The sequence below is a fragment of the Pyrinomonas methylaliphatogenes genome, from assembly GCF_000820845.2.
Classification (GTDB): Bacteria; Acidobacteriota; Blastocatellia; order Pyrinomonadales; family Pyrinomonadaceae; genus Pyrinomonas; species Pyrinomonas methylaliphatogenes.
The window spans coordinates 57,672-173,014 of sequence record NZ_CBXV010000007.1 but is presented as its reverse complement, the minus strand read 5'-3'; the positions used below and the strand labels follow the sequence as shown (position 1 = coordinate 173,014).

The 115,343-nt window shown below is 57.6% G+C and carries 100 protein-coding genes, 1 pseudogene and 3 riboswitches (1 of these 104 only partly in view); of the genes and pseudogenes, 47 read left to right on the top strand and 54 right to left on the bottom strand.

The features are described 5' to 3' along the window. Positions 1-438, top strand: partial view of a transglycosylase domain-containing protein gene (locus PYK22_RS10360; protein WP_060635555.1) — the final stretch only. The gene continues 441 nt to the left of window position 1, outside the view; only the last 438 of its 879 coding nucleotides appear in the window; its start codon lies beyond the left edge, outside the window; the stop codon is at positions 436-438. Here the strand turns inward: PYK22_RS10360 and PYK22_RS10355 are convergent. From PYK22_RS10355 to rfbB, 7 genes are all read right to left on the bottom strand, one after another. Continuing rightward, complete coding sequence (locus tag PYK22_RS10355) at positions 396-1,538, bottom strand: DegT/DnrJ/EryC1/StrS family aminotransferase (protein ID WP_041977301.1); 1,143 nt, start codon at positions 1,536-1,538, stop codon at positions 396-398. The genes PYK22_RS10360 and PYK22_RS10355 overlap by 43 nt on opposite strands. A 12-nt stretch (positions 1,539-1,550) precedes the next feature. After that, on the bottom strand, positions 1,551-2,576 hold the full coding sequence (locus tag PYK22_RS10350) for a Gfo/Idh/MocA family protein (protein WP_041976938.1): 1,026 nt from the start codon (positions 2,574-2,576) through the stop codon (positions 1,551-1,553). Further along, complete coding sequence (locus tag PYK22_RS10345; protein ID WP_041976934.1) at positions 2,573-3,736, bottom strand: DegT/DnrJ/EryC1/StrS family aminotransferase; 1,164 nt, start codon at positions 3,734-3,736, stop codon at positions 2,573-2,575. The genes PYK22_RS10350 and PYK22_RS10345 overlap by 4 nt, the downstream gene beginning before the upstream one ends. Positions 3,737-3,794: 58 nt before the next feature. Beyond that, positions 3,795-4,292: an acyltransferase gene (locus PYK22_RS18235; protein ID WP_041976931.1), complete on the bottom strand. Its 498-nt coding sequence runs from the start codon at positions 4,290-4,292 to the stop codon at positions 3,795-3,797. Beyond that, positions 4,292-6,652: a GumC family protein gene (locus tag PYK22_RS10335; RefSeq protein ID WP_041976930.1), complete on the bottom strand. Its 2,361-nt coding sequence runs from the start codon at positions 6,650-6,652 to the stop codon at positions 4,292-4,294. The genes PYK22_RS18235 and PYK22_RS10335 overlap by 1 nt, the downstream gene beginning before the upstream one ends. A gap of 145 nt (positions 6,653-6,797) precedes the next feature. Further along, on the bottom strand, positions 6,798-7,649 hold the full coding sequence (gene rfbD / locus PYK22_RS10330; RefSeq protein WP_041976927.1) for a dTDP-4-dehydrorhamnose reductase: 852 nt from the start codon (positions 7,647-7,649) through the stop codon (positions 6,798-6,800). Between the two features lie 18 nt (positions 7,650-7,667). Continuing rightward, positions 7,668-8,693: a dTDP-glucose 4,6-dehydratase gene (gene rfbB / locus PYK22_RS10325; protein ID WP_041976925.1), complete on the bottom strand. Its 1,026-nt coding sequence runs from the start codon at positions 8,691-8,693 to the stop codon at positions 7,668-7,670. A gap of 144 nt (positions 8,694-8,837) precedes the next feature. On the opposite strand from rfbB, the gene PYK22_RS10320 reads away from it, so the two are divergent. Next, positions 8,838-10,517 carry an ATP-binding protein gene (locus tag PYK22_RS10320; RefSeq protein WP_041976923.1) on the top strand — a complete coding sequence of 560 codons (1,680 nt, stop codon included), beginning with the start codon at positions 8,838-8,840 and terminating at the stop codon, positions 10,515-10,517. 74 nt (positions 10,518-10,591) lie between these two features. Next, positions 10,592-12,007 carry a UDP-N-acetylmuramate:L-alanyl-gamma-D-glutamyl-meso-diaminopimelate ligase gene (gene mpl, locus PYK22_RS10315; RefSeq protein WP_041976920.1) on the top strand — a complete coding sequence of 472 codons (1,416 nt, stop codon included), beginning with the start codon at positions 10,592-10,594 and terminating at the stop codon, positions 12,005-12,007. A gap of 133 nt (positions 12,008-12,140) precedes the next feature. On the opposite strand, the gene PYK22_RS10310 is transcribed toward mpl, so the two are convergent. The 16 genes from PYK22_RS10310 to PYK22_RS10225 form a co-directional block, all read right to left on the bottom strand. Continuing rightward, the gene (locus tag PYK22_RS10310; RefSeq protein ID WP_041976916.1) at positions 12,141-12,587 is read right to left on the bottom strand and encodes a YkvA family protein; all 447 of its coding nucleotides are present in this window, start codon (positions 12,585-12,587) and stop codon (positions 12,141-12,143) included. 109 nt (positions 12,588-12,696) lie between these two features. After that, the gene (locus PYK22_RS10305) at positions 12,697-14,466 is read right to left on the bottom strand and encodes a DNA polymerase (RefSeq protein ID WP_041976915.1); all 1,770 of its coding nucleotides are present in this window, start codon (positions 14,464-14,466) and stop codon (positions 12,697-12,699) included. Positions 14,467-14,470: 4 nt separating this feature from the next. Further along, a complete protein-coding gene (locus PYK22_RS10300; protein ID WP_157770825.1) occupies positions 14,471-14,710 on the bottom strand; it encodes a cupin domain-containing protein in 240 nt (79 codons plus the stop codon). A gap of 189 nt (positions 14,711-14,899) precedes the next feature. Beyond that, a complete protein-coding gene (locus PYK22_RS10295) occupies positions 14,900-15,343 on the bottom strand; it encodes a tetratricopeptide repeat protein (protein ID WP_041976910.1) in 444 nt (147 codons plus the stop codon). Between the two features lie 2 nt (positions 15,344-15,345). Beyond that, positions 15,346-15,774 carry a hypothetical protein gene (locus PYK22_RS10290; RefSeq protein ID WP_041976907.1) on the bottom strand — a complete coding sequence of 143 codons (429 nt, stop codon included), beginning with the start codon at positions 15,772-15,774 and terminating at the stop codon, positions 15,346-15,348. Positions 15,775-15,803: 29 nt separating this feature from the next. After that, positions 15,804-16,685 carry a hypothetical protein gene (locus tag PYK22_RS10285; RefSeq protein WP_041976904.1) on the bottom strand — a complete coding sequence of 294 codons (882 nt, stop codon included), beginning with the start codon at positions 16,683-16,685 and terminating at the stop codon, positions 15,804-15,806. 52 nt (positions 16,686-16,737) lie between these two features. Beyond that, entirely contained in the window at positions 16,738-19,707 is a 2,970-nt protein-coding gene (locus PYK22_RS16735; RefSeq protein ID WP_157770824.1) for a nitric oxide reductase activation protein NorD, read from the bottom strand. A 101-nt stretch (positions 19,708-19,808) separates the two neighbouring features. Next, positions 19,809-19,874: riboswitch (Fluoride riboswitch) on the bottom strand. A gap of 87 nt (positions 19,875-19,961) precedes the next feature. Continuing rightward, positions 19,962-20,378, bottom strand: a complete 417-nt coding sequence (locus PYK22_RS10275) for a universal stress protein (protein ID WP_041976902.1) — start codon at positions 20,376-20,378, stop codon at positions 19,962-19,964. A gap of 11 nt (positions 20,379-20,389) precedes the next feature. Further along, positions 20,390-21,592: a cation:proton antiporter gene (locus PYK22_RS10270; RefSeq protein ID WP_041976898.1), complete on the bottom strand. Its 1,203-nt coding sequence runs from the start codon at positions 21,590-21,592 to the stop codon at positions 20,390-20,392. Positions 21,593-21,649: 57 nt separating this feature from the next. Then, a riboswitch (Fluoride riboswitch) is annotated at positions 21,650-21,717 on the bottom strand. A 353-nt stretch (positions 21,718-22,070) separates the two neighbouring features. Beyond that, positions 22,071-22,463, bottom strand: a complete 393-nt coding sequence (locus PYK22_RS16730; RefSeq protein WP_157770823.1) for a TlpA family protein disulfide reductase — start codon at positions 22,461-22,463, stop codon at positions 22,071-22,073. A gap of 1,212 nt (positions 22,464-23,675) precedes the next feature. Further along, positions 23,676-23,933: a hypothetical protein gene (locus tag PYK22_RS10255; RefSeq protein WP_041976894.1), complete on the bottom strand. Its 258-nt coding sequence runs from the start codon at positions 23,931-23,933 to the stop codon at positions 23,676-23,678. Between the two features lie 909 nt (positions 23,934-24,842). Beyond that, complete coding sequence (locus PYK22_RS10245) at positions 24,843-25,217, bottom strand: hypothetical protein (protein WP_157770822.1); 375 nt, start codon at positions 25,215-25,217, stop codon at positions 24,843-24,845. A gap of 134 nt (positions 25,218-25,351) precedes the next feature. Then, positions 25,352-25,759, bottom strand: a complete 408-nt coding sequence (locus PYK22_RS10240) for a hypothetical protein (protein WP_041976887.1) — start codon at positions 25,757-25,759, stop codon at positions 25,352-25,354. Between the two features lie 706 nt (positions 25,760-26,465). After that, on the bottom strand, positions 26,466-26,645 hold the full coding sequence (locus tag PYK22_RS10235; protein WP_041976885.1) for a hypothetical protein: 180 nt from the start codon (positions 26,643-26,645) through the stop codon (positions 26,466-26,468). After that, entirely contained in the window at positions 26,638-27,033 is a 396-nt protein-coding gene (locus PYK22_RS10230) for a hypothetical protein (protein ID WP_041976883.1), read from the bottom strand. Before PYK22_RS10230 ends, PYK22_RS10235 begins: the two co-directional genes overlap by 8 nt. 101 nt (positions 27,034-27,134) lie before the next feature. Next, a complete protein-coding gene (locus tag PYK22_RS10225; protein ID WP_041976881.1) occupies positions 27,135-29,456 on the bottom strand; it encodes a DUF6531 domain-containing protein in 2,322 nt (773 codons plus the stop codon). Between the two features lie 1,476 nt (positions 29,457-30,932). Between PYK22_RS10225 and PYK22_RS17610 the strand changes: the two genes are divergently transcribed. From PYK22_RS17610 to PYK22_RS10200, 6 genes are all read left to right on the top strand, one after another. Beyond that, positions 30,933-31,085, top strand: a complete 153-nt coding sequence (locus PYK22_RS17610; RefSeq protein ID WP_157770820.1) for a hypothetical protein — start codon at positions 30,933-30,935, stop codon at positions 31,083-31,085. Positions 31,086-31,253: 168 nt separating this feature from the next. Beyond that, positions 31,254-31,327: riboswitch (Fluoride riboswitch) on the top strand. A 34-nt stretch (positions 31,328-31,361) separates the two neighbouring features. Next, positions 31,362-31,907, top strand: coding sequence for a fluoride efflux transporter CrcB (gene crcB, locus PYK22_RS10220; RefSeq protein WP_162199837.1), 546 nt, complete (start codon positions 31,362-31,364; stop codon positions 31,905-31,907). A 74-nt stretch (positions 31,908-31,981) separates the two neighbouring features. After that, positions 31,982-32,311 (top strand): DUF190 domain-containing protein, encoded by a 330-nt coding sequence (locus PYK22_RS10215; RefSeq protein WP_157770819.1) that lies wholly within the window; start codon positions 31,982-31,984, stop codon positions 32,309-32,311. Beyond that, a complete protein-coding gene (locus tag PYK22_RS17310; RefSeq protein ID WP_083437774.1) occupies positions 32,304-33,023 on the top strand; it encodes a DUF190 domain-containing protein in 720 nt (239 codons plus the stop codon). The genes PYK22_RS10215 and PYK22_RS17310 overlap by 8 nt, the downstream gene beginning before the upstream one ends. Before the next feature lie 22 nt (positions 33,024-33,045). Next, on the top strand, positions 33,046-34,749 hold the full coding sequence (locus PYK22_RS10205) for a dynamin family protein (protein WP_157770818.1): 1,704 nt from the start codon (positions 33,046-33,048) through the stop codon (positions 34,747-34,749). Between the two features lie 88 nt (positions 34,750-34,837). Beyond that, the gene (locus PYK22_RS10200) at positions 34,838-35,176 is read left to right on the top strand and encodes a hypothetical protein (RefSeq protein WP_157770817.1); all 339 of its coding nucleotides are present in this window, start codon (positions 34,838-34,840) and stop codon (positions 35,174-35,176) included. Positions 35,177-35,288: 112 nt separating this feature from the next. Here PYK22_RS10200 and PYK22_RS10195 read toward each other — a convergent pair whose 3' ends face one another. The 8 genes from PYK22_RS10195 to PYK22_RS10160 form a co-directional block, all read right to left on the bottom strand. Next, positions 35,289-35,504: a hypothetical protein gene (locus PYK22_RS10195; RefSeq protein ID WP_041976870.1), complete on the bottom strand. Its 216-nt coding sequence runs from the start codon at positions 35,502-35,504 to the stop codon at positions 35,289-35,291. Between the two features lie 126 nt (positions 35,505-35,630). Beyond that, on the bottom strand, positions 35,631-36,074 hold the full coding sequence (gene queF / locus PYK22_RS10190; protein ID WP_211197673.1) for a preQ(1) synthase: 444 nt from the start codon (positions 36,072-36,074) through the stop codon (positions 35,631-35,633). 144 nt (positions 36,075-36,218) lie between these two features. Beyond that, positions 36,219-37,196, bottom strand: a complete 978-nt coding sequence (locus PYK22_RS10185) for an arabinan endo-1,5-alpha-L-arabinosidase (protein ID WP_041977289.1) — start codon at positions 37,194-37,196, stop codon at positions 36,219-36,221. A 173-nt stretch (positions 37,197-37,369) separates the two neighbouring features. After that, positions 37,370-38,101 (bottom strand): rhomboid family intramembrane serine protease, encoded by a 732-nt coding sequence (locus PYK22_RS10180; RefSeq protein WP_060635550.1) that lies wholly within the window; start codon positions 38,099-38,101, stop codon positions 37,370-37,372. A gap of 197 nt (positions 38,102-38,298) precedes the next feature. Continuing rightward, entirely contained in the window at positions 38,299-39,738 is a 1,440-nt protein-coding gene (locus PYK22_RS10175; RefSeq protein WP_099606186.1) for a dicarboxylate/amino acid:cation symporter, read from the bottom strand. Positions 39,739-39,897: 159 nt separating this feature from the next. Continuing rightward, a complete protein-coding gene (locus tag PYK22_RS10170; RefSeq protein WP_041976868.1) occupies positions 39,898-40,773 on the bottom strand; it encodes an NAD(+)/NADH kinase in 876 nt (291 codons plus the stop codon). A 187-nt stretch (positions 40,774-40,960) separates the two neighbouring features. After that, the gene (locus PYK22_RS10165) at positions 40,961-41,623 is read right to left on the bottom strand and encodes a hypothetical protein (protein WP_041976866.1); all 663 of its coding nucleotides are present in this window, start codon (positions 41,621-41,623) and stop codon (positions 40,961-40,963) included. 465 nt (positions 41,624-42,088) lie between these two features. Further along, a complete protein-coding gene (locus tag PYK22_RS10160) occupies positions 42,089-42,886 on the bottom strand; it encodes a TlyA family RNA methyltransferase (RefSeq protein ID WP_041977283.1) in 798 nt (265 codons plus the stop codon). Positions 42,887-43,062: 176 nt separating this feature from the next. Here PYK22_RS10160 and PYK22_RS10155 point away from each other — a divergent pair, with 176 nt between their 5' ends. Then, entirely contained in the window at positions 43,063-43,755 is a 693-nt protein-coding gene (locus tag PYK22_RS10155; RefSeq protein WP_041976865.1) for a metallophosphoesterase family protein, read from the top strand. A 170-nt stretch (positions 43,756-43,925) separates the two neighbouring features. Here PYK22_RS10155 and dxs read toward each other — a convergent pair whose 3' ends face one another. Further along, the gene (gene dxs / locus PYK22_RS10150; RefSeq protein WP_041976863.1) at positions 43,926-45,866 is read right to left on the bottom strand and encodes a 1-deoxy-D-xylulose-5-phosphate synthase; all 1,941 of its coding nucleotides are present in this window, start codon (positions 45,864-45,866) and stop codon (positions 43,926-43,928) included. Between the two features lie 183 nt (positions 45,867-46,049). Between dxs and PYK22_RS10145 the strand changes: the two genes are divergently transcribed. Next, positions 46,050-46,526 carry a Spy/CpxP family protein refolding chaperone gene (locus tag PYK22_RS10145; protein WP_041976861.1) on the top strand — a complete coding sequence of 159 codons (477 nt, stop codon included), beginning with the start codon at positions 46,050-46,052 and terminating at the stop codon, positions 46,524-46,526. Between the two features lie 119 nt (positions 46,527-46,645). Here PYK22_RS10145 and PYK22_RS10140 read toward each other — a convergent pair whose 3' ends face one another. Both PYK22_RS10140 and PYK22_RS10135 read right to left on the bottom strand, forming a co-directional pair. Continuing rightward, on the bottom strand, positions 46,646-47,092 hold the full coding sequence (locus tag PYK22_RS10140) for an arsenate reductase ArsC (protein ID WP_041976858.1): 447 nt from the start codon (positions 47,090-47,092) through the stop codon (positions 46,646-46,648). Positions 47,093-47,108: 16 nt separating this feature from the next. Further along, positions 47,109-47,528, bottom strand: a complete 420-nt coding sequence (locus PYK22_RS10135) for an ArsI/CadI family heavy metal resistance metalloenzyme (RefSeq protein ID WP_041976855.1) — start codon at positions 47,526-47,528, stop codon at positions 47,109-47,111. Positions 47,529-47,650: 122 nt separating this feature from the next. Between PYK22_RS10135 and PYK22_RS10130 the strand changes: the two genes are divergently transcribed. From PYK22_RS10130 to pgl, 6 genes are all read left to right on the top strand, one after another. Beyond that, positions 47,651-48,049, top strand: coding sequence for an ArsR/SmtB family transcription factor (locus tag PYK22_RS10130; protein WP_041976853.1), 399 nt, complete (start codon positions 47,651-47,653; stop codon positions 48,047-48,049). Positions 48,050-48,441: 392 nt separating this feature from the next. After that, complete coding sequence (locus tag PYK22_RS10125) at positions 48,442-50,151, top strand: hypothetical protein (protein WP_060635549.1); 1,710 nt, start codon at positions 48,442-48,444, stop codon at positions 50,149-50,151. A 10-nt stretch (positions 50,152-50,161) separates the two neighbouring features. Then, positions 50,162-51,604 (top strand): NADP-dependent phosphogluconate dehydrogenase, encoded by a 1,443-nt coding sequence (gene gndA / locus PYK22_RS10120; protein WP_041976850.1) that lies wholly within the window; start codon positions 50,162-50,164, stop codon positions 51,602-51,604. A gap of 2 nt (positions 51,605-51,606) precedes the next feature. Further along, positions 51,607-53,166: a glucose-6-phosphate dehydrogenase gene (zwf, locus tag PYK22_RS10115; protein WP_041977278.1), complete on the top strand. Its 1,560-nt coding sequence runs from the start codon at positions 51,607-51,609 to the stop codon at positions 53,164-53,166. Between the two features lie 2 nt (positions 53,167-53,168). Beyond that, positions 53,169-54,284, top strand: a complete 1,116-nt coding sequence (locus PYK22_RS10110; RefSeq protein ID WP_041976849.1) for a glucose-6-phosphate dehydrogenase assembly protein OpcA — start codon at positions 53,169-53,171, stop codon at positions 54,282-54,284. A gap of 85 nt (positions 54,285-54,369) precedes the next feature. Continuing rightward, positions 54,370-55,098, top strand: a complete 729-nt coding sequence (pgl, locus tag PYK22_RS10105) for a 6-phosphogluconolactonase (protein WP_041977276.1) — start codon at positions 54,370-54,372, stop codon at positions 55,096-55,098. A 66-nt stretch (positions 55,099-55,164) separates the two neighbouring features. On the opposite strand, the gene PYK22_RS17860 is transcribed toward pgl, so the two are convergent. Next, the gene (locus tag PYK22_RS17860; RefSeq protein ID WP_041976848.1) at positions 55,165-56,664 is read right to left on the bottom strand and encodes a YMGG-like glycine zipper-containing protein; all 1,500 of its coding nucleotides are present in this window, start codon (positions 56,662-56,664) and stop codon (positions 55,165-55,167) included. 331 nt (positions 56,665-56,995) lie between these two features. Continuing rightward, the gene (locus PYK22_RS10095; RefSeq protein ID WP_162199836.1) at positions 56,996-57,490 is read right to left on the bottom strand and encodes a hypothetical protein; all 495 of its coding nucleotides are present in this window, start codon (positions 57,488-57,490) and stop codon (positions 56,996-56,998) included. Between the two features lie 235 nt (positions 57,491-57,725). Between PYK22_RS10095 and PYK22_RS10090 the strand changes: the two genes are divergently transcribed. From PYK22_RS10090 to rpsT, 3 genes are all read left to right on the top strand, one after another. Then, entirely contained in the window at positions 57,726-58,169 is a 444-nt protein-coding gene (locus tag PYK22_RS10090) for an OsmC family protein (RefSeq protein ID WP_041976844.1), read from the top strand. Between the two features lie 81 nt (positions 58,170-58,250). Further along, positions 58,251-59,729, top strand: a complete 1,479-nt coding sequence (locus PYK22_RS16725; RefSeq protein WP_060635548.1) for a lytic transglycosylase domain-containing protein — start codon at positions 58,251-58,253, stop codon at positions 59,727-59,729. 80 nt (positions 59,730-59,809) lie between these two features. Further along, positions 59,810-60,085 carry a 30S ribosomal protein S20 gene (gene rpsT, locus PYK22_RS10080; protein WP_041976843.1) on the top strand — a complete coding sequence of 92 codons (276 nt, stop codon included), beginning with the start codon at positions 59,810-59,812 and terminating at the stop codon, positions 60,083-60,085. 372 nt (positions 60,086-60,457) lie between these two features. Here rpsT and holA read toward each other — a convergent pair whose 3' ends face one another. From holA to tilS, 5 genes are all read right to left on the bottom strand, one after another. Continuing rightward, positions 60,458-61,462: a DNA polymerase III subunit delta gene (gene holA, locus PYK22_RS10075; RefSeq protein ID WP_041976842.1), complete on the bottom strand. Its 1,005-nt coding sequence runs from the start codon at positions 61,460-61,462 to the stop codon at positions 60,458-60,460. After that, positions 61,459-62,064, bottom strand: a complete 606-nt coding sequence (gene lptE, locus PYK22_RS10070) for an LPS assembly lipoprotein LptE (RefSeq protein WP_157770815.1) — start codon at positions 62,062-62,064, stop codon at positions 61,459-61,461. Before lptE ends, holA begins: the two co-directional genes overlap by 4 nt. A gap of 45 nt (positions 62,065-62,109) precedes the next feature. Continuing rightward, a complete protein-coding gene (gene folP / locus PYK22_RS10065; protein ID WP_041976839.1) occupies positions 62,110-62,982 on the bottom strand; it encodes a dihydropteroate synthase in 873 nt (290 codons plus the stop codon). A 114-nt stretch (positions 62,983-63,096) separates the two neighbouring features. Further along, on the bottom strand, positions 63,097-65,040 hold the full coding sequence (gene ftsH, locus PYK22_RS10060) for an ATP-dependent zinc metalloprotease FtsH (protein WP_041976837.1): 1,944 nt from the start codon (positions 65,038-65,040) through the stop codon (positions 63,097-63,099). 170 nt (positions 65,041-65,210) lie between these two features. Then, positions 65,211-66,251 carry a tRNA lysidine(34) synthetase TilS gene (gene tilS / locus PYK22_RS10055; RefSeq protein WP_041976836.1) on the bottom strand — a complete coding sequence of 347 codons (1,041 nt, stop codon included), beginning with the start codon at positions 66,249-66,251 and terminating at the stop codon, positions 65,211-65,213. A gap of 123 nt (positions 66,252-66,374) precedes the next feature. Between tilS and PYK22_RS10050 the strand changes: the two genes are divergently transcribed. The 4 genes from PYK22_RS10050 (at position 66,375) to PYK22_RS10035 (ending at position 71,262) form a co-directional block, all read left to right on the top strand. Next, complete coding sequence (locus tag PYK22_RS10050; protein WP_041976834.1) at positions 66,375-67,046, top strand: 2OG-Fe(II) oxygenase; 672 nt, start codon at positions 66,375-66,377, stop codon at positions 67,044-67,046. A 176-nt stretch (positions 67,047-67,222) separates the two neighbouring features. Beyond that, positions 67,223-68,641, top strand: a complete 1,419-nt coding sequence (locus PYK22_RS10045; RefSeq protein ID WP_041977272.1) for a sigma-54-dependent transcriptional regulator — start codon at positions 67,223-67,225, stop codon at positions 68,639-68,641. 36 nt (positions 68,642-68,677) lie between these two features. Then, positions 68,678-70,597, top strand: coding sequence for a PAS domain-containing hybrid sensor histidine kinase/response regulator (locus PYK22_RS10040; protein WP_060635547.1), 1,920 nt, complete (start codon positions 68,678-68,680; stop codon positions 70,595-70,597). Positions 70,598-70,791: 194 nt separating this feature from the next. Then, positions 70,792-71,262, top strand: a complete 471-nt coding sequence (locus PYK22_RS10035; protein WP_041976832.1) for a universal stress protein — start codon at positions 70,792-70,794, stop codon at positions 71,260-71,262. Between the two features lie 42 nt (positions 71,263-71,304). On the opposite strand, the gene mgtA is transcribed toward PYK22_RS10035, so the two are convergent. The 3 genes from mgtA to PYK22_RS10020 all read right to left on the bottom strand — a co-directional run bounded on the left by mgtA (position 71,305) and on the right by PYK22_RS10020 (position 76,515). Next, complete coding sequence (gene mgtA, locus PYK22_RS10030) at positions 71,305-73,806, bottom strand: magnesium-translocating P-type ATPase (RefSeq protein WP_041976830.1); 2,502 nt, start codon at positions 73,804-73,806, stop codon at positions 71,305-71,307. A gap of 242 nt (positions 73,807-74,048) precedes the next feature. Further along, positions 74,049-75,092, bottom strand: coding sequence for a cytochrome d ubiquinol oxidase subunit II (gene cydB / locus PYK22_RS10025; protein ID WP_041976828.1), 1,044 nt, complete (start codon positions 75,090-75,092; stop codon positions 74,049-74,051). Between the two features lie 46 nt (positions 75,093-75,138). Then, on the bottom strand, positions 75,139-76,515 hold the full coding sequence (locus PYK22_RS10020; protein ID WP_041976826.1) for a cytochrome ubiquinol oxidase subunit I: 1,377 nt from the start codon (positions 76,513-76,515) through the stop codon (positions 75,139-75,141). Positions 76,516-77,008: 493 nt separating this feature from the next. Here PYK22_RS10020 and PYK22_RS17605 point away from each other — a divergent pair, with 493 nt between their 5' ends. Next, entirely contained in the window at positions 77,009-77,509 is a 501-nt protein-coding gene (locus tag PYK22_RS17605; RefSeq protein ID WP_157770814.1) for a hypothetical protein, read from the top strand. 1,090 nt (positions 77,510-78,599) lie between these two features. Here PYK22_RS17605 and PYK22_RS17600 read toward each other — a convergent pair. Both PYK22_RS17600 and PYK22_RS10010 read right to left on the bottom strand, forming a co-directional pair. Beyond that, complete coding sequence (locus PYK22_RS17600) at positions 78,600-78,746, bottom strand: cytochrome ubiquinol oxidase subunit I (protein WP_157770813.1); 147 nt, start codon at positions 78,744-78,746, stop codon at positions 78,600-78,602. Positions 78,747-79,210: 464 nt separating this feature from the next. Beyond that, the gene (locus tag PYK22_RS10010) at positions 79,211-79,834 is read right to left on the bottom strand and encodes a sigma-70 family RNA polymerase sigma factor (RefSeq protein WP_162199835.1); all 624 of its coding nucleotides are present in this window, start codon (positions 79,832-79,834) and stop codon (positions 79,211-79,213) included. A 496-nt stretch (positions 79,835-80,330) separates the two neighbouring features. Between PYK22_RS10010 and PYK22_RS17760 the strand changes: the two genes are divergently transcribed. The 3 genes from PYK22_RS17760 to PYK22_RS17590 all read left to right on the top strand — a co-directional run bounded on the left by PYK22_RS17760 (position 80,331) and on the right by PYK22_RS17590 (position 84,585). Continuing rightward, positions 80,331-80,609: a hypothetical protein gene (locus tag PYK22_RS17760; protein WP_162199834.1), complete on the top strand. Its 279-nt coding sequence runs from the start codon at positions 80,331-80,333 to the stop codon at positions 80,607-80,609. Between the two features lie 984 nt (positions 80,610-81,593). After that, a complete protein-coding gene (locus tag PYK22_RS17595; RefSeq protein WP_162199833.1) occupies positions 81,594-82,640 on the top strand; it encodes a hypothetical protein in 1,047 nt (348 codons plus the stop codon). Between the two features lie 652 nt (positions 82,641-83,292). Then, the gene (locus PYK22_RS17590; protein ID WP_157770810.1) at positions 83,293-84,585 is read left to right on the top strand and encodes a M48 family metallopeptidase; all 1,293 of its coding nucleotides are present in this window, start codon (positions 83,293-83,295) and stop codon (positions 84,583-84,585) included. 114 nt (positions 84,586-84,699) lie between these two features. Here the strand turns inward: PYK22_RS17590 and PYK22_RS09995 are convergent, their stop codons facing one another. Beyond that, the gene (locus tag PYK22_RS09995; protein WP_041976816.1) at positions 84,700-84,942 is read right to left on the bottom strand and encodes a hypothetical protein; all 243 of its coding nucleotides are present in this window, start codon (positions 84,940-84,942) and stop codon (positions 84,700-84,702) included. Between the two features lie 101 nt (positions 84,943-85,043). Here PYK22_RS09995 and PYK22_RS18380 point away from each other — a divergent pair. Next, positions 85,044-85,470, top strand: a pseudogene (locus PYK22_RS18380) (zinc-binding dehydrogenase); the annotation flags it as partial. A 37-nt stretch (positions 85,471-85,507) separates the two neighbouring features. Here PYK22_RS18380 and PYK22_RS09985 read toward each other — a convergent pair. Further along, on the bottom strand, positions 85,508-88,150 hold the full coding sequence (locus PYK22_RS09985) for a cation-translocating P-type ATPase (RefSeq protein ID WP_235789166.1): 2,643 nt from the start codon (positions 88,148-88,150) through the stop codon (positions 85,508-85,510). A 393-nt stretch (positions 88,151-88,543) separates the two neighbouring features. On the opposite strand from PYK22_RS09985, the gene PYK22_RS16715 reads away from it, so the two are divergent. From PYK22_RS16715 to PYK22_RS09970, 3 genes are all read left to right on the top strand, one after another. Continuing rightward, positions 88,544-88,963 (top strand): pyridoxamine 5'-phosphate oxidase family protein, encoded by a 420-nt coding sequence (locus PYK22_RS16715; protein WP_060635544.1) that lies wholly within the window; start codon positions 88,544-88,546, stop codon positions 88,961-88,963. Between the two features lie 523 nt (positions 88,964-89,486). Further along, the gene (locus PYK22_RS09975) at positions 89,487-90,632 is read left to right on the top strand and encodes an NAD(P)/FAD-dependent oxidoreductase (RefSeq protein WP_041976813.1); all 1,146 of its coding nucleotides are present in this window, start codon (positions 89,487-89,489) and stop codon (positions 90,630-90,632) included. Positions 90,633-90,688: 56 nt separating this feature from the next. After that, positions 90,689-91,135 carry a pyridoxamine 5'-phosphate oxidase family protein gene (locus PYK22_RS09970; RefSeq protein ID WP_041976811.1) on the top strand — a complete coding sequence of 149 codons (447 nt, stop codon included), beginning with the start codon at positions 90,689-90,691 and terminating at the stop codon, positions 91,133-91,135. Positions 91,136-91,268: 133 nt separating this feature from the next. Here the strand turns inward: PYK22_RS09970 and PYK22_RS09965 are convergent, their stop codons facing one another. Both PYK22_RS09965 and PYK22_RS17755 read right to left on the bottom strand, forming a co-directional pair. Further along, a complete protein-coding gene (locus PYK22_RS09965; protein WP_041976810.1) occupies positions 91,269-93,644 on the bottom strand; it encodes a phosphoketolase family protein in 2,376 nt (791 codons plus the stop codon). A 107-nt stretch (positions 93,645-93,751) separates the two neighbouring features. Continuing rightward, on the bottom strand, positions 93,752-93,937 hold the full coding sequence (locus tag PYK22_RS17755) for a hypothetical protein (RefSeq protein WP_041976807.1): 186 nt from the start codon (positions 93,935-93,937) through the stop codon (positions 93,752-93,754). 121 nt (positions 93,938-94,058) lie between these two features. Here PYK22_RS17755 and PYK22_RS09955 point away from each other — a divergent pair, with 121 nt between their 5' ends. Continuing rightward, positions 94,059-95,618 (top strand): B12-binding domain-containing radical SAM protein, encoded by a 1,560-nt coding sequence (locus PYK22_RS09955; protein WP_083437769.1) that lies wholly within the window; start codon positions 94,059-94,061, stop codon positions 95,616-95,618. Between the two features lie 83 nt (positions 95,619-95,701). On the opposite strand, the gene PYK22_RS09950 is transcribed toward PYK22_RS09955, so the two are convergent. Next, the gene (locus PYK22_RS09950) at positions 95,702-98,452 is read right to left on the bottom strand and encodes a PBP1A family penicillin-binding protein (RefSeq protein ID WP_060635543.1); all 2,751 of its coding nucleotides are present in this window, start codon (positions 98,450-98,452) and stop codon (positions 95,702-95,704) included. Between the two features lie 204 nt (positions 98,453-98,656). Here PYK22_RS09950 and PYK22_RS09945 point away from each other — a divergent pair, with 204 nt between their 5' ends. The 14 genes from PYK22_RS09945 to PYK22_RS09875 all read left to right on the top strand — a co-directional run bounded on the left by PYK22_RS09945 (position 98,657) and on the right by PYK22_RS09875 (position 112,715). Next, the gene (locus PYK22_RS09945) at positions 98,657-98,878 is read left to right on the top strand and encodes a hypothetical protein (RefSeq protein WP_157770809.1); all 222 of its coding nucleotides are present in this window, start codon (positions 98,657-98,659) and stop codon (positions 98,876-98,878) included. A gap of 61 nt (positions 98,879-98,939) precedes the next feature. Beyond that, positions 98,940-99,779 carry an NAD-dependent epimerase/dehydratase family protein gene (locus PYK22_RS09940; RefSeq protein WP_041976803.1) on the top strand — a complete coding sequence of 280 codons (840 nt, stop codon included), beginning with the start codon at positions 98,940-98,942 and terminating at the stop codon, positions 99,777-99,779. Positions 99,780-99,807: 28 nt separating this feature from the next. Beyond that, positions 99,808-100,953 carry a lipopolysaccharide heptosyltransferase II gene (gene waaF, locus PYK22_RS09935; protein ID WP_157770808.1) on the top strand — a complete coding sequence of 382 codons (1,146 nt, stop codon included), beginning with the start codon at positions 99,808-99,810 and terminating at the stop codon, positions 100,951-100,953. After that, complete coding sequence (locus PYK22_RS09930; protein ID WP_041976799.1) at positions 100,931-101,572, top strand: D-glycero-alpha-D-manno-heptose-1,7-bisphosphate 7-phosphatase; 642 nt, start codon at positions 100,931-100,933, stop codon at positions 101,570-101,572. Before waaF ends, PYK22_RS09930 begins: the two co-directional genes overlap by 23 nt. 91 nt (positions 101,573-101,663) lie before the next feature. Beyond that, positions 101,664-102,710, top strand: coding sequence for a bifunctional heptose 7-phosphate kinase/heptose 1-phosphate adenyltransferase (locus tag PYK22_RS09925; protein ID WP_162199832.1), 1,047 nt, complete (start codon positions 101,664-101,666; stop codon positions 102,708-102,710). Then, positions 102,694-103,206 (top strand): adenylyltransferase/cytidyltransferase family protein, encoded by a 513-nt coding sequence (locus PYK22_RS09920; RefSeq protein ID WP_060635540.1) that lies wholly within the window; start codon positions 102,694-102,696, stop codon positions 103,204-103,206. The genes PYK22_RS09925 and PYK22_RS09920 overlap by 17 nt, the downstream gene beginning before the upstream one ends. A 32-nt stretch (positions 103,207-103,238) precedes the next feature. Beyond that, entirely contained in the window at positions 103,239-104,294 is a 1,056-nt protein-coding gene (waaC, locus tag PYK22_RS09915; protein ID WP_041976796.1) for a lipopolysaccharide heptosyltransferase I, read from the top strand. A 72-nt stretch (positions 104,295-104,366) separates the two neighbouring features. After that, positions 104,367-104,942, top strand: a complete 576-nt coding sequence (locus tag PYK22_RS09910; protein WP_041976794.1) for a methyltransferase family protein — start codon at positions 104,367-104,369, stop codon at positions 104,940-104,942. A 16-nt stretch (positions 104,943-104,958) separates the two neighbouring features. Next, positions 104,959-105,909, top strand: coding sequence for a DUF3108 domain-containing protein (locus tag PYK22_RS09905; protein ID WP_041976791.1), 951 nt, complete (start codon positions 104,959-104,961; stop codon positions 105,907-105,909). Positions 105,910-106,067: 158 nt separating this feature from the next. Next, complete coding sequence (locus PYK22_RS09900; protein WP_041976789.1) at positions 106,068-106,955, top strand: DUF4912 domain-containing protein; 888 nt, start codon at positions 106,068-106,070, stop codon at positions 106,953-106,955. Positions 106,956-106,991: 36 nt separating this feature from the next. Continuing rightward, positions 106,992-108,599 carry a glycoside hydrolase family 57 protein gene (locus PYK22_RS09895; protein WP_041976786.1) on the top strand — a complete coding sequence of 536 codons (1,608 nt, stop codon included), beginning with the start codon at positions 106,992-106,994 and terminating at the stop codon, positions 108,597-108,599. A 207-nt stretch (positions 108,600-108,806) separates the two neighbouring features. Further along, positions 108,807-109,667, top strand: coding sequence for a helix-turn-helix domain-containing protein (locus PYK22_RS16710; RefSeq protein WP_060635539.1), 861 nt, complete (start codon positions 108,807-108,809; stop codon positions 109,665-109,667). A gap of 132 nt (positions 109,668-109,799) precedes the next feature. Then, the gene (locus PYK22_RS09885; RefSeq protein ID WP_173568275.1) at positions 109,800-111,119 is read left to right on the top strand and encodes an inositol-3-phosphate synthase; all 1,320 of its coding nucleotides are present in this window, start codon (positions 109,800-109,802) and stop codon (positions 111,117-111,119) included. A gap of 411 nt (positions 111,120-111,530) precedes the next feature. Beyond that, the gene (locus PYK22_RS09875) at positions 111,531-112,715 is read left to right on the top strand and encodes an AAA family ATPase (RefSeq protein WP_083437792.1); all 1,185 of its coding nucleotides are present in this window, start codon (positions 111,531-111,533) and stop codon (positions 112,713-112,715) included. A 261-nt stretch (positions 112,716-112,976) separates the two neighbouring features. Here the strand turns inward: PYK22_RS09875 and PYK22_RS09870 are convergent, their stop codons facing one another. The 3 genes from PYK22_RS09870 to PYK22_RS16705 all read right to left on the bottom strand — a co-directional run bounded on the left by PYK22_RS09870 (position 112,977) and on the right by PYK22_RS16705 (position 115,138). After that, the gene (locus PYK22_RS09870; protein ID WP_162199831.1) at positions 112,977-113,789 is read right to left on the bottom strand and encodes a HEAT repeat domain-containing protein; all 813 of its coding nucleotides are present in this window, start codon (positions 113,787-113,789) and stop codon (positions 112,977-112,979) included. 53 nt (positions 113,790-113,842) lie between these two features. Next, a complete protein-coding gene (locus tag PYK22_RS09865) occupies positions 113,843-114,109 on the bottom strand; it encodes a hypothetical protein (protein ID WP_157770807.1) in 267 nt (88 codons plus the stop codon). A 234-nt stretch (positions 114,110-114,343) separates the two neighbouring features. Beyond that, positions 114,344-115,138: a J domain-containing protein gene (locus tag PYK22_RS16705; protein ID WP_060635538.1), complete on the bottom strand. Its 795-nt coding sequence runs from the start codon at positions 115,136-115,138 to the stop codon at positions 114,344-114,346. Positions 115,139-115,343: the final 205 nt, after the last annotated feature.

Below are 115,343 nucleotides of genomic sequence, written 5' to 3'. Positions count from 1 at the left end.
CTTTCGACGGAACGCTCCTTCTTGCGTAAAGCGCGCGAAGCCTTCATCACGATCCTCCTCGAGCACGAGCTATCAAAACGACGCATCCTCGAACTCTACCTGAACGTGATCGAATGGGGCGACGGCATCTACGGCGCAGAGGCGGCTTCGCAATACTATTTCAAAAAGTCGGCGGCGGATCTGACTCCGCGCGAAGCGGCATTCCTCGCGGCCATCATTCCGAACCCGATCACGGTCTTCAATCCGCAGAAGAATCCGCGCCGCGTCGCGCGAAGGCAAAGGATCATTTTGCGCTACATGTCGAGCGTGAAACTTCCCGCTGAGCGAGAGGAGAGAAGCGCGTCGCGACCGACAGCGTTCGGGCCGCTGATGTGCGCCGCGCGCAATCTCATCCCTCAATCATCGGCGAGCGCAGCGCGGATTTGCTGGACCACATAAGCTTGCTGTTCTGCGGTCAATTCGGCGTAGATGGGCAAGGCCAGAGTCTCGCGCGCGGCCTTTTCCGCTTCCGGGAACGCGCCCTCGTGATACCGCAAAGCTCCGAAACATTCCTGCAAATGCAACGGCACGGGATAATAGATTTCCACACCCACGTCATGGTTTCTCAGCGCAGCCACCACCGCATCTCTTCCGCCCGGCACGCGAATCACATATTGATTGAAGACGTGATACGCCCCCTCACGCACATAGGGAAGGCCGATTCGATCGAGCAACTCGGCTTCGCTGAACAACTCCCGGTAACGTTCGGCGTTACGGCGCCGCTTCGCCGTCCACTCATCCAGATGCTTCAGCTTCACGCGCAAAATGGCCGCCTGCAATTCATCGAGTCGGCTGTTGATCCCAACGTACTTGTGGCGGTACTTATCTTCCGCCCCATGCGCGCGCAGCATACGCAGACGTCGCGCGAGCGCTTCATCGTCGGTCACGACCATCCCGCCATCGCCCATCCCACCCAAATTCTTCGTCGGATAGAAACTGAAACAGCCAATCGATCCGATCGCCCCAGCCCTTCGCCCCCGGTCCTCAGCCCCGATCGCCTGCGCCGCATCTTCGATGACATGAAGACCATAACGCGCACAGATCTTCAGGATCGGTTCCATCTCCGCGCATTGACCGAATAAATGCACGGGGATGATCGCGCGCGTCCTCTTGGTGATAGCCGCTTCGATTGCTCCCGGATCGATGTTGTAAGTGAGCGGGTCTATATCAACGAAGACGGGGCGCGCGCCCAACCGGACGATCGCGCTTGCCGTCGCAAAGAACGTGTAAGGCGTCGTGATGACCTCGTCGCCTGGCCCGATCTCGAGCGCCATCAACGCTAGCAGAAGCGCATCCGATCCCGAAGCGCAACCTATCGCATGAGCGACGCCGAGTCGCTGGGCGATCTCGCCCTCGAGCGCGCTGACTTCCGGTCCGAGGATGAAACGTTGCGAAGAGATAACCCGCTCGATCGCAACGAGCAATTCCTCGCGCAGAGGCTCATGTTGCGCCGCGAGATCGAGCAATGGGACAGCGACCTTCCTACCGATCTTCGCCATCATGAATGCACCTTAACGGAGCCTCACCGGTTGGCCGCCCGAAGCGATGGAGGTCTGCGCCGCCTCCAGCAAACGCACAACGCGCAGACCAGCTTCGCCATCGGTCAGCGGGCGCCGCTTTTCGCCGATCGCGCTCAAGAACTCCGCGCAGACGTGTTTCAGCGCCTCGGTCGAATCGAGTTTCGGCACCCATACGTCGCCCGTGCGATAGCTGACTAGCGTTTGGTAGGCCGTCTCCTTATCCCCGTTCACTTCGCGCGTGACGCCTTTGTCATAAACGCGGACCTTCTCGGTCGGTTCGATATCGTCATAGACGATCATGCGGCGGCTTCCGGCGATCAGCGTCCGACGGATCTTCACCGGCGACAGCCAATTGAAATGGAAATGAGCGATGAACGAATCGTCGAAACGGAGCATGACGTAAGCTATATTCTCGATACCCTGTTCGATATGGCAGCTGCCGTTGGCGACGACGGCGAGCGGATCGCGCCCGACGACGTAATCCATGATCGAAAGATCGTGCGGCGCAAGATCCCAAACGACGTTGACATCGGTCTGAAAGATGCCGAGATTGATGCGCACCGAATCGAAATAAAGCAACTCGCCGAGTTCGCCGCGTTCGACGATCTCTTTGATCTTACGGACCGCGCCCGTGTAAACGAAAGTGTGGTCCACCATCAGGACCAAACCGCCGCGCTCAGCTAGCCCGATTAGATCTTCGGCTTCGCGCACGCTCGTGGTGAAAGGTTTCTCGACGAGGACGTGCTTCCCGGCGCGCAAAGCCGCACGCGCGAACTCGTAATGCGTGGCGACGGGCGTCGCGATGGCTACGGCATCGAGTCGCGCATCGGCCAGCAACTCGCCATAATCTCGCGTCCGGCGAGCGAACGGATAGCGACGCCCGACCATCTCCAAACGGCGCGCATCGCGGTCGCAAATCCAACTTAGCTCCGCCGCCTCGTTCTCAACGAAGTTGCGAATCAGATTCGGCCCCCAGTAACCGCATCCGATGACGCCGACTGTGATCCTGCGACTCAAGGTCTTCTCCTTCCATCAGCATTCGCCCCACACGCGGAAGAGAGGCGATGGCGCTCCGTCATCGCGAAAAATTCGCGGCAGACTTCGGCCACGCGCGCGATCTGCTCCGCGGTCAACTCGGGATAGATCGGCAACGAGAGGACCCTTTCGGCCTGTCTTTCCGCCTCGGGGAAATCGCCGCGGCGGTGACCAAGAGAACGATATGCGGGCTGAAGATGGATCGGCACCGGATAGTGGATGCCGGTCTGCACGCCGGCTTCAGTCAACGCCGCGCGCAGCGCGTCACGCGCTTCCGATTGCACCACGTAAAGATGATAGACGTGATAAGCATAGGGCATCTCTTTCGGCAGGATGAGCGGCGTGCCTTGTAAAAGTTCTCCATACAAAGCCGCGTGCGCGCGCCTCAGTTCATTCCACTGGTCCAGATAGCGAAGTTTGACGGAGAGGACGGCGCCTTGAATTCCTTCCATGCGAAGGTTGTAACCGATCAGTTCGTGATGGTACTTTCGCTCCGATCCGTGATCGCGTAACATCGCGACTCGCCGGGCGATTTCAGCATCATCGGTCAACACAGCTCCGCCTTCGCCGAAAGCGCCGAGATTCTTTCCCGGATAGAAACTGAAACAACTGACGACGCCGAACGAACCGACCTTCTTTCCCCGGTAACGCGCGCCATGAGCTTGCGCCGCATCTTCGATGACCAGAAGACCGTATCGCTTCCCCAACTCCAAAATTGGATCGAGATCAGCCGGTTGACCGTAAAGATGGACCGGGATGATGGCGCGCGTGCGCGCATTGATGGCCGCTTCGATCTTTCCGACGTCGATCGTGTATGCGGCGGGGTCGGCATCGACGAAGACGGGGCGCGCGCCGACGTTTGAGACGGCTTCGGCGGTCGCAAAGAAAGTGTTTGCCGGGACGATGACCTCATCGCCCGGTCCGATCCCCAGTGCGATCAGCGCAAGCTGCAAGGCAGCCGTTCCGCTGCTCACCCCGACGCAGAATCGCGCGCCGATATACGCGGCGAATTCACGCTCGAACCTTTCGACCTCGCGGCCCAGGATGAACGACGAGTTTTCGATCACCCGCGCGATCGCCTCATCTATCTCGCTTTTGAGCGCCAGATGCTGCGCGCGCAAATCGACGAACGGGATATTCATAATCGTCCGCGTCAGCGTTCCTCTCGCTCTGTGCCGATCGCCCCCACGATCCACCTTATTATGAGCCTTCTATTTCATCCTCGAGGAAGCGGAGCAGCCGCGCCGGCACGCCTGCCACGATCGCTCCGGCGGGAACGTCTTTCGTCACCACCGCGCCCGCGCCGATGATCGCGCGAGCGCCTATCTCAATTCCGGCGAGGATCGTCGCCCCGCTCCCGATCGAAGCCCCGCGTCGCACTATTGTTGGCACAACGGTCCAATCCGCTTCGGTCTGCAATCGTCCGTCGGCGCGTGTCGCCCGCGGATAGATGTCATTGATGAAGATGACGCCGTGCCCGATGAAGACTTCGTCTTCGATCGTCACGCCCTCACAGATGAAACTGTGGCTGGAGATTTTACAACGCCGCCCGACGCGCGCGTTCTTTTGGATTTCGACGAACGAGCCGATGCGCGTCTCATCGCCGATCTCGCAACCGTAGAGGTTGACGAAGTTGTAGATGCGCACATCGCGCCCTAATCGCACATCGTCAGCGATACAGCAGAACTCTCCCCGCATCAGTGCGCTCCGCGTTCCGCCGCCCCTTCCGGCAGATCGCGTTCATCCTCTTCCTCATCGTAGTAGGCGGCGTAGTAATTGGCGTAATACTGATAATCGTGGGCATCGAGTTTGACGTTATTGAGCACTACGCCGATGATGTGCGCGCCGACATCCTGCAGCAGTTTCTTAGCGCGCCGCACGATCGCCCGCGAACTGTGCCCACCATGCACGACGAGCACCACGCCATCGACCATCGTCGAAAGGATGGCCGCATCGGTGAACGACACCGCTGGCGGCGAATCGATGATGACGTGAGCGAAACGCGCGCTCGCCTCATCGATGAGGCGTCGCATCTCTTCCGAACTGAGGAGTTCAGCCGGACTCGGCGGGACCGGTCCAGAGGTCATGATCTTCAAATTCGGCAACGGCGCGTATGTCTGCATGAGCGCATCGAGATTGCGCTCCCCGGCAAGATAGTTCGCCACCCCTTTCGCGTTGGCCAGATTGAAGTGCACGTGAACGCGCGGACGACGCAGATCGCAATCCAGCAGAAGCACTTCGGCTCCCATCTGGGCCAGCATCATCGCCATATTCACAGCGGTCGTCGTCTTGCCTTCGGAAGGTTGGCTCGAGGTGAGCAACACGGTGCGCGGCGGTTGTCCCGCGGTGGAGAGCAGAAGCTGCGTCCGCAGATGGCGATACGCCTCCGTGATCGGCGAGCGCACATCGGAGATGAGGGCGAGCGCGGTCTTCTCCGCAACCCCTTCCGGTTCCGACGCCTTGCCCTTCAAAAGCAATCGCTCGGTCCGCGGCGCCGGGATCAAGGCGAGCGTCGGCAGATGCAGATAACGCTCGACATCCTCGGCGGACTTCAAAGTATCGTCCAGATAATCGAGCAGGAAGGCCAGGCCGATGCCCGCTCCGAGCGCAACCAACAACGCGATCAGGATGTTGCGCAAACGCTTCGGTCCCACAGGTTCGCGCGGCACGCGCGCTGGAGTTGCGACTGTGATGTTGTTTGCGCGGTCATTGGAAGTGATCTCCAGCTCCTTCTGGCGCTGAAAGAGCGTGTTGTAGAACTGCTTGTTCGTTTCGAGCTCTTGCGTGATGCGGCTCAACTCGATTTCGGCTTGGTTCTGCTCGTTGGCCGCGGCCGCTTCCTGATAGTAGGCTTGTTTCAATTTGTTCTCGCGCGCGAGCGCCGCCTCATACCGCGATCTCATCGCCTTGATCACTTCATACGGCGCTTTGTCGAGATCTTGTTTGAGGCGCTTGATCTGCTCATCGACTTTCTTGACTTCGGGCCACTCGGGCGTGTACTGGACCAAGAGCGCAGCCCGTTTCTCTTCGAGTTCGCCTATCCGATCGCGCAACTTCTGGATGCGCTGATCGCTCTGAACTTCCGGCACCGACCAGATATCCGTCTCCCTTTGAGCCGCCTCATAGGCCGATTGCAGATTCTTGCGCTCGTTTTCGGCTTCGAGAAGCTGGCCGCTCAAAGTCGCCAAACGCTCGAGCGTCAGGTTCTGTCCCTTGGCTTGGCCGAGCGGCAGATTGTGACTGCGCAGGTAGTTGATGCGCGCCTCCTCGCCCTGACGGATCTTCAGTTGCAGTTCAGCGATCTGTTTGGCGAGCAGGACGGAAGCTCGCTGCGCGCCCTGCGTTTCGCGTTCGAGGTTGTTATAGATGAAGACATCGGCGATGGTATTGGCGACCTTGGCCGCCATCTCCGGGTCGGAGTGTTGGAACTTGATGTTGACGAGGTTCGTCTTTTCGACCGGTTCGACCGTGATCCCGGCCAATATCGCCTCTTCGTAAGGCTCGAGTTTGGCGAGCTGCTCCGGAGTCAGATTCTCCGCATCGACCTCACTATCGGTCACGACTTGGAGCTTCCCTTGTTCGTTCTCCTCCTTCTTCCGGCGGGAGAGGATGCGCCTTAAGGATGAGGTGAGGCTGGGGCCCGCTTGCCCGCTCAAGAACGCCGGATTGTTCGGCAGATCGAGCGTGAGCGCCACTTGCCGCGCAAGCTGCGGGTTCTGAAGCAGCTTTATCTGCGTGCTCCAGTAATTCGGATCGTTCGGCACGGAGACGACCTGCACATCGCCCTTGGTCTGCAGCACGCTTCGCCGCGGCTCGATGTCGATCGTCACCATCGCTTCGTAGACGTTCGGTTGGCGGTACATGTAGATCGCGACGAGCGAGGTGACGGCGAGCGCGAGGCTCAAGATCAACCAGCGGCGTTTGTAAACGATGGCCCAATACTCGCGCAGGTGAGCCTGTTCGATGAAGGTCGCGGGCTGCCCCAAAGTCAGGTCATGCAGCGGGCGATCGAGCTGCTGCTCCGTCTGCGAAAGGGGAAGCAATCTGTTATCTTGCATGACTCCTCACCTCTTTTGATCGAGACGAATCTCCACGGTCGGGGCACAAGCTGAAAATGATATCAAAGACGAACGGAAGGACAAGCTTTCGCCGGATGAATTTTTCACGCCGGAGCGGATCAGCCCTAAGAGGTCGATGACCTCCCTATCGGCTGATCGTTTCACGGATGAACCTTCTGAGCGCGTCGTGCCATTCCGGCAAAGGCTCGAGTCCGATCGCCTCTGAAAGCAAACAACGCAAACGCGAGTTGCGCGGGCGAGCCGCCGGACGATGTAACTCGGCGAAACTGACGCTCTCGATCTTCGCTTCGATCCCGGCCAATTCGAGAGCCGCGCGCGCGAACTCTTCATAATTCGCTCCCCCACCAGCGTTCACGACGTGGTAGATCCCCGGCAGATCGAGCGCCGCCAACTGGCGCAAACGTTGGGCTAGATCGCGCGCATAGGTCGGCGTCCCCCAAGAATCCCGGATGGTTTTAAGGGTCGCGCCGCACGCGGCAGACCCCACGATTCTGCTCAAAAAATTCCTGCCGCCCACGCCGAAGATCCAACCCGTGCGGACGACGATCGTTCGCGCGCACGCTTGCATCGCACGCCGTTCACCTTCGAGCTTGGCGCGTGCATATACGCTTAAAGGGTTCGGATCATCCCGCTGCGTGTAGAATCCGTCCTTCTCGCCGTCGAAGACGTAATCGGTCGAGATCGTCACCAGAAGCGCGCCCACTTTGCGACATTGGCGCGCAAGGATCTCCGGTCCCCAAGCGTTGACGCGGAAAGCGCGGTCAGGATCGAACTCGCAACCGTCGACATCGGTCCAAGCCGCGCAGTTGATCACCGCTTCGGGGCGCACGCTAGCCAAACATCGGGCGACTGCGTTTTCGTCCGAAATATCGAGTCCCCGTCGTTCGAACGCCACCAGTTCATCGCCAAGCGCCCGGCAGTGGTCCACGACCGCGCGCCCGACCATCCCGCCAGCCCCGGTGATCAAGACCTTCAAGGCGTCCCTCCGTAAATCTCAACCGGCTTTGATCTCCATGCCATACTGGCGCGCGTAGTATTCACGATACGCGCCGCTACGCGCGCGCTCGACCCATTCTTGATTCTCCACATACCAACGAATCGTCTTTTCGAGCCCGCTCTCCCAAGTCTCACGAGGCCGCCACGCCAGTTCAGTTTCGACCTTGGTCGGATCAATTGCGTAGCGGCGATCATGACCGGGCCGGTCTTTGACGAATTTGATCAGCGAACGAGGTTTCCCCAAAGCCTCGAGGATCGCTTCGACCACTTCGAGATTGCGCCGCTCGTTGCGCGCCCCGATGTTGTAGATCTCTCCAGAACGTCCCCGTTGCAGAACTCGCAAGATGGCGCGGCAGTGATCGTCAACGTAGATCCAATCGCGCACGTTCTGCCCATCACCGTAAACCGGTATCGGCTCATCGCTCATCGCGTTGGCGATGGCAAGCGGGATGAGCTTTTCGGGGAACTGCCGCGGACCGTAGTTATTGCCGCAACGTGTGATGACCGTATCGAGACCGAAGGTGTGGTGCGCTGCGCGCACGAGATGCTCGGCGGCGGCCTTCGATGCGGCGTATGGGCTATTCGGCGCGTAAGGCGACGCTTCGGTGAAGAAGGCCCGCTCATCCTCCGGCAAACTGCCCATGACCTCGTCCGTGCTGACCTGCAAGAACCTCTGCACGCCGCGCGCGCGCGCCGCGTCGAGCAGCACCTGCGTGCCGATGACGTTGGTCCGCAAGAACTCATCCGCCGAGGCGATGCTTCGATCGACGTGCGATTCCGCCGCGAAATTGACGATGGCGTCGGTATCAGGCTCGAGCGCTCCGATGACCGCTGCGCGATCGGCTATATCGCCGCGAATGAAACGGTGTCGCCGCCCGTCTAGGCCGATGAGATTGTCGGGATTGCCCGCATAGGTGAGCGCGTCGAAATTGACGATCTCGCATTCGGGCAGCTCTTCGAGCGCCACCCTGATGAAGGCGGAACCGATGAACCCGGCGCCACCCGTTACAAAAAGCTTCTTCATTCTTCCAAACCCTTCGATGAGGATCCAAACTCTCGGCGTTTGAGTATAGCGGGCAATGTCGGAACTGGCAAAAGCGCGTTTTCCAATGGCTTCCGATTACAAATCCTATTGAAGCGAAGAACGAATGTGGCTAGGATAGTAACCATGCAAGAGGAACTGTTGGGAACGATCAAAGGACCGGGCGAAAAGCCGCACGAATACCTGTTCATTACGACTGACAATGCGCGGGCGCGGATAGGCGAATTCGTCTATTACCTTGCGCGCGAGGGCAGCGAGGAGCGGCGCATCCTCGGGCACATCACGGCGCGTCGGCTCGTGCGCAATCTTCCCGACTCGTTTCTCTCCGATCCAGAGATCTCGCCGCTCATCGTCTCCTCACTCATCGGTTTGGATGAAGAGGGCTGCGAGATCTACGAGATCACGGTCGAAACGATCGGCTACTTCAACGAGCGTTTGGGCGATTTCGTCAATCCGCGCATTCCACCCAATCCTGGCGATCCCGTCTTCCTCGCTTCCTCTGAAATGCTCGCGGCGGTCCTTTCGCCGCGGAAGAGGGGCGAACGCGGCTCGGCCTATATCGGGAGTCTGCTGACGCGCGAAGTGGGCGACGTGCCGATCATCCTTTCGGTCAAAGACCTCGTTTCGACTCACTTGGCCGTCCTCGCTTCGACCGGCGCCGGGAAGTCCTACACGGCGGGCGTGCTCATCGAAGAGCTGATGATGCCCTATAATCGCGCTGCCGTCCTGATCGTCGATCCCCACGGCGAATATGATACGCTTCGTTCGATCGCTCAAGACCCGCGCTTTCGCGGCGAGGACGGATACCAGCCGGAAGTCAAGATATACACTCACGACCGGATAAAGGTTCGTTTCTCGACGCTCACCGAAGCCGATATTCAATATCTCCTGCCTGAAGGCGCTTCGGATAAGATGCTCCATTTTCTATCGCAAGCCTATCGCCAGCTCGTCAACAGCCCGCAGGGCCGAAACAGGCTGTGGGGGTATCACGATCTGCGCGACGCCGTTCTGGCCCAGAAATATGAGGGCAACGAACGCAGCGAATCGAGCAATGCGAATTCGATCGATGGCCTGCTGTGGCGCTTGGATTCGCGTTTCGATAAACCGCGTTGCATCTTCTCCGATACGGATCATATTCCGCTGCGCGAGCTTTTCCGCCCCGGACAGTGCACCGTGTTGCAGCTTTCCGATATCGAGCAGCAAGAACAACAGGTGATCGTCGCCACCTTGCTGCGCCGCGTAAATAAGGCGCGCATGATGACCGTGCGCGGCGAGGTGACTGATCGCCAAAGCGACAATTACCTTCCCTATCCGGTCTTCACGCTGCTCGAAGAGGCTCACCGCTTCGCGCCAGCTGGCAGAGCCGTCGTTTCGACGAAGATCCTTCAGGAGATACTCTCTGAAGGGCGCAAGTTCGGCGTCGGGATAGGGCTGATCACCCAACGTCCCTGCAAGCTCGATCAAGACGTCCTATCGCAATGCATGACGCAGATCATTATGCGCATCGTCAATCCGTTCGATCAAGATACGGTGGCGGAATCGGTTGAAAGCGCAGGGAGACAACTTCTCGCCGAGCTTCCGGCCCTCAGCAAGGGACAAGCGGTAATCAGCGGCGTCAGCGTCAACACTCCGGTCATATGCCGCGTGCGCACCCGCTACACGCAACACGGCGGCGAGACGTTTGACGCTCCAGCCGAATGGGCCAACTATTACACAGATTCGGCTCAACGCGCGCGCGAAGAGGAAGAGGCGATCCTCGTCAAACCTTCTACCAATAGACTGAAGATCCGAGGTCTAGACGTTTGATCGCATCACGAGACGGCGGGAAGATGGCGCCGGAGCCTTTGACAACTTAGACTCTTCTTGTCGGAAAGCAACCAATGCACTATCACTTGATCGGGATTTGCGGCACGGCGATGGCCTCGCTCGCCGGCATGCTTCACGCGCGCGGCCATCGCGTCACGGGATCGGACCAGAACGTTTATCCCCCGATGTCCACCATGCTGGAGAGTCTGGGGATCGAGATCAAACAAGGCTACGACGCAGCCAATCTCGAACCGACGCCGGATTGTGTGGTCATCGGCAACGCGCTCTCGCGCGGCAACCCGGAAGTCGAAGAGACTCTGAACCGCAAACTCTTCTACCGTTCGCAAGCGGAAACGGTCAAAGAGGAGTTCATCCGCGGACGTCGCTCTCTTGTCGTCGCCGGCACGCACGGCAAAACGACGACGACGAGCCTTGCGGCTTGGGTCATGGAGTGCGGCGGGCTCGCCCCGAGTTTTCTGATCGGCGGCATCGCGCAGAATTTCGGGTCGAGTTTTCGCGTCACAGATAGCCCTTACTTCATCATCGAAGGCGATGAATACGATACGGCCTTCTTCGACAAAGGGCCGAAGTTCATGCACTATTTGCCCGAACTCGCCATCGTCGGGAACATCGAGTACGATCACGCCGACATCTATCCCAACTTGGACGCCGTCAAACTCGCCTTCCGCCGTTTGATGAATCTGGTCCCGGGTAACGGGCGGTTGATCGCAGGATGGGACAGTCCACACGTGCGCGAAGTGGTCCGAAGCTTCGGCGGCAAGCTTTTTACGCAACTTGAGACATTCGGCACCAGCGACGATGCGCGCTGGCAAGCGCGCGATATCCGGTTCGATGGCGAAGGGACGATTTTCCGCGTCTTCCGCGATGGGCGCGAATGGGCGCAATTTCGCACGCCGCTCGTCGGCGCGTTCAACGTGCGCAACTGCTTGGCCGTGATCATCGCCGCCGATGCGTGGGGCATTGAGCGCGAGGCGATCGCCGAAGCTCTGGCCACCTTCAAAAGCGTCGCACGCCGCATGCAAGTGCGCGGCACGGAGCGCGGCGTAACCGTGATTGACGATTTCGCCCATCACCCAACGGCGGTGCGCGAAACGCTGGCCGCGCTGCGCGCCAAATATCCGGATCGCCGACTCGTCGCGATCTTCGAACCGCGGTCATGGTCATCGCGACTTGCGGTCTTTCAGCACGAGTATGAAGAGGCCTTCTCCGCAGCCGATTACGTCATCATCGCGAACATCTTCGACGCGGACAGAGTCGCTCAATTGGGACAACCGCTCGATACGCATGAACTGGCCAGAAAGATCACCGAGCGCGGCAAACCCGCTTTCTGCATCTCAGGCGTTGACGAAATCATCCGCCACATCCTGCCGGAGTTGAAGGAGGGTGACGTGGTCGCCATCATGTCGAATGGCGGATTCGGCGGCATCCATGATCGGCTCTTAAAGGCATTGCGCGATCATCGCGATTGATCAATCGAACGTTCGTTCGAACATCCTCGGGAAAAGAGGTCGAGGCAGATTGAACTCAAGCTCGGCAGGCGATCACTCGCTACGCTCGCGCGATGCAGCGCTGGATAGCTACGATTGAACTCAAGCTAGGCGATCACCCGCGCGCCGTGACTTCCTTTCGCCGCTGGAGTTTGCGCCACAGCTTCCGGCTCATCTCCGTTCCCGGCGCGATCCCCTCAGATAAGACGCGCGCCACCTTTTCGGGCAGGACCACCGGCGCGGCTTTCGCCAAAGCGCGCACGAGCGGGATCACATCTCCGCGCCCATGCCAGTGTTCGCGAATCACCCGTTCGTCCGTCTTGGTGAGCAAACGCAGCAGCGTCAGAGCGATCAGGTAAGCATCGTCTACTTGACCGAGAAACGGGATGAAGTCCGGCAAAAAATCGAGCGGCGTGATCGCGTAGATGAAGGCTGCGGCGAAAAGCGCCCGTTCCGCTTTCGGCACGCGCCGATCCGCCATCAGTTCGCCCGATAGACGCACCAGATTGGGAAAGAAAAGGAGCAACTCTTTGAGCCGTCTCTTCGCTTCGCGCTTTCGCATCGCCCGCCCCTCGTTTGAACGCAAGCTTAAATTAACCGATCCTTTGATCGTGATTTTACCAGAATCCGAACCACAACGCGCCGAAATCTTCTGGAACGATCCGGGGCAGTTACTTCAACCACTCATCGGAGATATGCGATTCGACGACGACGGGAACCGACTTGATGAACTCTTCCCCGGCTTTCTGCATGGCTCGCTGCACGCGAATGGAGATCTCTTCCGCTTGCTCCACATCGGCTTCGACGACGATCTCGTCATGAACGATGTTGACGATCTTCGCCGTCGTCGCGCTTAGATCCTCATGCAGCAAGCGCAATGCGCGTTTCAATATGTCGGCGCTCGATCCTTGAACGGGCATGTTCTTGCCGTTACGCTCGATGAGCGCCACAGCGCGCCGATCTTCGGGATCGAAGTTGAAACGCGCGCGCCTGCCAATCATCGTGCGCGCCTCGCGTTCGCGCACGGCGCGCCGCCCAGCTTCTTTGAGCCAAGCGTCAAGAGCTGGGTAAGCGGCAAAATACCGTCGCATCGCCTCCTCCGCCTCTTTTTCCGATAAACCAGTCATCAACGCGAAACGCGGCGCACCGATGCCGTAAACGACGCCGAAGTTCAAACGTTTGGCGAAAGAGCGTTGTTCGGCGCTGACCTCTTCCGGCGCGATGCCGAAGACCTGCGCGGCAGTCGCACGATGTAGATCGGCTCCGGACTGGAAAGCGGCGATGAAGTTCCGATCCTGCGAATACTCGGCTAAGATGCGCAACTCTATTTGCGAAAAGTCGCATGTGATCAACTTTCTGCCTTCGGGCGCGCGGAAACATCGCCGATATGCGGTCGTGTGCGGGATCTGTTGAATGTTCGGCGAAGTACAGGCGTAACGTCCAGTGGGCGCGCCGATCTGATGAAAATCGGCGTGGATCCGGCCCGTCACCGGATGGATCGAGTCGAGTATGTTCTGCCCATAGCTGGTGATCGCCTTTTGCACCGTGCGGTATTCGAGCAGTTTGGCGATGACCGGATATTTCGCCGCGAGCGGCTGCAAACGCCAGTTGCGCGTCGAATCGGGCATGGGGATTCCCAAGCGACGGAGAGCTTCGGTCAATTGCGCGTGCGAGTCGAGATTCACCTCCGCGCGCGCGCCAGCAAAGAGCATCCCTTGAGACGATCCTGCGGCGAGCATCTCTTGTAACTCAGCCGCGATACGCGCCCGTTCCTGCTCGACGTTAACCATCTGTTCGCGCCAACGCTCTTTGTCGAGATAGAAACCGGCAAGCTCGATCGCCGCCGTGACGGGCACGCACTCGAACTCGAGCCGCGCACATTGAACGAGCCCATCGGCCTTCAACCGCTCGATCATCCTCTCGCGCAGGCGAACAAGCAATGCCACATCGCGCGCGGCATAGAGAAGCTGCGCTTCGCTCAACTCCCCGCTCCAATCGCTTCCGCGCTCGGTCTTGTCCACATTCTCGCCGAGATAGCGCATCATCACGGCGTCAAGGTTGTGCCTTTCCTCGACCCCGGCGGAGAGCAACTGACTTGCCAAGTATGTATCAAAGACCGTTCCGGGCTCGACGCCGAGATGGCGCCGCACCCACTTGATGTCGAACTTGGCGTTGTGCGCGATCTTGACTGGGCGATCCGAGGCGAGCAACTGCCGCAGCGGCTCGAGGTCCGCGCGCTCGGCGGGATGTTCGCCGAACTTGTCCAGATCGATGACATAGACCTCCTCCAGCGTCGCAAGCTGGACCAACCGCAAACGCCCGCGATATGGATCGAGATCGGTCGTCTCCGTATCGAATCCTATCGCCGGTTGAGTTTGCAGCCGCTCAACCGCACGTCGCAGCTCCTCTTCATCCGTGATGAGCTTGTACTCGTTTGACATCGCATCACTTTGCGCCGATCAAGTAGACGACCGGTTCATCGCCGACGACGCGCGCCGCATGAACCGTTCCGGCTGGCAAGAAGTCCCTATCGCCTGCGCGCAAGATGTACTCTTCGCCGCCGACTTCGAGCGCGATGGCGCCGCTGATGACCCAGTGCGATTGATCTTCCGGATGCGCGTGCGGCGCATAGACTCTGCCGGGCGGATCGCTCCACTCGAAAACGCTGTACCCCTCCGCTTCCATCCTACGCTTCAGCTCTCGCGCATCTGGCTTACCCGTTCCGCTCCATCGCTCGACCCGCATAAGACCACCTCGCCATTCTGGAAGACCGTCTATGAAAGCTAATGATACGAGTTCAGAACCGGGACAGCCAACCCTCGATTGGTACGAGAGGCTGGCTGATTCGCTCGATGCGGTCACGAAAGCTTCAATTCAAGACCTTTCGCCTGAATTCGGCATTCCAAGCAGACGAGGATGCCACTCCTCGAGCCGCTCCCGCGCGCGTTGGGCCAGATGAGTGCGCGGATCAAGTTCAATCGCCTTCTCATAAGCCTCACGCGCGGCGGCCTCATCCTCACGCTTTTCATGAAGTTTAGCCAAGTGAAAGTATGCCGACTGGCTTTTGTTATCGAGTTCGAGCGCGCGCTTGATCGCCGCTTCAGCTTTACCCAAAATCCCTTTGTCGAGAAATGCAACGCCGAGATTGAGCCAGTACGAAGAGACCCACGGCGCGCGGCGCGTCGCAAGCTCGAACCGCTCGATGGCCAAATCGAGCGCTCCGCTCCGATAGAACGTAACGCCGAGTTGGTTATGCTCAAAACCACGCGCCCTTCGTCTTCTCGCCACCACCGTCCTCCGCTCGCTAACGAGACTCATCTCTACGCACGATTTTTCCGGGCTTGTTCTTCCAAAAGCGCGATCAACCGCCGCAAAAGCGTTTCGAGGCGATCCGCCTTCGCTTCGATATATTTGGCGAACTCTGGTTCCAGTTCGCCAGCGGCGCGCAATGCACAAGGCCTCAGTTCGCCGATGCTGACAACCCTCACGTGCAAACGCCCCAAGAACGCGCGAATGGTGCTTTCCGCGTACGGCGGCAACTCAAACTCATCCGCGACGTTTTCGATCTCGCGCCGCATCGAAGCTACAAGCTCAAAAATCTCCGCGACTGGCGGAATTCGATCGATGTAAACCGTCAAACGCGCCGGAAAAGCCTCTTTCCCCGCGTCCTTCTCGAAAGCGATCAGATCTCGTTCGAGGTTCCGCAGGATGACGCCGATATGCAGCTTATGTGCCTCGCTTATCTCCATCGCTCAGCTTGATCGAGCCATGCGCCGCTTCAACGCCTTTCGCACGCGCTTTTCTCCACAGATCCCATGACGTTTCGACAGAAGAGCGCAAATTGCGCCAAGCAATCGCTGCCGACCTTCACAGTGAACCGAACACGCGCTCGATCGTTGACGAGACCGATTCGAACTTCGGGCAACTCCCTTCGCGCTCCGTCCGCTTCGAGTGCCAATGATTCCAAACGCGGAAGCGGGCAATAGACATAAACGGATGAATATTTGCTCAGTCGCTCGCGCGCTACCGGCGGCTCCTCTGTGACGCAGAAGAACTGGCGATCTGTCAGGGCAAGAAGAGTCGGCGGCGCCAATTGTCGCGCGAAGACGATGAAACGATGTGTGCGGATCTCCGGTTGAAACGCCAGCTCGAATATCTGCTCGCCTTCGAGCAACCAGCGGCGAAGCTCGCTTTGAAATTTGAACGGCAGCCTTGACGGATCGGCGTGCGAATCACGTGCTCTATCGGGGCTCACATCGAGCGCTTTTCGTATCGAAAACAGCGCCTGCCTGAAGAGTTCGATGCCGACCGTATTGAAAGGTATTTTGATTTCACGACTCGTATGCCGCCCGAAACCGAGCCTCATCCACGAAAAGAGCAAAGCTTCTCCGATCTCGGCGAAGATCAGGTCGGCAAACGGTATCTCGACTTCTTCCACCACACCACGATCAATGGCGATGCGCAAACGATCATCGCCTATCATGAGCAGATGTCCAGCGGGCACCTGGCGATGGCGCGCGGGTGGATCGGTGATGGGTGGGGCATAGACGACATAGCCATCAAGATCATCCGCGCGCGCCTTTTCATAGAAGGCCAGAAGCGGCGCGGGCACATCTTTTGGCTCGCGGATCCGCAACGCGAATTGATCGACTTTAACCATCAGCTTCCCTCGGAGACCGCGGCGTGTGCGACCTTGCTCAATCCTCTCGATTTCATCGCGTTGTCAAACGACGATAAATATCCGGCATCTTCTCCGGCAACCGAAGGGTATCTTGAATGATCGAGTAACCGTTCCTTCCGAACATTTCATCAAGTTGCGTATCGCCCCTGAGATCAAAGGCGATGCAAAAAGGGAAGACGCCGCTAGCACGTGCCTCCGTCAAAGCGACGCGCGTATCTTCGCGCGCGTAGTGCGCATCGCTATATTCGTCATCGGTCGGCTGCGCGTCGCTCAAAATGATGAGCAAACGCGTCGCCACAGATTGTTCGTTTAATCGCCGCGTCGCATGCCGAATCGCAGCGCCGAGCCGCGTGTTGGCTAGCCACTTCGCTCCGCCAATGCGATCGGCTATCAATTCACTGTAGGGCTCATCGAAATCCTTGAACCGGTAAAAGGAGATGCTAGTCCGCCCATTGCTCGAAAAGCCGTAGATGGCATAAGCGTCGCCGAGTGCCTCGAGCGCTTCGCTCATCAGCAGCAAAGCCTCCTTCTCCACGTCGAGTACGCGCTTGTTTGCCGCGATGCGCGCGCTCGTCGAACCGGACATATCGAGGAGGAAACAGACCGCCGTTTCGCGTTCGCGGCGCTGCCGTTCGACATAGATTCGATCCGATGGGGTGCGATGCGCGCGATGGTCGACGACATATTCAATCGCCGCTTCAAGATCGATCTCGTCTCCATCAACCTGCCCGCGCACGCGCCTTAACCCGACGGGCCGTAGGAGTTGAAAACGGTTGCGCACTTGTTTGATTAATCCCGCGTACTCGGCACGCGCGCGCTTCACGAAATTGCGGTCATCCGCTCGCCATTCGCGCTCGATCACACGACACCAACGTGGGCGGTAATCGCCAATACGCGCATCCCATTCGTCGTAGTAAAAGGCGTTAGGCAAACGCACATCGTCGAGCGGCTGAGCGACGCCTCCCATCGCAGCGCCGACCTGCAAGTCTGTGGCTGGTGCGCCCCAAGCAGCCTGAGCTAACGGTCGTGCGCGAATCTGCCCAGCATCTCCTCTCCGACCTTCAAATCTCAGCATTTCTCCGATGCCATCTTGTCCTTCTACATCTTCCATTCCCTTCCCTTTTTCGGACCTCGGCGATACGTCTCGACGCCGCTCGTTCTCCCAGTGCAGAGCATTTTCTGGATCTTCGGGATCGAGATATTCGTAAAGCTCCAAGCAAGCGCGGATCGTGTCGGCGACGTTCGCCCCATCCTTGCGCACATAAGCGGCTAGCACTGCCCTTACTTTCTCCGTCCATGCGCGCTTCTCTTCATCGAGAACGCCTCTCGCTCCCGAGCCGAGCGCCTCGACGAAAAGCAGTTCGAGAAACGGCTCATATTTCAAAATGTATTGGTCCAGCGGACGTGCACGCTTCGGAAGCGTTTGTGCCCAATCCAAATCACGACGCAACCCGCGATAGCGCACACGCAGGAGATGCTCGATGCGTGCATTCTCGAGGATTATGAAGAGGCGCCGCGCAAGCGCTGTTTGCGGAAAGATATTGATGAGCGTGCGCCAATCCGTCTCACCATTCAAAGAAGCAGGCGGGCGATGAGCGAATCTACGGCACAGTTCCAAACCAAGCGCGCGCAACCGCTCCGTTTCCATCTCATGGGTGCCGAATTCGATCTGGCCAGCTCGCTGCGCGGCGAGCACCTTGTAGTATCTAAATCGCTCTTCTGCGCTCCCTAAGCCGACGATTGTCGGTGGCAAACCGATCGTTTCATCCGACTCCGGTTCGAGCAAATCGCACTTCTGCGGTCTCGCAATGAGAGGGAGTTCTTTTCCGGTTAACATACTGATATACCGCTTGAGCACAGGCAGCACATCTTCTAACCGTAACGTATCGGAGGTCTCGGCGATCGCCTTCTGACTGGCGCGCGATTCCGCAGCGAAATAAGCGATGAGCTTGTTGCTTTCGGCAAATGAGGCGAGTCCGCGCTTCACCCAATCACGATAAGCGTCAATTGACAGCCGCGCGAGCAAAGCCGAACTCATCTCGTAACACTTGCTCGCCGCAACTATGCTGCGCTCGGCGACAAGCTGGGCGCTGTCGAGCGCAGCCATAACCGCCGCCTTCCCCTCGCTACCATGCGTCAAAGCGAGCGCAACTAAGTTTTCGGTCGCTCCTTCAGCCAGCGTCGTGAAATTGTGGAAAGCCGCGCCTTCGACATTGGCGAATCGATCGCAAAGCGCCGCCCACTTATCGATCAAAGTTACATCTTCGAGCCGAGCAAGCTTCGCGCCACAGATGAAGAAGCGAACCGCACCGTCATCATCAACGGCGATGAATCTTTCCGTGTGTTGTATCAACCGTTCGCCGAGCGTCACCGCGAGCGGGCTTCCAGTCTCCGCACGCTCGAGCAATGGTAAGGAAGCCTCAAACAGATCCACGGCGAGCTTTACTGGCAATCGCCCGACGAAGTCGAGCAAATGAAGCGAGAAGCTTTTGTGAGCTTCACCTTTCGCCTCCCATTGCCGAATAGTTCTCGTTGCCTGTTGCAGGAACGCGCAACAGTAGCCGAGCGACCCGTAGCTGAGTTTGAGCGCCACTTCGATCAATCGCGCACTCACATCCTGATCGCTCGACCCTTCCGTAATGGCCATGGCCGCGCGCAGGCAATCGAGCATCGCATCGCGGCCATAGATCTGCGTCACGTTGATGCATAGCGCGAGAAGGTGAGAACGCAGCGAAGATGGCGCGTGAAGGATGACGTCCGTGCCCATGCGGAAGAATTCCGCGGCCAACGAGGCATCGACACGCGCTAGTCTGACGCTACAGTCAATCCAACGGATGGAATCTGCCGGATTGAGCCGGAGCAAGATGCGCCGAAAAGCGCGGAGGAAATCCAAGGCCGAATCGAACGAATGGAATGAAATCTGCGACCAACCGCACGCTGCACGTTGCCAACATTCTATCCGCTCACGTTTGGCGGCGATGTGCGCGAACCACTCTTTCACAGCGAAGTTCTGAGGCGGAACAGTTTCGCGCGGAGGATCGAGTCTTTGTGCTCTTTCCGATTGACGCAAAAGAAGAACTCCTTTCCGAAACCCAGTTAAGCTTCGAAATAGGAGTCATCAACTGCCGATCGCAGTGGTTGATGGTGGACTCCATCACCCTGAACTTTTACCTTCATTTTAAATCGCTCGATCCGAGCGACGCAATCCATATTCCTTCGCCCCCGATCGTTCCCCATGCGGCGCGATCTTGCTCTCTATTTGATGACGGTTACAGGGCAATGCGCGTAACGTAAAACTCTTTCAGAAATCGAACCTAAGATCCATCGCGTAACGCGCGTCCTTCCGCGTCGTCCCATGATGATCATGTCAGCCCGACAATCTTCGGCATAGCGAATGATCTGTTCAGCCGGGTGCCCTGCAGCGATATGCGTTTCGAGCTCGATGCCGAACTCTTCAGCTCGCTTCCGCAAATGGGCCATCTCGCCTAACAGATGCTCTTGTTCACGATCCAGCAACTCGGCGATCTCGACTGAGGTGGCTGGCTCAGGCAGTTGAATGACGCTGACGACCAGCAGCTTCGCCCGAAACCTGTCAGCGATCTCAAGCCCGAGATCGAAAGCTTTGCGTGATTGCTCCGAACCATCAAAGGCGACAAGAATTCGCTGTAACATCTCGCACCTCCTCAAAGCGTGGTTGATGAACCGACGACTTCCGGTTCGCGCTCCGATTCCGACATCGTCGGCAGAAGATGTCTCGGAAGGAAGAAAGCGTTGCCGATCATGGTCGGCACGACAGCGCTGGCGATCACCGTCGCCACGATGTAGGAGTATTGCGCTTGATCTATGATGCCATGCGAAAGACCGAAAAGCGCGGAGATCGTTCCGAAAGTCAGTCCCGTTGACATCAGAAGCGTCGTGTAAATCCCTTCCTCCTTACCGTAGCGATAGATCTTCGTTGTGGGAAACACTCCGATGAACTTCGTCAGAGATTTCGCCAGAAACAGGATGATGAATGTAAGTGGCGCGCTGAGCAGGGCGGGGATCGACACGAAAGAACCAGCGCGAATGAAGTAGAAAGGCGTCAATAGACCGAAGGTCAAAGTCCGCAATCGTCGTATCAAAACATGGTCCTTGCCTACCGTGCCCGCCAACACCATCCCGATCAGATAGGCCGGTAGAACCGCTTCGCTCTCCGCCCACGCCGCTAATCCGCCCATGCCGAAGAGGAGAAAGAGCAGATATTTCGCCTCGAGCTCCGAAACTCGATTGCTGTAGCGGCGGAAGAAACGCGGCGTCAGCCACGGCAAAATCGCGAAGACGATGATGGAGATGATGACAAAGATCGCTGTCCTCAGCGTGAATGGCGCGAAGATCAGACCGAGCGCGATGACCGTGCCCAGATCGTTCACGAAACAAGCCGCGAGGATGGTCTTGCCAAATGAAGTGTGATTCAATCCGAGCTCTAACATGACGGCATAAACGACGGCCACGGAAGTCGTCGAGAGGGCGACTCCGACCAACCATGAAGGCCTCGTGGGCCAGTGAAGGAGATAGCGCGCGATGGCTGCGCACCCGAGAAAGGGAGCGAAGAAACCCGCCAGCCCGATGATCGCCGTCTCCTTCCAACGCGAAGTGATGACTTCGGGATCCAATTCCGCTCCGGCCAAAAACGTCAGCACGATGGCCCCCGCGCCAGCGAGAAAAGTGATCCACGGTTGCTGCGCGCCAAGAAAGGTCGCGCCGATCGTCGCTCCGATGACGAGCTGTGCGACCGTGCCGACGATGATTTCAGAAAGCGCCGTCGAAATGCGTAGCTTTATGGCAAGCAGTACGGCAATCAAAGCCAGCCCAACCCAAATGGAGGCGAGAAACCATACTTGAGCCATATTCTAGACCTCCTGCGATCGACATCTGGCCCAAAATAAAAACTCCCACACCGCTTTCACGATGCAGGAGTCATCAGTCCAAATTCTTGGACGCTTCTTAGGCGAACTCCATCGCCTTTTCGCGATTATTATTTCGCGTCACTGGTGAACGTGTCAATACCCGCGCCCTTATGGACATTCCCGCCTCGCTGCGTAACTTCATAGAGAGCAATAAGACGAGCGAGCCTGATATTGTTAACAATCAAGAGCGCTGGATGCCCTAACCTTAGGTGACAATGCCTGGGAACGAACAAGATATCGTTAATAACAGAACCCTAGTGTTTCTCGCCACCTTCAGTCAAAAGCCTTGTTAGGAATTCAACGCATGATTGATCGTCCCATCTGGCGCGATGATGAACGTCGTTGGTACTGCTTCGGCGCGAAAAACTTCCGGCGGCTCCCCCGCGAAAGTGTAGATTGGCAGCTTGTAACCGTGCTCCTAAACGAAACGACGGACCGTTTCCCGATCCTCCGCAGAAGCGCAGATGAAAACAATCCCTTCATCCTTCACCTGCTCGTACAAACGCTCGATGCTCGGCATCTCATTGACACAAGGCGGACACCACGTCGCCCATACGTTGAGAAAAATGACCTTACCTCGAAATCCGGCTAAATCCAGCTCACGCCCATCTAGCGAACTGACCTTCCAGCTGTAGTCAGCTCGCCTTATCATAGGCAAGCGGGGCGGCGGATAGGAATCATGACTCGGCGTCACCTTGCTCACCGTCGGAGGCGCAATCCGCCCCGGCGCGTAAACGGCCAACAACATGCCCAGAATAGCTAGGCTGAGGAAACCGACGACGCAAAGCGTCACGCCTACGCAGATGCCCAAAAGGAAACTCCAGAAGTTGATATTGAAAACTTTCGCTCCAAATCGAAAGAGACGTGACATAGTCGCCCCCAACTATCTAGGGTTTCAGTCTATACCGTCGATCAGCAAAATAGTAGACGGCGCAACAGCTTGCGATCGTAGACGCCGCGTTTCAGCTCATACCGTCGATCAGCAAAATAACGTAAACATTGCGAGCATTTCAACGATAACGTCAGCCGAAGCGTCTCTTGAAAAGCCCTTCAAGCCTTCTAGGTTCTACTATCGATGAGTCGTCGCCTGGTTCGCGCATCCGTCTTTCAACAGCCACGTCTCTTCACGTCAACCCTCTTTCAGTTAAGCGCGTGTCAGCATTCTTAGTTGTCATGTCACGGCTGAATATGGCGTAAACCAATTCGCGATCGGTTCCCCCACCTCACTCAAGCGCGGCACCGCCCAAGGAAGAACGGATCAGCGCAATCATAAACAGCGCCTGCTGCGCTTCCCTCGAAGAACTCTCTTCCTACACTGCTCTCTAGTCTCACAGGGCCCTTCCGCGAATGGATCGCCCAAGTAGCCGCCGATGCCGCTTCCCCACCAACTGCCGCCACCAAAGCCCCAGCCGAATGGGTCCGTGCAATTGTAAACTGTAGCCGGAATTCTATCTAGCATCGCAAGTCTGAGGATCTGATTGAGACATGCATCTTTTGAGACAGTCTAGTCGAGACGCTCTCAACCTGTTTTCTTTTCCACTGCCTCATCCTTCAGAACGACTTGCATATCTCTGAGCGCTCAGTAGCATATACCGAGCACTCCTCCAAGTCCGAACAACAGCAGAATGATCAAAATGCGCATTACGTTGATGGTTTGAACCAACGACTCGTTGTACAATTGGAGATATTCCAACAACCTCTGCGGATCTTGCATATCAAAAGCCGATAGAGGTTTCCCGAAGCTACCTAGGATAGAAGCCTGCGGCAACGAAGCGAACAAAACAAGGAAACTGGCTTGCAGCCCCTTTGTGAGCATCAATATCGCCTTGGTAGCCCTTTTAAGTTTGTTCTTTTTCTTTGGCCCGTATGTGAAAAGCCCATATTAGTTCACCCGTACCGATGATGAGTAGCAAGATCTATGTTGTAGCCATCTCTGTCGTCTCCTATGTCACATCGATCGCTTCCGTCTATAGAGCGAGGCACACGGTGCCCCATCGATGCCTAACGACTAAAGAAATGACTTTCAAACTTCAGCTCTGCGCTTTGCAAATATGATCGTTGTAAGCAGTAGAAGCGTAGCAAAGATCTTGTCACCGAGCAGCGTGGGGGAAATCATTACTGATAACCAATTGAAGAATAACAAGATGATCAAAAATCGCTTCAACCATTTATGCTCTCTCCCACGCAAACTAATCAACACCAACATCGCCAACCAAAAGATAACTGTCATTCCCAGAAGAGTTCTGATGGATAGGGTGTTGAAAATAATCCAATCCTTCATAATTACGCTCCTTTTTATTCTATCTCACCGATGTGTTTGATCGTTATGCTTCAGTAGACGAGGGATCTTATTTCCTAACCTCGTAATAACCACCTCAACGCCATCAGGGCAGACAATCTCCTTGGTTTTTCCGATCACTTAGCAACTACCCCGTGTTTTTTTAAGATGGCTTCTCTTTATCTGTCATAGGCGTTCATGCCGCCTAATTTCCCAGACTCCGATTTATACACGACTGATCCTTATCCAGTAGCGCGTAAGAGCTAAAGTTCGATGTTTCTAAAACAATAGCAAGCCTGAACCATTCAACTCTTTCCTTTATACCTTATGAAAAGATAATTCAGAATGCATGCAAGTAACGCGAGTTTGATGAAGAAGATAACATCCCGCATCTTTTCTGCGCTTCCGTCAAAGCCGACCCCTAACAACCATCCAATAAAAGCTCCCACCCAGACCCAAAGAATCCTGGTGAAGGGTTGAATGTCACTCTTCATAGAACTATCCTCCTTTGGCTAGGTGAGGAGAGTTTGGCTCCTCACCATAACCAAGATTAATTGCGTCGTGAATACTTATCCAACGCTCTTTGAGTACTTGCTAACCGATTGTCTTGCTTCCCTTCACGAGGAAACCTTCGAAGAGTTGGAACAACAAATAGCTAGTTTTGCGTCACGCAATGTCTCCATTTTGGCAGAAACAGACTAGCGCTCGAAACGCTTCTTTTTTATGTTTGTATACAGTGACTCAGTGCTCAAATCTCTTCGGCGTTCCTTGCCTTATCTTTTCCATCCTCTTTAACTTGAAGAAAAACAATATTAAAGACATGATCTCTGTCGCTAAAGCTGAGGCGTTGCGAGAAGGTACACTTCTCACACGGATCGAACGTACAATCTCAAGCATGCAATCTCACAGAGATTATTTAATTTTTTCCGTCCACGATGTCCTGAGAACTCTGATGATCATAAAGAGTGTTAGGGCAATAAAATCGAGATACGCGAAGACTGCTAGATTGAAAATCATTTTCACCCGGATCCAGTAATCCACTTCAGAAATGGAATCAGGCCGATTGAGAACCAAGCAATCCTCTAGTCTCCCTAGCAGTACATTTATCGCGACCCAAAGGACCACCAAGCTTATCACCGCCACAATCAAAGAGACATTGAAAAGCTTCATTAATCGGTTTGGCTTGACGATCTCTGTTTGGAAAAAGTAGGGAATAAGATAGCGAATCATACCGACCGAATAAAGAACCAACGAAACAGTAAGGCCAATCAAAACTTTTTCTAACACGATTGCCCTCCACTAATCAGAGAATCTACATATATCTCCTATCGGCCCGTCCAGATTCATATCAGCTATATTCGCGCAAAACTGCAAAGTTATTACTCCATCTGCGATTCCTATCTTGAATTGATCGTTCAGAATCACTTTTCACCTTTTCCCTTTCTATAAAGAAGCCCGATCATGTTCAACAAAGCGAGAAGAGTGGTTAACAGCGGGAAAACAAAGCAGTAGATCATTAAACGCAGTACCTCTATTGTTCTAGCAATGTAGAGATTATGTTCTCGTAGGATTTCCGCCAATCGTTGCGGATCCCTCACGGTTTCAACATCATAAGCATACTTACCAAACGCCTCAAAAGCTGCCGCGCTCGGAAGCGAAAACAAGAAGATAAGGCAAGCAAACATGATGGAAGAGACGGCAATCTCGCTACACTTGATCCGTCTTTGGAAGGGATCGACCTCTTTCTTCGAAGCGGTATAGAGAAAAAAAGCAAAGTGGGCTACGAGCGAAATGATGAGAGGAACATAGATCCATTTAGTGGAACCCATACTTTCACCTCAATTACCAAGAAATGGCTTGCATAAATCGAATTCTATGCTCCGCTTCACGAGAGCGACAAGATTGCTCTTGCTTTGGAAGCTCTATACATAGCACATAGTTTTCGCTATGAGACTCACGATTGGCGATTCATATCGCCAATCGTGAGTCTACTTTTGAACTTCCCAAATCTATCTAGGGGCATCTTTCCGGTTTGCCTTGACACTCAACCAATCGGGCTAAGACTTGATCCTGCTGGTCAATACAGTTTCCAACTTGGCGGCACCAATCAAGTATGGCTCCCAAGGTGAGACCAACATCGAGTAATAGCCCGGCTCCGATCCTAGCCTCTGGACCACCTACTGCCCCTGCCGCCAGGGTTACTCTACAGGCAGTAACCTGGAACTGGATTATGGTCATTACGCCGCTAAAGGCTATCTGATTTATACAGTTTTGGTACACTCTATCCGCTTCTGCCCTGATTCGATTCTCACACTGCTCTCTAGTCTCACAGGGCCCACCTGCGAACGGATCGCCCCAGTAGCCGCCGATGCCGCTTCCCCACCAACTGCCGCCACCAAAGCCCCAGCCGAATGGATCGGAACAATCGTAGACGAAATCGTATCCCATATCGTAGAGCGGCTGGTACCAATTGCTCCGCACATCAACCAACGGTGCAAATACTCATCATCAACATGCCACTGATAGCATCTCCCGCTACAGCAAAGGGGTCTCCTCTTTTTCCGACATACATCCAAGAGATAGAAGCATCTCAATCTTTTCCCCTAATTCATCATTGACAATTTGCTTCTCAACCTCAGCTTCCATCCCCTCAAACACCGTGGCTTGCCAAGAACAGTTATGCTGAGCGACCAAATCATCAAGCACATTAGTCATTGAGCTTTTCCTTCGCTTTGCGCTCTTTTCTGAGCGTCCAATAAAGACCGAATTTGTATGAGAAAAACGCTATAGACGACAGTGCGAGACACGTCATGGTAAGGTCAAGCACTTCGAGGGTCCGCTCCAGAGTCTTGTGCGTCTCGTACAAATATTGCTCGAGAAGCCTAGGCGAGGAAACCAATGTTGGATCTATTTCCATCTCGCGAAATGGCATCCTTTTTGGTATAACTGCCCACAGAAAATTAATGAAGATAGCGGCGACTAGTGACAACAAAAACTTGATTTTTGCTCGACCGAGCTCATCCTTTTTCGTGAGCGCACTGACGGCAGCCACGATTGCTAACAATGAAGTAGCAAACATAAGTCCGAAGAAATAGATCCTCATCGTTAATTACCTCCGTTAAGTTACCTTGGTCCGCAATTTGCTCGAGTTAGAGACCAGTCTCCAGTTAACTTTTTGATTGGAGACTGGTCTCATGTAAGAAATTACTGCCGCGGTGGGCACACATCTGGCTTGTCCATACATTCTTCACCTACACTGCTCAAACAGAGTTGGCGACTCCGCACGCACAACACGTATTCCACGCCTGCCATGCCTGCTGAACCAAACAACACACCCAGTTCACATGTCCCCAATACCCCGAGAGCTCCAGGCCCAGAAAACCCAGCCGCTATCGCACACCCAGTTGTACCGAATGCCATGCCTCCGACTATCCTCGTTCCAGCGTCCCAACCACACTCATACATTTGATTACAGTAATCTCGTTTTCGCCGCTCACACTGCTCTCTAGTCTCACAGGGCCCACCTGCGAACGGATCGCCCAAGTAGTCGCCACCCAGGCCCCAGCCGAATGGATCAGAACAATCGTAGACGAAATCGTATCCCATATCGTAGAGCGGCTGGTACCAACTGCTCCAGCCATCTTGCCACGGGGAGAACATGCAGTCCCACCATGTGAGATCCTGCAGCGTTGGTCTCTTCGCGTAGCTCGCCCGCTCGAACCTAACCTCGCCGCCCTCCGGCTTGATCGCAACAGCGTGACCATCAGCGCCGCGCTCGATTCGATAGCGACGGCCATCGTTCATCGCAAGCCGCGTGATCTTCCCGCTCTGATCGCGTTCGACCGTCACACGGTTTCCTTGATCGTCCGAGATGGCTTTCAACCGCCCTCGCCGATCATACTCCATCCGCTTCACCCTCCCGCGCGCATCCACGTACTCGGTCAAGGCACCGCGTCCATCGTAGCGGAACCGCCGTGTCATGCCTGCCGAGTTAGTCAGCTTGATGATTCGCCCGGCTTCGTCGCGCTCGGCAGCAACCCAAGCTCCTTGCGCTGTGGTCAGCTTCTTCACCATGCCGCTTGCATCTCGTTCCAATGCCACGGCACGACCTTGCGAATCGCGCTCCCTGACCAACCAGCCGCGCGCATCGTATTCGTAGTTGAACGTTAAACCGGATGGCAAACGATCGGCCACCATGCGGCCCAGCGCGTCTCGCTCTGTTGTGAAGCGTCCGAGTTGTGGGTCGATGAACGCCCGCTCGTTGCCCAACGAGTCGTACTCAAAGCCGTAGGTTCGCCCACTGCTGGCGGTCAGCGAAACGAGCCGCCCGCGCTCGTCGTAGCGCGCTCGGTAGTTCACGCTCGCATCGGTGCTGCGCGTTTCGATGACGTTCGCTTTGTCGTCTAGCACGTAGTCGATGCGCACGGATCCTTGTGCCTTGCTCACCAAGCGACCGCGCGCATCGTAGGAAAAAGTTTTCTCGGTTCCATCCGATATCCTCTGCCGGATGATCCTGTTCTGCGCGTCGTAAGCGATTTGCGTCTCGTTCCCAGCGCTATCCACCAATCGCACCGGACGGTTGGTTTGACTGTACTCGACGCGCATGATCTCCCCATCCGCGTCGCTCACCCTGATGAGCAATCCATCCGCCGTGTGCTCGTAAACCTGCTGCACGCCAAGCGGATCGGTCACCAACGTTCGCCGCGATGGAGCGGGACCGTTGTTGTCGTACTTGTAATCGTAGACCGACACAGCATCGCTTGTCTGCAGAACGCGCCCCGACAAGGCATCGTACCTTGCTTTCAACACTGTTCGCCCTTCGGGATCGACCACTCGCGTCAGACGATTCGCCTGATACTTGTATCTCCACTCTGCACCGGCGGCATCGATGACGCTGCTCAGAAGCCTGTTGCTATACCGGAATGAAACCCGCCTTCCCGCGTGGTCTCTGACCGACATCAAATGCCCAGTCAGCCCCCAAGACCATTCGAAATCGATCCTCGCACCTCCGGTTTCAAGCGAGAGGATGCGACCGTTTGCGTCCCGATTGATCGTTATCCGATTGCCGTTCGCATCGGCGACCTCGGTCAAAAGATACTCGCCGCCTGCTGGAAGGTAGGTTCGCACCAAGCCAGGCAAATCGGCGATCTCTTCAGTGATCTTTCCCTCGAGCAGATCGAAAGCTTGATGCTGCCCTGGCTCCGGTCTTTCGAGCACGAAGCGGGCGCCGTTTTGTCGCACGAAGTTCAACGTCGCGCCGCCGCCGGTCTTCATCACGGCGCGATCGCCTTGAACCGAGATTCGATCATCGAAACCGAACGACCAACCGAGTCCCATCCCCCGATCTTCGCCGTCGCTCGTGTAAACCCGTTGGAAGAAGAGCGGCATCGCCCCTTGAATTTGCAGATCGATGATCGAGAATGCCAGATCGCCGCGCGCCGTGCTGACAAAATTGACTCGTGCTCCTTCAAACGCCGTCCTGACGGTGGTCAGCAACGGAGCGGGTTGTGTGCGCCGCCCCAACACCGCCAATGCTTCCAGCGAAGCAAGAGTTTGATCTTCAGGTGTGGTCTGCTGTGCACCCAAAGAACACGGCGAGCACGGCCTTTTCGAAGCGCTTGCCTTATCTTTGGCACTCAGTTTGCGGGGGGGGCGTAAGTTACTGGACCAACGCCGACGGAAAGCAAGATCATGGAAAGACTAACCAAACACGCAAGGAAACGACGCACTGACTTTCGCAACATAGAATCCTCCGCTAGGTGAGGTCGGCTGCTTTGAACAACCGAAGAATCGTAGAACTCTACCGTTGCAAACGCGCGTGTAGCCGACCACACGGCCAAAGCGCGATCTTCTTTTCTCTTGTGTCCCTGCCAGCCTGCGCCATCCGCGCGAGGGAGGCTACCTATTCCCAGCGACTCTCCAGAAATGTGAGGCTAGCAACGACGGCGCAGATTCTATTCCGGGTCCCCCTTCCTGTCAATAGGTTCTTTACCCTGACCGCTTATCAGTTTTGAGGCAAGAATAAGAAGGTTTCAAGGTCTGTGGTAAAAGTAAAGTTGCCAAGCCACTACTTTTACCGGAGACAGAGCCATGAACCCGTTGCGAACTTGCCCCATCCTTGCTTCTTTGTGAAGACCCTTCCGCCGCTCGCTTGCATCAACCTGCGCCGCGCTGATTGCCGCTCTCTGTCAGGCTGCTCAAGCCTCTAGTTTCGCCGCTCGCCGGTGTGCTTAACGCAAGTGCAGTTTGGCTCGGCATTAACGCGCCTCTACCGCTTTGGACGTCACACTCGGTTCGACACCTGGCTGTTGACCGCAACAGATGCGACGCCTGCTGGCACGACCCGCGCTGATGTGCGGAAACGTAATCCCTTGAGAGCGAACATGCTGATGTCTGACGGTTGGTAGAGACGAAAGGACCTCTGGCAGCCTCTTGACTCCAGCTGGACTGGACGGCGTGGCAAGACCGGTTTTCCGTGCTCAGCGCCTCAGTGTGTGTCGGCACACGGGCTACTCCCGTTGCCGCCTCAGCCTGTGACAACTGGCGCGGTCACAGATGGGAAGAGATCTTCCTGCGGCGATGTGTTCTTACGCCTTGCGCAAGTGCGAGCAGTCTGGTTATGCGATAGAGGCTGTCATCGTGTCGCATGGCTGGGGAAGTTGCTTGCATTGGCGCAGGATTTTGTTGTCCGGCGGCAAGGTGATGTGACGGTGCATCTGCCTGAGCGAGCACAAATTCTCAAGCACATCAAGCTCAAACGCGGCTCTCATCGTGACTTTGGAGTGGTCTAGAGTAGATGAGTTTGTGCAGGTGCGAATCATTGGCGTGTGAAACAGGCATGCAAAAAAGAGAGGATGGTCGGCAACGAACTTAACTTAACCAATAGAATTGCCGGGCTTGATGACCATGGAGATTGAAGAACAGTTCCGAGATACGAAGGGCGTGCGTTTCAGGCTGAAGTTGAAGTAGAGACAGTCGACAAAAGCGGAGTTTGTCGAACGCATGTTTATGCTCGTCGGCGTCGCCATCTTGCTATGGACAACAGTCGGCAGTGCAGTTGAACGGGAAGAACCCGCCGTGCGCTTGAAGTGTAAGCAGAAAGGGGGACGACTCTCGCTGGTGCGGATCGGCGCTTACTATTGGCAGATGAAATGAGCATTAGGTAACTGCAAAGGTGCGACTCACAGAGAAGTTCGTGCGCCAGCACTTACCGCCACCGCGCATCAGGCTATTCAAGTGGCTGATGTCTTCTCAAAACTGATAAGCGGTCAGGTTTCGCTTCCCATTGACATTTCCGCCTCACCGTCTAAAAATTATGGAGCGAAAATTCGGGGCGATGGAGTTCGCCGTATAACCATCTCGGTCGCCAGATCGAGATTGATGACTCCTTTTCAAGCGCGCTTGAAAAGGAGTTTTCGTATTTCTGGAATCATGCGATTTCTAGGAGAGAGTCGAGTGGATACCTTCACGAAGTATTTGATGGTGGCTATCGGTGGAGCTTTCGGAGCGATCTTACGTTACTACTTGAGCGGCTCGGTCCTATCGCGCGTCGCCGCCCCATTTCCGACAGCAACATTCATCATCAACATCAGCGGCTCGTTCATCATCGGTTTCTTTCTGACGCTCGTGACTGAACATTTCATAGTCAACCCACATCTGCGATTGCTCATTGCCGTCGGCTTCGTCGGCGCCTACACGACCTTTTCGACGTTCGAGTATGAGACGGCGCGATTGATCGAGGATCGAGACTTTCTCCACGCATTCTTCTACGTCACCTTGAGTTTCGCCGTCGGCTTGATGGCCGTCTGGGGCGGCATCTTCGCAGCGCGCTGGATGGCGCAAGCGCCTCTGCTAAACAGCATCATCGAAACGGAGCGATCGACCCAAGCGATAAGCGGCGTGCCTGTGATGGATGAGCTGGAAATGGCCAATTTGAATGGAGGGCGCGAAAGCGTCGAACCGAAAGAACGATCATGAAACTTAAGAGTGAGAACGAGGTCGCACCGAGATCGACAACACGCGATGATGTCGAGCGCCGAAGGCGGAAAGCGATGAAACTGACCGTGTTCATCGGAGGCGACGAGCGGCGCGCACATCACACGCTTTGCGAACTCGCACTCAAAACTTTGCGCGAGATGAACATCACGGGCGCGACCGTAGAGAAAGGCGTGATGGGATACGGGATCAATCGGACCATCCATTCGACGTTAAATGAGGTGACGATGGAGAATTTGCCGATCGTCATCGAGGCGGTCGATGATGGAGAACGATTGCGAGTCGCTGCCGAACGCATCGCAGAGATTTTAGGCCAGCATGGGCTCGTGCAACTGCAACCGACGACCGTGATCCTGAAAAGAAAGGGGGAACGCGCCGATGCTTGAAAGGGGACCAGCTAAGAAACTCGTCGTTTACGTCAACGCCACGCAACATTATCAAGGCGAGCCGACTTACGAAGCGATCGTCAGATTCCTTCATCGCCACGGTTGCGCCGGAGCGACCGTGACGCGCGCCGTCGCCGGTTATGGCGCAAGCGGCAAGCTTCATGAAGCACATCTTTTCGGCATCGCGGACGACGTGCCGATGAGGATCGAAGCTGTCGATTCGGCGCAGAAGATCGAGGCTCTCCTCCCTTGGATCTACGAGATGGTCGAGCACGGATTGATCGAAGTCCAAGATACGGAAGTCATCAAACACACGATGGCGGAAAAATCGGCGAAGGAGCAGCAGAAGATGAAACATGAAAAGCTCGAAGGCCAAGCCAAAATGGTGCGTATCTACATCGGCGAAGACGATCGCTGGGGAGGCGAACCGCTCTATGAAGCGATCGTCAAAAAGCTTCGCATGATGGATATCGCCGGCGCGACCGTTTACCGTGGATTGATGGGCTACGGAGCGACACAACGTGTGCATCGTTCAGGTTGGCTCGGGTTGTCGAGAGATTTGCCGATCATGATCACCGTTGTCGATACGGAGGAGAAGATACGCCGCATTTTGCCGATTCTCGATGAGATGGTGGATGAAGGGTTGGTCGTGCTCTCCGACGTCGAGATCATCAAATACACACACTCTCCCGAAGCCGGATCGAAAGATTGACTCGATCTTGCGTCGAATGCCGATGGAGAGGGAACGAATCAAGCAAACGCTCGATGTCGCGGCGGAGATCATCGAACGGCGACAGATCGCTTCACTGCTTCCGCTTCTGGCGATCTGTCGCATGATTGCAGCGCAGGCTGAGATCAGCGTCGCCGTCATCGGACGGTTCAAGGCTGGGAAGAGCAGTCTTCTCAACGACCTCGTTGGCCGCGATCTTCTTCCCGTCGGCGTGATCCCAGTGACGGCGATCGTCACAGAGATGCGTGACGGACCGAAGGAACGCGCGACCGTTCATTTTCTCGACGGGCAAAGCGAAGATATCCCAATCGCAACCATCCGCAGCTTCATCGCCGAAAGCGAGAATCCTGACAATGTGAAGCGCGTTTCGCGTCTCGTCCTCGAACTTCCCGGACTCGAAAGATTCCGCGGACTACGTTTTGTCGATACCCCAGGATTAGAAAGCGCGCTTTCGCATAATACGGAAGAGACGCTCAAGTGGCTCCCACACGTCGGACTTGCACTCATCGCCATAAGCGCTGATCACCCTCTCTCGCAGAACGATCTTACGCTCATTCAAACCGTGCGCCGATATACGCCGCACATCGCGATTTTGTTGACGAAGGTAGATCTGCTAAACGATGCGGAACGGGATGAGGTGCTCGCCTTTATGCGCGAGCGACTTACGCGCGCTTTCGGCTCGGCACCAGTTATCCTTCCCTATTCGGTGCGCTGCGGGTATGAGAGACTCAAAGCTGAGTTCGCAGAGTTCTTGCGGCGCGAAACGCTCGATGATTTCGAACGGAAACGTACGCGTGCGCTCGCGCAAAAGGTCATGACGTTGCTCGGCGAGTGTCGCAGCTATCTGACGCTTGCGCTCTCCGCCGCCGAAACGCTCGATTCAACGCGCGAGGAATTGAAGAGTGAAATCCTCGGTGGGCGAGAAGCGGCGGATGAGATGCGAACCCAAATGCGATTGTTGATGCAGCATGCTACACGCGCAACGCGCGATACGGTATTTGCGAGATTAAACGCATATAAAACGAAGCTAGAGGCGCAGCTACTCGAAGCGCTGGAAGCTGAATTCCCGCATTGGACAAGAAGCTTGAGCCACGCGCTCGGATCATTTAACGCTTGGTTACGCCAAACGCTCAGGCGAGAACTGTATGAGATTTCAGGATCAGAACGCGCTGCGCTGCTCTCTTTCGTCCAGAAGTTCGAGAAGCAGATGTTCCGCCTTAGGCAAGAGTTCAGGGACCGGCTCGCGGAGAAAACGATGCGCGCCTATGGCGTTCCTCTGCGTACGACTGAGGTCGAGACCACGCTTGCGGAACCGAAAGAGCCAGATCTACACATCGGCAAGATATTCGACAGAAATTGGGAGACGCTCTCGCCGATCATCCCGATGAGCTTAGTGAAAGGGTTCGTAAAACGCCATTTCGCGAGCAAAATACCCTACATGGTCGAGAAGAACCTTTCGCGGCTTGCTTCGCAATGGACCGACAGCATCAACGCCGCGCTCATGCAGATCGAGCGCGAGTCAGAGAGACGATTAGATGAACTCATAACGACCGTCGAACGCCTCGCTTCAACCGAGAGCGCGGAAGCGCCACAGATCAAGGTCGATATCGAGCGCATAGATTCGTCCCTCGTTCAGTTTCAAATCGCGCAAGCTGGCGATGATGCGATCTCTTTGACGATGGTGGAGAAGGATGGGCTCTCAGGCTAAAGGGTTTTCCAGACTTCTCAATGACGATCAACGGCGCGCGCTCTCTACGCGGCTTGCCGCGCTCGACCGGCAATTATCCGAAACTGAGATGTTGCTTGTAAGGGGGATGCCGGATGGAGCGATGTTCCGGATCGAAAATGATCTCTCTTCGGAGCGAACGCAGGCGATCCTCGCTCTTTTCGCCGAAGCGCGGGCTTGCATCGAACGACTGCGCGACCGCTTCGAGTTGACTGTACAAAAGGAGGATCTCAGACAGCGTTTGGCGGGACACTTCGGTATCCTATGGACCATCCTGGAAAACTCGCGCGCCGCTAGACTCAAAGGGTTCGGCGAAGTTTCGGATGAGCTTATCCACGCGCTCGACTCAGAGATAGAAGCGTTGATCGAGATCGTCGATCGGATCAGATCGCTCGCCTCATCGGCCTGAAGGATCATTCAGGAAGGGTCGGGTCGTTGCACCGGACGAAACTCGCAAACGACACTCTATCGCTCATCCTCTGACGGACACCACTGCCCCTTGCGCAACATGCCGCCCGTGGTTAATGAGTTGAGCGCATCCGCTGCGCTGGCGAGGTGTTCTTCTTTGTCGGCTCGGCATCTTTCACGTTGTACCACCAGACCAATGCGCCGACGATCATCGCAAACAGGATGAGACCGATGAGCGCAAGCCGTATGGCGAAGCGAATCGCCCGCCATACGAGCAACGCACCGATCGCAACGATGGCCAAGATGAGAACGATTATCAGCGTGATCATATAATCCGATAACATTAGATGAAGAGGCTGAAATCTCTAACAGGGCCTTTGAATCGCTACCGTTCCCGATGATGGGCGATAGACGAAGGGTTCGGATTCAGCTGCTCATCTCAACTCCGCCATTTGTTATTTATCCGCTTGCTGTGGCCGTTGGTAGCTAGCACGCACGATCGTCTTGATGTTGCCGCGCACGTTGAAGTCGCCCTCGATCTCGACCCGCAGAGGGTCACAGGCGCGCACGAAATCCTCCAAAATCACGTTGACGACGTGTTCGTGGAAGATCTTCACCTGACGGAACGAATTGATGTAAAGCTTCAAGCTCTTCAGTTCGATGCACCGCTCGTTAGGCACGTACTCAATGCGGATCGTCGCAAAATCAGGGAAATCCGAGAACGGACAGATGCAAGTGAATTCCGGGATCTCGAAATGAATGCGTATCTCGCGCCCGACGAACTCGTAAGGGAAAGTGTCGAGCGGGTAAAGATTCATCTCTTCACGCGGCGTCGAACGAATGTCCAAGCCCTGCCAGTTTGGCGGCGGTAGAACCATTCCTTCCGTCGTCACCTTCATCGGCTTCCCCTCCTTTCGAGATCAGGACTCACGCTGTCTCTTGGCTCTTCTTTTAGAATGAGATCATATCTTAACACGGACGGCGGGCGGACTTGAACAGAACGCATCCGGACTTCACCTCGATCGCTGCTCAGCGCGCGGGTTTTAAGGCTCCGATTGGCGCAGTTCATCATAGGAGATAATGGCCGGTCCGACCCGCGGCCAACCATCGGATGTCCACAGAAGCCGATGGATCTGCAGCTTCGCCCTTCCGCTGTCGGAAGCGTCGTAGAAATGGTGGACCAAATAGTAAGTATCACCATCGCGATAGATCGCTTGACCGCCCGGACCGATCATCTCGCCACTGCTGCTCAAGATGAGCGTACCACCGCCCTGCATCATCGGCTTGCCCGATCCATCGAGATATGGGCCGGTGATGCTCTTCGCCCTCCCCACGCGGATGTTATATGTGCTTCGCATGCGCCGACAGCAGAAATCGAAGGAAACGAACAGATAGTAATAAGGTTTGCGGTAGATCAGACTCGGCGCTTCGATGGCATGCGGCGGGTCCGGACGATACGCGAGAGAGTAAAGGCGCGGAGGCATCTCCGCGAGCTTTCCCGTCTCAGGATTCAGTTTGACCATCTTGATCCCAGACCAGAACGATCCGAACACGAGCCACGGCTGTCCATCGGCATCGACCGTGAAGCTCGGATCGATCGCGTTCCAATCATCGGCAGGCGTCGAGCGAATGACGACACCTCGATCCACCCATCTATAGCGCGGGCTGTTCGGGTCCAAGGTCTCATTCGTCGCCAGTCCGATGGCCGAATCGTTCGTGCCGAAGATCGAGGCTGAGTAGTAGACCTGATACCTTCCACGATAGTAGGAAACATCGGGCGCCCACAAACTCCTCACCTTCCGCGAGATCCAAGCGGGTTTTCGCTCGAAGATGGTGCCCAGATATCGCCAATGGCGTAGATCCGTCGAACTGCGAATCTGAATGTTGCCATCGCCGATGATCCCCGATGGATCGCCGGTTGAGAAGACGTAAAAGGTGTCTCCCGCGCGGATCATCGAAGGATCATGGACGTAATCGCCCCTCGCGCTCTGGACGCTCTGGCCCAGATGAGCTTTCGGCATAAGAGTCAAGATTAACACCGAGGCGAGCAGCGATGATCCAATCATGCCCAAAATTCGAGCGGCGGTGAGACGATCGTCGGAAGACATAAGACCTGTGCGGAATCTCTCGATCCACTCGCCCCAAAGCGCCACTCCGAACCGATCGCCGCTTGGGCGCTGGGCCTTCCCATAGACTAGCGCCTTCTTCGCGCGAAGACGTTAACCAGAATCAGACCAGCAATGAATCCGCCGATGTGCGCGGCATAGGCGACGCCGCCGACTTGTGATCCCTCGCCGAGCATGCCAAGCCCGCTGATGAGCTGAAACAGGAACCACAAACCGATCGCCACAATGGCCGGAACTTCGGTAAGCACGCGCAACATGATGACCATCACGCGCCTTTGCGGATGAAGTACCAGATATGCGCCGAGCACGCCGGAGATCGCCCCCGAAGCGCCGAGACTGGGGATATAGGGGTTGCCGCCGAAAGCCACGGTCGAAAAGACGTGCGCCAACGAAGCCAACACACCGCACAGCAAGTAGAAGATGAGATACCGCCCGTGTCCCAGATCATCCTCGACGTTATCGCCGAAGATCCAGAGAAATAGCATGTTGCCCAAAAGGTGCGCGATGCCGCCGTGCATGAACATCGAAGTGATCAGCGTCAGATAGACGGAGACGGGCGTAGGCTGGAGTCTGATGATGGCCGTCGCTCCGCTGATCGGGTCAACGATTCTGACAGGTCTCCCGATGTCGTGCCCGGAAATGATCTCTTGAGGCACGGTTGAGAAAGCATAGGTGAACCGCTCGTTCGTCCCGAGCCCTTGCAAGAAGACGAAAACGAGCACGTTCAAAGCGATGATCAGATAATTGACGTAAGGCGTGCTCCGGCGTCCAGTGTTATCGTCTCCGATCGGTAGAATCATGAAACGCTCCTAATCCTCACAAAGCTTTCCCCGAGCTTTCAGCGCCTTTACAACTCGCGAAGCGAACGCTCGTACTTTCCACCGGGCATCAGCGCAACTAATCTTAACACGGACTCTGCTGCCCTTCGCACTTGGAGCCTGGCGACGCATTGAGCCGCCCACCTCGATCAACACGGACTCTGCTACCCCTCGCGCCCTCAATCGGCTCCGCGCTCGGCGACAACGGCTTCAAGTTCCTGCCCGGTCTCGCCGCTCTCTTCTAACAAACGATAGCCCTCCGAACGGGCGACGTAGGTCGCCGCCGTAATATCGCCTGTGACGTTGAGCGTCGTGCGGCACATGTCCAAGATGCGGTCTACGCCGATGATGATGGCGATCAACGCCGGATTGACTCCGATGTTCGCCAGCACAAGAACGATGAACGGGATAGAGCCAGAAGGCACGCCCGCTGTACCGATGCCGCCCAGGATCGCAAGATAAGCGACCATGATCTGTTGCCCGAGCGAAAGATCAACACCAGCCAGCTGCGCCAAGAAGAGCACCGTCACCCCTTCATAGAGCGCCGTGCCGTTCTGATTGGCCGTCGCGCCGACGGTCAAGACGAAACTATTGATCTCGCGCGGTACGCCGAGATTCTCTTCAGAAACGCGCAGCGCCGTCGGCAACGTCGCGTTGGAAGAACTGGTCGAAAAGGCCGTGATCATCACGGTCTTGATGCGGCGGAAGAATTCTAACGGCGATATGCGAGACAAAAGATAGACCGACAAAGAGTAGACGCCGAACATGTGGATCGCCAAACCGACCAACACGGTGACGACGAACCACGCGAGCGCGCCCAATAGATCGAGCCCGAATCGCGCCGCGTTATTGAAGAGCAAACAGGCGACGGCGAACGGGGCGAGCTTCATCACGATGTCGATGATCTTGGCCGATACTTCATAAAGGCTCTGCAGCACATGTATGAGCGGCGCCGCCGTCTGCTCCGTAACCAAAGTCAAGGCGATGCCGAGCATCAGAGCGAAGAACATCAGATGAAGCATGTTCGGCGTCTCGCTGGCGATCGCGCTGATCGGATTGGTCGGGACGATAGATTTGATCACCTGTAATGGCACCGAATCGGTCGCCGTTTCGGCCCGCTTCGCCTCTTCGACGCGCTTGACGGCATCCGAACCGTAACGTTGCTCTAACGCCGCCGCCGTCTGCTCAGAAATGCGCTCGCCCGGCCTGATCGTGTTCGCCAGAGTCAACCCGATGGCGACCGAGATGGCAGAGATCACGAAAGTATAGGCGAAGGATTTCAATCCGATGCGCCCCAGTTTGCGAATATCGCCGATCCCAGCGACGCCCACGACCAGCGATGAGAAGACGAGCGGGACGACGATCATCAAAAGCAGACGCAGGAACAACTGCCCCACCGGCTCAGTGACGTTCGCGACGACCCAAACCACTCGTGAATCGTTCCCGCCGAACGCGAGGTTGACGCCAACGCCGAGAGCCGCTCCGCTCAACAACCCGATCAAGATGCGTTGATGAAGCGGCATTCCCTTAGGCTGATCGGGAGTCTTCTCATCGAGATCCGTGATTACCTCGCGCTCAAATGCGTCAGGCGCAACGCCCTTTGGCGATCTTTCGTTCATCTACGTCGCCCTTTCCTACAAAGCTCTAAGGAGATTATCGCGGTAAAGCCATGACCGAACTTTTAGCCGGAGGCGATGGCATTGATAACATCGCGCCCCATCCCGCTCTGAAACGCCCCGATGCGCAAAATCTCGCGAACTCGGCACCTCCCGCCGCCTTTATCTTCCCCAGCGCAGTTTGTCGCGCAGCACGTCGAAGTAATTCCTGTTCGTCGGCTGGATCAGATTGAACGTCGTCCGGCTCTTTCGCACGAGCACGACATCTTCGACTTCGAGCGGGAATCCGATCTGTCCATCCAACGTCAAAGCGACCTCTTCGCGCGTCTTCAAACGGAGCTCGATGACCGCCTCATCCGGCACGACGATCGGGCGATTCGAGAGCGTATGCGGACAGATCGGTGTGATGATCACAGCACCCATCGAAGGGTAGACGATCGGACCACCCGCCGAAAGGTTATAGGCGGTTGATCCCGTCGGCGTCGAAACGATCAATCCATCGGCGCGAAACGAGTTGACGAACTGCCCATCCAAGCGCGCTTCGATTTCGATGATGCGCGCCAAAGCCGCCTTGCTGATGACCACATCGTTCAAGACGCGATCTTTCGTCAACGCGCGTTCGCCGCGCACGAGCTCCGCTTCGAGCATCACGCGCCGGTCGAGGCGATAGTCGCCGCGCAGGATCGCCTCCAAAGCCGGAATCATCTCTTCGGTGTGAAAATCGGCAAGATAACCCAAACTCCCATAGTTGACGCCGAGCACCGGGATCTCCCGCTCGCCTACGAGACGAGCCGTCGAAATCATCGTGCCATCGCCGCCGAGCACGACGATCAGGTCGGCAACGGAAGCGAGCCGCTCGCGCTCCATCGTTTCAACCGCGCATCCGGTTTCAGCTTCGATGCTCGCGCGATCCAATTCGGGACAACCGATGAGCCGCACGTTTCGCGCGGCGAGCCACTCGACCAAACGGCAGACCGTGCGCGTCGCCTCCGGTTGGTTCGGTTTGACGATGACGCCGATGACGGAAGGTCTTAACATCTGAAACTTCCGAGTGCGCTTGAGAGCGATCCTCTATGGAATTCGATGAACCGGATGATACGTGCGCTCACTGATATGTGTCAACGCACGCTTTTGAACAAGCTGCGTCGATCCTATCGCTTCAAAGCTCGAACGCCTTCTAGTCGGCCTTGCGCGAAGGCGAGCAGTTAACCGCTCTTCAAACGCATCAACGGTGATGCAATACAGGTAGGCTCCTCCGATGGTTCGATTCGCGATAGAGGAAAGCGCTCCGGCGTACATCGCTTCGCGCGCCCCATTCGCGTTCCAATCGTTTGAGTTGCGCGCCGTCCGATGAGGGATCAACCAGAGTCAACCACACCGGCAAAGGGAGCCACGCCCACGCCGCGCCGTAAACTTCGCGGTTGAGGCGTTCAATACGCCGCTCGACGCGCCACTGAAGTTCAATGGGCGGCACATCTTCCCAGTTCTCATAACAAGCATGTTGAATGCACGGCGCGGGTTTGGCGCGCCGGTGGACCAAACATCCGAACTTCGCATCGAAGAGCGGACAGGAGAAGGTCTGCGCGTGCGCATCGCTAGCCACCGCCAATCCATGGCGCTCGACCGCGAGTTGCGCGCGATGGAACACCGCGCGCCTCTCCTCATCCGTCAAGCGCGGCGTGCGCAGCAAGGTCTCGCGAATCGCCACGGCTTCAAGCCGCGTGATCTGCACGTTGACGAAATGCGCGTCAGTACAACATATGCCCTTCGTCGGACATAGGCGACATGGGCGCGCCGCGTGTTCGTAATTGACGCGCATGTGGCGTTGATAGGCGCGTTTCAAACGCTGCAACCGCACGAGAGCTTCTTGTTCTGTCGATCGTCTCATAAACTTCGGAGAGCGGAGACCGACCGGCTCCCAATGATCTTTCTTAAGCGCTCTTCGCGTATCTTACGCGGCGAAGAGTTGACCCGACAAATTTCACACAGACGTTCAAGCGAGCCGCATGCGCGAGTCGCCGCGACGGCAAATTTCACATGGACGTTCAAGCGAGCTACACAGCTGATAGACTGAGCCCAACACAGGCGCTCAATTCAGCAGATGGCGCCCCCGATGAGCGAAGGCTATAACGACTGCTCACTAGCAATCGCCGTTTTGAGCAAATACGGTGGCCTCAATTCGGATTAAAGTTTCGAGCGCCGCGATCGCCCCAAGAAGCCGTTCGTCTGATTGAGCCGCGAGTTTCCTCATCTTCCCACGCTCTAAATCGCGCTTCCTCTGCGCAAGGACCTAGGGCGAGAGAGGCGACCGGAGCGCGCTTCGGATCGACACTCGACCTATGAAACTCGCTGCTCACTCGCCATCGTCTAACTCGCCTCGCACCTCTCCATCCTCTTTCTCGTAGAGCGCGAGGAATTCGACGTTACCTTCCGCGCCGCGGACGGGAGATTCGATCATGTCACGAACCTTCAGGCCCAGCGCTTGCGCCGCTTCGTTGACCATCGCGGCGGCCCGCTCGCGCTTCGCCGCGTCACGGACGATGCCGCCGCGACCGACTTCTCCGCGCCCGACCTCGAATTGCGGTTTGATGAGCACAACCATGCGCCCATCGTCTTTGAGCAATGGGACGAGCGCAGGCAGGATTTTAGTCACGGAGATGAACGAGACATCGACCGTGATGAGATCGAATCTTTCGGGAAAATCTTCCGGTCGCAAGTGGCGAGCGTTGATGCCTTCGCGCACTTCGACGCGCGGGTCGTTGCGCAACTGCCAATCCAATTGACCTCGCCCGACATCGAGCGCGACGACGCGGCGCGCGCCATGTCGCAACAGACAATCGGTGAACCCGCCGGTCGAAGCGCCCACATCGAGACAAAGGAGATCGCGCACGTCTAGTTGAAAGCGATCGAGCGCGGCCTCGAGTTTCGCCCCGCCGCGGCTGACGTACCGTGTGAGCGGATCGTCCGCGCCCTTGATCTCAACTCGCGCATCACGCGCGAAACTTTCCGAAGCCTTCATCACTCGCTGGCCGTTGACGAAAACGCGCCCAGCCATGATGAGCGCCTGTGCGCGCGTGCGCGATTCGACCAATCCGCGTTCGACGAGGAGTAGATCGATGCGTTCACGCTTCGCCATCACGCCTGCCCTCATCACCTCGCCGCGCGACTGTTCAGCATCGACAACGGAATCGCCCGTAAACTTCATCTTTTAAGTATAGACAAAGCAGAAGCCGCTTCGCCACACGGACCACAATCGGGTTGATCTTCCGCGTCGTAGCGAGTACTCTCTAACTCAAGCGAGAAAACAAGCGAGGAGGGGGAGGTACCATGCGCAAGACGACGAGAAGGATAATCGCCACTTCGAATCCGCGAAACGAGCTCGATAAGCTCGAACGCTTCACGAAACTAATTCCCGACGCGGATGCTGACGCATTGATCATTTTGGGCAATCTCGCACCGCGTCAAGCCAAAACGCGCGATTACGCGCGGATCTTTCGCTTGTTGGCCCAGATAGAGTTGCCGACCTTTTACCTTCCCGGACCGGAGGATGCGCCCATCGAAGAATACTTGCGGGAAGCGGCCAACATCGAAGTGGTCCACCCGCAAATGCACAGCGTACACGGAAGCTACGCTTTCGCCCCAGGCCACCTGCTAGTCGCCGGATTGGGCGGCGAGATCGCCGATGACCCTGACGCCACACGCGAAGAGCGCGAGCAACTGCGCTATCCGGGCTGGGAAGCGGAGTATCGCCTCAAAATCCTCTGGGAGCTCAAGGATTATCCGAAGCTCCTGCTCTTTGCGACGCCGCCGGCCCACAAAGGATTGGGCGAAGGCGGAAGCCAGACCGTGGCCGAATTGATCAAAACGCACAATCCGAAAGCCGCGTTCGTTTCCGGGAAAGAGCGCAAACAGGAGAGGCTCGGCGACTCTTGGGTGATCGTGCCCGGATCATTGGCCGACGGCGAGTTTAGTCTCGTCGATCTACATGAAGGACGTGTAGAGGCGGGCGCTATCTCTTAGCGGCTGAAGGGTCACCGAGCAAAGATGACCGCCCTCAAGGTGACGGAGCCTCGTCGCAGATTATTCGGTCGGACCGGCGAAAGAGTCGCGCGAGCACGCCCGGCCCCTTCCGCTGTGACGAGCTAGGTGAGCGGACCGTTGTGAACCTAACTCGCCACAGCGGAAGCGAATCAACCGCCGCCTATCGAATCGACCTCGAACCGCTTCCTGCGCACGCGCCGCTCTTCGATCACCTCCCACGACTCTTTGACGCGCGAATAGATGCCGTCGGCGTCGAGCCCGTATTTGGCAAGAAGCAGCTTTTGATCCCCGTGCGTCACCCACCGATCCGGTACGCCCATGCGCACGAGACGAACGCGACCGAGCAGACCGTTCTCTTCGAGGAGCTCCATCACGGCGGAGCCGAATCCGCCCGCCAGATACGCCTCCTCAACCGTGACGATCAGGCGCTTCGTTCGCGCCAACGCCAAGATCAATTCGGCATCGAGCGGCTTGGCGAAACGCGCATTGACGACTGTCGTTTCGATCCCTTCTTTGGCCAGTTGTTCTGCGGCGCGAAGCGATGGATGGACCATTGAACCGTAAGCGAGCAGCGCCACTTCGCCGCCGTCGCGTAAGATCTCAGCCTTGCCTATCTCCAACAGTTGAGGTTCGCGATCGAGCGGGACGCCGACGCCAGCGCCGCGCGGATAGCGGAAACAGATCGGGCCGGTGTGTTCGATGGCCGTCAACAGCATGTCGCGCAATTCGGCCTCGTCTTTGGGCGCCATCACGACCATGTTCGGAACGATGCGCATGTAGGCGATATCGAGCAGGCCATGATGCGTCGGCCCATCGGCGCCGACGATCCCGGCGCGGTCCATTGCAAAGACGACATGCAGATTTTGGATGCAAACGTCGTGTACGATCTGATCGAACGCGCGTTGCAAAAAGGTCGAGTAGATGGCCGCCACCGGACGCAAACCTTCGCACGCCAAACCAGCAGCGAACGTTACAGCGTGCTGTTCGGCGATGCCGACATCGAAGGCGCGCCCGGGGAACTTCTCCAGCGCCTGATCGACCCCCGTCCCATCTGGCATCGCTGCCGTGATCGCCACGATGCGCTCGTCCTTCGCCATCAGCTCACAGAGCGCATTGCTGAAGACCGAGGTGTATGTGGGAGGCGAAGGCTTCGCTGATTTGATCGCGGCGCCCGTCGAAATATCGAACGGACCAGAAGCGTGCCACTTATACCGGTTCTTCTCCGCTGGCGGATAGCCCTTGCCTTTGACCGTCAGGGCATGAACGATCACCGGCCCATCCTTGATCTGCTGCGCTTCGCGCAACGCACGCACCAGCGCCGTCGTGTCATGGCCATCGATGTAACCGATGTATTTGAAACCGAGCTCGTTGACGAGCGCGCCTGGCAAAACGGCAGCCGCAATCGCATCCTTGACCGTCTTGGCCGCCTGGTGGAGGCGTTCGCCAACGCCCGGAATCGAACGGAGCGTCTCGCCGATCTCGTCTTTGAACCGGTGGTAACCCTGCGCTTCGCGTATGCGGTTCAGGTAACCGGTCAAGGCTCCGACGGATGGGGCGATCGACATCTCATTGTCGTTCAAAAGCACGATCAAACGGGTTTTAAGATGGCCCGCCTGGTTGATCGCCTCCATCGCCATGCCGCCCGGCAAGCTCGCGTCGCCGATGATCGCGCAGACATGGTAGTTCTCGCCCTTGCGATCGCGCGCGATCGCCATGCCGAGCGCCGCCGAGATCGATGTCGAAGCGTGGCCCGCGCCGAACGTGTCGTACTCGGATTCATCGCGCCGCAAAAAGCCGCTTAACCCGCCATACTGGCGGATGGTCGGAAATTGATCGCGCCTTCCGGTCAGAATCTTGTGCGCGTAGGCTTGATGACCTACGTCCCAAACCAACCGGTCGCGCGGCGTATCGAAGGCGTAGTGGAGCGCGACCGCAAGTTCCACCGCGCCGAGCGACGCGCCAGTGTGACCGCCGATGCGCGACATCGTCTCGATGATGTACTGCCGCACCTCCTGCGCCACTTTCGGCAACAGGTCAAGCGGCAACCGGCGTAGATCCTCGGGGGAGTTGATCGTCTGTAAGAGTTCCATCGCGCGCGTATTTTACCAACCTCCGGCACGCAGCAAAAACCAAGATCGTTCGCCTTAGAAAGGAAATTTTAAATTCAAACCAAAGGCGCCGCTGAAGCGTCAAAAAGGGTAGCGTGTCAGAAGAGACTGCAGATTCAGTCTGCTGAGCCGAATAAACTTATGGGAAAAGGAGATCGGATAAGGATGAGAAGAGCTATCGGGATCACTTTGGGGTTGCTCGTCTTCTTCGCTTCCGTGGCGATGGCGCAACAGACGACTCCGCCGAGCGGCGCCCAACCCCGCTGGGGCAAGATGGTGCCACACCGTATGGGCGGAGGAGTCATCGATATGCGCCTCCTTCGCCAGCTCAACCTGACCGAGCAACAGCATCAGCAGATACGCACCATCATGCAAAATTACGCCGCTTCGACCAAACCTCAACGCGACGAACTGAGGCAGCTCTTCGAGCAGCGGCGCACCAACGGCTCGCTCACGGCTGATCAACAGGCGCGCGTTGAGCAATTGCGCGCGGCTTTGGACGCGAGCGCACAGCAAATGCGCGCCGATATACTCAACGTCCTGACGCCAGAGCAGCGCACGCAATTTGAACAACTTGAACAGCAGGCTAAAGCGAAGCGCGAGGAATGGCGTAAGAAACGCAGCAATGCGCCTTCGAATTGAAGGGCGCGACGGGAGGAAAGCGCTAGCCCACTCGCGCGTCGCAAAGGATGAGGAGCGGCCTCTCAGAGAGCAGGACCGCTCCTCATCCGCGTCATCGCTTGATCGCGCGGCTCAGCGCTTCAGCTAGCTGGATAGACTTTCCCCTCTCGCGCGATCAGATCCCGCACTCGGCGCTCGATTTCGTCACTCACCTGCCGAAAGATTTCCAGCCGCGTCGACTCATCGCCCTCGACGGCAGCGGGATCGGTCAAGTTCCAGTGTAGACCTCTTTTCCCCGGAAAGAGCGGGCACGAATCGCGGGCCACATCGCATACGGTGATCACGAGATCGAATTCGGCATCCGCGAAATCTTCGACCGATTTCGAACGATGCGCGCTCAGATCGATCCCGCGTTCGCGCATCACCTCGATAGCCAATGGATGGACGGAAGAGGGATGCGTGCCGGCTGACGCGACTTCGTAAGCGTCGCCACCCAAAGCGCGCAACCAACCTTCGGCCATCTGCGAACGCGCGCTGTTCCCGGTGCACAAGAAAAGCACACGTCGCTTCGTTCGTTCGCCACTCATTCTACGCTCCATAGCTTCAGGCACAACATCCCACCGTTCCGCCTCTCTCCGGCAGATCGCCCTCGAGCACGACGAACACCTCCCATTCGTTTCCGTCGGGATCGGTCACCCAAACCTTGTCCTGCAACGCATAACAACAAACGGTCTGCATCTCATCGCGCGTCAGAAGGCCGGCAGCCTCCCATCGCGCACGCATCTTCAGGACATCTTCCGTCGAAGCGACTTGAATGCCTAGATGAGAGAGCGCGCCGTCGCCAACATTTGCACGCCGGTTGAGCGCGAAGTTGAGCGGCGGATCATCCAGATCGAACTTGGCGTAATCGGCCCGCACGCGAACCGGTTCGACGCCGAACATGCGCCGGTAAAAATCTACGCTTCGCTGCACGTCGCGCACGTTGATGGCGACATGCGGCTTCAGTATTTTGATCTCTTTCATCCGAACCTCCGAACAGTGGATTCATATTCGCCTAAGCGAATGAATGGATACTATACCGATCCACGACATATATGTCAAGCCGTATGTGTAATCTTCCCCCGCATGGTATAATCGCCATCGCCATGACCAAAAACGAATTCGATCTAGAGCGCCTGTTCCGCGCGCTGGCCGATCGCACGCGCCTGCGGTTGCTCAATCTGCTGGACGATTCGGAGATCTGCGTCTGTTACCTAGTCGAAGCCCTGCAGATGCCTCAGCCGAAGATCTCGCGCCACCTCGCCTATCTGCGGCGCGCCGGAGTCACCGCAGCGCGCCGCAAAGGCAAATGGATCTACTATCGCATCGTCGAGCCCGAAGACGAACATGCGGCGCGGATCTTGCGCGAAGTGCGCGCGTGTTTGCGCGAGGACCGCCAGATGGCGCGCGACCGCGCCCGTTTATCGAAGTGCTGTGCGCTTTTACGCGACGCTCCGCGTCCGATTCCGCTCACGGCGGGGCGAAAATCGCTCGGTCGAGGCTAGAATCCGCGCGTTAGCCAACCTTTCTGCTCCGTGCTATGCTTCTCTTGCGCTGCAAGGGGCCGTGATGACGATGCCAGCGCTCGAGGGACAAGCGAGAAGGCTGGGGGCGAAGAGAGCGCCCAACCTCAGCCTCAGGGATGGGGTTTCTGCCGGGGCGGATCGAGAGAGTTCTCGCCGCGCACGGATGCGCTTTCGACGAGCGCTCGCGATCGTTCAACGGAATTGCGCTTCCGCTCGACGACGATCTACGACCCCAGCTGAGATGAGCTTCTGTTCGATGAGCAGGCGTGCCGGTTCGACGAAGCGTTCGCGCGACTGGACCGGATCCGACGCGCGTTTTGTCCCATCGTAAAGGCAACTCGACGCGAGAGAATTTGGAAGGAGCTTGTTGAATGGGAATCAACGGAAACCTTGGCGAGAAAGCTTCATTCATCGATGAGGAGTTGAGCCGCATCGAAGAAGAGCGAGTCGTTGAGCGCATTTGGACCAAGGACGTTTCCTTGTGGAAGCGAGAAGAAGAGCATCAGAAGATCATCCGAAATGCGCTCGGTTGGCTCGACGTTGTGGCGAAGATGCGCGCGCACGCGGGCGAAATAGAGGCGTTCGCGCGCGCGATACGCGATGATGGGATCGAACGCATCCTGCTGCTCGGCATGGGAGGATCGAGCCTTTGTCCGGAAGTCTTGCGCCGCACTTTCGGGGCGCTCGAGGGTTGGCCCGAACTTCTCGTGCTCGATTCGACCGATCCGGATACGGTGGCGAACTTCGCTTCGCGCATCTCGCCACAAAGCACGCTCTTCGTCGTCTCTTCAAAATCGGGCACGACCATCGAACCGCTCTCTTTCTTCAAATTCTTCTACGAACGCGCGCGCGAAGAGCGCGGCGAGCGAGCTGGTCATAACTTCATCGCCATTACCGATCCGGGGACGCCGCTCGAACGCTTGGCACGTGAGCGAAGCTTTCGCCGGACCTTCACGAACCCGCCGGACATCGGTGGGCGCTATTCGGCTCTATCGCTATTCGGACTCGTTCCCGCGGCGCTCATGGGGCTTGACGTTGCGCGCGCGCTCGAGCGCGCTGAAGCGGCGATGCGCGCGTGTGGCCCTGATGTGCCCGTGCGCGAGAATCCGGCGGCGCGGCTAGGCGTTGCGATGGGCGCCTGCGCGCGCGAAGGTCAAGACAAGTTGACGCTCATCGCAAACGGACGGATCTCATCGTTTGGCCTATGGGTTGAGCAACTGATCGCCGAAAGCACGGGCAAAGAAGGGGTGGGGATCGTGCCCGTCGCCGGCGAGCCTTTGGGCGAACCGGAAGATTACGCCGATGATCGTCTCTTCGTCGCCATTCAGGCGGGCGAGCCTGATGAAGAGATCGAACGCAAACTCGACGCGCTCGCCTCCCGCGCTCACCCGATCCTCAAGCGCTCCATCAGCGGCGCGCACGAGCTGTGGGCTGAGTTCTTCACGTGGGAGATGGCGACGGCCATCGCTGGCGCGCTTCTCGGCATCGATCCATTCGACCAGCCGAACGTCCAAGAGAGCAAGGATCGCACCGCCGCGCTGCTTGGACAATTCGCGGAGACGGGAGATCTGCCCGAAGAGGAACCGCTGCTAGCGACGGACGAAGTTCTGATCTACGGCCCGCGCTCGAGCGATCTCGATTCGGACGACGCGCGAGAACTGATCCGGCGGCACCTCGCGCAGGCGCGTATGGGGCGCGACTACATCGCGCTGCTCGTCTACCTCGAAGAGAACGAGGAACACGACGCGCTGCTCAGCGAAATACGTCGCCACGTGCTCGATCGTCTGCGCGTGGCGACCACCGCCGGATATGGGCCGCGTTATCTTCACTCCACAGGGCAACTGCATAAGGGTGGACCGGACACGGGCGTATTCCTGCTGATCACAGCCGATGCTCGCCAAGACCTCCCCGTCCCCGGCGAGAGATACAGCTTCGGCGCGCTCGAACGGGCGCAAGCGCTCGGCGATTTCGCTGCCCTGCTCGGTCGGCGACGGCGCGCGTTGCGGTTACATTTTCGTCACGACACCGGAGGATTGAACTTTCTGCTTGAAGCGGTGCAAAGTTTAGATCGAACCAGGTAAGCGTTGGGATATGGAACAACAGGTTGCTGACATAGGGATCGTCGGATTAGGCGTTATGGGTTCGAGCCTCGCGCTCAACATTGAACGGCACGGCTATGGCGTCGCCGCCTGGGAGCGCGATCCGCAACTCGCCGAGACTTTCGCGGCAGGTGAGGCGCGCGGCAAGCAGATCGCGATCTTCAAGGATCCGGCGCAGATGGTTCACGCTTTGAAGCGTCCGCGTCGCATCTTGATGATGGTCAAAGCTGGACCGCCCGTCGATTGGACCATCGAACAGTTCATCCCATACCTCGAAGGCGATGACATCTTGATAGATGGCGGCAACTCTCATTTTGAAGACACGCGGCGGCGCGCCGCCGCGCTGAACGCTCGCGGATTGCGTTACATCGGCATGGGCGTTTCGGGCGGCGAGCGCGGCGCGCTCTTCGGACCATCGCTCATGCCCGGCGGCTCGCGCTCGGCCTACGATGAACTGCGACCGATACTCGAAGACATCGCGGCGAAGACGGATGACGGTCCTTGCGTTGCCTACATCGGTCCCGATGGAGCTGGGCATTTCGTCAAGATGGTCCACAATGGGATCGAGTACGGCGTGATGCAATTGATCGCCGAAGTCTACGACATCATGCGCCGCGCGCTCGGCCTAGGGGCGGAAGAACTGGCCCAAGTTTTCGACCGATGGAACGCCGGGGCGCTTCAATCCTTCTTGCTCGAGATCACGGCGAAGATCTTTCGCGTGCGCGATCGAGAGACGGGTCAACCGCTCGTCGATCTCGTGCTCGATCGCGCCGAGCAGAAAGGGACCGGCAAGTGGACGACGCAGACGGCGCTCGATCTGGGCGTTCCAACTCCCACGATAGATGCCGGGGTCGAAGCGCGACTCATATCCAGTTTGAAAGAGGAGCGCGTTCGGGCGGCGCGCCTTTTTGAAGAAGCGGCGAACGAAGGCAGGAGGGAGATCAACGAACGTGAGCGCATCGCGCAGGATCTGCATGACGCGCTCTACGCCTCGGAACTCTGCGCCTATGCGCAAGGCATGTCGCTGATCCGCGCAGCTTCTAACGAATTCGATTGGGGAATAGACCTGAGCGAGGTGGCGCGCATCTGGAAGGGAGGCTGTATCATCCGCGCGCGCCTCCTCGATCGAGTGAAAAACGCTTACCTGCGGGACAAAGGGTTGCCTAACCTTCTGCTCGATCCGGAGATCGCGCGCTTGATCATCCCTTTGCAAGGAGCATGGCGACGAGCTGTCAGCCTAGCCGTAAACGACGGCGTCCCGTGCTTGGGACTGGCGGCGAGCCTCGCCTATTTCGACAGTTACCGAAGCGAGCGCCTGCCACAGAACTTGACTCAAGCGCAGCGCGATCTTTTCGGCGCACACACCTACGAGCGCGCGGACAAACCCGAACTGGGCCACATCCATACCGATTGGGAACGAGCGGCGGACCAATGACGATGAGCCTCGGATCTCTGAATGAAAGACCTATCGCCGTGGACGAGCTTTCGGATAATCCCTTGCGCGAAGGGTTGAAAGTGGAGCGCGCAGCTGGGCCATGCGCGATCATCATCTTCGGCGCCTCTGGAGATCTGACGCGCCGCAAATTGATCCCGGCGCTCTATCGGCTCGCGCAGCGGCGCTTGCTTTCGCCGAACTTCGCCGTGCTTGGCATCGCGCGCACAGAGATGAGCGATGAAGAGTTTCGTCAGCGCATGCGCGATGCGGTCATCGAGAACGAGGAACAGACGTTCGATGAGCGCACTTGGCAAAGCTTCGCCTCGGGACTCCGCTATGAAGCGGCAGATCTTTCCGATGCGGGGGCCTACACGCGAATGATCGCTTCGTTACAGCGACTCGAAGGCGAGCGGCAAACTGAAGGCAATCGCCTCTTCTATCTGGCCACCGCGCCCGAACTCTTTTCGACGATCATCGAGCGTTTGGGCGAATGCGGCCTTACGCGCGCCGAGGCAGGGAGATGGACGCGCATCATCATCGAAAAGCCCTTCGGTTACGATCTCGCGAGCGCGCGCGAACTGAACGCCCGTATCGCTCGCTTCTTCGGCGAAGATCAGATCTATCGTATAGACCACTATCTCGGCAAAGAGACCGTCCAAAACCTCTTCGCCCTTCGCTTCGCCAACAGCATCTTCGAGTCAGTATGGAACCGCAATCATATCGACCACGTTCAGATCACGAACGCCGAGACGCTCGGCGTCGAGGGACGCGGCGGCTACTACGAACGCGCTGGGGCGCTGCGCGACATGATCCAGAGCCATGTGCTCCAAGTCGTATCGTTGATCGCGATGGAACCGCCGACTTCGTTATCGGGCGACGATGTGCGCGATGAGAAGATGAAGGCTCTCGCCGCGGTGCGCCCGATCAAGGACGTCAAAGAGTCCGCCGTGCGCGGCCAATATGGGCCAGGATTCGTCCTCGGCGAGAGAGTGGTCGGCTATCGCGAAGAGCCCGGGGTCGATCCGCAATCGACGACGGAGACGTTCGCCGCCTTGAAGCTTCAGATCGATAATTGGCGATGGGCCGGAGTTCCCTTCTACGTGCGATCGGGCAAACGTCTGCCGAAGCGCGTTACCGAAGTCGCGATCCGCTTCAAAGATGTCCCTCACAATCTCTTCACCGCGAATGGCGAATCGCTGAGCGCCAATCTCCTCATCATTCGCATTCAACCTAACGAAGGGATTACGCTGCGTTTCAATGTCAAACTGCCTGGGCAAGCGATGCGCCTTCGCCCGGTCAATATGGATTTCCGCTACAGCGCATCTTTCGGCATCACGCTGCCGGAAGCCTACGAACGCTTACTGCTCGATTGCATGTTGGGCGAAGCGACGCTCTTCGCCCGACGCGACATGATCGAGCGCAGTTGGGAGATCGTGATGCCCGTGCTCGAAGCGTGGGCCGCAGAGAAGCCGGATTTCCCCAACTACGCCGCCGGCACTTGGGGACCGCAGGCGGCGGATGAACTGATCGAACGCGACGGGCGTCGCTGGCGGAGGTTGTAAAGATGGTTCTCGATGACGCGCGCTACGGTCTGTGGCCCATACATGAAGGTCCGGGACTCAATGTCGCGGCAGTGGAGAACGCCTTGCGCAGCTTGTGGACCGAACACGCGACAAACGGAGAAGAAGCCTTGCTTCGTGGACGCGCTTTGAATCTGATCGTCTGGATGGAGGACGAGGCCGGTTTTGACGAAACGCAGGCAGCGCTCGATGAGATCATCATCGCCCATCCCTGCCGCGCGCTCTTCCTGCTCATCAATTCAGACGCCCCCTCGCGCACAGCTCGAGCCTACATCGCCGCGCGTTGTGTGCGCGCCGAAGCTCGAAGCCCGCGCCTGTGCGGCGAGCAGATACTGTTCATCGCCAACCCAGACCTGCAAGCTGAGCTTCTCAGCGCCGTCGCCGTCCTGCTCTACTCTGATCTTCCAACCTTCCTCTGGTGGAAAGGGGCATCTTGCGACGACGAGATTTTCTACAAACTCTGCGAACTATCGGACCGCGCCATCGTAGACTCATCGCTTTCCCGCAAGTTGCACGATCAGTTCCGATCGCTGGATCGCCTTCTCCGCGACAAAACGCTTGATGAAGTGGTTCTCAGCGATCTCGAATGGGCGCGGATCAACGAATGGCGCGCGACGCTCGCCGAAAGCTACGACACCCTTTCGGGGCGCGCGGCGATCCGCTACGCGCGAACGGTCAGCATAGAGCACACGCCCTTCAAAGGTGAACGCTCATCGCCGCAAGCCTTGCTGTTTGCCGGATGGCTTGCGAGCCGTTTGAAGTGGCGTTTGATCACTCCGACCGGCCCCTCGCTTCTCTTCGATGCCGACGATCGCCGAATCGAATTGCGCTTGCGACAAAACGAAGCGCAGGGGATCGAACCTGGCCGTCTGACGGCTGTCGAGTTTATGGCTGGAGCAGAACCGAGTCTACGCATCTCTCTATCGGAAAGCGGCGGGCATATCGAAACGCGGATCTCGGGCCGGAAGTCGAATCACGTTGCCCGATGTGATGATCGCAGCGAAGGCTGTCTGATGCGGCGCGAACTCGAAGAACTCGGGCGCGACCACGTGTATGAACAGGCCCTCAGTTCAGCGCTCGAGATCCTCGAAACGCTTTGAGTTAAGCCGGAAGATGAATGGCCGACCGATTGAAATCCACCCAAGTGTGAAAAGACGATAGGCGCTCTGCCCGATGACCTGGAAGATGAATGGCCGACCGATTGAGATCCACCCTGACCTTCAAGCGGCGAGTCGCCGCGCCGCCGAACTCTTCGTCGAGATCGCGCGACAGAGCATCAAGCGCGATGAGAGGTTCGATCTCGCGCTTTCGGGAGGCTCGACCCCGCGCCTTCTTTACACGCTTCTCGGCTCAGAATTCTCCTCGGAGATAGATTGGAATCGCACGCATCTGTTCTGGGCCGATGAACGCTGTGTGCCGCCGGATGATGAGGAGAGCAATTATCGGATGGTGCACGAAACGCTGCTCGCCCGCGCCCCAATCCCCATTTCAAACGTCCATCGCATGAGAGGCGAAGAGGACCCGAATCGCGCTGCCGCCGAATACGAGGCGCTGCTGCGGGCGCACTTTCGTGGCCTTCCCCGCTTCTCCCTCATCCTGCTAGGTATGGGAGCGGATGGTCACACGGCTTCGCTCTTTCCCTACTCGCCAGCGCTCGACGAACGCGAACGCTTAACGATCGCAACTTATGTCGAGAAGTTGAAAGCGATGCGCTTGACGCTGACGCTCCGCTCGATCAACAACGCCGCGCACGTCATCTTCCTCGTCGCAGGTGCGGAGAAGGCTCCAGCCTTGCGGGCCGTTTTCGATGAAAAGACCGATGCGCGTTCGATCCCAGCCAAATTGGTCGCCCCGACGGACGGCGATCTTCTGTGGGTAGTTGATCGAGCTGCCGCGAGCTTGCTCGCCGAATGAAACCGGTGACGATCGTGGGCAGGTGGATCGAACCATCTTACCCCACCCGCCCTTCGACGAACGTACTCATCGCGGCGCGCTCGCGCGAATGGTCAACGCAGTCCCGCTCGCCAATTCGAGATGATCGCGCCCCTGCACGTAGACCGAACCTGCGCCCGCGCCAGCGCCGATCACCGCGCCGATGGCCGCCCCCTTGCCGCCGCCAGCGATCGCCCCGATGACCGCTCCGACAGCCGTCCCAATAGCTGTGCGTTGCACGGTCCGCTCGGTTTGACTGGTCTGCTCTTTGATCGCGCCTTCGTTGTCGATGCGCACCTGCTCCCCGCCGACCGGTTGGACGCTTTCGAGGATCCCGGAAAAACGATAACTGCGCCCATCGGGTAAGCGTATTCGTTCGAAATTGAGCGTGATCTCAGCCCGCCCGCTGATGCGTCCCGGCTGATTCACGCGCGAAACGTAACCTTCGATCACGGCATCCCGATAATTCGTCGGCTCGCGCACCGTCGCCGTGAAACGATCGCCTTCGCGCGAATCTTTCGTCGAGAGATTCGTGTTCAGAACGGCGACGACACGGGTTCCATCCGGAACGAGGAAAGCCTCCGATGTGACGGGCGAGGTCTCCCTATATAGATCCCATTGAGCGACGCTCGAGACGCGATCGTAGATGCTCTCGAGCGAGACGTACTGACCGATCCGATCGGCATAGATGCGCCGCACGACGCGCAATCGGTCGCCGTTATCGAGCGCTTCAAAAGTCACATTGAAACTGCTCCCGCGCTCGCCAACAGCGTTGATCTCTAAACGATCGCCGATTAAGCTAGCGCGCACGCGCATCGCGCTTCCATCATTAGCCCGTTCCGAACGTTCGATCCCATCGGCGATCAGGGAGATACGGGGCGCACGAGACGAAGCGATGGTCACCGCCCGCCCCCGACGCTCGATGGCCAACCTGTCGGGCGGATCAAGACGAGCGACGAGTTCATCGTAAACGCTCTGCCGCTGCCCGCTCGGCAAACTGCGCGTCACCTGTTCGATCGCTTCACGCGGATTCTGGCTGCGTTCTGCATCGAGCTCATATGTCCCGGTCAAACGCGCGTCGACTCCAACGGCGGGCGCATTCGCGGCGGTCGAAGCGTTCCATCGCCATGTGATCCCATAAGCGCGGGCCAGTTGATTGAGATCGGCACGCAAAGTTCGCCAATCGCTCTCGGCCCGCACACTCAAACGATGCTGGCGCACATAATCGTCTATGCGTGCCGCGCGATCGAGCACGACTTCGGCGTCGCCGCGCGCCGATTCACGCCTTCCGAAACGGTCGCGTAGCGAGGCCATGGCCTCTTCGAAAGCGGAGATGAGAGCGTTGACCTCATCGGCGCTCGAACTTCCCAAAGCTTCGCCCGCGCTCCGACGGAAACGGGCCGTATCGCTCTCTATCCGCCGCAACAGTTGACGCATCTGCGCATCGGTTAAGCGATAAGCCCGGCGCGCTTGAGCGTCGGCTCTTAGCGACAGGTTGCTCAGTAACAGAAGGGCGAGGAGGACGAAAAGAGTTCGCTTTAGCGGCATGGCTCCCCTCCGTAAGTTCCGATTCCGTACTCTCATTAGACGCATCTACTTCCTTTACGGGAAAGGGGCAATCGCTATGCCACACCGCGATCTGCATTGGGTCAGGAGCTCCTTTGCGCATCTATTTCGCGCGAACGCTGCGGCGCTGGGAAAGGATCAGGGAGCGATACCGACGCACGCGGCCTCATTGAATCGACCAAATGGAGTGAGATTCAGACCGAAAACGTGAGTCGCGCTCACGCGAATGCCTATAAAGGATCAACTTAAACTTCACCTTCTGCGCCACGGAGACGCAAACCGCGCGCAAGTGACTTCGATTAACCGAAGCGAGTTACGGGACCATCCTTTGCATGGTCACGGTCACGATCGGCTCTTCTCCGGCCGTACGACTATAAGAGACCCAGTAACCCGCTTTCGGATAGCGGATCATAAGATAGGCTGAGCCATCAGGACGCGGTTGGACATCGGTGCCCAACACGGCTTTGGCCGTCGGCGCGTTATTATCGCGCCCCGTGTAAATGACGGCGATGGCCATCACCTTCTTCGATTCATCGTAGTAGATCTGTGCCGTCTCCGAATCGGAGAAAGTGTAAATGTCCAATCGGTCGCTCTTCTCTTTCGGGTCGCCGAGTTTTTGATGCACTTCATCTAACGTCATGCCGATCTTGATGCCCCGATACTCGCGCAACACCGGCTCATCCGTCTGTCTCTCCCCGGAGACTGCGTTCTGGCTCTGCGCCTGACTCTGAGCGCGGGCCGTGACCGGGAAACCAAACAGAGCCGGAACAAGGCATCCTGCGACGATCAGTTCCCGCAAGCGAAACATCATCGGCCTCCTTATCTCTTCGCTTTCTCCGGCTGCGAGATCAGCCCAATACCTCGCTTTACATTTTAACCAGCGCTCGGCGCGAGAACAACCTCCTTTTTCGCTGCAATCGGTTGCTGGGAATCGGAAGCCGTGAACCGAAAAAGGCTCGTCCTTGAAGCGGGGCGCGGCCTTCGTGTTATGCTGCAGCCCGCAGAGCTTTAGAACATTTAGGGTTTCCGAGGAGGTTTCGATCATGAGTGAGGGCAAAGATCTAGTAGCGACGGTTCACTTCGCCGACCATGGCTTCTTCATCGGCATCACGCCAAGCGGACACGCGCAAGCGATCGACACCGACGGCGCGCGCCACGCCGCTCCATCGCCGATGGAACTGCTGCTCATCGCGCTTGGCGCTTGTACAGCCGTTGACGTCATCGGGATACTACGCAAAAAGCGCGAACAGGTAACAGACTATCGCGTCGAAGTGCGCGGCGCGCGCCGCGACGAGCATCCGCGCCACTTCACGCGCATGGAGGTTCGTCACATCATCCGCGGCGTGAACGTCTCCGCACGGGCCGTAGAGCAAGCGATCGAACTATCGGAGAATAAGTATTGCAGCGTCGCCGCGACGTTGCGACCAACGGTCGAGATCGTTTCCACCTATGAGATAGAGAACGAATCCACAGCGGCGGAAGTTTGATCGCCGTGACTCGACATTCGATGGCCTCCCTTCATCGCGGCGAAAGCATCAAAGCGATTGACGATTCAGGGATGTAACGCGATGAGACTTCGCTCAACAGATTCGCCGCTTATTCTCATCGTCGCCGCGGCGTTGGCGACTTCGGCTCTGGCCCTGTCAAACGGAGCCATCGCGCAGGGCGATGCCGCCCTGGCTGCGGTGAGGAGGCTCGATCAAGCGAGCCGCACCAGTAACGGGGAGTTGGCGCCGCTCAGCGCCGAAGAGCATATGCGCCGTGCGGCCATCTACTTCGCCAACCGCGCTTTCGCCGAAGCGCGCGCACACTGGCAAGCGTTGATCACACGCTATCCCAATGACGAGCGCGTCCCCGCAGCCCTGTTCGGCATCGGACGATCCTTCTATCAGGAACGCCGCTATGCGGAGGCGCTCCCCTTCTTCGAAAAGCTTGGTCGCGACTATCCGAACTCGCGCGAAGGGCGTGACGGTTTTTACTTCGTCGCCCCGACGCTTCTGCGTTTAGGGCGCGCAGCCGAGGCCGCTTCTCGCTATCAAGCCTATATCGCGCGCTTTCCGGCAGGGGAGCGGATCGCCGACGCCTATCTGAATACGATCGACACATTGCGCGAAGCTGGCAAGCCGCAGGAGGCGCTTGACTGGATCGAACGCACGCGCCAGAAATTCGCCGGGACGCCGACGGCGACCAACGCGCTCTTCGCGCACCTTCGACTCGAAATATCGCGCGGCAACTGGACCAAAGCCGTGACTTTAAGCGATGAACTGCTCCGATCGCCTCTCACTGGCACGATGACAAGCGTCGCTGAGGTCAATTACCTTCGCGCTTACAGTCTGGAAAGACTCGGCAACTCAGCCGAGGCGGCCCGTATCTATCAACTCATCCCCGACAGCATCTATTCCTACTACGGATGGCTCGCCACTATGCGCTTGATGCGCCTTGGGCAACGCGCGCAAGCCATTGCCCGAGCGAGCCGAGTGCGCGATCAGATCCGAACCTCAGCCGATTTCGGCGAGACGCCATACCGCGAGATCGTTCTGCGCGTGGCTAAAGAGCGCGGTCTCGATCCGCGCCTCATCCTCGCCATCATGCGCCAAGAGAGCGCTTTTCGCCCACAGGCCCGTTCTCGAGCCGCCGCCCGCGGACTCATGCAGTTGACCATCGACATCGCCCAAAAGTACGGCCCGCGCGCGAATTTGAGCGAGGTCGGAGAGATGGATCTTTATCGTCCCGAGATCTCAATCCAGATCGCTGCAGCCTATCTCGCCGAACTCACCAAGCTCTTCCCTCAACTGCCCGAAGCGGTCGTCGCTTCATATAACGGCGGAGAGGACAACGTCGCGCGCTGGCTTGAACGCTCAGGCAAACGGGACCCGGGCATCTTCACGGCTGAGATAGGCTTCGCTGAAACCAAAGACTACGTCTTTAAAGTGATGAACTACTATCGCGCCTACTGCACGCTGTATACGGCGGAACTTCTGCCGCAACGCCCTGACGAGGCACAAGGGGTCAACTCGCCCGAAAAGAACGCTTCGTCGATCCCTTGACGATTCGTCAATCGACGCACTATATTTCTCTTTTCGCTAAAACCACGAACTTTCAACCGTAGCCTGGAGAGAAGCGTAAGATGCCGAATCATAAGTCCGCAGAGAAACGGATGCGCCAAAATGAGAAGAGACGGCGCATCAATCGGAGCAACCGGAGCCGTTTGAGAACGGCGATCAAGAAGTTCCGCGCCGCGCTCACATCGGGAGATTATCAGGCCGCCCAACAGCTTCTACCTCAAACGATCTCCATCATCGACAAATCGGTCCAGAAGGGCGTGATCCATCGCAACGCGGCGGCGAGATACAAATCGCGGTTGACCTCACGCCTCAACCAACTAACTCAAGCCTCAGCCTAGCGTAGCCCGGAAAGACTGGCTCATTGAGCGGCACACAGTGAAACGGAGGCGCGGTGCCCGTGTCCATCTCCTGACGAGCGAAGTCTCCGCAGCGGACGCGACAGTTGGGTCTAGATAAGGACGACTCGATCAGAGAGAACCGAGGGGAAGTCTCCGAAAAGCCACCCGCGTCGAGATCCTAGCTGGACGCTCCTCGTCGAAGCGGTGACCTGCGGCTGCCAACCGAAACTTCCTCTCTAGAAGTCATCTCAAAAACGGCAAAAGCTGAAGTGGATCGAGCCGAAAGAGGCATTTGTGGGATTCAAACGATCACGACGCCGACGCAAGCGGTGCTCACGGGTCGAGCCGAAAGAGGCATTTATGAGCTCGCTGCTAAAGATTTGAGAGTTCACAGATGAGCATTTCGAGTTGCAACTGCGGCGTCGCTTGCGATGTTTTAATGGCGAGATCCGCCGCGGCGATCCTCTCGATCGCCCGCGCGAAGACGCGCGCATCGGTTCGACGTGCGGTGGCGAGGAACTCTTCTCGCTTGCTGAAAGGCAAGGCGACAACGCGGAAGACCTCGGATGTCGGCGCTCCGCGCGCCATCAACTCCTTCGCCAAAGCCAACCGATGATAATTGCTCGCGATGAGCCCCAACAGCATGACCGGTTCCGCGCCATCCGCTAACAGATGGCGCAACGTCATCAACGCGCGTTTTTTATCTCGCCGGATGAGATGATCGGTCAATTCGAAATTTGAAAGCTCGCGCGACCGATCCGTCAGAGCTTCGACCAGATCGATCGTGATCTGCCCTTGAGGCAAAGCAGCCGTCGCCAATTTCTCCAATTCGATCGCCAACCGACGGACATGTGGCCCGACGAGCGCGATTATATGGTGCAATGTTCTTTCATCAACCGTCGCGCCCAACTCTTTCAATTGCCCGCGCGCCCACTGCGCGAGCTCCATATCGTTGAGGATCGGGAACTCGACGGCGGCACAACGTTCGAGCAGCAACTTGCTCAGCCTCTTTCGCTTATCGAGATCGTCGGCGGTGAAGATGACCACCGCGGTCTCCGCTGGCTGGACCAGGTAGCGTCCCAAGGCCTCTTCGTCTGCCTCACGCAAGCGACTGAAATTGGCGATATGCACGACGCGGCGCGATCCCATCACCGGCAGCTCATAAGCCGACGCAAGCGCGTGCTGTATGTCGGCAACGGCCAGATCGAACCTCGACTCATTGAACTCGCGCAGCGGCGCGCCGTTGAGCGCCGAATCGGCGATCGCGCGGGCCGCCTTTTCACGCAAATACTCCTCCGGACCATAAAGCAAGTAGAGCGGATGCAGCTTCCCGCTCTTCAATTGGCGGCGCAACTCCTCGCGCGTCAACGTGCTCATCTTATCGCCCCGAATCCATTCACGAGCGTCGAGACCAAGCTCTCGGCGAAACTACGCGCGATTCGATCGACCGCCGCATCCTCTTCATTGAAGAAGACGCGCGGATCCTGCGCGAACTCGAATTCGCCGCGAAAGACGTAGTTTTGGTTATCATAAAGCACTTTGTTCGCCTTCTGATCGCGCACCGTGACGGCGGCTTGAATCTCCACTTCGAAGACGCGCGCGCGCCCGTTATTGTCGAGCAGCACGCTGGAGAAGCCGAACCGCTTTATCGTCCCATCTATCACCGCATCGGCCCCATCGCGTTCGCTTTGGACGCGCAGCCCGCGACCGCGACGAATGAGTTCATCCATGACCGCCTTGGTGAAGCGCGATTCGATCCGGTAATGCAACGCCTGGTTCTGAAAGGCGGGGACGGCGATGACGTGTATCCGTTCAGGCAGGCCGTTGCGCGTCATCGGCTTGTAGCATTCCGTGAACCCGGAAGCGAGAAGCGAGATTGTAACCAACAGGAGGACGCGCCGACCATTTCGAGCGAACCCGCTCGAAAGACGGCCCAATCCCATCCTTCCCCCCCAGAGATAGCGACCACTTCGAATCATCTTAAACATAACCGCGATGCGTCACGTTAGGCGAAACGACAGATGCTATGCACACTTGTAGCTTTCGGCGACGATCTGCCGAAGGGCATCGGCAACGCGCGCCGTTTCGACTGCGGCGCGCACATCATGCACACGCACGATCGCGGCGCCGAGGAAGATCGAGATCGCGACCGTAGCCATCGTGCCGTGCAATCGCTGGTCCACAGGGGCACCGTTCAGCAGATGGCCGATGAAAGATTTCCTCGAGGGGCCGACGAGCAACGGGAATTCGCGGAACTCTCCGGCCAAGCGATCCAAGCGCGCGATCAATTCGACGTTCTGCATGGCGGTCTTGCCGAAGCCGATCCCCGGATCGAGCACGATCTGCGCGCGGGCCACACCATGCCTTTCCGCTTCCGCGATGCTCTGGCGCAATCCGGCGATCACTTCCGCGAAGATGTCCTCGCTGGGCGGCTGAGCGTGCAAAGAGGCCCGATCGCCGCGAGAGTGCATGAGCACCAAACCGGCCCCCGTGCGCGCCGCTGTATCGGCCAAGCGAGGATCGAAACGGAGCCCGGAAATATCGTTGATGATCTCGACTCCAGCATCTAACGCGGCACGTGCGACCTCCGCCTTCGTCGTATCGATCGACAGCGGCAGATCGAATATTTTAGCCAATCGCGCGACCACCGGGATGGTTCGGCGCAACTCCTCCTCGACCGGAACGGGAGAGGATCCGGGGCGCGTCGACTCCCCGCCGATGTCGATGATGTCTGCGCCCTCAGCAACCATCCGCTCCGCGTGCGCGAGAGCGCGATCGACCGAATCGAAGAGCCCGCCATCGCTAAAGCTATCGGGCGTCGTATTGAGCACGCCCATGATGAGCGTGCGCGCGCCAAGTTCGATCGAGCGCCGCGCTGTTTTCCAAATACGCGCCATAAGTCGGACTCCACCGACGTCGCGGCGATCAGCGACGACATAAGATTAATGGAATAAAAAGGCGGAAGCCAGTTGATCGGCTTCCGCTTGCGCGTATCTTTCGCCCCTTGGTCCTCATGCCGTTGCGGGATTGCTTCCCGTGATCGGCGGAAGGATCGGCTTCAATTTCGGCACAGTGGGAGTCGCCTCCTTCTCTTTGACCTTCGACGCCGAATCCCCATCGGAAGTCGGCGGCTCGTCATCATCAAGCGGCAACCCGGCGACGATGCGGCGGATCTGTACGGCATCGAGCGTTTCGCGCTCAAGGAGAGCTTCGGACAAACGGATCATCGCCTCGCGATTTTCGAGGATGATCTTCTTCGCGCGTTCGTACTGCTCGGTGATGATCTTCTTCACCTCCTGATCGATCTTGATCGCCGTATCTTCGGAGAAATCGCGATGCTGGGCGATCTCGCGCCCCAAGAAGATCTGTTCTTCGCGCTTGCCGAAGGTGAGCGGTCCGAGATCGCTCATGCCATATTCGCAGACCATCGCGCGCGCCAACTCTGTGGCGCGTTCGAGATCGTTGGCCGCTCCCGTCGTAATGCTACCCAAGAAGACCTCTTCGGCGACGCGCCCGCCCATCAAGATGGCGATCTGGCCGAGCAGATACTCCTTGGTGTAATTATGCCGATCCCCTTCGGGCAGTTGCTGCGTAACGCCCAATGCCATGCCTCGCGGGATGATCGTCACCTTGTGGACTGGATCGGCATTGGGCACTTTCAATCCAACGAGCGCGTGCCCCGCTTCGTGATAAGCGGTAACGCGCTTCTCTTCGTTCGAGATGACCATCGAGCGCCGCTCGGCGCCCATCAACACTTTGTCTTTGGCCAATTCGAAATCGGCCATCGTGACGACCTTGCGGTTGTTGCGCGCCGCATTCAAAGCTGCTTCGTTAACCAAGTTGGCGAGATCGGCGCCGGTGAATCCGGGCGTGCCGCGCGCGATCACAGAGATATCGACATCATCGCCGAGCGGGATCTTGCGCGTATGGACCTTCAAGATCCCTTCGCGCCCACGCACATCAGGTCGCGAAACGACGACGCGGCGATCGAACCTCCCGGGTCGCAGGAGGGCCGGATCGAGCACGTCGGGCCGGTTGGTCGAAGCCATGATGATGACGCCATCGTTCGACTCGAAACCATCCATCTCGACGAGCAACTGGTTGAGAGTCTGTTCACGCTCGTCGTGACCGCCGCCAAGTCCGGCGCCGCGATGGCGACCGACGGCGTCTATCTCATCGATGAAGATGATGCAGGGCGCGTTCTTCTTCCCCTGCTCGAACAGATCGCGCACGCGACTGGCGCCGACGCCGACGAACATCTCGACGAAATCCGATCCCGAGATCGAGAAGAACGGGACATTAGCTTCGCCGGCGACGGCCCGCGCCAACAGCGTTTTGCCCGTGCCCGGCGGGCCGACCATCAAGACGCCTTTCGGGATGCGCCCGCCGAGTTTCTGGAATTTCTGCGGTTCCTTCAAGAACTCGATGATCTCTTGCAACTCTTCCTTAGCTTCATCGACGCCGGCGACATCCTTGAAGGTGACGCGCTTTTGCTGGTTATTGAGCAGCTTGGCTCGCGCCTTCCCGAAGCTCAAGGCTTTGTTTCCGCCAGCCTGTATCTGGCGCATCATGAAGATCCAGATCGCGATCAAAAAGATGAGCGGCGCCCAATAAAGCACCATCGTCCAGATGGCGCTATTGCCGCTCACTTCTTCTTCGACGCGCACACGTTGTTCACCGCGCTCATTCGGCTCGGAAGCAAGCTTCATCAAGTCGGCCTTGAACTGTTCGTTGGCCAGCGGGGTGTGCCAAGTCTGCTTGCCATCGGTAGCGACGACTTCCGATTGTTTGATCGTCAACTCCGTGATCTCGTTCTTCTTGATCTTTGCGACGAGATCGCTGATCGGCAACTGCTTAGCGTCGCGCCCTGCCGTCCCAGCGAAGAGGCGGTAGAGGAGCAACGCCCCCATGATGATCAGAACCCAAACGACGATCTGCTTAGCTGTGGAATTCAACCCCGTATGCCTCCGTCACCGAATGATAACCTATTTTTCACCCTTTGTCGCCTCAACTTCGGACCCCGAAGTATGATGCTCGTGACATCTCAGTCGTTGCCGTATTCCATTCTCCCATCTCAACATAACGGCTTACGCCGACTCGCCGCGCGCGGCGACCTAGTTCGATTCTAGATTTCCATCGCGCCTTTTTCAACCTCTTTTTGCCTGAAATAAAGAAGCCCACGGCGACGTTCGATCTCTGCTCCGCCAGGCAATTCGGCGACCCGTCCTCCGCGCTCCCCTTCCAAGAGTTTCTCCACCGCTTCGATGTGCACGAGTTCGATGCGGCGCAGATGGCCTCGATTGATCTCGATCCAACGACGCAATACGCGCCGACGAATAGCAGCAGGGGCTTCTTTAACGATCTCGACGCGAAGAGCCACAGTTTGATCCTCGCAGCCAGCCCGTTTAAGCCATCGTTCGGCCTCCTCATCCAACGCCGCGTCATCTTCACGCAGAAGATCCGCGGTGCGCGAAAGCGTTTCGACTATCTTCGGGTTAAAGGTCTCAAGCAAAGGGATCAACTGTCGTCTCACGCGCACGCGCGCAAAGCGCTCATCTTCGTTCCAAGCATCGACGACGAACTCGACACGGCGCGCGCGACAGTAAGCTTCCGTATCGCGTTTTCGCGCCCAACCGAGCAGGGGACGCACGAGCCAAAGGCCCGGCCCAAGCGCGCGCGTTCGCGCCATTCCGCTCAAACCTTCGGCGCCGCTTCCGCGGATCAAGCGCAGCAAAACCGTCTCCGCCTGATCATCCATCGTGTGTGCGACGATGATCAGTTCGGCCATGTGCTTACGCGCTGCCTTCGACAAGAATTCGTAACGCAACCGCCTTGCGACCTGCTCCACATTATCTTTGATCTCGGCGGCGACCTGTGCGACGGCGATGCGTTCTATCTCACACTCGTATCCGAGTTCAGTCGCCAACGCGGCAACACGCGAAGCTTCCTGCCCGCTTTCGGGGCGCAGGCTGTGATCCAAGTGCGCGACGATCAATTCAAAGCCCAACCTCCCGCTCTTCGCTAACTCGTCGAGCCCAAGCAGCAGCGCCACCGAATCGCTGCCGCCAGAGACGGCGACGATGGCACGTTGCGCCTTAAGCTCCAAGCGCCGCAACTCCCTCTCCAACGCCCGCGCGAATTCGCTAAGCCTCTCTCCTCTTCCCATCACACTGCACCTTTACGCGCGTCATCCGACCGAAGCGATTTCATCGCATCCAGCCATTCATGCTAAAGTAGCACTACTACAAAGCTGAACTCATCCCGTGGCGTAATTGCGGAGGTCTCAATTATGACATCGGATGGGGCAGCGCTCATCCTTGAATCAACAGCCATCGATCAGTTAGCCGAACAGGGCTGGACCTTAATCCGAGATTTCCTCGCCGAGGAAGAGATCGCAGAGCTCGCTGCGGAAGCGCAACGGCTCTGGGAAGCAGGCGCGTTCAAGCGAGCCGGCATCGGGCGCGCAGAGCGATTCCAAATCCGCCCGGACATTCGCAGCGACCACATCCTGTGGTTAGATGAAAACGCACCCACGAGAGCGCAAAAAGTGTATTGGCAGCGCATCGAAACGCTGCGCCGTGAGATCAACCGAGCGTTTTTCGCGGGTCTGGTATCTTTCGAAGCCCATTTCGCCGTATATCCACCGGGCGCTTTCTACCGAAAACATTTGGATCAATTCTCCTCATCTTCGGATCGGATCATCTCCTGTGTTCTCTATTTGAATCGCGACTGGCGCGAAGAATATGGTGGGGCTTTGAGGCTATACACGGACGGGAACTTTATCGACATTCAACCGCGCGCCGGCACTTGTGTCATTTTCCGTAGCGATTCGATCTATCACGAGGTCTTACCATCCCAACGCGAGCGCTTCAGCGTGACCGGTTGGTTCAAACGCCGCCCGCTCGTCATGCCGCTCGAAGATCCTCTCCGCGATCGCTCCCCCTCGCCGCCATTCGGATAAGGGCTTCGGCGATCTCAAGCCGCCGGTCAAGCTCTCATCTCAGAGCGGGCGCACGCTTTGACTTGACCGCCATCGCGGCGCAGCGTTGAATATCATTCGTGACTTTCACGGCCCGGCGAGCGCGCCTTTGGCGGACTCATCTGGCGAGATCCCGATCGAGGCATCATTTGAACCAAGTGCGAGAGAAGGTCCTGATCATCGATGACGATCCGGCGATCCGGTGGTCGCTGCGCGAGATTCTGCAAGGCTGGCAGTATCAACCGCTGGAAGCAGCATCCATCGAAGAAGCGCGGCGCCTTTTAGCTTGCGAACAGCCAGCGGCTATCCTTCTCGACATAGAGCTGCCAGATGGGTCCGGGCTCGACATCCTGCACGAGGTCAAAGATCGGCAGTTTGATACGATCGTCATCATCGTCACAGGTAACGTCAACGTCCCGAACGTCGTGGCAGCGTTACGCGGCGGCGCATATGACTTCATCGGCAAGCCGATCAACCTCGAAGAGCTGCGCGTCACGCTCCAAAACTGCTTCGAGGTGCGGCGACTCCGCCGCGAAATGGGGCGCGTTAGACGCGAACGGGCGCGCGCGTTTGGCTTCGATCGGATCATCGGCAGATCTCGTGCGATGCAGGAAACGCTCGCGCTTGCGCGCAAAGTAGCCAGCGCGGAAGCGACCTCCGTGTTGCTGCAGGGCGAATCTGGCACAGGCAAGGATCTTTTGGCCAAAGCCATCCACTACGGTTCAAACCGCGCCGAAGGCCCTTTCGTCGCGATCAACTGCGCCGCGTTGCCCGAAAACCTGATCGAAGCTGAGCTGTTCGGTCACGAGAAGGGAGCCTTCACCGACGCCAAGCAGCGCAAGGAAGGGTTGATCGAACAGGCTTCGGGTGGCACGCTCTTTCTCGACGAGATCGGCGAACTCGACCTCAGCCTGCAAGCTAAACTGCTGCGCGTGCTCGAAGAAGGCCGTGTGCGTCGCATCGGCGCGCTGCGCGAAGTTGAGGTCGATGTGCGCATCATCGCCGCATCGAACCGCGATCTTCGCGCGGAGACCGAGGCGGGTCGCTTCAGGCTCGACCTCTACTATCGCTTGGCCGTGATCCGCATCGACTTGCCGCCGCTGCGCGAACGCGGCGATGATCTCTTCTTGCTCGCCGACCACTACATCGACTCCTTCAACCGGACCATGCGGCGAAGCGTGCGCGTGCGTGGGCTCACGGAAGAAGCGAAAGAGGCCTTCAAGCGCTACGGCTGGCCCGGCAACGTGCGTGAACTACGCAACGTCATCGAGCGAGCGATGATCTTGGAAGATGGCGAATGGATCACGTGCGAACACCTGCCGCCGGAACTCCGCCACGGTTCGCCGACCAGCGCTTTCAGTGAAGAGATCGTTCGGCTCCCGCCATCGGGGCTTTCATTGGACGAAGTCGAACGTTCGCTCGTGCGCCAAGCGATCAGGTTGAGCGGCGGGAATCAAACGCGCGCTGCCGAATTGCTCGGCATCTCGCGCGATCAGTTGCGCTACCGCCTGAAGAAACTGCGCGAGATCGACGAAGCGGCCAGCCACCGTTCACGGATTTCGGAAGCGCGCACTTGATCTTTTTTGCGATCAAGCCGATTGAGGAGAGCGCAGATGACCATTCGCGAAATCGGCCCATCCACAGTGGAAGCGGCGCTCGAACGCTCGCTCAAAGAGCTGGCCGACATCAAATTCGCGCTCGATGAAGCGGCGATCGTCGCCATCACCGACCAGCGCGGACGCATCACTTACGTCAACAGCAAGTTCTGCGAGATCTCGAAGTACTCCAGAGAAGAGCTTCTCGGCCAGGACCACCGGATCATCAACAGCGGCTATCATCCCAAGGAGTTCTTCCGCGAATTGTGGCGGACGATCGCACGCGGGCGCGTTTGGCGCGGCGAGATCCGCAATCGCGCCAAGGACGGAAGTCACTACTGGGTCGCGACGACCATCGTCCCCTTCCTCAACGCCGCCGGCAAACCTTATCAGTACGTCTCGATCCGCTACGATATCACCGAACGCAAGCTGGCCGAAGAGCGCATACGCGAGCAAGCGGCGCTGCTTGATCAGGCGCAGGATGCCATCTTCGTCTGCGATCTCAGCCGCCGCATCACTTACTGGAACCGCGCCGCCGAACGCATCTTTGGCCGGACGGCGCAAGAGGCGCTAGACAGCGACATCCTCGAACTGCTTTTCGCAGGAGCCGCTTCGCGCGCCGCGCAAGCCGAAAAGGCGACGCTCGAGCGCGGCGAATGGTCGGGCGAATTTCGCCTGACGACGCGCGATGGTCGAACGATAGAGATCGCAAGCCGTTGGACGCTGATGCGCGACGAGAGGGCGCAGCCGCGCTCGATCCTCGTCATCAACACCGATATCACCGAAAAGAAGCGGATCGAGGCGCAGTTTTTGCGCGCGCAGCGGATGGAATCGCTCGGCACGCTGGCGAGCGGCATCGCGCATGATCTCAACAACGTGCTTGCGCCCATTTTGATGGCGATCGAGATGCTTAGGCTGAAGCTGCCGGATGAGTCGAGCCAACATTGGCTCTCCATTCTGCAGCAGAGCGCCGAGCGCGGGCGACAGATGGTCAAACAGGTCCTCTCGTTTGCCCGCGGATTAGAGGGGGATCGCCTGCCGGTTCAGCTTCGTTATTTGATCAAAGATTTCGTCGGGATCATCCGCGACACTTTTCCGAAGGCGATCAATATCGAATGCGAGGTCGCCAACGACCTATGGCCCGTCTCAGCCGACGTGACGCAGATCCATCAAGTCTTGATGAACCTCGCGGTCAACGCACGCGATGCGATGCCCGCGGGCGGCAAGCTCTCCGTCACCGCGGAGAACGTCACGCTCGACGAAAACTATGCGCGGATGAATCTTGACGCTAAACCCGGCAGGTTCGTCCGCATCACCGTCGCCGACACGGGGGCGGGGATGACGCCTGAAGTGATGGAGCGGATCTTCGAGCCGTTCTACACGACCAAGGAGCCGGGCAAAGGGACCGGCCTCGGACTTTCGACCGCGCTGGCGATCGTCAAAAGCCACGGCGGCTTCATCACCGTGCAGAGCGAACCTCATCGCGGCGCGAGTTTCGCCATTTACCTGCCTGCGCTCGAAGCTGCGGTGCCAATGGAAGAAGAGACGCCGCCCAAAGAGATCCCACGCGGTCAAGGCGAACTCATCTTGATCATCGATGATGAAGAGGCCGTGCGCGCCATCACTAAACAGACGCTCGAAACCTTCGGCTATCGCGCCATCGCAGCGAGCGACGGGGCGGAGGCGGTGGCGCTCTACGCCGCCCACCGAGACGAGATCGCCGCGGTCATCACCGATATGGCGATGCCCTTCATGGACGGGGCGGCGACCATGCGCGCCCTTCGCAGACTCGATCCGCAAGCGAAGATCATCGCATCGAGTGGGCTTCCGCTTGGCGATGGCTCAACCGATCGGATGAGCGCGAATGCATTCCTCGCCAAACCATACACGGCAGCGACTCTTCTGCACACTTTGGCCGAGGTTCTCGGAAAAAGATGAAAGCCCCAGCGATCCGGCTAGCTTCCGCCAGCGCGGGCGATCAGATCGTTTGGTGAAATTCCCCTTACACGTGGCGAATTTCCCCATCTCTGTGGATGAGATCTTCCTTCCGCCGACCGTTTCCCAAGACTAAGCAGGTAACGGCACGGCACGTGCTTGAAAGATCGGCAAAGACTAAAAAGGGGGAGAGCGAAATGAGGATCTTGATCGCAGTTGATGGATCTGAATCGAGCGATGCAGCCGTCGCTGAACTTGCGCAACGACCTCTGCCTGAAGGGAGCGAGATCGAAGTCGTCTCCGCCTATGAATCACCTTACGCGATGTTAGCCGAACCTTGGTTGGCGGTCGAAGTCGATTACGAGATGATCGAGAAGGCGGAGCGTGAGCGCGCGCGCCGGATCGTCGAAGAAGCCGCCACCAAGCTTCACAATGGACCGGAGAGCCACAAGCATAAGGTCACGACAAAGGTGCTCAAAGGCGTCCCGAAGAGAGCGATCCTCGATGAGGCTGAAGCCTTCAAAGCCGACTTGATCATCCTCGGCTCGCATGGGCGCGGCAGACTTGAAAGGTTCCTTTTAGGTTCCGTCTCGCAAGCCGTGGCAACGCATGCGCCATGCTCGGTCGAGATCGTGCGCAAACCGGAATATAAAACGGCGCAGCGGTGACCGGCCCGGAATCGCCTTAGGCCCGCTCGACCGCACGGGCTCCTAAAGAGCCGTCCGCATCAACCGTCTTTTGACGAACTCGACGGCAAGCAGATAACTCACCGTTACAAGAAACAAGAAGAGGTAGAAAGCTGCTGGTACGGGCGTAAAGGCGAAGAAGCGGGCGAGCGGGGTCACAGGTAGGAGCAAACTGAAGAGGACAATCGTTACAGTCGTCAACGCGAGCGCGTTGCTCGGTCTACTGCGCAACGGATTGCCCGCCGTGCGAATGATGAAGATGACCAGCGTTTGCGTCGCGAGCGATTCGATGAACCAGCCGGTATGAAATTCCGCTTCCGAAGCGTGAAAGAGCTTTAACAAGGCGAAGAAGGTTAAGAAGTCGAAGATGGAACTGATCGGACCAACATAGAGCATGAAGTCGCGGATCAAGCCGATCTCCCAACGGCGCGGTTTGCGGATGAAGGTCGCGTCGACGTTGTCGGTCGGGATCGTGATCTGTGCCAGATCGTAGAGGAAGTTGTTCAAAAGGATCTGGACGGGCAGCATCGGCAAGAAAGGGAGCAAAACGGAAGCGGCAGCCATGCTGAGCACGTTGCCGAAATTCGAGCTCGTGCCCATCAGCAGGTACTTCATCACGTTGCCGAAGCTTTTGCGCCCCTCGATGAGGCCATCATGCAGCACCTTCAGTCCTCGTTCAAGCAGGATGATGTCTGCCGACTCTTTCGCCACATCGGTCGCATTGGCGACCGAGATCCCGACATCGGCCGCATGGAGCGATGGCGCATCGTTGATGCCGTCTCCCAAAAAGCCGACGACGTGCCCTTTGGCTTTGAGCGCCATTATCACCCGGTTCTTTTGCGCGGGCGTGACGCGGGCGAACAGATCTACTTGCTCGGCGAGCTGAGCCAGCGCAGCGTCGGTGATTCGATCCAACTCCGGCCCGAGCAAGACTCGCCCGACGTTCAACCCGACCTGTTGACAGACGTGGCGTGCGACAAGCTCGTTGTCTCCCGTCAAGATCTTCACGCGCACGCCGTCTCGTTTCAACGCTTGCAGAGCTTGGGCCGCATCTTCGAGCGGCGGATCGGAGAAAGCGATGAATCCGGCGAGCGTCAAATCGCTCTCGTCCGAGGCACGATAAGCGTCTTGCGGCCCGACGCGCTTGTAGGCGACGGCCAGCACGCGATAACCTTGCGCGCTCAAAGTCTGGTGCGATCGGGCACAAAGCGCGCGCGCCTCGCGTGTATCGAGAGGATGAATCGCGCCCCCCTCCGCGTAATTAGCGCAGACTTCGCAAACGCTCTCCGGCGCGCCCTTCGTGATGAGCAACCGTTCACCATCGCGCTGGACGACGACCGATACGCGGCGTCGCTCGAAGTCAAAAGGTATCTCATCGAGCTTGCGCCACGATTCCGCATCGAATTTGTCATGCTGCAGGATCGCTTGATCGAGCGGCGAGTTGATGCCAGTTTCATGGAAGCTATTGAGGTAGGCCAGTTCCAAGATCCTAGCGTCGGGCTCCCCTGAAACCGAGACGCACATCACAAGACGCATCTCGCCGCGCGTGAGCGTCCCCGTCTTGTCGCTGCATAAGATGTCGATGCTGCCGAAATTCTGGATCGCTTCCAAACGACGAACGATGACCTTCCGCCGCGCCATCTGCAACGCCCCTTGCGTGAGCGTCACCGTCACGATCATCGGAAGGAACTCCGGCGTCAATCCGACGGCCAAGGCGACGGCGAAGAGGAAGGCTTCGAGCGTGTTGCGTTGCAAGATGACGCTGGAGAGAAAGACGAAGAGGACGAGGAAGATGACCGTCCGCATGATCAGCATGCTGAATCGCCTGATGCCTCGCTCGAACTCCGTCTCCGGGTGTCGCCTTGCAAGCTGCGTCGCGATGTTGCCGAAGGCCGTGCGCGCACCGGTGGCGATGACCAGCGCCATGCCCGTGCCGCTGACGATCGAAGTGCCGAGGAAGACCACATGACGCGCCATCTCTTGGTCAAGCATGACTTCGCCTAACTTGATGTCGCGAAGCGATTCGACTGGCGCAGCCTCTTTCTCGACGGGAAGCGACTCGCCGGTGAGCGCCGCTTGCTGCACGTGCAGATCCTTGGCTTCGAAAAGCAACGCATCGGCTGGGACGAGATCGCCAGCCGTCAATCGTATGACATCGCCCGGAACGACTTCACGCCGCGGGATCTCGCGCCACTCACCGTCGCGTCGAACCTTGGCTCGCGGGGCGACTTCGTGGCGCAACCTTTCCGCCGCGCGGTTCGAGCGGAAGACCTGGAAGAAGTCGAGCGTCGCGCTCACCAAGACGATCGCAATGATGATCACAGCCTCGGTCGCCTCGCCGAGGGCAGTCGAAATGAGGCTGGCAGCGAGCAGAATCAGAACGAGCGGATTGGCGAAAAAGGAGAGAAACTGCCACAGCGGCTGCCATGAAGATGGCGCAGCGAGTTCGTTCGGACCGAACTGCGCGAGTCGGCGCTTCGCCTCGTCGTTCGCGAGCCCGTCCGTCGGAGAAGATCGTTCCTTCATCGCAACGTCGAAGGCCGGTCAAAGATCCGGCTCCCAACTCGCTAACTGAGCATCATCCCACCGAACACTGGATCGCCCAGATAGATCTGACTTTCTCCAGCACTTCAGCACTTCGACCCGCGAGCCGGATCGGCAGACATAAACGCACCGCCCTTCCTGAGCGATTAGAAGCTACCTCAGTTTACCGCCCAATTCACACGATTTCGACCGAACTCTTTCAAAAGCGGATGCGCTCGGGAGCTTCAATACCCCTCTCGTTCTTCGAGCGAGACTTTGCCGCGGAAGAAGCGATAGAGGAAGACGAAATAGCCGACGGCGAGCGCCATTCCAATGAGCCACCAGATGAACCCGACGCGCAGACTGTACGGCCCGCTCTGCGCGTTGAAGATCGTCAAGCTGCGCGCTGGATCGGTGGTCGCTGGAAGCAGGTACGGGTACATGGCGAAAGCCGCGCCGCCAAGCATTGCCGTGATGTAAAGCGTCGACGCGAGAAACGCAGCCAGGTCGCGCCTGCGCCGCTGGAAAAGAGGCATCGCCGCGAGCGACGCGGCGACCGCTAAGGGGATCAGCCAGCCCCACCAGTGCGCGCGGAAGTTATCGAGAACCTGTGGGCGCACGTTGAGCGTCGCGACGAGGCTCAAGATGGTGAGCGCGACGATCAGATACCAACCTCTGGCGGCAGCGCGCCGCGCGCGTTCGTTGAGCGGCCCTTCGGTTTTGTAGGCGATCCAGTGCGCCCCGTGCACAGCGAGCGTGGCGAAGGCGAGCAATCCAGTGAGCACCGTGTACCAATCGAGGATGCCGGGTTGCGGCCCGACCCGGAAATCGGTCCACAAAGGCGCGAAGAAGAACCCTCGCTCATCGAGCGGCACGCCGCGGACGACGTTGCCGATCGCCGCGCCAAAGAAGACCGCGAGCAACAGGCTCGACGCGCTGAAGACGAAATCGAAGAACTCGCGCCACAATGGGCTATCGACATGCGAGCGGAGTTCGATTCCGATGCCGCGCAACATCAGCAGCCAGAGGACGATCATCAGCGGCAAATAGAAGCCGCTGAAGCTCGAGGCATAAAGAAGCGGAAAAGCGAAATAGAGCGCGCCGCCGGCGGCGATCAGCCAGACCTCGTTCCCATCCCACACCGGTCCGATGCTGCGCAGAATCAACCGGCGTTCCGTTTCGTCCTTGGCGACCAGAAGATGAATGATCCCGGCGCCTAGGTCGAAGCCGTCGAGCACGACGTAGGCGATCAACATCAACGCGACGAGGATGAACCACAACGTCTCCATCAGGCTTCTCCTTGGCCGTCGATTCGGTGACGAACGACCCTTTCTCTCAGTCGCCCGTTTCGGGCAAGATCTTCGCGCTCGGCGGAATCGCGCTCGGCCCTTCGGAGAGGAACTTCGGCCCGTGTTCGATCTCGCGCCAGATCAAGAAGAGGAAGAGGATGCCAAGCGCCATGTACATCCCCATGAAACCGATCAACGTGAACATCCCGTTGCCCGCCGAGACTGTGGGCGAATAACCCTCGGACGTGCGCATCAACCCATAAACGAGCCACGGCTGCCGTCCGAGTTCGGCGGTCATCCACCCGGCGGTGTTGGCGATGTAAGGGAACGGGAAGCTCAACATCAAGATCCATAGCATCCAGCGCGCTTCGTAGAGCCGCCGTCGCCAGAGCAGAAAGGCCGCTACCACCGCGATCGCGATGAAGATCGTTCCCAGCCCGACCATGATGTGATAGCTGTAGTAGAGAAGCGGGATGTTGTCAGGCCACTGGTCGCGTGGGAAAGCATCGAGACCTTTGACTTCAGCTTCCCACCGCCGATAGGTGAGAAAGCTCAGCATCTTCGGCACGGTGATCGGATTATCGAGCCGCTGCTTTTCGACATCCGGCTGCCCGATGATGACGATGGGCGCACCTGCTTCCGTGCGAAACACCCCTTCCATCGCCGCCAGCGTCACCGGTTGATGACGCGCCACCATTCGCCCTTGCGCGTCGCCGAGCGGATAAAGCTGCAACATGGAGCAGACGAGCGCCGTCACCACGCCTGCTTTCAGAAACAGGCGCCCATACTCCTCTTGCTTGCGCGCAAGCAGATAGAAAGCTCCCACCGCCGCCATGACGAAAGCGGCGGTGATCACCGCGCCGTTCATGTTATGAAGATATTGCCAGAACGCCCACGGATTGGTCAGAAGTGCCCAGAAACTCTTCAATCGCGCCACGCCGTCTGGACCGATCTCGTATCCGACCGGATGCTGCATCCACGCGTTCGTGACGATGATGAAATAACCGGACAACCACGAACCGAGGAAGACCATGAAGGCCGCGACCCAGTGCCAGCGCGGGCCGAGACGCCGCTCGCCGAAAAGGAAGAGGCCGAGAAAAGAGGATTCGAGGAAGAAGGCGAAGACGCCCTCCATGGCGAGCGTTGTGGCGATCACGCCGCCAGAGTAGTGGGCGAATTTGGCCCAGTTCGTCCCGAACTGAAACTCCATCGGGATGCCGGTGATCACGCCGAACAGAAAGTTGATGGCGAAGATGCGCATCCAGAACCGAGCGGCATGATTGTATCGCTCATCGCCGCGCCACAAGGCGAGCGATTTGAAGATGACGATCAGCGGCGCCAGCCCCATCGTCAACTGCGGAAAGAGATAGTGATACGTGACGGTGAAAGCGAAATGCAAACGGTGAATCACCTCTGCGTCCAATCCTCACGCCCTCCTTCTCGCCGAACTTTCAACTTCTCGGAACGCCGCGCGTTCTCCTCTGTCCTCTGATGTGTTCTCGGATTATCTTACGACGCCTGTCCGCAAACACGAACTGGCAAAGACCATGCCACCCCACGAACCTCCATTTTACCCTAGTTGCGAGGCACTAGGTCGATTGACTGTGCGCGAATTCACGCATCGCTGACGGGTGATTTTGCGCGCTCTTGCTCGATCATTGTCAGCGCTACCCCTTCACCCACCTGTTGTCAACCTGTCAGCAACAATTGTTGGCGTCGTCTCATGTGATTTTCCGCTTTTTACAGAAGTTTATACAGAGTCAACCGGAATCAACGTTTAGAGATGCATCCTTCGCCTGAATATTGATTTGACATTGACGAAGAATTCTCCCCGCCGATGGAGATTAAGATTTTCCGGTCTCGTTCGTACTTAATAATATGCGAGGCAAAGAACTAGGCAGGAGGAAAGGTAAAGGATGAATAAAAGAATCAATTCGTTTCTAGCGCTGGTTCTTTCGCTAACGACGTTGTCGTTAGCCCATTCCAAGGTAGCTACCGGCAAGATAATCGATAATAACCAACTCAAAGATAGAGCTTTTAAGGCTGCAAGTGGGCCGGAGGTTGCAGCACGTGTGAGGCTCCTGAAGGAACAAAGTAAAGACGTTCGCGCAGCCCTTAAAGTCTTCGAAAACAAGGGTCGCAGACCTAAAGTTGAAGAGTCTTCAATGTTGTCAGGTCTATACCCTAGATCAAAAAGGATGGCTCTTGCTATGGGGTGCCGGGACTGCGGAAGTTTTCAAAGGATTAAATTCTCTCAGGACAATACGGGTGGCTCATATATTGAGTTGATATGGGTCCCTACTCTTAGCCTAGAGTATGAATGGCATGGCACTGCTATCGGCAATCTTTACGATGACTACGGCAACTTGGTCGATCAATACGTTGCCAATATTGTTTATAGTCATGCCCGACCATAATGTTTATCAATGGGAGGTAGTTTACGAATTGCCTTTCCGCAATGGCGTACCTTTGGAGCCACTGGATGAACCCGGCATGTACACAAACGTCGACATTGGAACCCCACTAGCGGAACAATACCTCAGCAAGGCAATAGGTACACGTTCTGGTGGCGCAAAATTCGTTAAAATAAGATGGCGCGGTGGCTGGCGTGCTTGGTTCAAATGCAGTGCGGCGTGGTGCGGCGGCGCGATTTTAGGCTCAATTATAACCTGCGGTGCGCTCAACTGGTGGAATGCTGAGATAGCTTTCGCCCCATGCGCGATAACAGGCAGTGGGATAGGTTGTATTGGAAGCGCCGTAGGTTGTTCATATGGAACTCTATGGGACTAAGCGGCATGTCAAGATTGGTCCCAATAGTTCAGAGAAGCCAGACGATCCTGACCTAAGCAAACATGTCAAGGTTCGCGCCGATAGGCTTTCTATCGTTGGTCTCGGCTATTCTCGCCGAGTTTTGCGGCATCGTCGTTGGCAAGCGGCTTGGACTGTCTCAGTTCGCATCGGTTGGCGTTGGATTAGTGATAGCTTGGCTGGTTCTCTATCCCATCGCAAAGTACTTGATGCTGCGACTCGGCGGTCATCCTCTTAATTTCATTCAATGGGCGTCGACAATTGCAGTGATAGTCGTGATAGCGATTCTCATACACACACTTATTCGCTAGCAAGCGGCTGGGCGAGCCTTGTAAAGACTGAGGGGAGAGCTAAAATGGCAGACGTTTCTGACGAAGCATGCGGCAGCTCGCTTCAAGTGATCAATGAGATCTGTGCACACCGAACAGGAAGACAACCGCTGTTAACATCATTCGCGGAAGCTGGTGATCTCTCCGCACTTCTCGTGAGGCACGCTCCCCCTTTAAGCGAGGGAAACTTAAACGGACCCAAGGATCCGCAGAGTGCTTTCCCTCTTAAGAGGCATCAGTTCAGGCTAACTCAGTCCCCTTGTCGTGTCGATCCGGTTGGATTGGCGCATGGTCTACGAATCTGAATTTTTGGCGGCTTGAATCGCCAGAGAAGCTTGACTCGATTCGAGGGGGACGTCACGTGACAACCTTATGACGAAGGTTGGCCGTCGCGCCACAAGGCGAGCGATTTGAAGATGACGATCAGCGGCGCCAGCCCCATCGTCAACTGTGGAAAGAGATAGTGATACGTGACGGTGAAAGCGAAATGCAAACGGTGAATCACCTCTGCGTCCAATCCTCACGCCCTCCTTCTCGCCGAACTTTCAACTTCTCGGAACGCTGCACCTTCTATTCTGCGTTCATAGACAGCTTGTTCGGCGTAGCTGCGGGTCCGCAACGCCGCGAGTCCTATTTTGCCCTCGAGAGGTCTTACAGATCTCACCATCCGACGCTCCCCATGTCGCGCGACAACAGCAAGATAGGCTCGGCCGACCTTACGGATTATCCCACAATGTGGCCACCGTCCGCAGGCACAAATCAGCAAAGGTCATGCCAGCCCGTGAAGCTGCATTTTTGCCCCAGCTGCGAGGCACTAGGTCGATTGACTGTGCGCGAATTTACGCATCGCTGATGGGTGATTTTGCGCTCCCCGACTCGCTCACCGCCAGCTCGGTCCATACCATACCGATCATCTCTCAATTCGCCCGTCTTCGATACTCGTTCGCCGAACACCGCGCAAACTCGGTCCATCAATTGCGATCATCTCGCGGAGTTTTTAGCAGACCGGGCATGGCTGGCATCGTGTAGATCGAGCGGCTCATCCGTGGCGATCATCTCTCGTAGTCTTTTGAGAATTCGGTGCTTAAGCACATAAACAGACTCAATCTTCAGATTCAACCTGCAGGCAATGGCTTCAATCTCTAGCCCTTCCTCAAGCAGAAGCTCGAACAACATCCTCTCTCGCGGTCCGAGCCGACAAGCCGCCCGGCGGATCTCTTCTTCGAGAATCTCGCGCTCGTAGTCCTGGGGGAAGACCACCCTCAAGTCGGCGGTGATTGGAATTCTCTCGCGCATCTTGCGCACGCGATCTAAAAGGTAGTTCCTCGTGGTTTTACGGATAAAAGCTCTCAGCTTGGCTTCCGCTCCGTCACGCAGCTCGCCATTGGCAAGTCGCAAAAAGATCCTGCTGCTGATGAGTCGCAACAAGATGTCGTAGCAGATGTCGTGCAACTCGTCAGCGCTCGCCCTTCTTCCGTAGAAGTGCGGGTAATTGCGCTTGGCCGCACGTTCGATCTGTTGCAGGACAGCTTGCCAGACGGATGGATCGAGATCCCCTGTCGGCAAAGACGCGCAAGAATCAACCACCTGCCTCTTCCGCCCCATCGCGAACCTCGCGGCGCTCACGGCCACTCGCCGTGCGAAGCTTCGCTCCTTGCCTGTCTCCGGGGCTAAGAGGCAAAGAGACGATGACTAGATCATCAAGTGAGGTTGCGCTAGAAGTTATCTCAAAAGCGGCAAAAGCTGAGGAAGAATCATGCCGTAAATGAGATAGCTTCTAGTCGGCTTCAACCGATTCGCCCGACAAATCAGGCAACACGAACACATATTACTTCCTCCATTCTATCTGTCAATATTGACATCTGCCTTAGGGCGATGCCTCTCCGGCTTTCATTAGAGCTGCTAAAGTTTTGTGAGGAGATGTCTTGAGAGGAGTATTTCGCTCTAGGGTGGCGCCAATTGAAGATTCTCCGCCGACGGGCGTTAAGATTCTCCCAGCTTGTTCGTTTCCATAATTCAGAAGGCAATAAAAGAACGAAGGTCGAGTCTGGAAAACGCCAATTCAGCCCCTTATGACTGAGTTGAGAGAGGCAGGAAAATTATGAGCAACACATATTCACTTGGAATCATTTTGTTGTTGGCGATTTTCTCTGGCGGCTCAATCACCGCTCAAGCTGCTTCGTCGGAGACCAAGCTCCTCTTCAAGTCGAACGTAGAGGCGGCTCGCTTTAAGGGAACGGGCGGAAAGCCTAGTTCACGGATGATCGACCTAAAGGGAAGAACCAAATCATTCTCCAAGGAAGGAAACAGCGCAAAAACTACAAGTACACGCGTAAATAGAGCATGCTTTTGCTCGCCTGCACAGGAAGCTGGCGACTGAGAGTGTTTTAAAGGATGCCTAGCCAGAAACGTTTCACCTGATTTACTCCTACATTGCGTAGATTCTTGCGCAAATGGTGATTGGGGAACATGCGCCAGTTGCATCGGGACTGGCGTCGTCGTGGTCATTGGTTGCGCGTTTGAGTGTGGTTACATCCAAGATTCCGGAGAGAAGGGCCCTGGAGTCATCTTGCCATAAATTCTTCGAGGGGACGTGAGATCGCTCGGCTGAAGCGGTTCCCTTACACAGAGCGCCAAGCGATAAAATTTTCGCCGTTAGATGAGACGAACATTCGTCAACAAACACCGATTCAGCAGGCGCTGTAAAATTAGGAGAACTATGAAGCACGTGATTTGCTCTATCATCATAGCAGCGACGGTGCTTATGACTAACGCAACGGGAAGGCAAACGGTGAGAAAGGCATGGCTCAAATACCGACGTGCGATGCAAGAAGTCGAAGCGGTACAAAACGCTGCTGATAGATTAGAGAATCCGCTCGATGTCGTGCGGGTCAAAGCTAAAGCCGCGTCGTTGCTCTGGACTGAATCGGCGGAAAGATCGCGCGCCGTTTTCGTCGACCTGTGGGATAAGGTAGAGAGTCAAACCGACAAGGACTTCGATAAAGAAGAGGCCAGAACGATCATCCTCCGCTACCTTTTTCCCAGGGACCGAGCGCTAGCGGATCAGCTTTTGAAGAAGACAGCGAAAGAGGATGAAGCCGATTCGGATTTCGCGCGGGTAATGGGGACCGATCCGCAAACCAAGCGATTGGCCTTCACGGCCTACCGTTTGGCCGAGACGGACGTCAGGCTTGCCGCCGCGGTGCTGGAAAAGAGCCTTGCGCGGAACACGTCGCCGATGTTTGCGCCGATTTTGACGAGGATCAGGGAGAAGGATCCTTCTCTGGCTAACACTGTAGCAGAGCGTTCGCTAGGGAACTTTTTGCGACAGCCGCGCACGGTGGCTCTTGTCGGGTTAAATAACATGATCGCGTATCTCTTTCCGTACTTCCCCTCAGCAGAGGTTTCGCCAGAAGTGAAGGAGTCAGATGAGAGGTTGCGTTTCCAGTTCGTGTCAATCGGGTATCAAGTGCTCGGGGAGTCTTTGGCCGAATCCGAGGAAAGCCTCGTTAAGGATCAGGGGCTACAACAGAACACGCTCAGTTTCAGGACGTTGTGCCAAGCGACGTTGGCAGCAACGTTAGCGGCTTTGTCTCCGCGCTACGCTCCTCAACTAACAGAGGCTTTGGACGCGACGGCCAAACGTTTGAGCGCTGGCCTACCGAACCAATTACTCGACGCCATTCAGGTGCAGGTGGCTGCAGTGAAAGGAGCGATCGGCAAGAACGGTGGAGATGGTTCGGAGGCTGAGATCATCAGCTCGATGGCTAGAGGTGACTTCGAAGCGGCGCAGGAGGCGATCGACAAGCTGAAAGACGAGAAGAAGAGGCTGTCATGGGGTGAACTGCTGCTCAAAGCGCGGGTTAAAACCCACCTTGGCCGGGGCGAACTATTCGAAGCGCTCAGCATAGCGCGAAAGATGAGAGATGGAACGCAGAAGATGCTGCTGTTGGCAGAGATCGCCAAAGTCGCACACGAGAAACGAGAGCCAGATCTTTTAACGACCATCCTTTACGAAGTGAAAAGGACCTCGGCCGACGCCTTGCCGAAAGGGATCTATGCTGTCGCTCTACTAACTATTGCTGCCGAGACGGCCCATTTTGCGCCGACGGAGGCGATGCTCATGCTGCAAGATGGCGTAGCCACGATCAATTCGCTGGCCGATGTCGGCGCCAAAGAACAAAAGGGTTCTCGGTCAAAACCGATTCTCAATGATCCCAGTAGTTTTGCCGACTCAGCCGAGTTGATGCGGGCCTTCTCTGCGTTGGGGGAGAAGGATTTGGAGAGAACATTGTCGATTGCAAACAGGCTGGAGAACAAGGCGGTGCAGATGGTTGCGCGACTGGCGACGGTCGAGAGAGCAGTTGAAAAGGGTCTGCCGAAATCTTCTTCAAAAGATCGCTCGCAATAACAACCGATTCGAGCTAACAACAGCTTATCCTAATATCGCCGAAAGCTTAATTATCTCTGACTAAGACTATCCATCAATGGGCATAAAAAGTTTCCCGAGTTTGGAATTGACAAAAGCGGTAGAAGGTTTTGATCATCTGGTTGGCTGGCTCTTTTTGGCAAGAAGGTGAGAAGGGGCACGTGGATGGCCGCTTCTATGTCGACGTCGAGACCGAACTCGAAGTCGTCTTTGCGAGAGAGATTACTGAGTGTGAGAGAACTCATGTTAATGACATCGCCCGCGCGCATAAAGCGAAATAGGGTTTTCGCTTCGTCACTTTTACGAGCGGAAAGCCGCAGGAACAAAGATACCCTCACTGTGCTTTTCCGTGCCCTGTTCTTGTTGTTAGTGCTTCTCAGCGTACGGGTTGAAGGTACAATAGCCGATTCCTCTTCCCAAGAAGAGATTTTGGCCAGTACTCCTGGCGAAACCTTTTTCGAAGAATGGCGCAAATTCGTTCAGCGAGGAGGACCTGCAGGCTTTTATATTTCGCCGAATTATACGAGTTTGGTTGAGCGAGTAGCCTCTGAATGGAGAGAGGCTGCATGATTCTTCTGACCATTTAACCATTTACTATAAATTTAAGGTCTTCACTTTGAATCGGAGGCATGTCTTGATCGAACTGATTGATCGATCTGGCAAAAGACTGGCAGGACCGGTAGGGTTCGAAGTTCAACTCACAGAAGATGGTCATTTGGCTGTCACTGATATAGTCACCTCTCAATGGCAAAAGCCTGATCTATATATCCATCTATACGTTCTTTTGACTCATCTAAGCGTCTCTTTGGGGGGAATATTTTTATTCATATTTCTGAGGAAAGATCCAAACAATCTTTTCAAAAAACAGATCCTTATAGCTTCATGCACTCTCGTCTTTACCATCATTATAGCAACAGATAGAGCGGTTTCAGGATCCTATAGCTCTTGGGCAGTTGAATGGCTAAGTTACGAGCTGGATGTAAGTGCTATCTCGCTACAAAGAGTCTTATCTGCATCCAATCATCTTTTGGGTTTGGTTTCATCTGTGATCTGGACTTTGGTTTTTCTCGAAGTAGCACGTAGGGTACCTAGGAAGACGATGCAAAAAACACCACATCTGTTTACGCTACGGCGTGCGCTTCAAGAGTTCCTCAAGCTGCAAATCAATCAGATCGTTTTCATAGTGATATTCCTTAATCTCTTCTTTTTCCTATACTTGGCATATCGGACGCCTATCTTTATCGCTGCTTTGGTCTCAGCCTCGGCAAGTATAATCATAATGACTTCTTACTCGACATGGCGCATACGGCGCGAAGCCATCGAAGTTCTTTCCGAGGATCATCCGATAGTTCGGGCCTTTATTCGCAAGCTCGCTGATGCCGGCCATAACCCTCAAATAAAGGAAGTCTATTTGATTTCCAGAGAGAAATGGCCTTTGCCTAACGCTTTCGTCATTGGCGTTTGGCCGAAGCAAACGATCGTAGGAGTAACTGAACCATTGCTTGAAAACTTCGGCGCCGAGGAAGTGATGGCCGTACTATTTCATGAGTACGGGCACTATAGTGAGAAGCATACAACTATATTCGCCGCTTTTTGGGCGCTCATCATTCCTTTGTACATTATCTTTGCAGTTAACCTCGATAAATGGTTGGAGTCATTCCTTTCGAATGAAGTAGTGTTAGGCTTTTTGTCATCTTGGCTAAAGCCACTGGGATTTTTATTGAGCGGGATCCTATTTTTGATGTTGATGCGATGGCTCGAAAGGAGAGCCGACCTTTTTGCGAAGCGCTTAGGTTACGGCGCGGCCTTAGGAGACGCGCTTGCTAAAATAGCGGACATAACTGGGCAGCCATCAAAATTGCCGCGATGGATTGAGTGGTTATCCACGCATCCCAGCGCTGACCGACGCAAAGAGAGCTTAAGTTAAGAGAGCTTTGACTTAGACCCGACCTAGCCTTAATCATGACCAACAAGAGAAGAAGGACTTACCAGCAGCGCCAGCATTCTCGCCAAATTCTTTACGCCGTACCCGTCATTGTTTTCAAAATGGTCCTCTTAGTTCTTGAGCGAACGTCTCGATCTTCCAGCGTGCGTGTCCGGCGCGCATCATCGGTTCAATCGTCTTCTTGGTCAACGGCAGAGCGCTCAACCACGTCCGAAGCGTGGTCCGGTCTTTCTTATCCGTCTGCTTGTAGAGCAGGTAATTGGCTTTGACATCAATCGCGCACTCACACAGGCCGCAAGTCCTTCGTTTAGGCAAGATGATGTTGCACGCCCTAATCATCCTTGGGGGCGCCACTCTTGAACTTGCTCCGTTTCGTTTTTTTCGCGTCGAAGCGCTTGCGTCCTAGTCATCCTTGGGGGCGCCACTCTTGAACTTGCTCACTGGCGCGGCGTCTTGGCGTTGTCCCTAACTATCGCGAAGTCGATATTACCGCCGAGGTGAGGAGATTGAGTGGCGGAGGTGCGGATGTCGCCATCGAAGCGCTCGGCACGCAAGAGAGGTTCGAGAATTGCCCGCGATGTCTGCGCTCTGGCGGAATGCTCTCGAGTCTTGGCGTGTATTCTAAGGAAGCTGCAATTGCCCTATGACGCCTTCTTCGCAGCCGGGATCGGTGATTATCGCATCGCGACGACTCTGTGACCGGTGGCAAAGAACGCATGCGCCGTTTGCACAGCGATGGTCAGGAGCGAACGCGTTGATCTCAGACCTCTCTTTATGCATACTTTCAACCTCGACCTGATCGTCGAGGCATACGACTTATTCGGCGCACGTCGCGACGGTTTGATGAAGGTCGCAATCAAACCATAAGGCCCGAAGCTTGACTGGGGCAGGCATGGCTCTCTCCTTAGCTCGCATGGTGGTCCTTTTTCAACCTAGCGATGAATTTCGTAGTTTCGACGATCACGATCGGCAAAGTGAAGCATAAACCTACCGCCACATAATCTGCCGCTGCCAGAGGCGTCAAATCGAGGACTGTGGCAAGTGGAGATAGATGGATGGCCAAAAGCTGCAACCCCAAGCTGATGATCAGGGCTAGGATGATCATCCGGTTGTGACCGAGGCGATGAAAGGCCGACTGCACACGCGAACGGCAGTTGAACATGTGTCCGAGCTGGACGGCGACCAAAGCGAGCAGGGCGATAGTGCGAGCATGCGCGCCAGGGCCATACTGGATGAGCGCCCAAAGATATGCGCCGACGATGAGCGCCGCCAACATTGCTCCTTGCCAAACGATCAACCACAGGAGTCGCCTCGAAAGGAGCGTCGCGCGAGGTGGGCGTGGCTGTCGTTGCATCGTCTCTGGATCCGGCGGCTCAACTGCGAGAGCGAAGGCTGGCAAGACGTCTGTGATCATATTGACCCAAAGTATCTGTAACGGCAATAACGGTAAAGGCAGTCCTCCGAGTATAGCGCTGAAGATTGCCAACACTTCGCTGAGATTATGCGAGAACATGCTATGCACGAACTTGGTAATATTTGCATAAATCGTTCGCCCGCCCTCAATGGCTTTTACCAAAGTCGCGAAGTTATCATCCGTAAGGATGATATCGGCGGCTTCCTTCGCCGCTTCCGTCCCACGCATGCCCATTGCGATGCCGACATCCGCAGCCTTCAAAGCGGGAGCATCGTTAACTCCATCGCCCGTGACGGCGACGATCTCTCGTGCCGCTTTCAATGCCATGACGATCCGCAGCTTATCCTCCGGCGATACTCGCGCAAACACGTCCGTCGCTGTCGCGATTTCAGCCAAGCGATCCCACCCCACATCTCGCAGTTCCCGTGCATGGAGCGCGCGCAGTCCATGTTCTGTTCCGATCCCCAGCTCACGAGCGATGGCACAAGCCGTGTTAAGCTGATCGCCTGTAAGCATGATGATCCGGATGCCCGCGAGCCTAGCTCGAGTGATCGCTTCGGTCACTCCCGCCCGAGGCGGATCGATCATCCCAACAAAACCGATGAAGGTATAACCGCCCGTCAGATCTAACTCCTCTAAAGCTGAGGCACCAGCGACGATCTTCTCCGCTAAACCGAGCACACGCAAAGCTCGGTCAGCCATCTCTCGATTCGCTTCTAAGAAACATTCCTTTTCCTGAGGGGTAAGCATGTGTGCTACGAGCTGGCGATCGTAACGAGATGAACAAAGATCGAGGATAACGGCCGGGGCACCTTTAAGCGCAACAAGCCAGTGGTCATCATCAGCGCGATGAACGGTTATCATGTACATCGTAGAAGCATCGAATGGGACTTCATGGACCTTACGATATCGTCCGCGAAGACGCTCAACAGGCAGCCCGCGGGCGCGCGTCGCTTCCAATAAAGCGACTTCCGTTGGATCTCCAGTCGCGCGCAACTCCCCCGACTCGTCCACATGCCAAGAGGCGTTATTGCAAAGAAGACAGACAAGCAACGCGCGCTCAAGCAGCCGATCAGCAGGCGCGGCTTGGGCATGAGAGATCTCAACAATCTGCCCACTGCTTAAATAGAAGGAGTGCGCCGTCATCCGGTTCTCGGTGAGCGTGCCGGTTTTGTCCGTACAGATGACCGTCACGCTCCCCAGCGTTTCGACCGCCGGAAGCCGTCGGACGATCGCACGTTCGCGCGCCATACGAAGCATCCCAAGAGCAAGGATTAATGTCGTAACGGCAGGGAGTCCTTCTGGAATCGCTGCTACCGCTAAGCTGATTGCCACTTCAGCCATTATCGGTAATGGATGACCGCGCGCCCATCCCGCAATAAAGATGATGAAAGCGATCGCCAACACAAACATGACTAAGCGTCGCCCGAGATCGGCCAGTCTCCTCTCCAATGGCGTTGATTCCTTTGCCGTTTGACCGACTAAACGCCCTATTCTCCCCAACTCCGTATGCGCCCCGGTCGCGGTAACGACGCCCATGCCTTGACCGGCGACGATGATCGTGCCGAGATAAAGCATCGAATGGCGCTCGGCGAGAGGGGCCTCATCGGCAACTGGCGATGCTCCCTTCGCGACCGGCGCGCTCTCCCCCGTCAAGGCCGATTCCTCAGCCCACAAATTGGCGGTTGAGATGATGCGCAGATCAGCCGGGATACGATCGCCAGCCCCGAGAAGTACGATGTCACCTGGGACAAGATCCTCCGCATCGACGATCGCCTCCCGCCCTTCACGGCGAACGCGCACGACCGATCGAGTTGCGCGCCGCAAAGCATCCAACGCACGCTCAGCTTGCCGCTCGGTTATAAAACCGATAGACGCATTGACGATGAGTACGACGAGAATGGCTCCCGCTTCGACGCGATCATCATACAAGAGCGCAACGATGATGGCGCCACCTAGCAGGGCGATGATGAGGCTCTTGAACTGGGCCAAGAAGATGCGCCAAGCGGAGCGCGCTCTCAGTTGAGGCATCTCGTTCTTGCCCCAAATGCCTCGCCGGCGCTCGACTTCCGATCGAGACAGACCGCCTTCAAGCGATACATCCAGAGCTTCCACAACGGCTTCACACGCCATCGCATGCGCCCGTCCCATGAGATCCTGCGTCCAACCTTGGACCATCATCTCTCCCTTTCGCCCGATTCGTTAACGCTCGGTCTAAATGATCACTGGGGCAACTCGCATTCCAATACGACTTAGACCTTCGCGCTCCGCCGATGGGATTGAGCTCTAACCTCATTCCCTCGCATCACAATACGACTTGAAAGATTCTCGACGATCCATTCCGCCCTTGAAACTAACCCCATCCCCTCGCGTCACAATACGACTCCGGTCATGTTGAAACTCGCCGCCGAGCAGGGAGCGTTCTGTGCGCTCTCATCCCAATAAGACTCGGATCTTCACCTCAACACTCCGATCTGGCATAAATTTTGCTCCTATCAAATTAGATTCCGCCCGAGGAGCATTCAGATGATCGTCCCGCTTAGCGATGAAGAGGCGCGCGAATTGCTGCGCAGAAACAAGCTGGCGCGACTCGGTTGCATCACGGACAAGTGGCCGTATGTCGTACCGGTAAATTACATCTACGATGATGGCGCGGTCTATCTCCATTCGCTTCCTGGGATGAAGATCAACGCGCTGCGCGCGCGCCCGGAAGCCTGTCTGCAAGTTGATGAGATCGAAGATGACCGACGCTGGCGGAGCGTTATCGCTTTCGGTCACTATGAAGAGATCAAGGACTCTCGCCGCAGCTTCTATCTTAACGAACTGCTCCGACATTTCCCCTGGCTTACCCCTGTCGAATCACGTATCGCCTTCGATGCCGAGCCGGTCCCCGTCATCATATTTCGCATTCGGATTGAAGAATTGACTGGGCTCAAAGAAGAGTAAAACCTTAAAGCTCGCCCGTGCCCTTTAGAACTATCTGATGGCGGAAAGGCAGCGTCTCGCGTTGAAGATGCTTGGAGCGAGGCCATTCTCTCTAGAAACTATGTTACATGACAAGGTGCGCGACGCTCCGGCTGGACTGCCTGCACTTGAAGCGGGGCCATACTCCCTAGAACTATGCTACCTTCGTCAATGAGCGCATCCGCCTGTTTCAGCATAAGAGGGTTACGCGCCACGCCATGCGTTTCGCGTTTAGAGATGAGAGGGGAAAATCCCCATTCAGTGCGTAAAAGCCCCCATCTGTCCGTAACGGAGATGGCGCGGCATCACGAGGAAGGGTTCAGATCCAGCGTTTGAAGGCAGATCTTATTCAGGACACGCAATCATCTCCAGAAGATCACGACGCAAAGCCGAATTGTGGCATGCTCTATGCTACTATAGCTAATGGCAATCAAGCCGACGGCTTGACAAGCGGCGAGCAGACATCCGATCGGATGATACAAATAGCCGAGAAGAGAGGTTCAAGATGGCTCATATACTGATCTTGGGAGGCGGCTTCGGTGGGGTGGTCGCCGCCGAACGTCTCGCTGAGAATCTCGCGCCGGAACATCAGATCACGCTCGTTTCGCGCAGCGATCGATTCGTCTTCTATCCGGCGCTCGTGCGCGTCGCCTTCGGTCGCGCCGACGTTGCCGATGTCTCGTTCGATCTACGCGAAGCGATGCTCAGCCGCCGTGTGCGCTTCATTCGCACCGAAGCGGTGCGCGTTGACTTTCGCCGCCGCATCGTCACGCTGGCGCGAGGCGAGTTCGATGGCGAACTCTCATACGACCACTTGATCATCGCCACCGGCAGAAGGCTCGCCACCGAACAAGTCGCCGGATTCTTCGAACACGCGCATCACCTGTTGTCGGTCGAAGCGGCGCTCAGGTTCGGCGAAGCTGTTCGCCGTTTTCAAGAGGGCCGCGCCGTGATCGGTTACTGCCCCGGCGCTCGGCTGAGCGTGCCCGTGTTCGAGACCGCGTTCGCGCTGGCGCGCCATCTTGAGGAGCGCCAAGCGCGCCATCGCGTGCGCATCACGGTCGTCACGCCGGAACAATCGCTCGACGCGATCGCCGGATTTGGCGGAGAGGATTTCACCGCCCGATTGCGACAAGCGATGGAGGCGCACGGCATCGAACTTCTGCCCGATTTTTCCGTCCGGCGTATTACCGAAGGTCAAGTCTGGGCCGATGACCAATCGAAGCTGTCGTACGATCTTCTGATGCTCGTCCCGCCATTTGCCGGCGCTTCTATCGGACTGCATCATTACAGCGCAGAGATCACCGATTACGACGGCTTCATCCGCACGGATCGCCACATGCGTGTACGCGAGATCGAACGCGCCTATGCGGTTGGCGATTGCGTGAGCTTCTCCGGCCCCAAGATGGGGCACATGGCCGTCCGACAAGCGGAGGTCGCCGCCGCCAACGTCCAAGCCGAGGTCGAAGGGCGCGAACCCTCAGCGCTCTACACGCATGAAGCAAGGCTCATCATCGACACGGGCGATGCGGATACGCTCTATTTGCATCAAGGTTTGTGGGAAGATGAGCCGCACGCCGTTCGGCAAGGTCGCTTCTGGAGTTGGGCGAAGCGCGTTCACGAAACCTATTGGCGAATGGAACATCGCTGATTTCCGTTGGAACGGTTGCGGAAGACTCGCGCGAAGTTCTCAGGTGAGGAGGATCTATGCCGGTTGAAATCGAGGAGATGCCGCCACAGGAAGCACACGCGCTGCTGGCGCGCCTCAGCTACGGGCACCTCGGTTGCGCCCGTAACAATCGCCCTTACGTCGTGCCGATCCACTACGCCTATCACGATCAGAAGATCTACATACTCACCACCGAAGGCCTGAAGACCGATTACATCGCCGCCAATCCGGAAGTCTGCCTGCAAGTTGAAGAGGTCAATAGTCCGACCGACTGGCAAAGCGTCGTCGTCATCGGTGAAGCGGAAAGGCTGACCTCCCCGGAAGATATCGAACGCGCCATGCAGCACATCACGAAGACCAATCCGACGCTCACTCCCGCGATCAACATCATGTGGATTGACGTGTGGGGCCGCGCTAACAGAGTCGCCACCTACCGCATCACTCCGCGCATTATCAGCGGACGGCGCACCGTCTCGCCGAAGTAATTCAGCGAGAGTCGAAAGTCATCCGCAATCCTATCGGTCGCTTTCCTGCGCTCTCCGCGCTTAGGAGTAGAGATCATGCGACTCACCTCGAATCATCAATAGCTGCGCGATGAGTGTCGGATGGCGAAAGCGCTCATTCGGCGTAATTCGGATGATCCACTCCGTGCTCGTAAGCGTAAGCGAGGGCTTCGATCTGCTGGTCCTTGATACGGTCCTTGTAGAAGCTCGCTTTCGTCGCAAGTTTCTCCACGCGGTCGATGACGTCCATGGCGACGCTGAAACGGTCTATCTGATTGATGATGGCAAGCTGCATCGGAGTGGTAATGCCGCCCCGCCCTTTGAGGAAAGGGACGAGATAGGCGGCCTCCATGCCTATCTTTCGATTTTCGCGATACCCTCGGACGTGTAGATTCTTGTGATTCGTCCTGCGATAGGCGAGCCGATGGATGAGCCACGGATAACCGTGGAAATTGAAGATGATCGGTCTGTCCTTCGTAAAGTAGGAATCGAACTCTCGATCAGTAAGTCCATCCGGATGTTCCCCGCTGGGGACGAGCGTGAAGAGGTTGACGACGTTGACGAATCTGATTCGCAGATCAGGGAAATACTCCCTCAAAATCTCGACCGCGCATTTGGCCTCCTTGGTTGGGACATCTCCACAGCTTGCGATCACGACATCGGGCTCTTCCTGCGGATGGACGGAAGCGAAGTCCCAGATCCCAAGCCCCTTGGTCACATGGTTGAAAGCCTCGTCTGCATCCAAGTACTGCGGGTGGCGTTGTTTGTCGATGACGATGATGTTGATCCTGTCGCTCGTCTGAAAAGCACGCCAAACGGTCCACAGGAGCGAGTTCGCGTCGGGCGGGAAGTAGAGCCGAACGACGCTGGGCCATTTATCGACGATCGCGTTGATGAAACCCGGATCCTGATGCGTGAACCCGTTATGATCTTGTCGCCAGACGACGGAGGTGAGAAGCAAGTTCAAGGACGGAATGGGAAGCCTCCAATGCACATCGGAAGAGATATCTAACCATTTGCCGAACTGATTGACCATCGAAGAGATGATTGGCGCGAACCCCTCATAGGTGCTCAGCAAGCCGTACCTGCCCGTCAACAGATAGCCTTCCAACCAACCTTCCACCGTGTGCTCCGAAAGATACTCCATGGTTCGCCCCGTGGGCGAAAGGAATCCCTCGTCGGCGTCTTCGGGCAAGGTCTTCGCCATCCATGCCTTGCCGAATTCGAAGACGGCATCGAGCCGGTTCGACTTGGTCTCATCGGGACCGAAGAGCCTGAAGCTGGTTGGATTGAGACGCATCACCTCTTTCAGAAAGTGGCCCAAAGGTTTGGTGTTCCCCGCAACAGTTGCGCCTTTCAGCTCCACCTTCACGGAGAACTTCTCGGGATTCGGGAGCATGAGCGCGTGCCGTCTTCCCCCAGCGTTCGCCTGAGGATTTGCGCTCATGCGTTTCTCGCCTTCGGGGGCGAGGCATCTCAGATCCTCTCTGAGCGCCCCTTCTTTCGTAAACAGTCTCTCCGGCTGATAGCTCCTCAGCCAATCTTCGAGCACGCGCAAGCTTTCGGGATCGGTTTTGACTTCAGGTAGAGGCACCTGATGCGCTCGCCAGTACCCTTCCAGGTGCGAATCTTTGATCTTCTTCGGCGCCGTCCAGCCCTTGGGTTCGCGAAGGATGATCAGGGGCAACCTCGCCCTTTGCGCTTGCCGCTTTGCGCGCGCCTCCTCGCGCAGAGCCAAGATCCTTTCCGCCGCCCAATCCATCGCTTCAGCCATCGACTCGTGCGCTCCCATCTGATCCGCGTCCGAAACGATCCTCGGCTCGTAACCGTAACCTCTGAACAAAGACGACAGTTCTTCATCCTCTATTCTCGCCAGAACCGTCGGGTTGTTTATCTTGTAGCCATTGAGCAACAGCACGGGAAGCACCGCGCCGTCTCTAGCTAGGTTCAAGAACTTGTTGGAATGCCATGCGGTGGCCAACGGGCCGGTCTCCGCTTCGCCATCTCCGACGACCGTAACGGCGATGAGATCTGGGTTATCGAAAACGGCGCCGTAAGCGTGAGCGAGACTGTAACCCAGTTCCCCGCCCTCTTGAATCGAACCGGGAAGCTCCGGCGTGCAATGGCTGCCGAACCCGCCGGGGAAAGAGAAGGCTCGGAAGAGCCGCCGCATGCCGTCTTCGTTTAGCGTAAACTCCGGATAGAGTTCGCTGAGAGTGCCTTCGAGATATGCGGGAGCGATCACGCCGGGCGCGCCATGCCCTGGTCCAGCGATGAAGATGCAATCGAGATCATATTTGATGATGACTCGGTTGGCGTGAACATAGACGAAACTCAAGCCCGGGCTCGCCCCCCAATGGCCCAAGAGCCGATTCTTTATGTGCTCAGGCCGCAGCGGCTCCTTCAGTAAAGGGTTATCTTGCAGGTAGATCATCCCTGCCGACAAGTAACAGCAAGCCTTCCAATACTCGTTCAGTCCATCGAGACCCATAACTCTATCTCCCCCCGAAGCATATTAAAGACGCCTTAATCCTCATGCCAACACGGGATGTCCGCCTATCGTCTCGAGCACTATTGGGAAGCATATTAACCGATGCTTCAATCCTCATACCAACCTTGCCGCAAAGCGACTGCCGTCTCCCCCAATTTTCGACAAATCCGCGAGCTTTGCGAATCGGGGTTGAATTCAGCGAAGAAGAGCCCGATCGTTTGGGTCTCCGATGGGGCCTCAGCGATGACGAAATCGAAGCGCTGGCGGATCTCACGCTCCGACCCTATTGACACCGACTCACCTGAAGATTAGGATGGGCGCGCGTTTGAAAGATTCGCGGGCAATGGGTCATAAAGTCGATGGGCTTCCGTTCACAGATCCTCGCCCCTCAATGATCCGGTAAGGAGATCACACATGAAAGCGCTTCTCGTCTATCCGCAATTCCCTGACACCTACTGGAGCTTTCGACACGCGCTGAAGTTCGAAGGCAAACGTTCGGCCTTTCCGCCGCTCGGATTGATGACCGTCGCCGCGATGCTGCCGGCAAACTGGCAGCGGCGCTTGGTTGACATGAACGTCGAGCCGCTCAAGCGAGCGGATATCGAGTGGGCTGACATCGTCTTCGCAAGCGCCATGCTCGTGCAGAAAGACTCGCTGCGCGCGGTGGTCCAACAGTGCAAGCTCCTCGGCAAACCCGTCGCCGTCGGCGGTCCCTACGTGACGACGACCTGCGAGGATTTGCCCGCCGACTACCTCTTCTTCGGCGAGGCCGAAGAGACGCTGCCGCGTTTCATCGAGGAGTTCACGCACGGCGGCGCGACCGAACGGATCTACGCCAGTCGCGAACGCCCGTCGCTCGAACTGACGCCGGTGCCCGAATTCAACTTGGTTGATCTGCGCCGCTACGTTTCGATGAGCGTGCAGTATTCGCGCGGCTGTCCGTTTCGCTGCGAGTTCTGCGACATCATCGAGATCTACGGGCGCGTGCCGCGGACGAAATCGCCCGCTCAGATGCTGACCGAACTCGACGCGCTGCGCGCAACGGGCTGGCGCGGATCGGTCTTCATCGTCGATGATAACTTCATCGGCAACAAACGCAACGTCAAACGACTGCTGCCTGAACTGGCCGAGTGGCAACAACGACACCGCTATCCGTTCAGCCTCTTCACGGAAGCGAGCGTCAATCTCGCCGAAGACGATGAACTTCTCGAGATGATGCGCCGCGCGGGCTTCCGGCGCGTCTTTCTGGGCATCGAAACGCCCGTCAAGGAGAGCCTCGCCGAAGCGCAGAAGGGGCAGAACCTGCAACGCGATCTTCTCGACGCGGTACGCAAGATCCAATCCTATGGCATGGAAGTGATGGCTGGGTTCATCGTCGGTTTCGATCATGACCCGCCCGACATCTTCGATCGTCAGATCGAGTTCATACGCGAGAGCGCTATCCCGCTGGCCATGGTCGGACTGCTCAACGCGCTGCCGGGGACTCAACTGTGGCGGCGGTTGGAACGCGAAGGGAGATTGCTCGGCGAAAGCAGCGGCAACAACACGGATTGTTCGCTCAACTTCATCCCGCGCATGGACGCCGGACGATTGATTGACGGTTACAAACGCATCCTGCAAACGATCTATAGTCCAACGGAGTACTACAACCGCGCGCTCGAATGTCTGAAGCGGTTGGCCCACTCCGGTTTTGAATCGCGCCACAACGAACTGGTCCACGATCTGGCCGCTTTGGTGCGCTTGGTGTTGGAACTAGGCATCCGCGACCCAGCGCGCACATCGTTCTGGCGCTATGTGGCGCGCACGCTGGCCGCGTGCCCGCGACGCTTCGCGCACGCGATGACGCTGGCGGCGATGGGCTATCACTTCCGCAAGTTGACGGAGAGCTATTTAAATGGATGGCCTTCAACTGACATAAAACAGGAAGGGCTCGACGACGAAGCGATATGCCAACTCCTCGGTTCACGAGCCTAGCCAGCGAGGTTCTTCTTCAATTCACAACGGCGCTTCAGCCTCTCCGTCTCCGCGTTTGTGGCAGTCGATCTTAACCTTTCGCCTCAGGGCCCACGCGGCGCGATCAATCTCGGGCGAGAAGAGCCATCGCTGCGAGGCGGTTCCCGCTCACCAAGTGCGCCGCTTCTTCCGGTGTGATACTGCGGCCCGCAGTAACGGCGCGGTTCTTGCCCGATGATGAAAGTCTTCGATCTGATCACCGGACAGGTCGGCGCCGCGATCAAGCCGGTCGTCGGATCTATATCGAGCGTGATCGTCCCGACGGATCGCGCCGAACCATCAGGCTGCGAGAGGCCGCGGCTTTCAAGGCGCGGCCTCTCCGCCCCCTGAGTCGGTTCCGCAGGCGAAGCTTCCGGCACCGGCAAATCAGGCGGCGGCGCATCGGGCATCTCTATCTCGGGCGTCGGCGATGCTTCGGGCGGCGCTTGACTCTGTACGGTCGGAGCCGTGCCGCGGATGAAATATTCGAGTCGCTTGTTCGGGCTATCGGGCGCGGCCAGTTGCCCCGTCGTCGGATCTATCTCCGCCGTCTCTATCCCGGCAGGCATCTGCCAATCGCCGGTCCACTCGGGATGCTCGTTGAGCGCCGCAGTCATAAAGTCGGCCCAGATCGGCAAAGCCGAGTCGGCCCCGGTCAGACCCAGTTGTGAACCATCGTCGAAACCGACCCACACGACGCAAACGAGCGAAGGCGTGTAACCGGCAAACCAACCATCGCGCGACGTCCCGGTCTTGCCCGCAACGTTGGCCCGAAATCCGCGCGCGCGCAAACGCGCCGCCGTGCCCCGATTAACCACATCCTTCATCATCGATGTCATGATGAACGCCACCTCGGGCGTCAGCACCTCGTTCTTCTGCCCGACGGGAGCGACCACCGTCTCGCCGCGCCCGGTCGTGATCCGATCGATGGCAACCGGTGTGACACGGACCCCGTTTTGAGCGAAGGCCGTGTAAGCCGAAGCGATCTGCAGCGGCGTCGCCTCGTTGGTGCCGAGCGCCATCGCCAAGTACGGACGCGCTGGCTTGGGAAGTCCAGCCTTCGCCGCCAAGTTCATCACCCGCCCAATGGTCACCTCATTCGCCACTTCGACCGTGACGACGTTCAGACTCCGCACCAGCGCATCGCGCAAGGTGACCGGAGCGTAAGTGTATTGATCGCCGAAGTTGCCGGGCGAATATTCCTGATCGTCGAAGGTGAACGTCTTCGGCTCGTCCATGAAGGTCGTCGCGGCAGTGATCACACGCGGCACGGGATCATAAGCCGTGTTGAGCGCCGTGGCATAGACGAACGGTTTGAAGACGGAACCGGGCTGACGCAAAGCTTCGACCCGATTGAGTTGACTCTTCTCGTAATCGCGCCCGCCGACCATCGCCACGATCTCGCCCGTCTGCGCGTTCAGCGCGACGAGCGCCGCTTGCACCGTCCCGGGCGCGATCTTTCTACGCGCCAAGACGCGATCGAGCGCAGCGAGCTGTTTAGCTACGGCAGCATAAGCGGCGCGCTGCAGATCCATGTCGATCGACGTGTAGATGCGCAGATGTTGCGCCGCGCTCATATCGGCGAGGTAGTCGCCGAGCAGATTCTGCACGTAATCGACGAAATACGGCGCCTCAGAGATATCAACCCGCCCTTTGGCCGGAGCGACCTTGAGCGGCGTCGCCTGCGCTTCAGCCGCCTCCTGCGGCGTGATCGCGCCGGCCTCGGCCATCGACTGCAGGACCTGATTGCGCCGTGCCGTCGCTCGCTCCGGATCGCGATACGGGTTATAACGATTCGGACTGCGGATCAGCCCGGCGAGGAAGGCCGCCTCCGGCAAGGTCAATTCGGTGACATCCTTGTTGAAGTAGGCTTGCGCCGCTTCGCCGAAACCGTTGATCGAAAATCCGGCCTGCTGGCCCAAATAGACCTCGTTGCAGTAGAGCGCGAAGATCTCCTCTTTCGACAAGCGCGTCTCTAGGATGAGAGACATATAAGCTTCGGCCAGCTTGCGGCGCAGCGTCCTTTCGGGCGAGAGCAGGAGATTCTTCACGAGTTGTTGCGTGATGCTCGATCCGCCCTGGCGGGCGAGAGGCGAGTTCGGATCCGCATCGTAACGGCGCCATAGCGCGCGCAAGATGCCGCGAAAATTGATCCCCGGATGCTCGAAGAAACTCCGGTCCTCCGTGACGAGGATCGCTTTGACGAGATGCGGCGGCAGATCTTTGAATCCGATGACGCGACGTTTCTCGCGCTCGCGCCCCATGACGGAACTGATCTGCTCTGGTTCGAGCCACGCGCGCGTGATTCGCCTGCTGTTGTCAAGATCGGTGATCGAGGCGATGCCTCTTCCGCCGCGCGCAAACTGCACGCGCAGTCGCGCAAAGACGCGCTGCCCATCGATCACGCTATTTTCGCTCGGTTCGATCTCGACGGCGGTGCCCTCAACGGCATAACGACCGCGTGAACTGTCGGCCTGCTGCCCGCGTTCGACGTAACCGGCGCGCTTCAAAAGCGCGATCAGGTCGTCAAGCGACAGGTTCTCCCCTACGCGGATCTCTTTCGGCGCCGCATAGATCCCCGCCGATCGCGTGAAGATCTCTCCGCGCAACAGACGGTCGATGCGCGCCGAGAAGACGACGTAGTAATACGCCAAAACCCCTAGGCAGGCTGTCGCCAGAACGGCGAGCACGGCGATGACCGGCGCGCTGAAGAGACGCCGCCACCATTCGCGCCGCGGCTCCGCCCAGTCGTCATACCGCACCACTCGCGCCTTCGACGACCGACGCCTTTGCTTGGTTGGATGACCGACCGCCATCTTCACGCGAAAGGCGCTCGAACGGCTACTTTCAAGCGCCTAAACCGAATCTCAATCTAAACCGTTCGCGCGCCTCATGTCCACTCCAGATTTAGCTCAATGAACCGGATCCGCCATTTGGTAAGCGCCATCTCTTTGATGTATTTTCTTGTCCTGCGGGTTCTTCCAGAGAGTAGGTGAGCGAAGGAGGTCCTTGATCAAGCGTTGAGCGCACCTTTGCCATTCGTCTCGTCTGACATCAGAACCGAAGGGCGGCCCGTCGTCCGCTGCGAGCGATGCGATTCCGAAACAGACCATTTCATCCAGTACGTTGGCGCGGATAATGACATTCATTATGTCTGTTGGGACTGCGTCGGACGCGAGGAGAAGCGCGTCATCGTGCGGCCCGGATGGCGGCGCATGAAGCGCGATTACAAGGCCGTTTGATTCCGAATGGATCGCTTCGCGTAAGGCGCGGAGCCCGAAGAAAGTTCTAAACGATCTGAAATTGAAGATCTTAATCACAGGCGGCAGCGGCTATCTCGGCACTTATCTTCGCCGATTCTTCAACGCCGACGACTTTTCGCGTCGCTCTTACTGCGATATTCTGAATCCGCACGATGCCACGATCATCAGCGATTATGACGCGGTGATCCATCTGGCCGCGCACTCGGACAAATCGCCCGCCGCTGCCGAGACATGTTTCCGCGTCAACGCCGAAGGCACAGCGCACGTCCTGCGCCACGTGCGTCGCGGCGCCATCTTCATTTATGCCTCGACCAAAGATGTCTACGGCATGCACGCGGATCGCTACGAAGAGGTTCCCGAAACATGTCCGACCGACTACTGCGGTCAAGCGGCGTTCGAATGGTCGAAGCTGATCGGTGAGCGTTACGTGGATTTCTACGCGCAGGCGCGCGATCTGCGAGTTTGCATCTTTCGTCTTTCGCCCGTCTATGCGCCTTCGTCCGAAGGCAATCAGCCGAGCTTCGTGGGGAACTACATCGAAAGGATCAGCCGCAATCTGCCGATCAGGTTGCCGCTCGATGGAACGCCGCGTCGCGATCCGCTCTACGTCGAGGATTTCGCGCGCGCCTGCCGCGCCTTTATAGATTCGAACATACGGCGCGGATTGTACAATCTCGGCGCGGGCGTCCGCCATGCGGCCAGTTTACGCGAAATAGTCGAACTGATCGGGCGTCTCATGGGGCGCGAGCCGCTCATCGAACCGAGCGAAGCGACGCCCGTTCCAGTGAATTACGTCGCCGATATCGCGCGCGCTCGCGCCGAACTCGATTGGGAGCCGATCGTCTCCCTCGAAGAGGGCATACGCCGAATCATCGGTTGAAGAGCTGAGCTACGCCGAATGGGAGAAGGTGAGCCGATCATCCGCACAAATCGAACGCATACTCGTGCATGGCACCAGTTGGGTGGGCGACACCGTCATCTCGCTTCCCGCTCTCAAGCACTTGCGGCGGATTTTCCCGCACGCTCATCTCGCATACGTTGCGCGCCCATGGACCGCCGGACTGTTCGCCGAAAGCGATCTCATCGACGAACTCCTGATCTACCAACGCCGCTCCTTCCTCTCTCCGCTACGACAAGCGAAGCGATTGCGCCAAGCGACGTTCGATCTGGCCGTGCTCTTTCAGAACGCATTCGAAGCGGCGCTGATCGCCGCTTTGGCGCGCATCCCAACCCGCATCGGGTACGCGACCGACGGGCGCGCCCTTCTCCTTACGCATCCGGTGCGCCTTCCAACTTGGCGCGCCGAGCGGCACGAAGTCTTCTACTACCTCAATCTCGCGACGGAGATCGAAAGGCTGCTTTGCGCCCGTCAAAGCTCCCCCCTCTCGGATGGGGCCGCGCTCGCACCGTGCCTCGAAGTTTCGCCGCAGCGCCAAGCGCGCATACGCGCCATTTTACGCGAGCGGGGGATGTCCATTAGCGGACCGCTCGTCGCCCTCTGCCCGGGCTCGACCAACAGCGAAGCGAAACGTTGGCCCGCCGACCGCTTCGCCGCCTTGGGGGATCGTTTGATAGATGAATTGAACGCTGAAATCGTGCTGATCGGCGCGCCGAGCGAAATGGAGGTAGCCCGGGAAGTGGCTGCGAAGATGAAACATGAACCTAAAATCCTCACCGGCACGCTAGACATCGAACAGGTCACGGCCTTGCTCAGCATCGCCGATCTGCTCGTCACCAACGACACCGGCCCAGCTCACATCGGCGGAGCGCTCGGCAAACCGACGCTCGTCATCTTTGGCCCGACCGATCCGACAAGGACGCGCCCTTTTTCGCCAACGGCGGAGATCGTACACCATCCTCCGCCATGCGCCCCGTGCCATTTGCGTCAATGCCCGATCGACCATCGCTGCATGACCGACATCACGGCGGACGAGATCTTCGCCAAAGCCTTTCGAATCCTCCAGCGGCCTCTGCTAGAATCAGCAAACGGTTCGCAATCGAAGGCGAATATCGAGCGAAACATCCATAACGATGGACCGATCAGTAATCGCTGAACCTAAGCTACGTCGCGCGGTATTCATCGACCGCGATGGGACGCTTTCCGAAGAGGTTGGATACGTCAACCATCCGTCGCGCTTTCGCCTCTTCCCTTTCTCCGCCGAAGCGATCCGGAGACTGAATCGGGCGGGTTGGCTGGCGATCATCATAACAAACCAAGCTGGCATCGCGCGCGGTTACTTCAGCGAAGATCTTGTCTTGGAAGTTCACCGCCTGCTGCGCGAACGGTTGGAGAGCGAAGGCGCGCGCTTGGATGCCATCTACTACTGCCCACATCATCCGTCGGTCGGCGAACCGCCTTACCGCCAAGACTGCGATTGCCGCAAACCGAAGCCCGGTTTGGTCCAGCGCGCGGCGCGCGATTTAGCCATAGACCTAACGCGAAGTTGGATGATCGGCGACCGTTACAGCGACATCGAACTGGCGCGCAATGCCGGTCTGCGCGCCGCCTTCGTGCTCACCGGTTACGGACTCGGCGAATGGGAATATCAACGAGCGCGATGGGAACATATGCCCGATCTGATCGCGCCCAATCTGCTCGAAGCGGTCGAACGCATCACGACGGATGGGGAAGCGCACTTAAGCGCAGAGTCGCCTGTGTGGCTGAAAAGTTGAAGAGGATGCTCGAGCTCGATGAGCGCTTCGCGGACCAGCGGGTCGCATGTGTAGCTGAAATGTTGAAGAGAGCGGGTGTAATATAGTGAGCGTGCCAAACCGTTCGAGAGATGATCGGCTCGCGATCGATGATGCGCCTCTTCGCTTGCGTCTCCAATCGCTTGTGCGCTCTTTCGCCGAGTGTCGCGTCGCAGTCGTCGGTGACATCGTCGCCGATCAATTCGTCTATGGCGAGATCAGTCGCGTCTCGCGCGAGGCTCCCGTGCTCATCTTGCGTCACGAGCGGACGGAGACGCTTCCGGGCGGCGCCGCCAACTGCGCGATGAACTTGGCCGCGCTCGGCGCAAAGGCGACGCTCATCGGCGCCATCGGAGATGATGAGGCCGGTCGAAAGGTGATAGATAAGCTATCCGCAGCCGGAGTCGCCTGCGATTCGATCATCGTCATCAAAGGCGCGCGCACGACGACGAAAGTTCGCATCCTAGCCGGACGAGCCCACGCCCCGCGCCAGCAGGTGATCCGCGTCGATTACGAAGGGGAAACTCCAATGAACGAAACCTCGCGCCAGCTCTTGCATGCCAACGCACGCGACGTTTTCGCGCGAAGCGATGCGATCGTCATCTCCGACTACGGTTACGGCATCGTTTCGGCGGAAATTGCCCAAAGCGCACAACGGGCGATGGCGCGCGGGATTCCGGTCGTAGTCGATTCGCGCCATCGCCTCTTCGAATTCAAAGGCTTCACTTCGGCCACGCCGAACGAAGCCGAAGTTGAAGATCTTTGCCGCGAACGTATCGCTGGCATCCGCAGGTTGGAAGAGATCGGCGAAGAGTTGAGACAGCGTCTGCGTTATCGCGCGCTACTTATCACGCGCGGCGGTGACGGGATGCTGCTCCTCGAAGCGGAACGCCCGCCGCTTCACATCCCGATCGTCGGATCGCGCGATGCGGTGGATGTCACCGGCGCTGGAGACACCGTGATCGCCACCTACACGCTTGCGCTCGCCTGCGGCGCCCCATTCAGCGATGCGGCGCGGCTGGCAAACTACGCGGGCAGCGTTGTCGTGATGAAACGCGGCACGGCGACCGTCTCGACCGAAGAGCTTTTGACCGTCTTGGCGCATGAGAGCACAGGATGAGCAGAACGACGCGGCTTCGCGTATCCTCGAGCGCAACCGCCTGATCGCGCGCGTCGCCATCGCGCGCAAAAATGGCGCGCGCATAGTCTTCGCCAACGGGTGCTTCGACATCTTGCACGTCGGACATGTCCGTTACCTCGAAGCGGCGCGCGCGTTGGGCGATCTTCTCGTTGTCGGCATCAACTGCGATGAACAGGTTCGGGCCCTTAAGGGACCCGGCAGGCCGCTCATCCCCGAACGTGAACGTGCGGAGATCGTCGCCTCTTTGCGCGCGGTCGATCTGGTGACGATCTTTCACGAGCCGACCGTGGAAGCCTTGCTTTTAGCCATTCGCCCGGACATCCACGCGAAAGGGACCGACTACACCGAGGAGACCGTTCCCGAGCGCGAGATCGTGCGCTCATACGGCGGGCGCGTCGTCATCGTCGGCGATCCAAAGGAGCATTCTTCTTCCGCACTGATCGAGAAGTTAAAAGGGGCGAAAATGGGTCGCTGAAAGATCCACGCGAAAGTTTCAAGGCGAACAACATGCGGATTCTCATCGTCAAGTTGAGCAGCATTGGCGATGTCGTACACGCCCTGCCGACGCTAGCGGCCATCAGAAACGCGCTGCCACAGGCCGAGATCTCCTGGCTCGTCGAACGGCGCGCCGCCGAAATCCTGCAAGACAACCCGCTGATCGATCATCTCATCGAAGTCGATACGAAGGCGCTGCGGCGCGCGTCGAGGCTTGGGGAGACGCTGTTGGTGGCGCGCCAACAGTTGCATCGTTTGCGCGCCCAGCCCTTCGATGTCGCCCTTGATCTGCAAGGACTGATAAAGTCTGCCTTCTTAGCCAGACTCGCCGGAGCGCCGCGCCGTTGCGGTTTTGCCCCCGAAACGTTGCGCGAACCTGCGAGTCGTTTTCTTCTGACCGAGATCTATCGCGTCCCCGCGCGCGCTCACGTCATCGCCAAAAACCTCGCGCTCGCCGCACAAGCGCTCGACATCAAGACGCCGACGGATCCGACCCAGTTCCGCTTCCCGATCGCGATCTCGCCGGAACACGAACGCGAAGCTGAATCGGCGATCGAGGCTGTGGCCGAAGATTTCGCCCTCCTCAACCCGGGCGGCGGCTGGCCCACTAAGCTTTGGAGCGCGCGGCGATTCGGAGCCCTGGCCGATGCTCTGTGGGAAACCCTCGGGCTGCCCTCGGTGATCACATACGGACCGGGTGAAGCAGAGCTCGCGGATGAGGTCATGCGGGAAAGCCGCAAGGGCGCAGCTTATGCCGTGAGCCTATCGCTCAAAGGATTTTATGCGCTCGCGCGGCGCGCGCGCGTTTACGTCGGCGGCGACACCGGGCCGACCCATTTGGCCGTCGCGGCTGGGACTCCGGTCGTCGGTCTATTCGGGCCCACCGAGTGGTGGCGCAATGGCTCGCCGCGCGCCGAAGACATCTGCGTCGAACGCATGGACATTGGCTGTCGGGAGAACTGCCACCGCCGCTCGTGCCGTAACTGGATCTGCATGGAGATTGAGGTCGATCGCGTCCTTCGCGCCGTCGAGGAACGATTAAGGCGCGCGCGTTGCGCCGCGCGATGAAGGCCATCCTTGCGGGATCGCGCGCGCTTTTCAAACTCTCGCCGGATCGGCTACCATCACGCTGTGTCGAGGATGAATATCGTTGAAGATCGCCCGATTACGCAGCGACTCGGCTCGCAGCTTCAACGGTGGCGCGTGCCATTAGGTTTTCTGTGCGGCGCCATCTTCATCGCCTTAGCGCGTCCTCTCCCTTGGACTTTGGCCGCGGGCGGCATCGTCGCGTCGCTCGGATTGATCACGCGCGCATGGGCTTCCGGCCATATCCGCAAAAACGCCGCACTGGCGACCTCCGGCCCATACGCCTACACGCGAAATCCGCTCTACCTCGGCAGTTTCCTCTTGGGGCTCGGGTTCACCATTGCCGCCGGTCGCGCGTCTCTCGGCGCGCTTTTCGTCATCTTCTTTTTAGGCATCTATCTGCCCGTGATGCGCGTCGAAGAAGCGACGATGCGCCGACTCTTCGGCTCGGAGTATGAGGCTTACGCGCGCGCGGTGCCGCTCTTTTTCCCGCGCCCGACAGTTTACAGCCGGAAACGAGCGCAGAACTTCGATGCGCGGCTTTACCTGCGCTATCGCGAATATCGGGCGGCGTTCGGTTTCATCATCGCGTGGCTCGCGCTGGCGCTCAAAGCCATGCTGATCCGTTGATCCATCAACGAAGGCGATGCGAACCGGCGAACTTCTTCTCCTCCTCTGTCTCACCTTCGCCAACTGTCAATCGGCGATCGGGCAACGAGCGAACATGGATGAACGCCGCGCTCTTCCTTTCCTTCCGCAAGAACAACTGGTCTACGAAGGGGAATTCTCCAAGCTAATCTTGCGCAACATCAACATCGCCGAATTTCGATTCGCGGCTCGCTTCGACGACGCGCCGCCGCCAGCGATAAATACTCGGGAGGCGGCGAATCCGCCTTCCAAATGCCAGCGCGCCCCAGGTCTGCTCCGCCTCACCGGCGAAGCGCGCGCCGACGGCTGGTTTCATAAACTCTTCGGAATAAATTTTCGCTATCGCATCGAATCGAAGGTCGATCCCGAATCATTCGCGGTGCTCGAAACGAGAAGATACGATGAGCAAGGGTCGCGCGTCAGAGTCGATTGCGCGGTGTTCGACCGCCAGCGCGACCAAGTCACGTGGATCGAAAAGGATCCCAAGCATCCGGCCCAGAGACCGAACACCATCACGAGCCAGATCGGTGATGCGCTCTACGACATACTCTCAGCGATCTACGTTCTTCGCACGAAGCCTCTCGCTCCGGGCGCGCAGTTTGAGATGATCATCAGCGATGCGGGCCATCCTTATCACGTGCCGGTGAAAGTCGCCGAAATCAAACGACTGAAGACCATCCTCGGTGAGGTCGAGACCGTGCGCCTCGAAGTTGGGATCTTCGGCGAGAACGGGCTGGTCCGACGCGATGGCCGCATGTCTCTCTGGATGACGACCGACCCGAAGCGCATTCCCGTCCGAGCCGAACTGAGCAGCGATCTCGGTACGCTCAGCATCAAGCTCAAACGGATTTCATACGATCCGCAAGCGGTGGCCGCCGAAGTGCAAGGGTCGCCGGTCGAATGCATGGGCGCAGAGAGTGACTCTGCGGCGGCCCGGCTGAAGGACTAATCCGGCTTTCATCTGGCCATCGTCACTTCAGCCCGATTCGCTTTTCGCTTCGTCGCAAACCGCCCGAAAAGTCGATGCGTCCAGAAGCTTTCGCACGCTTGCGCGTTGACACAAGCGCGATCGGTCGGCCAAACTGTGAAAGATCTTTCAAGCTTGCAATGAGCCCAGAGGGCGTCGAAGATCCGCGCCCGTCCGATATGGCGATTTTCTCCGATTTTCGAAGCAGCTCTGAGACGGTTTCGCCCGAGGCGCTACGCGCGCGCCTCGAAGAGGCGCAACGTCGTCTCGCCGTTCTCCCAGAGATAGAGCCGCTGCCGCCGCTGCCGCGCGCCGATCGCATAAGACTATTTGCGCAATCGCCATACAGGCTGTTCCTCTACTGGGGTTTGTCACGTGATCCGTTTGAAACGCTGCGCAAAGTCCTCGGCGATCGAGCGGCGCAATACACGCTCGCCGTCCGATTGACGGATCTGATCGGCGGCCAACAATACGTGCGACCAGCTTCGCCGGATGGCAGCGAATGGTTCGATGTCTTCCCCGCGCGCCTTTATCGCGTCGAACTCGGGCTGTTTGCGCCAGGACATCCGTTCATCAGGCTTCTGGTCTCGAATGTCGTACGAACGCCGCGCGCGAGCGTATCGCCCGAAGCGGACCGATCTCCGCTCTTCAACGTCCCGCCGAGCGCGTTTGCCCGCATCCTTTCGGAGTCGGGCTATGCGGCAGAGGCGCTGGCCGTACAACTCGAAGCTTCGAACGAAGTCTCGTGGGTAGAGGCGCTATCGGGATTCGGGGGCGAGGGCTGGCGGCTGCTCATCGCGTTCGCTGCCGGTCATGACCTCGACGAATTGCGGAAGATCTTCCCCCCCGAACTTCTGGCATGGTTTGAAGAGAGGCTGGCGAAACTGGACCGCGCGCGTCTGATCGAAGCGCTGCGCGCCTCCTTGCCGCCTGAATATCGCGAAAGCGTTTTCGGCGCAAGCGAGACCTTCACGCCGCGTGGCCCAGTCGGGCTTCCGACCTCTGCGCCTGATCGGACGGTCGAGTGAGTCGCGCCTTTCGATGTCAACTGAAGCGAATCCGCCATGTCCGTCGCCTATTTCAGCCTAGTGCTTCACGCTCATCTGCCTTTCGTGCGCCACCCGGAACGTCCGGAATTCCTCGAAGAGGACTGGCTCTACGAAGCGATCACGGAAGTTTACCTGCCGCTCATCTCAATCTTCTCGAATCTAGCGCGACTGAGCGATAAACCTCGCCTCGCGATCAACATCTCGCCGCCGCTGTGCGAGATGCTATCCGATGAACTGCTGCGCTCGCGTTACACGCGCCATTTGGAGAATCTACTCGCGCTCGTCGAAAAAGAACTGGGACGCACGGCCCGCGAGGCGCCCGAATTCCACCAGACGGCGCGCATGTATCATGAGAATCTGAGGGCGGCTCATCATCTCTGGGAAGATGTTTACCGGCGCGATCTCGTGCGCGCGTTCCGTGAGCTTCAGGATGCCGGCATCATTGAGATCATCACCTGCGGCGCGACGCATGGCTTTTTGCCGCTCATCTCGACAGAAGAGGCGCGGCGCGCGCAAGTTGAGATCGCCATCAACAACTACCGAAAACATTTCGGGCGTCAGCCGCGCGGCATCTGGTTGCCCGAATGCGCGTATGAGCCGGGCGTCGAAACGATTCTGGCCGATGCCGGCCTCGAATACTTCATCGCCGACGCGCATGCGGTCCTCTACGGAGATCCGCGCCCGCGTTATGGCGTCTACGCGCCGGTTCGCTGTCCGAACGGGGTCGCTGTCTTCGCGCGCGATCCGGAGACGAGCCAACAAGTCTGGAGCTCGATCACCGGTTATCCGGGACATGCGGACTACCGCGAATTCTATCGAGACATAGGTTGGGACGCGCCATATGAATACTTGAAACCGCATCTGCACAGCGACGGAGAACGTCGCCATTTGGGGCTCAAATATCATCGCATCACCGGGCGCGATGTGCCCCTTCATGAAAAAGCGCCTTACGATCCGGGAGCGGCCCGCCGGCGCGCCATGCTCGACGCTGAGCACTTCGTCCGCTCGCGTCTCGAACAGGCGAGGCGGCTGCGCGAGTCGTTCGAAGATCGCGCGCCGCTTATCGTCTCGCCCTATGATGCGGAGCTTTTCGGCCACTGGTGGTATGAAGGCCCGCAGTTCCTCGATTTCGTTTTCCGCCGGCTGAGCGAGCGCCGAGATGCGCTCATCCCGATCTCGCCGGGCGACTACCTCGATCTCGATCTGCCCATCCAGACGCAACAACCGGCCCAGTCTTCCTGGGGCGCGGAAGGATATTTCAAAGTTTGGCTGAACGAAGGCACGGCGTGGATGTACCCGTATCAGCATGCCGCCGAAGCGCGTATGACCCGATTGGCCGATGAGCACGCGCTGACCGCTGACGAGATGAAACGCCGCGCGCTCAATCAAGCTGCGCGCGAACTGTTGCTCGCCCAATCGAGCGATTGGGCGTTCCAGATCTATCAGGGGACGACCGTCGAATATGCTGTGCGCCGCTTCCGCGCCCACATCTACCGTTTCAATGCGCTCGCTGATGATATCGCGCGAGGCGAGATAGATGTCGCGCGTCTGGAAGAGATCGAATCGCGCGACAACATCTTTCAAGAGCTCGATTTCCGCACCTACTGCACCAAACCGCACTGAAGCTCGCGTCACGGGGCGAGGATCGCGCGCGAAACGGCCCGGGCTCGGCGCGTCGCGTTGCGCGAACGGGGATGCCGACCCTCGCGCATCCTTCTCGACAGCGACCCCGAACTTGCGCAGAGGCGGATTCAAGGTTATGTTTGAGCGATCGAAGATGCGCGCCGCCAATTGAACGCTTGCATTCAGAACAGCCCAGTCAGGCAAGAGATGCCACATCGTCACACGAATAGTTCCGAGCGCATTCTCGTCCATCCCGATTACACGCTTCATTATCGCCAACGCTGCCATTTGAACTGGCACAGCGAAGCGCGCTCGCACTACATGATTTTGGCTCTGCTCGACGGCTCTTGGCGATTCGCCGTTTCCAACGACAAGGGCACAATGCGCGGCGGAGATGCGCTCCTCGTCTTGCCCAACGAGCCCCTTTCTTTGCGCGGCGACGAGGCGAGCTTCGTCCTTTTCTCCCTTTCGCCGACGCTCGTCCTCGATTGCGCTGTGCGCATCGGATTCGCGCGCAGCGATGCGTTCGTTAGCTTCCACACCAATCTCATCGGCGGCGATGCCAAGCTCATTCGCCTCGCGCGCGACGTCGCAGAAGAGCTAGCGACTGATGAGCGGGGGAAAGATGTGGTCGCCTCCGCGCTCGTCGAACAAGTTATGGTGCATCTTTTACGCCGCTACGCCCGCGTTCGTCGCGCAGATGAACTCGAGTTAACGCGCGCCGGACTCATCGACCGGCGCTTGCGTCGCGCCGTGGAACTCATGTACGCACAATTGGATCGCGAACTCTCGCTCGAAGAGATGGCTGCCGCCGCCTACCTCTCCCCGTTCCACTTCGCGCGCCTCTTCAAGAAGGCGACCGGAACGACGCCCCACGCTTACCTTGCGGCGTTGCGACTGGCCCGCGCTGAGACATTGCTCGCCCAAACCGATCTATCGATCACCGAGATCGCTGGGCGCGTCGGTTACAGCAGCCCGAGCCATTTCGCCAAAGCCTTTCGCCGAGCCACCGGACTGAGTCCGCGCGTCTTCCGCGCCGCCTTGATCAAAGGCAACAGCGACGGGTGAGGCGCGAGCTTCGACCCAACGCGCCGCAATCGACCGTCAATTTTGCGCAAAAGAACGCGAGACGCGCCTTCGCTTTGGGTTTATCCTGAAATCGAAATCTCGGATCTAATTCCCATCAAGGAGATCATAGCGATGGCTATTGAAAAAGGCGTCGAAATCGCCCCAGCTCAGGGCAAATTGGGCGTTCTACTCGTCGGCTTGGGAGCCGTCAGCACGACGTTTATCGCCGGGGTCGAAGCCGTCAAACGCGGTTTGGCCGAACCGATCGGAAGCCTGACCCAAATGGGCACGATTCGCCTCGGGAAGCGCACCGAAAACCGCGTCCCTAAGATCAAAGATTTCGTTCCGCTCGCAGAACTGGACGATCTGGTCTTCGGCGCATGGGATATCTTCCCAGACTCGGCATATGAAGCTGCGCTGCAAGCGGGCGTGCTCGAAAAGGAACTGCTCGTACAGCTCAAACCTCAACTGCAGAAGATCAAGCCGATGCGCGCCGTCTTCGACCAAAGGTACGTCAAGCGCTTGAACGGCACGCACATTAAAGAAGGCAAGACGAAGATGGATCTCGCCGAGCAACTCATCGAGGAGATCGCGGAATTCAAACGCCGTAATAGATGCGCGCGCATGGTCATGATCTGGGCGGCTTCGACCGAAGTCTTCATGAAGCCCCATCCCGTACACCGCAGCCTTCAGTCATTCGAGAAAGCGCTCAAGGAGAATCATAAAGCGATCGCACCTTCGATGATCTATGCCTACGCGGCACTTCGCTCCGGCGTCCCGTTCGCCAACGGCGCGCCCAATCTGACCGTAGATATTCCAGCCCTGATCGAACTCGCCAATCAGAACGGCGTGCCGATTTGCGGCAAGGATTTCAAAACCGGCCAGACCCTGATGAAGACGATCATCGCGCCCGGCCTGAAATCGCGCCTGTTGGGGCTGCACGGCTGGTATTCGACCAATATCCTCGGCAACCGCGATGGCGAAGTCTTGGATGATCCCGACTCGTTCAAGACCAAAGAGGAGTCGAAGCTCTCCGTGCTCGAATATATCCTCCAGCCCGAGATCTACCCGCAGCTTTACAAAGACTTTTCACATCTCGTGCGCATCAACTACTACCCGCCGCGCGGCGACAACAAAGAAGGGTGGGATAACATCGACATCTTCGGTTGGCTCGGCTACCCGATGCAGATCAAGATCAACTTCCTGTGCCGTGACTCGATCTTGGCCGCGCCTCTCGTGCTCGATCTCGCGCTCTTCCTTGATCTAGCGCAACGCGCCGGAATGAAAGGCATTCAAGAATGGCTCTCCTTCTACTTCAAATCGCCGATGACGGCGCCGGAATTGTACCCGGAACACGATCTGTTCATTCAGTTGATGAAGCTCAAGAACACCCTCCGTTACCTCAGGGGCGAAGAACTGATCACACATCTCGGCCTCGAGTACTACGATTGAGCTCGGAACCAGTATGACTGACGGTTTCGTGACACAGAGTGACGTTTACGTGTGTTTCTGATCTCTCCATCCGCCCCCATTGACACTAAATGTCAAAGCGCGATGACGCAATTTGTCAATGGGGGCGAGCGTTTTGGATCGCGCTCCATCTTGATTAAAATGAAGATAAGCCTTATATTCTTGCGCCTTTCACGAAGATCGAGATCGCTTCAAGGAAGAACGCTTCGTAGCTTGATGGTGTGCGAAAGCAAACGAAACTTGCCATCGAAGCATCAACAAGAATAGCGGCGCACCACTTGCATGGAGGACAAAGTGGGAGTGCCTCAGGCGGCTCGACGAAGCCACGCTGAGATCCCCGAAACCGACGACGCCGGTCGTCTTCCAGCAAGGGAGGCCGCCATGGTAACGGAGATGATCAGCCGAAAGAACGAAACGATCCTGCTCGATCCAGACAAAAAAAGCCCGCGCGCCCGCGAGTTCGAGGAAAAACTCGCCGCGCGCATCGTCGGTCAGGAGCGCGCCGTCCGTCGGATGAGCGGCCTGTACCAGATCTACTTGGCCGGCATGAATCCCCCGAACCGCCCCATCGGCACGATGCTCTTTCTGGGACCGACCGGCTCAGGCAAGACGCGCGTCGTCGAAGCGGCGGCTGAGGTCTTGTTCGGCGACCCGAACGCCGTCATCAAGATCGATTGCGCCGAGTTCCAACACTCGCATGAGATCGCTAAATTGATCGGTAGTCCCCCGGGATACCTCGGGCACCGTGAGACCAGCCCGCTGCTTACGCAGGAGAACCTCGATCGCTTCCATACGGAAGATAACAAGCTCTCGCTCGTCCTCTTCGACGAGATCGAAAAAGCTTCCGATGCGCTGTGGCAACTGCTGCTCGGGATTCTCGACAAAGCCACGCTCACGCTCGGCGATAACCGCAAGGTCGATTTCTCCCGTTCGCTCATCATCATGACGTCGAACTTGGGCGCGCGCGAGATGAGCGAACTCGTCTCGGGCGGCATCGGCTTCGCCCCGGCCCCCGGCGCGCGTAACGCCGAAGATACCGAAGTCGATCAGAAGATCTACCGCACGGCGCTCGAAGCCGCGCGACGGAAGTTTTCACCCGAGTTCATGAACCGTATCGACAAGGTCGTCGTCTTCCGCGCGCTCAAAGAGCATCACTTGAGACAGATCCTCGATCTCGAACTCGCCGCCGTGCAAGAGCGGATCATGCGCTCAGCCGGAGCGAAGTTCATCTTCCAGTGCTCGGATGCGGCCAAGGAGTTCCTCTTGCGTGAAGGCATCGATTTCAAGTATGGCGCGCGCCACTTGAAGCGCGCCGTCGAACGGTTCATCGTCTATCCGCTCTCTAATTTGGTCGCTACCGAACAAGTGACTCTCGGCGATCTCGTCCTCGTCGATTTCGACGAACAGGCCGGCAGGCTCGTCTTCACCAAACGTTCTGGCGGCGCGCTCGTTAACGATTTCGACGAAACGGACGCGCCCGAGTATCCACAGGCGCGCTCGGGCGGAGTCGCGCTCTCACTTCCGCATACTAAAGTCGCCAAACGCGGTCAAGGGCGCGGGGAGAAGAGCGAGAACTGAGAGATTCAAAGCGAAACGCAAGCTGAAGGGCCGGAGAAGTAAAACCCTCCGGCCTTCATTTTTGGTCGGACGACGCCCGGCGGAGATAGAGGCTGCGACAGATTCAGGGATGAGCATTCGGCTCATCTCCATGCACGACATTTGACGCACCTATCAGACCACGACAGATTCAGGGATGAGCGTTCGGCATTGACATCAACGCCGATGGCCTCCAACTCGCGCCACCACGACAGATTCAGGGATGAGCGTTCGGCCACTAGATCACCCTGGACCGATTCTGCTCAGAGCCTCAAAAGCGATGCGCGCAAGATAAGGATCGCGTGCGCTGAGCGCCGCGCGCAGAGCAGGCGCGGCAGCGCGATCGCCGATTAGTCCAAGCGCATAGGCGGCTTCGCGCCGCAGATCGCCTTCCGCTCTCTCGTCGTTTAAGATCTCGATAAGGATAGGGACAGCGCCGCGCCATTTCATCTTCCCCAGACTGCGGATCGCGGATCGCCGCACGAATTCGTTCTCAGGCTGAGTCCGACCGAATAAACGTCCCAAAGCGTTTCGCGAGCCGAACCGACGCTCAAGCGTTCGAATGAGCGGGCCAGCCGCTCGATCATCGCCGATCTGTCCCAACGCGACCGCTGCCGCTCCGCGCACACCGCTTTTTCGATCGCGTTCCAAAGCTTCGATGAGCGGTTCGACGGCCAGATGGCTGCCCGTCCTGCCAAGCGCATACGCTGCCTCTTGTCGCACAAACTCGTTACGATCCTGTAGCAGGGGGATGAGCAGCGCGGCGGCTTCATCCGCAGGCAACGCGAGCACTGCCTGCATCGCTGCTACTCGAACCGAAGGATCAAGATCCCCGAGTGCGACGGCAGCCGCTCGCGCTGCTTCGGGAAGATGCCAAACGCCGAGCCGCATCACGGCGTCTCGCCTTATTTCGGGATCGACTGACGCGAGGCGCCGCCGCTCACGCTCGATCGCCCGTTGCAGATCGAACGTAGGCTTTGAAGTTGACCGATCCGCATCTTGAGCGATAGCCTGCAGAAGAAAGGACGCCATGACGAGCGACGAGAACAAGAGCATGACGCCAACTCGCATGGTTGCGTCTCTATCGACTAGCTCTTCCCGACCGAGCCTCATATGCGAGAAATAGGCGCAACCGCTGCCCGGCGTTCTGCGCGACGACGCGCGGCTTCCCACTCGAACGCCTGGCGCGCGCGCTTATTCTCATACTCCTCGGCAAGACGCGCAACCCAATCGTCATCCCAAGCGATAGCGAGCGATCTGCTGCGCCGCATCGCTTCCATGATCGAGATATAATCCAAGACCTCTTGAATTTCAGAATCGGTCAGAGAGTCGATTTTGAGGGCGAGGCGTTGGCGATCCGTCAGTCGCTTGGCCATCTTCATCACTCCTTTGGCGGATCTCAGACGGCCAAGCGCGATCTTTCAGAATCCGAAGCGCTGGACCGCTAAACCCGCCAGTTTGCTCAGGCGAGAATCGAACTTTGTCGCTTCCACTTCCCTACTTTCTTACGCGCGAAAGAGTTTTGACTTCGCCATCCGACACGGTTCGGGCGAGTCCTTTTGGGGAATATAACCGAATCGAGGATGGCGGCGCAAGACCGCCCCCCATCATCACGCATCTATCTTCGATGCGACCGCATGCATCGTATCGACGATGAGCACGGCGATGGGCGGATAGAACAGCAAATCAGGACGAACGCGGTGATCGAAGAAGAAGGCCATGTCGCTGACGATGTAATACGTATATTCGCCTGCGATCAATCCCCCTATCAAGCTCAACATATAGCCGACGATTAGGAAGGCCGAAGCGAGAGCACGACTGAAAGGTTTTCGCGGCCCGTCGCCGCCGCTCATGAGCGAGGCTTGGAGCGGCTCGGGGCGATACGTGTAGTATTCAAAGCAAGTCCGCAATCGAGCCGCCAAGTGCCATACGCCGATGACGAAGAGCGTCACCATCACAGCCCGCCCGAAGATATCGAAGACGTCCCAAAAACGCGGCTTGAGCATGGCGACGAAGAAGGTCGAAAGGAAAAGAGTGACCGTCGTGAAGACGGCTTGGGTGCGCATGAAAGCCTCGCGCCGCTCAGCCTCGAGCCAGCGATCTACGGCCTTGTCCCAACGCGCTTGAGCGGCCACCCGACGCAAGCGCTGCGCGTGTGGATTGTTTGAGTAAAAGACCGAACCGCCCCGCAATATCCGTTCGCGTTGGGCATCGTAACGTGCGCGCTCGCGGGGATTGCTGAGCGTGCGGTAAGCGAGCGCGATGAGCGCGAACTCGCGCGCCGCCTGTTCCGATCCGCCGTTGAGATCCGGGTGCCGCTCACGCGCAAGACGGCGATATGCGGATTTGATCTCCGCCGCCGTCGCGGTGCGCTTCACCCCTAAGATCTCGTAGTAATCGATCATGGGCGGAATCGCCTCTCAGTTTTGACGCCAAACGTGGACTGGGAAAACCTCGACGCGGACCGACCCCGTCACGCTAATGATACAACATTTTGGGCGGATGAGTCCGCCCAAAATCAACGTCCTCTTCTTCGGCAGGTTTAGAGTTCGGAGGGGAAATGGTGAGGTGAGCACAGAGGCGGCTATTTCACGCCTCCCTTCGAGGCCA

Coding starts and splice junctions, on each gene's coding strand:
- crcB (WP_162199837.1), top strand. CDS start 31,362: ATGCGATTTCTAGGAGAGAGTCGAGTGGATACCTTCACGAAGTATTTG.
- PYK22_RS18235 (WP_041976931.1), bottom strand. CDS start 4,292: ATGCGGGGAGAGTTCTGCTGTATCGCTGACGATGTGCGATTAGGGCGC.
- PYK22_RS10345 (WP_041976934.1), bottom strand. CDS start 3,736: ATGAATATCCCGTTCGTCGATTTGCGCGCGCAGCATCTGGCGCTCAAA.
- rfbB (WP_041976925.1), bottom strand. CDS start 8,693: ATGAAGAAGCTTTTTGTAACGGGTGGCGCCGGGTTCATCGGTTCCGCC.
- PYK22_RS10285 (WP_041976904.1), bottom strand. CDS start 16,685: ATGGTTAAAGTCGATCAATTCGCGTTGCGGATCCGCGAGCCAAAAGAT.
- PYK22_RS10125 (WP_060635549.1), top strand. CDS start 48,442: ATGGGAATCAACGGAAACCTTGGCGAGAAAGCTTCATTCATCGATGAG.
- PYK22_RS10170 (WP_041976868.1), bottom strand. CDS start 40,773: ATGTTAAGACCTTCCGTCATCGGCGTCATCGTCAAACCGAACCAACCG.
- PYK22_RS09895 (WP_041976786.1), top strand. CDS start 106,992: ATGTCCGTCGCCTATTTCAGCCTAGTGCTTCACGCTCATCTGCCTTTC.
- PYK22_RS10180 (WP_060635550.1), bottom strand. CDS start 38,101: ATGATTCTACCGATCGGAGACGATAACACTGGACGCCGGAGCACGCCT.
- PYK22_RS16725 (WP_060635548.1), top strand. CDS start 58,251: ATGAGACTTCGCTCAACAGATTCGCCGCTTATTCTCATCGTCGCCGCG.
- gndA (WP_041976850.1), top strand. CDS start 50,162: ATGGAACAACAGGTTGCTGACATAGGGATCGTCGGATTAGGCGTTATG.
- PYK22_RS10235 (WP_041976885.1), bottom strand. CDS start 26,645: ATGACTAATGTGCTTGATGATTTGGTCGCTCAGCATAACTGTTCTTGG.
- mpl (WP_041976920.1), top strand. CDS start 10,592: ATGCACTATCACTTGATCGGGATTTGCGGCACGGCGATGGCCTCGCTC.
- PYK22_RS16705 (WP_060635538.1), bottom strand. CDS start 115,138: ATGATCGATTACTACGAGATCTTAGGGGTGAAGCGCACCGCGACGGCG.
- PYK22_RS10305 (WP_041976915.1), bottom strand. CDS start 14,466: ATGTCAAACGAGTACAAGCTCATCACGGATGAAGAGGAGCTGCGACGT.
- PYK22_RS10205 (WP_157770818.1), top strand. CDS start 33,046: ATGGAGAGGGAACGAATCAAGCAAACGCTCGATGTCGCGGCGGAGATC.
- PYK22_RS10145 (WP_041976861.1), top strand. CDS start 46,050: ATGAGAAGAGCTATCGGGATCACTTTGGGGTTGCTCGTCTTCTTCGCT.
- PYK22_RS16715 (WP_060635544.1), top strand. CDS start 88,544: ATGATCGTCCCGCTTAGCGATGAAGAGGCGCGCGAATTGCTGCGCAGA.
- PYK22_RS10050 (WP_041976834.1), top strand. CDS start 66,375: ATGACATCGGATGGGGCAGCGCTCATCCTTGAATCAACAGCCATCGAT.
- PYK22_RS09885 (WP_173568275.1), top strand. CDS start 109,800: ATGGCTATTGAAAAAGGCGTCGAAATCGCCCCAGCTCAGGGCAAATTG.
- PYK22_RS17860 (WP_041976848.1), bottom strand. CDS start 56,664: ATGCCGCTAAAGCGAACTCTTTTCGTCCTCCTCGCCCTTCTGTTACTG.
- PYK22_RS09865 (WP_157770807.1), bottom strand. CDS start 114,109: ATGGCCAAGCGACTGACGGATCGCCAACGCCTCGCCCTCAAAATCGAC.
- PYK22_RS10135 (WP_041976855.1), bottom strand. CDS start 47,528: ATGAAAGAGATCAAAATACTGAAGCCGCATGTCGCCATCAACGTGCGC.
- PYK22_RS10320 (WP_041976923.1), top strand. CDS start 8,838: ATGCAAGAGGAACTGTTGGGAACGATCAAAGGACCGGGCGAAAAGCCG.
- PYK22_RS17610 (WP_157770820.1), top strand. CDS start 30,933: ATGTTTATGCTCGTCGGCGTCGCCATCTTGCTATGGACAACAGTCGGC.
- PYK22_RS09900 (WP_041976789.1), top strand. CDS start 106,068: ATGAGCCCAGAGGGCGTCGAAGATCCGCGCCCGTCCGATATGGCGATT.
- PYK22_RS10300 (WP_157770825.1), bottom strand. CDS start 14,710: ATGGAAGCGGAGGGGTACAGCGTTTTCGAGTGGAGCGATCCGCCCGGC.
- PYK22_RS09965 (WP_041976810.1), bottom strand. CDS start 93,644: ATGGGTCTCGATGGACTGAACGAGTATTGGAAGGCTTGCTGTTACTTG.
- PYK22_RS10140 (WP_041976858.1), bottom strand. CDS start 47,092: ATGAGTGGCGAACGAACGAAGCGACGTGTGCTTTTCTTGTGCACCGGG.
- PYK22_RS10185 (WP_041977289.1), bottom strand. CDS start 37,196: ATGCCGAAAGCTCATCTGGGCCAGAGCGTCCAGAGCGCGAGGGGCGAT.
- PYK22_RS10270 (WP_041976898.1), bottom strand. CDS start 21,592: ATGGCTCAAGTATGGTTTCTCGCCTCCATTTGGGTTGGGCTGGCTTTG.
- PYK22_RS10295 (WP_041976910.1), bottom strand. CDS start 15,343: ATGAGTCTCGTTAGCGAGCGGAGGACGGTGGTGGCGAGAAGACGAAGG.
- PYK22_RS09970 (WP_041976811.1), top strand. CDS start 90,689: ATGCCGGTTGAAATCGAGGAGATGCCGCCACAGGAAGCACACGCGCTG.
- pgl (WP_041977276.1), top strand. CDS start 54,370: ATGAATGGCCGACCGATTGAGATCCACCCTGACCTTCAAGCGGCGAGT.
- PYK22_RS16710 (WP_060635539.1), top strand. CDS start 108,807: ATGCCACATCGTCACACGAATAGTTCCGAGCGCATTCTCGTCCATCCC.
- PYK22_RS10110 (WP_041976849.1), top strand. CDS start 53,169: ATGGTTCTCGATGACGCGCGCTACGGTCTGTGGCCCATACATGAAGGT.
- PYK22_RS10130 (WP_041976853.1), top strand. CDS start 47,651: ATGACCAAAAACGAATTCGATCTAGAGCGCCTGTTCCGCGCGCTGGCC.
- PYK22_RS09995 (WP_041976816.1), bottom strand. CDS start 84,942: ATGATTAGGGCGTGCAACATCATCTTGCCTAAACGAAGGACTTGCGGC.
- PYK22_RS09930 (WP_041976799.1), top strand. CDS start 100,931: ATGGACCGATCAGTAATCGCTGAACCTAAGCTACGTCGCGCGGTATTC.
- PYK22_RS10335 (WP_041976930.1), bottom strand. CDS start 6,652: ATGCAAGATAACAGATTGCTTCCCCTTTCGCAGACGGAGCAGCAGCTC.
- folP (WP_041976839.1), bottom strand. CDS start 62,982: ATGGCGCGTATTTGGAAAACAGCGCGGCGCTCGATCGAACTTGGCGCG.
- dxs (WP_041976863.1), bottom strand. CDS start 45,866: ATGGAACTCTTACAGACGATCAACTCCCCCGAGGATCTACGCCGGTTG.
- PYK22_RS10355 (WP_041977301.1), bottom strand. CDS start 1,538: ATGGCGAAGATCGGTAGGAAGGTCGCTGTCCCATTGCTCGATCTCGCG.
- PYK22_RS10290 (WP_041976907.1), bottom strand. CDS start 15,774: ATGGAGATAAGCGAGGCACATAAGCTGCATATCGGCGTCATCCTGCGG.
- PYK22_RS09985 (WP_235789166.1), bottom strand. CDS start 88,150: ATGGCGTGTGAAGCCGTTGTGGAAGCTCTGGATGTATCGCTTGAAGGC.
- PYK22_RS10165 (WP_041976866.1), bottom strand. CDS start 41,623: ATGAGACGATCGACAGAACAAGAAGCTCTCGTGCGGTTGCAGCGTTTG.
- tilS (WP_041976836.1), bottom strand. CDS start 66,251: ATGGGAAGAGGAGAGAGGCTTAGCGAATTCGCGCGGGCGTTGGAGAGG.
- PYK22_RS10175 (WP_099606186.1), bottom strand. CDS start 39,738: ATGAACGAAAGATCGCCAAAGGGCGTTGCGCCTGACGCATTTGAGCGC.
- PYK22_RS10310 (WP_041976916.1), bottom strand. CDS start 12,587: ATGCGAAAGCGCGAAGCGAAGAGACGGCTCAAAGAGTTGCTCCTTTTC.
- cydB (WP_041976828.1), bottom strand. CDS start 75,092: ATGGAGACGTTGTGGTTCATCCTCGTCGCGTTGATGTTGATCGCCTAC.
- holA (WP_041976842.1), bottom strand. CDS start 61,462: ATGAGCACGTTGACGCGCGAGGAGTTGCGCCGCCAATTGAAGAGCGGG.
- PYK22_RS17605 (WP_157770814.1), top strand. CDS start 77,009: ATGAATAAAAGAATCAATTCGTTTCTAGCGCTGGTTCTTTCGCTAACG.
- mgtA (WP_041976830.1), bottom strand. CDS start 73,806: ATGAAGGAACGATCTTCTCCGACGGACGGGCTCGCGAACGACGAGGCG.
- PYK22_RS10230 (WP_041976883.1), bottom strand. CDS start 27,033: ATGAGGATCTATTTCTTCGGACTTATGTTTGCTACTTCATTGTTAGCA.
- PYK22_RS10040 (WP_060635547.1), top strand. CDS start 68,678: ATGACCATTCGCGAAATCGGCCCATCCACAGTGGAAGCGGCGCTCGAA.
- PYK22_RS09910 (WP_041976794.1), top strand. CDS start 104,367: ATGAATATCGTTGAAGATCGCCCGATTACGCAGCGACTCGGCTCGCAG.
- PYK22_RS10195 (WP_041976870.1), bottom strand. CDS start 35,504: ATGATCACGCTGATAATCGTTCTCATCTTGGCCATCGTTGCGATCGGT.
- PYK22_RS09875 (WP_083437792.1), top strand. CDS start 111,531: ATGATCAGCCGAAAGAACGAAACGATCCTGCTCGATCCAGACAAAAAA.
- PYK22_RS09870 (WP_162199831.1), bottom strand. CDS start 113,789: ATGCTCTTGTTCTCGTCGCTCGTCATGGCGTCCTTTCTTCTGCAGGCT.
- PYK22_RS10090 (WP_041976844.1), top strand. CDS start 57,726: ATGAGTGAGGGCAAAGATCTAGTAGCGACGGTTCACTTCGCCGACCAT.
- zwf (WP_041977278.1), top strand. CDS start 51,607: ATGAGCCTCGGATCTCTGAATGAAAGACCTATCGCCGTGGACGAGCTT.
- PYK22_RS09950 (WP_060635543.1), bottom strand. CDS start 98,452: ATGGCGGTCGGTCATCCAACCAAGCAAAGGCGTCGGTCGTCGAAGGCG.
- PYK22_RS10035 (WP_041976832.1), top strand. CDS start 70,792: ATGAGGATCTTGATCGCAGTTGATGGATCTGAATCGAGCGATGCAGCC.
- waaC (WP_041976796.1), top strand. CDS start 103,239: ATGCGGATTCTCATCGTCAAGTTGAGCAGCATTGGCGATGTCGTACAC.
- PYK22_RS09975 (WP_041976813.1), top strand. CDS start 89,487: ATGGCTCATATACTGATCTTGGGAGGCGGCTTCGGTGGGGTGGTCGCC.
- queF (WP_211197673.1), bottom strand. CDS start 36,074: ATGAAGGTGACGACGGAAGGAATGGTTCTACCGCCGCCAAACTGGCAG.
- PYK22_RS10255 (WP_041976894.1), bottom strand. CDS start 23,933: ATGAAGGATTGGATTATTTTCAACACCCTATCCATCAGAACTCTTCTG.
- lptE (WP_157770815.1), bottom strand. CDS start 62,064: ATGATTCGAAGTGGTCGCTATCTCTGGGGGGGAAGGATGGGATTGGGC.
- PYK22_RS10215 (WP_157770819.1), top strand. CDS start 31,982: ATGAAACTGACCGTGTTCATCGGAGGCGACGAGCGGCGCGCACATCAC.
- PYK22_RS10240 (WP_041976887.1), bottom strand. CDS start 25,759: ATGGGTTCCACTAAATGGATCTATGTTCCTCTCATCATTTCGCTCGTA.
- PYK22_RS10095 (WP_162199836.1), bottom strand. CDS start 57,490: ATGTTTCGCTTGCGGGAACTGATCGTCGCAGGATGCCTTGTTCCGGCT.
- PYK22_RS10160 (WP_041977283.1), bottom strand. CDS start 42,886: ATGAGGGCAGGCGTGATGGCGAAGCGTGAACGCATCGATCTACTCCTC.
- PYK22_RS17595 (WP_162199833.1), top strand. CDS start 81,594: ATGATCGCGTATCTCTTTCCGTACTTCCCCTCAGCAGAGGTTTCGCCA.
- PYK22_RS10010 (WP_162199835.1), bottom strand. CDS start 79,834: ATGGGGCGGAAGAGGCAGGTGGTTGATTCTTGCGCGTCTTTGCCGACA.
- PYK22_RS09905 (WP_041976791.1), top strand. CDS start 104,959: ATGCGAACCGGCGAACTTCTTCTCCTCCTCTGTCTCACCTTCGCCAAC.
- PYK22_RS10155 (WP_041976865.1), top strand. CDS start 43,063: ATGCGCAAGACGACGAGAAGGATAATCGCCACTTCGAATCCGCGAAAC.
- PYK22_RS09955 (WP_083437769.1), top strand. CDS start 94,059: ATGAAAGCGCTTCTCGTCTATCCGCAATTCCCTGACACCTACTGGAGC.
- PYK22_RS17760 (WP_162199834.1), top strand. CDS start 80,331: ATGAGCAACACATATTCACTTGGAATCATTTTGTTGTTGGCGATTTTC.
- PYK22_RS17310 (WP_083437774.1), top strand. CDS start 32,304: ATGCTTGAAAGGGGACCAGCTAAGAAACTCGTCGTTTACGTCAACGCC.
- PYK22_RS10200 (WP_157770817.1), top strand. CDS start 34,838: ATGTTGCTTGTAAGGGGGATGCCGGATGGAGCGATGTTCCGGATCGAA.
- PYK22_RS09920 (WP_060635540.1), top strand. CDS start 102,694: ATGAGAGCACAGGATGAGCAGAACGACGCGGCTTCGCGTATCCTCGAG.
- rpsT (WP_041976843.1), top strand. CDS start 59,810: ATGCCGAATCATAAGTCCGCAGAGAAACGGATGCGCCAAAATGAGAAG.
- PYK22_RS10275 (WP_041976902.1), bottom strand. CDS start 20,378: ATGTTACAGCGAATTCTTGTCGCCTTTGATGGTTCGGAGCAATCACGC.